General features: G+C 66.7%; 105 protein-coding genes (2 of these 105 cut by a window edge). 46 read left to right on the forward strand and 59 right to left on the reverse strand.

All coding sequences use genetic code 11. From position 1 onward, the window contains the following. The 4 genes from THSYN_RS22260 to THSYN_RS22275 all read right to left on the reverse strand — a co-directional run. A protein-coding gene (locus THSYN_RS22260) for a tetratricopeptide repeat protein (protein WP_157817855.1) crosses the window boundary here: on the reverse strand, positions 1-1995 show its 5' portion. Its footprint begins 1113 nt before the window's first position; 1995 of the gene's 3108 nt are visible here — the first part of the coding sequence; the start codon lies at positions 1993-1995; its stop codon lies beyond the left edge, outside the window. 2 nt (positions 1996-1997) lie between these two features. Further along, positions 1998-3287, reverse strand: coding sequence for a hypothetical protein (locus tag THSYN_RS22265; protein WP_100921060.1), 1290 nt, complete (start codon positions 3285-3287; stop codon positions 1998-2000). Positions 3288-3673: 386 nt separating this feature from the next. After that, entirely contained in the window at positions 3674-4195 is a 522-nt protein-coding gene (locus THSYN_RS22270; protein WP_157817856.1) for a DUF1579 family protein, read from the reverse strand. 105 nt (positions 4196-4300) lie between these two features. Further along, positions 4301-4879: an LNS2 domain-containing protein gene (locus tag THSYN_RS22275; protein ID WP_157817857.1), complete on the reverse strand. Its 579-nt coding sequence runs from the start codon at positions 4877-4879 to the stop codon at positions 4301-4303. 318 nt (positions 4880-5197) lie between these two features. On the opposite strand from THSYN_RS22275, the gene djlA reads away from it, so the two are divergent. The 5 genes from djlA to THSYN_RS22300 all read left to right on the forward strand — a co-directional run bounded on the left by djlA (position 5198) and on the right by THSYN_RS22300 (position 10411). Then, positions 5198-6055: a co-chaperone DjlA gene (gene djlA / locus THSYN_RS22280; protein ID WP_100921063.1), complete on the forward strand. Its 858-nt coding sequence runs from the start codon at positions 5198-5200 to the stop codon at positions 6053-6055. Positions 6056-6152: 97 nt separating this feature from the next. Then, positions 6153-6845, forward strand: a complete 693-nt coding sequence (gene rpe, locus THSYN_RS22285) for a ribulose-phosphate 3-epimerase (RefSeq protein ID WP_100921064.1) — start codon at positions 6153-6155, stop codon at positions 6843-6845. A 175-nt stretch (positions 6846-7020) separates the two neighbouring features. After that, positions 7021-7698, forward strand: a complete 678-nt coding sequence (locus THSYN_RS22290; protein ID WP_100921065.1) for a phosphoglycolate phosphatase — start codon at positions 7021-7023, stop codon at positions 7696-7698. 296 nt (positions 7699-7994) lie between these two features. Further along, complete coding sequence (gene trpE, locus THSYN_RS22295; protein ID WP_100921066.1) at positions 7995-9485, forward strand: anthranilate synthase component I; 1491 nt, start codon at positions 7995-7997, stop codon at positions 9483-9485. Between the two features lie 206 nt (positions 9486-9691). Beyond that, complete coding sequence (locus THSYN_RS22300; RefSeq protein WP_100921067.1) at positions 9692-10411, forward strand: PEP-CTERM sorting domain-containing protein; 720 nt, start codon at positions 9692-9694, stop codon at positions 10409-10411. Positions 10412-10615: 204 nt separating this feature from the next. On the opposite strand, the gene THSYN_RS22305 is transcribed toward THSYN_RS22300, so the two are convergent. After that, positions 10616-11425, reverse strand: coding sequence for a transglutaminase-like domain-containing protein (locus THSYN_RS22305; RefSeq protein ID WP_236848651.1), 810 nt, complete (start codon positions 11423-11425; stop codon positions 10616-10618). A gap of 296 nt (positions 11426-11721) precedes the next feature. On the opposite strand from THSYN_RS22305, the gene THSYN_RS22310 reads away from it, so the two are divergent. The 3 genes from THSYN_RS22310 (at position 11722) to ruvA (ending at position 13767) form a co-directional block, all read left to right on the forward strand. Continuing rightward, positions 11722-12471 carry a YebC/PmpR family DNA-binding transcriptional regulator gene (locus tag THSYN_RS22310; protein WP_100921069.1) on the forward strand — a complete coding sequence of 250 codons (750 nt, stop codon included), beginning with the start codon at positions 11722-11724 and terminating at the stop codon, positions 12469-12471. Positions 12472-12616: 145 nt separating this feature from the next. Next, on the forward strand, positions 12617-13141 hold the full coding sequence (ruvC, locus tag THSYN_RS22315; protein WP_100921070.1) for a crossover junction endodeoxyribonuclease RuvC: 525 nt from the start codon (positions 12617-12619) through the stop codon (positions 13139-13141). Further along, positions 13138-13767: a Holliday junction branch migration protein RuvA gene (ruvA, locus tag THSYN_RS22320; protein WP_100921071.1), complete on the forward strand. Its 630-nt coding sequence runs from the start codon at positions 13138-13140 to the stop codon at positions 13765-13767. The genes ruvC and ruvA overlap by 4 nt, the downstream gene beginning before the upstream one ends. Positions 13768-13911: 144 nt before the next feature. Here the strand turns inward: ruvA and THSYN_RS22325 are convergent, their stop codons facing one another. From THSYN_RS22325 to THSYN_RS22340, 4 genes are all read right to left on the reverse strand, one after another. Continuing rightward, positions 13912-14496: a Uma2 family endonuclease gene (locus THSYN_RS22325; RefSeq protein ID WP_100921072.1), complete on the reverse strand. Its 585-nt coding sequence runs from the start codon at positions 14494-14496 to the stop codon at positions 13912-13914. A gap of 257 nt (positions 14497-14753) precedes the next feature. Then, a complete protein-coding gene (locus THSYN_RS34240) occupies positions 14754-16241 on the reverse strand; it encodes a coiled-coil domain-containing protein (protein ID WP_157817858.1) in 1488 nt (495 codons plus the stop codon). A 193-nt stretch (positions 16242-16434) separates the two neighbouring features. After that, positions 16435-17358, reverse strand: coding sequence for a DUF6384 family protein (locus THSYN_RS22335; protein ID WP_100921073.1), 924 nt, complete (start codon positions 17356-17358; stop codon positions 16435-16437). Beyond that, entirely contained in the window at positions 17355-18608 is a 1254-nt protein-coding gene (locus THSYN_RS22340; protein WP_216644611.1) for a cell surface protein, read from the reverse strand. Before THSYN_RS22340 ends, THSYN_RS22335 begins: the two co-directional genes overlap by 4 nt. Positions 18609-19117: 509 nt before the next feature. Here THSYN_RS22340 and THSYN_RS22345 point away from each other — a divergent pair. The 4 genes from THSYN_RS22345 (at position 19118) to THSYN_RS22360 (ending at position 23560) form a co-directional block, all read left to right on the forward strand. Beyond that, a complete protein-coding gene (locus THSYN_RS22345; RefSeq protein ID WP_100921074.1) occupies positions 19118-19339 on the forward strand; it encodes an addiction module protein in 222 nt (73 codons plus the stop codon). Beyond that, positions 19336-19641, forward strand: coding sequence for a type II toxin-antitoxin system RelE/ParE family toxin (locus tag THSYN_RS22350; protein ID WP_157817859.1), 306 nt, complete (start codon positions 19336-19338; stop codon positions 19639-19641). The genes THSYN_RS22345 and THSYN_RS22350 overlap by 4 nt, the downstream gene beginning before the upstream one ends. Positions 19642-19924: 283 nt before the next feature. Continuing rightward, positions 19925-22531: an XrtA/PEP-CTERM system TPR-repeat protein PrsT gene (gene prsT / locus THSYN_RS22355; protein WP_157817860.1), complete on the forward strand. Its 2607-nt coding sequence runs from the start codon at positions 19925-19927 to the stop codon at positions 22529-22531. 336 nt (positions 22532-22867) lie between these two features. Then, positions 22868-23560, forward strand: coding sequence for a PEP-CTERM sorting domain-containing protein (locus tag THSYN_RS22360; protein WP_100921077.1), 693 nt, complete (start codon positions 22868-22870; stop codon positions 23558-23560). Positions 23561-24344: 784 nt separating this feature from the next. Here THSYN_RS22360 and THSYN_RS22365 read toward each other — a convergent pair. The 7 genes from THSYN_RS22365 to THSYN_RS36735 form a co-directional block, all read right to left on the reverse strand. Further along, positions 24345-24695, reverse strand: coding sequence for a DUF5615 family PIN-like protein (locus THSYN_RS22365; protein WP_100921078.1), 351 nt, complete (start codon positions 24693-24695; stop codon positions 24345-24347). A gap of 13 nt (positions 24696-24708) precedes the next feature. Beyond that, positions 24709-25041 carry a DUF433 domain-containing protein gene (locus THSYN_RS22370; RefSeq protein ID WP_100921079.1) on the reverse strand — a complete coding sequence of 111 codons (333 nt, stop codon included), beginning with the start codon at positions 25039-25041 and terminating at the stop codon, positions 24709-24711. 255 nt (positions 25042-25296) lie between these two features. After that, positions 25297-25572: a type II toxin-antitoxin system Phd/YefM family antitoxin gene (locus THSYN_RS22375; RefSeq protein ID WP_216644612.1), complete on the reverse strand. Its 276-nt coding sequence runs from the start codon at positions 25570-25572 to the stop codon at positions 25297-25299. A gap of 658 nt (positions 25573-26230) precedes the next feature. Beyond that, positions 26231-26614, reverse strand: coding sequence for a hypothetical protein (locus THSYN_RS22380; protein WP_100921081.1), 384 nt, complete (start codon positions 26612-26614; stop codon positions 26231-26233). Then, a complete protein-coding gene (locus tag THSYN_RS22385) occupies positions 26611-27753 on the reverse strand; it encodes a toxic anion resistance protein (protein ID WP_236848652.1) in 1143 nt (380 codons plus the stop codon). Before THSYN_RS22385 ends, THSYN_RS22380 begins: the two co-directional genes overlap by 4 nt. A 122-nt stretch (positions 27754-27875) precedes the next feature. Beyond that, positions 27876-28832 (reverse strand): 5-bromo-4-chloroindolyl phosphate hydrolysis family protein, encoded by a 957-nt coding sequence (locus tag THSYN_RS22390; RefSeq protein ID WP_236848653.1) that lies wholly within the window; start codon positions 28830-28832, stop codon positions 27876-27878. A gap of 18 nt (positions 28833-28850) precedes the next feature. Further along, positions 28851-28976, reverse strand: a complete 126-nt coding sequence (locus tag THSYN_RS36735; RefSeq protein ID WP_257791196.1) for a hypothetical protein — start codon at positions 28974-28976, stop codon at positions 28851-28853. A gap of 373 nt (positions 28977-29349) precedes the next feature. Between THSYN_RS36735 and THSYN_RS22395 the strand changes: the two genes are divergently transcribed. Genes THSYN_RS22395 through THSYN_RS22410 form a run of 4 tightly spaced genes read left to right on the forward strand, consistent with a single transcriptional unit; the run spans position 29350 to position 33468 of the window. Beyond that, positions 29350-31950: a tetratricopeptide repeat protein gene (locus tag THSYN_RS22395; RefSeq protein WP_100921084.1), complete on the forward strand. Its 2601-nt coding sequence runs from the start codon at positions 29350-29352 to the stop codon at positions 31948-31950. Positions 31951-31961: 11 nt separating this feature from the next. Then, entirely contained in the window at positions 31962-32255 is a 294-nt protein-coding gene (locus tag THSYN_RS22400) for a molecular chaperone DnaJ (RefSeq protein ID WP_100921085.1), read from the forward strand. Then, complete coding sequence (locus tag THSYN_RS22405) at positions 32255-32914, forward strand: nucleotide exchange factor GrpE (RefSeq protein WP_100921086.1); 660 nt, start codon at positions 32255-32257, stop codon at positions 32912-32914. Before THSYN_RS22400 ends, THSYN_RS22405 begins: the two co-directional genes overlap by 1 nt. A 35-nt stretch (positions 32915-32949) precedes the next feature. After that, on the forward strand, positions 32950-33468 hold the full coding sequence (locus tag THSYN_RS22410; RefSeq protein ID WP_100921087.1) for a CIA30 family protein: 519 nt from the start codon (positions 32950-32952) through the stop codon (positions 33466-33468). Here THSYN_RS22410 and THSYN_RS22415 read toward each other — a convergent pair. The 5 genes from THSYN_RS22415 to carA form a co-directional block, all read right to left on the reverse strand. Beyond that, entirely contained in the window at positions 33462-33929 is a 468-nt protein-coding gene (locus THSYN_RS22415) for an AAA family ATPase (RefSeq protein ID WP_157817861.1), read from the reverse strand. The genes THSYN_RS22410 and THSYN_RS22415 overlap by 7 nt on opposite strands. Positions 33930-34175: 246 nt before the next feature. Then, positions 34176-34652, reverse strand: a complete 477-nt coding sequence (greA, locus tag THSYN_RS22420; RefSeq protein ID WP_100921089.1) for a transcription elongation factor GreA — start codon at positions 34650-34652, stop codon at positions 34176-34178. An 11-nt stretch (positions 34653-34663) separates the two neighbouring features. Beyond that, positions 34664-37870 (reverse strand): carbamoyl-phosphate synthase large subunit, encoded by a 3207-nt coding sequence (gene carB, locus THSYN_RS22425; RefSeq protein WP_100921090.1) that lies wholly within the window; start codon positions 37868-37870, stop codon positions 34664-34666. Positions 37871-37916: 46 nt separating this feature from the next. Further along, complete coding sequence (locus tag THSYN_RS22430) at positions 37917-38330, reverse strand: GxxExxY protein (RefSeq protein WP_100921091.1); 414 nt, start codon at positions 38328-38330, stop codon at positions 37917-37919. 27 nt (positions 38331-38357) lie between these two features. Beyond that, positions 38358-39491, reverse strand: coding sequence for a glutamine-hydrolyzing carbamoyl-phosphate synthase small subunit (carA, locus tag THSYN_RS22435; protein ID WP_100921092.1), 1134 nt, complete (start codon positions 39489-39491; stop codon positions 38358-38360). A 351-nt stretch (positions 39492-39842) separates the two neighbouring features. On the opposite strand from carA, the gene lysM reads away from it, so the two are divergent. The 3 genes from lysM to THSYN_RS22450 all read left to right on the forward strand — a co-directional run bounded on the left by lysM (position 39843) and on the right by THSYN_RS22450 (position 43244). Then, the gene (lysM, locus tag THSYN_RS22440) at positions 39843-40280 is read left to right on the forward strand and encodes a peptidoglycan-binding protein LysM (protein ID WP_100921093.1); all 438 of its coding nucleotides are present in this window, start codon (positions 39843-39845) and stop codon (positions 40278-40280) included. 9 nt (positions 40281-40289) lie between these two features. Beyond that, positions 40290-42512 (forward strand): tRNA(Met) cytidine acetyltransferase TmcA, encoded by a 2223-nt coding sequence (locus tag THSYN_RS22445; RefSeq protein WP_100921094.1) that lies wholly within the window; start codon positions 40290-40292, stop codon positions 42510-42512. Between the two features lie 96 nt (positions 42513-42608). Next, positions 42609-43244: a Uma2 family endonuclease gene (locus tag THSYN_RS22450; RefSeq protein ID WP_100921095.1), complete on the forward strand. Its 636-nt coding sequence runs from the start codon at positions 42609-42611 to the stop codon at positions 43242-43244. On the opposite strand, the gene THSYN_RS22455 is transcribed toward THSYN_RS22450, so the two are convergent. Both THSYN_RS22455 and THSYN_RS22460 read right to left on the reverse strand, forming a co-directional pair. Next, a complete protein-coding gene (locus tag THSYN_RS22455; RefSeq protein WP_100921096.1) occupies positions 43207-44394 on the reverse strand; it encodes a DesA family fatty acid desaturase in 1188 nt (395 codons plus the stop codon). The two genes, THSYN_RS22450 and THSYN_RS22455, sit on opposite strands and share 38 nt — an antisense overlap. A gap of 185 nt (positions 44395-44579) precedes the next feature. Then, entirely contained in the window at positions 44580-45137 is a 558-nt protein-coding gene (locus tag THSYN_RS22460; protein WP_100921097.1) for a Uma2 family endonuclease, read from the reverse strand. A gap of 420 nt (positions 45138-45557) precedes the next feature. On the opposite strand from THSYN_RS22460, the gene mepA reads away from it, so the two are divergent. Next, the gene (mepA, locus tag THSYN_RS22465) at positions 45558-46427 is read left to right on the forward strand and encodes a penicillin-insensitive murein endopeptidase (RefSeq protein WP_100921098.1); all 870 of its coding nucleotides are present in this window, start codon (positions 45558-45560) and stop codon (positions 46425-46427) included. A gap of 200 nt (positions 46428-46627) precedes the next feature. On the opposite strand, the gene yvcK is transcribed toward mepA, so the two are convergent. Continuing rightward, entirely contained in the window at positions 46628-47674 is a 1047-nt protein-coding gene (gene yvcK, locus THSYN_RS22470; RefSeq protein ID WP_236848654.1) for a uridine diphosphate-N-acetylglucosamine-binding protein YvcK, read from the reverse strand. A 566-nt stretch (positions 47675-48240) separates the two neighbouring features. On the opposite strand from yvcK, the gene THSYN_RS22480 reads away from it, so the two are divergent. After that, positions 48241-49032 carry a hypothetical protein gene (locus THSYN_RS22480; protein WP_100921100.1) on the forward strand — a complete coding sequence of 264 codons (792 nt, stop codon included), beginning with the start codon at positions 48241-48243 and terminating at the stop codon, positions 49030-49032. Positions 49033-49078: 46 nt separating this feature from the next. Here THSYN_RS22480 and pbpC read toward each other — a convergent pair whose 3' ends face one another. The 7 genes from pbpC to THSYN_RS22515 all read right to left on the reverse strand — a co-directional run bounded on the left by pbpC (position 49079) and on the right by THSYN_RS22515 (position 58111). Beyond that, positions 49079-51199: a penicillin-binding protein 1C gene (gene pbpC, locus THSYN_RS22485; RefSeq protein ID WP_335582470.1), complete on the reverse strand. Its 2121-nt coding sequence runs from the start codon at positions 51197-51199 to the stop codon at positions 49079-49081. After that, on the reverse strand, positions 51196-51489 hold the full coding sequence (locus tag THSYN_RS22490; protein WP_100921102.1) for a type II toxin-antitoxin system RelE/ParE family toxin: 294 nt from the start codon (positions 51487-51489) through the stop codon (positions 51196-51198). The genes pbpC and THSYN_RS22490 overlap by 4 nt, the downstream gene beginning before the upstream one ends. After that, on the reverse strand, positions 51486-51710 hold the full coding sequence (locus THSYN_RS22495; RefSeq protein WP_100921103.1) for an addiction module protein: 225 nt from the start codon (positions 51708-51710) through the stop codon (positions 51486-51488). Before THSYN_RS22495 ends, THSYN_RS22490 begins: the two co-directional genes overlap by 4 nt. Positions 51711-52114: 404 nt before the next feature. Continuing rightward, complete coding sequence (locus THSYN_RS22500) at positions 52115-55015, reverse strand: class I SAM-dependent DNA methyltransferase (RefSeq protein ID WP_100921104.1); 2901 nt, start codon at positions 55013-55015, stop codon at positions 52115-52117. 63 nt (positions 55016-55078) lie between these two features. Further along, positions 55079-56083 carry a S49 family peptidase gene (locus tag THSYN_RS22505; RefSeq protein ID WP_100921105.1) on the reverse strand — a complete coding sequence of 335 codons (1005 nt, stop codon included), beginning with the start codon at positions 56081-56083 and terminating at the stop codon, positions 55079-55081. Positions 56084-56462: 379 nt separating this feature from the next. Then, positions 56463-57131 carry an HAD-IA family hydrolase gene (locus tag THSYN_RS22510; protein ID WP_100921106.1) on the reverse strand — a complete coding sequence of 223 codons (669 nt, stop codon included), beginning with the start codon at positions 57129-57131 and terminating at the stop codon, positions 56463-56465. Then, entirely contained in the window at positions 57128-58111 is a 984-nt protein-coding gene (locus THSYN_RS22515; protein WP_236848974.1) for an RluA family pseudouridine synthase, read from the reverse strand. The genes THSYN_RS22510 and THSYN_RS22515 overlap by 4 nt, the downstream gene beginning before the upstream one ends. A 764-nt stretch (positions 58112-58875) precedes the next feature. On the opposite strand from THSYN_RS22515, the gene THSYN_RS37040 reads away from it, so the two are divergent. Further along, positions 58876-62778: an Rne/Rng family ribonuclease gene (locus THSYN_RS37040; RefSeq protein ID WP_335582471.1), complete on the forward strand. Its 3903-nt coding sequence runs from the start codon at positions 58876-58878 to the stop codon at positions 62776-62778. Between the two features lie 288 nt (positions 62779-63066). Here THSYN_RS37040 and THSYN_RS22530 read toward each other — a convergent pair whose 3' ends face one another. Continuing rightward, a complete protein-coding gene (locus THSYN_RS22530) occupies positions 63067-63762 on the reverse strand; it encodes a hypothetical protein (protein WP_100921108.1) in 696 nt (231 codons plus the stop codon). A 776-nt stretch (positions 63763-64538) separates the two neighbouring features. Between THSYN_RS22530 and THSYN_RS22535 the strand changes: the two genes are divergently transcribed. The 10 genes from THSYN_RS22535 to ccmI all read left to right on the forward strand — a co-directional run bounded on the left by THSYN_RS22535 (position 64539) and on the right by ccmI (position 72263). Beyond that, positions 64539-64856, forward strand: coding sequence for an HVO_A0114 family putative DNA-binding protein (locus THSYN_RS22535; RefSeq protein WP_100921109.1), 318 nt, complete (start codon positions 64539-64541; stop codon positions 64854-64856). Between the two features lie 138 nt (positions 64857-64994). Then, positions 64995-65612, forward strand: a complete 618-nt coding sequence (gene ccmA / locus THSYN_RS22540; protein ID WP_100921110.1) for a cytochrome c biogenesis heme-transporting ATPase CcmA — start codon at positions 64995-64997, stop codon at positions 65610-65612. A 21-nt stretch (positions 65613-65633) separates the two neighbouring features. Next, entirely contained in the window at positions 65634-66305 is a 672-nt protein-coding gene (gene ccmB, locus THSYN_RS22545) for a heme exporter protein CcmB (protein WP_100921111.1), read from the forward strand. 13 nt (positions 66306-66318) lie between these two features. After that, positions 66319-67080: a cytochrome c biogenesis protein CcsA gene (gene ccsA, locus THSYN_RS22550; protein ID WP_100921112.1), complete on the forward strand. Its 762-nt coding sequence runs from the start codon at positions 66319-66321 to the stop codon at positions 67078-67080. A gap of 5 nt (positions 67081-67085) precedes the next feature. Then, a complete protein-coding gene (gene ccmD / locus THSYN_RS22555; RefSeq protein ID WP_100922547.1) occupies positions 67086-67265 on the forward strand; it encodes a heme exporter protein CcmD in 180 nt (59 codons plus the stop codon). After that, the gene (gene ccmE, locus THSYN_RS22560) at positions 67262-67744 is read left to right on the forward strand and encodes a cytochrome c maturation protein CcmE (RefSeq protein ID WP_100921113.1); all 483 of its coding nucleotides are present in this window, start codon (positions 67262-67264) and stop codon (positions 67742-67744) included. The genes ccmD and ccmE overlap by 4 nt, the downstream gene beginning before the upstream one ends. Continuing rightward, on the forward strand, positions 67741-69723 hold the full coding sequence (locus THSYN_RS22565; RefSeq protein WP_100921114.1) for a heme lyase CcmF/NrfE family subunit: 1983 nt from the start codon (positions 67741-67743) through the stop codon (positions 69721-69723). Before ccmE ends, THSYN_RS22565 begins: the two co-directional genes overlap by 4 nt. A gap of 177 nt (positions 69724-69900) precedes the next feature. Then, entirely contained in the window at positions 69901-70443 is a 543-nt protein-coding gene (locus tag THSYN_RS22570) for a DsbE family thiol:disulfide interchange protein (RefSeq protein ID WP_100921115.1), read from the forward strand. Positions 70444-70446: 3 nt separating this feature from the next. Further along, the gene (locus tag THSYN_RS22575; RefSeq protein WP_100921116.1) at positions 70447-70938 is read left to right on the forward strand and encodes a cytochrome c-type biogenesis protein; all 492 of its coding nucleotides are present in this window, start codon (positions 70447-70449) and stop codon (positions 70936-70938) included. Continuing rightward, positions 70935-72263 (forward strand): c-type cytochrome biogenesis protein CcmI, encoded by a 1329-nt coding sequence (gene ccmI, locus THSYN_RS22580; RefSeq protein ID WP_100921117.1) that lies wholly within the window; start codon positions 70935-70937, stop codon positions 72261-72263. Before THSYN_RS22575 ends, ccmI begins: the two co-directional genes overlap by 4 nt. Here ccmI and THSYN_RS22585 read toward each other — a convergent pair. After that, positions 72260-72760 (reverse strand): YbhB/YbcL family Raf kinase inhibitor-like protein, encoded by a 501-nt coding sequence (locus tag THSYN_RS22585; RefSeq protein WP_100921118.1) that lies wholly within the window; start codon positions 72758-72760, stop codon positions 72260-72262. The two genes, ccmI and THSYN_RS22585, sit on opposite strands and share 4 nt — an antisense overlap. A 607-nt stretch (positions 72761-73367) precedes the next feature. Between THSYN_RS22585 and fusA the strand changes: the two genes are divergently transcribed. Together fusA and THSYN_RS34245 are read left to right on the forward strand one after the other, a co-directional pair. Then, on the forward strand, positions 73368-75413 hold the full coding sequence (gene fusA / locus THSYN_RS22590) for an elongation factor G (protein ID WP_100921119.1): 2046 nt from the start codon (positions 73368-73370) through the stop codon (positions 75411-75413). Positions 75414-76174: 761 nt separating this feature from the next. After that, complete coding sequence (locus tag THSYN_RS34245) at positions 76175-76339, forward strand: hypothetical protein (protein WP_157817862.1); 165 nt, start codon at positions 76175-76177, stop codon at positions 76337-76339. A gap of 104 nt (positions 76340-76443) precedes the next feature. Here THSYN_RS34245 and THSYN_RS22595 read toward each other — a convergent pair whose 3' ends face one another. After that, on the reverse strand, positions 76444-76827 hold the full coding sequence (locus THSYN_RS22595; protein WP_100921120.1) for a helix-turn-helix domain-containing protein: 384 nt from the start codon (positions 76825-76827) through the stop codon (positions 76444-76446). Between the two features lie 335 nt (positions 76828-77162). Here THSYN_RS22595 and folE point away from each other — a divergent pair, with 335 nt between their 5' ends. Both folE and THSYN_RS22605 read left to right on the forward strand, forming a co-directional pair. Further along, the gene (folE, locus tag THSYN_RS22600; protein WP_100921121.1) at positions 77163-77801 is read left to right on the forward strand and encodes a GTP cyclohydrolase I FolE; all 639 of its coding nucleotides are present in this window, start codon (positions 77163-77165) and stop codon (positions 77799-77801) included. A 394-nt stretch (positions 77802-78195) separates the two neighbouring features. Then, on the forward strand, positions 78196-79674 hold the full coding sequence (locus tag THSYN_RS22605) for an oligosaccharide flippase family protein (protein ID WP_100921122.1): 1479 nt from the start codon (positions 78196-78198) through the stop codon (positions 79672-79674). Between the two features lie 199 nt (positions 79675-79873). Here the strand turns inward: THSYN_RS22605 and THSYN_RS22610 are convergent, their stop codons facing one another. From THSYN_RS22610 to dsrA, 19 genes are all read right to left on the reverse strand, one after another. Further along, positions 79874-80584, reverse strand: coding sequence for a hypothetical protein (locus THSYN_RS22610; RefSeq protein WP_100921123.1), 711 nt, complete (start codon positions 80582-80584; stop codon positions 79874-79876). A 31-nt stretch (positions 80585-80615) separates the two neighbouring features. Next, positions 80616-82859 carry an RCC1 domain-containing protein gene (locus THSYN_RS22615; RefSeq protein ID WP_216644613.1) on the reverse strand — a complete coding sequence of 748 codons (2244 nt, stop codon included), beginning with the start codon at positions 82857-82859 and terminating at the stop codon, positions 80616-80618. A 26-nt stretch (positions 82860-82885) separates the two neighbouring features. Beyond that, a complete protein-coding gene (locus tag THSYN_RS22620) occupies positions 82886-84151 on the reverse strand; it encodes a hypothetical protein (protein WP_100921124.1) in 1266 nt (421 codons plus the stop codon). Then, the gene (locus tag THSYN_RS22625) at positions 84148-84696 is read right to left on the reverse strand and encodes a hypothetical protein (RefSeq protein ID WP_100921125.1); all 549 of its coding nucleotides are present in this window, start codon (positions 84694-84696) and stop codon (positions 84148-84150) included. Before THSYN_RS22625 ends, THSYN_RS22620 begins: the two co-directional genes overlap by 4 nt. An 11-nt stretch (positions 84697-84707) precedes the next feature. Further along, positions 84708-85658 (reverse strand): hypothetical protein, encoded by a 951-nt coding sequence (locus tag THSYN_RS22630; protein ID WP_100921126.1) that lies wholly within the window; start codon positions 85656-85658, stop codon positions 84708-84710. A gap of 360 nt (positions 85659-86018) precedes the next feature. Then, positions 86019-86333 (reverse strand): iron-sulfur cluster biosynthesis family protein, encoded by a 315-nt coding sequence (locus THSYN_RS22635; protein WP_100921127.1) that lies wholly within the window; start codon positions 86331-86333, stop codon positions 86019-86021. Between the two features lie 204 nt (positions 86334-86537). Continuing rightward, positions 86538-87929: a cobyrinate a,c-diamide synthase gene (locus THSYN_RS22640; RefSeq protein WP_100921128.1), complete on the reverse strand. Its 1392-nt coding sequence runs from the start codon at positions 87927-87929 to the stop codon at positions 86538-86540. 9 nt (positions 87930-87938) lie between these two features. Continuing rightward, positions 87939-89201, reverse strand: coding sequence for an NrfD/PsrC family molybdoenzyme membrane anchor subunit (gene nrfD / locus THSYN_RS22645; RefSeq protein WP_100921129.1), 1263 nt, complete (start codon positions 89199-89201; stop codon positions 87939-87941). Between the two features lie 19 nt (positions 89202-89220). After that, positions 89221-90015 (reverse strand): sulfate reduction electron transfer complex DsrMKJOP subunit DsrO, encoded by a 795-nt coding sequence (dsrO, locus tag THSYN_RS22650; protein ID WP_100921130.1) that lies wholly within the window; start codon positions 90013-90015, stop codon positions 89221-89223. A gap of 2 nt (positions 90016-90017) precedes the next feature. After that, positions 90018-90515: a sulfur reduction protein DsrJ gene (locus tag THSYN_RS22655; RefSeq protein ID WP_100921131.1), complete on the reverse strand. Its 498-nt coding sequence runs from the start codon at positions 90513-90515 to the stop codon at positions 90018-90020. Positions 90516-90546: 31 nt separating this feature from the next. Beyond that, positions 90547-92511, reverse strand: a complete 1965-nt coding sequence (locus THSYN_RS22660) for an NAD(P)-binding protein (RefSeq protein ID WP_100921132.1) — start codon at positions 92509-92511, stop codon at positions 90547-90549. Positions 92512-92612: 101 nt separating this feature from the next. Further along, positions 92613-94193, reverse strand: coding sequence for a sulfate reduction electron transfer complex DsrMKJOP subunit DsrK (dsrK, locus tag THSYN_RS22665; protein WP_100921133.1), 1581 nt, complete (start codon positions 94191-94193; stop codon positions 92613-92615). Between the two features lie 42 nt (positions 94194-94235). Continuing rightward, positions 94236-94967 carry a respiratory nitrate reductase subunit gamma gene (locus tag THSYN_RS22670; protein ID WP_100921134.1) on the reverse strand — a complete coding sequence of 244 codons (732 nt, stop codon included), beginning with the start codon at positions 94965-94967 and terminating at the stop codon, positions 94236-94238. An 81-nt stretch (positions 94968-95048) separates the two neighbouring features. Next, the gene (locus tag THSYN_RS22675; RefSeq protein WP_100921135.1) at positions 95049-95387 is read right to left on the reverse strand and encodes a TusE/DsrC/DsvC family sulfur relay protein; all 339 of its coding nucleotides are present in this window, start codon (positions 95385-95387) and stop codon (positions 95049-95051) included. 36 nt (positions 95388-95423) lie between these two features. After that, positions 95424-95732, reverse strand: coding sequence for a sulfurtransferase complex subunit TusB (gene tusB / locus THSYN_RS22680; RefSeq protein WP_100921136.1), 309 nt, complete (start codon positions 95730-95732; stop codon positions 95424-95426). Between the two features lie 9 nt (positions 95733-95741). After that, the gene (gene tusC / locus THSYN_RS22685) at positions 95742-96152 is read right to left on the reverse strand and encodes a sulfurtransferase complex subunit TusC (protein ID WP_100921137.1); all 411 of its coding nucleotides are present in this window, start codon (positions 96150-96152) and stop codon (positions 95742-95744) included. 14 nt (positions 96153-96166) lie between these two features. After that, a complete protein-coding gene (gene tusD, locus THSYN_RS22690; RefSeq protein WP_100922549.1) occupies positions 96167-96559 on the reverse strand; it encodes a sulfurtransferase complex subunit TusD in 393 nt (130 codons plus the stop codon). A gap of 14 nt (positions 96560-96573) precedes the next feature. Further along, positions 96574-97644 carry a dissimilatory-type sulfite reductase subunit beta gene (dsrB, locus tag THSYN_RS22695; RefSeq protein WP_100921138.1) on the reverse strand — a complete coding sequence of 357 codons (1071 nt, stop codon included), beginning with the start codon at positions 97642-97644 and terminating at the stop codon, positions 96574-96576. Between the two features lie 82 nt (positions 97645-97726). Continuing rightward, on the reverse strand, positions 97727-98980 hold the full coding sequence (dsrA, locus tag THSYN_RS22700; protein WP_100921139.1) for a dissimilatory-type sulfite reductase subunit alpha: 1254 nt from the start codon (positions 98978-98980) through the stop codon (positions 97727-97729). Positions 98981-99723: 743 nt separating this feature from the next. Here dsrA and THSYN_RS22705 point away from each other — a divergent pair. From THSYN_RS22705 to THSYN_RS22745, 9 genes are all read left to right on the forward strand, one after another. Beyond that, a complete protein-coding gene (locus THSYN_RS22705; RefSeq protein ID WP_100921140.1) occupies positions 99724-99915 on the forward strand; it encodes a sulfur relay protein DsrC in 192 nt (63 codons plus the stop codon). Between the two features lie 21 nt (positions 99916-99936). Then, entirely contained in the window at positions 99937-100683 is a 747-nt protein-coding gene (locus THSYN_RS22710) for a hypothetical protein (protein ID WP_100922550.1), read from the forward strand. A 25-nt stretch (positions 100684-100708) separates the two neighbouring features. Then, positions 100709-101407: a type I-MYXAN CRISPR-associated protein Cas6/Cmx6 gene (gene cas6, locus THSYN_RS22715; RefSeq protein ID WP_100921141.1), complete on the forward strand. Its 699-nt coding sequence runs from the start codon at positions 100709-100711 to the stop codon at positions 101405-101407. A gap of 34 nt (positions 101408-101441) precedes the next feature. Next, positions 101442-101780 (forward strand): TusE/DsrC/DsvC family sulfur relay protein, encoded by a 339-nt coding sequence (locus tag THSYN_RS22720; RefSeq protein WP_100921142.1) that lies wholly within the window; start codon positions 101442-101444, stop codon positions 101778-101780. Between the two features lie 372 nt (positions 101781-102152). Continuing rightward, a complete protein-coding gene (locus THSYN_RS22725) occupies positions 102153-103178 on the forward strand; it encodes a polysaccharide deacetylase family protein (protein ID WP_236848655.1) in 1026 nt (341 codons plus the stop codon). Positions 103179-103180: 2 nt separating this feature from the next. Continuing rightward, positions 103181-104926 carry an arsenate reductase/protein-tyrosine-phosphatase family protein gene (locus THSYN_RS22730; RefSeq protein ID WP_100921143.1) on the forward strand — a complete coding sequence of 582 codons (1746 nt, stop codon included), beginning with the start codon at positions 103181-103183 and terminating at the stop codon, positions 104924-104926. A gap of 27 nt (positions 104927-104953) precedes the next feature. Beyond that, positions 104954-105952, forward strand: coding sequence for a glycosyltransferase (locus tag THSYN_RS22735; RefSeq protein ID WP_100921144.1), 999 nt, complete (start codon positions 104954-104956; stop codon positions 105950-105952). A gap of 37 nt (positions 105953-105989) precedes the next feature. Continuing rightward, positions 105990-106760: a hypothetical protein gene (locus tag THSYN_RS22740; protein ID WP_100921145.1), complete on the forward strand. Its 771-nt coding sequence runs from the start codon at positions 105990-105992 to the stop codon at positions 106758-106760. Between the two features lie 47 nt (positions 106761-106807). Next, on the forward strand, positions 106808-107743 hold the full coding sequence (locus tag THSYN_RS22745) for a glycosyltransferase family 2 protein (RefSeq protein WP_157817864.1): 936 nt from the start codon (positions 106808-106810) through the stop codon (positions 107741-107743). Positions 107744-107764: 21 nt separating this feature from the next. On the opposite strand, the gene THSYN_RS22750 is transcribed toward THSYN_RS22745, so the two are convergent. Beyond that, the gene (locus THSYN_RS22750; protein WP_100921147.1) at positions 107765-108754 is read right to left on the reverse strand and encodes a glycosyltransferase family 2 protein; all 990 of its coding nucleotides are present in this window, start codon (positions 108752-108754) and stop codon (positions 107765-107767) included. A 22-nt stretch (positions 108755-108776) separates the two neighbouring features. Between THSYN_RS22750 and THSYN_RS22755 the strand changes: the two genes are divergently transcribed. Then, a complete protein-coding gene (locus tag THSYN_RS22755; protein WP_157817865.1) occupies positions 108777-110105 on the forward strand; it encodes a glycosyltransferase in 1329 nt (442 codons plus the stop codon). Positions 110106-110379: 274 nt separating this feature from the next. Here the strand turns inward: THSYN_RS22755 and THSYN_RS22760 are convergent, their stop codons facing one another. The 5 genes from THSYN_RS22760 to THSYN_RS22780 all read right to left on the reverse strand — a co-directional run. Further along, the gene (locus THSYN_RS22760; RefSeq protein WP_157817866.1) at positions 110380-111159 is read right to left on the reverse strand and encodes a glycosyltransferase; all 780 of its coding nucleotides are present in this window, start codon (positions 111157-111159) and stop codon (positions 110380-110382) included. A gap of 45 nt (positions 111160-111204) precedes the next feature. Next, the gene (locus tag THSYN_RS22765) at positions 111205-112248 is read right to left on the reverse strand and encodes a glycosyltransferase family 2 protein (RefSeq protein WP_100921150.1); all 1044 of its coding nucleotides are present in this window, start codon (positions 112246-112248) and stop codon (positions 111205-111207) included. Further along, on the reverse strand, positions 112206-113114 hold the full coding sequence (locus tag THSYN_RS22770; RefSeq protein ID WP_100921151.1) for a glycosyltransferase: 909 nt from the start codon (positions 113112-113114) through the stop codon (positions 112206-112208). The genes THSYN_RS22765 and THSYN_RS22770 overlap by 43 nt, the downstream gene beginning before the upstream one ends. Positions 113115-113139: 25 nt before the next feature. Beyond that, a complete protein-coding gene (locus THSYN_RS22775; RefSeq protein ID WP_157817868.1) occupies positions 113140-114051 on the reverse strand; it encodes a glycosyltransferase family 2 protein in 912 nt (303 codons plus the stop codon). A gap of 184 nt (positions 114052-114235) precedes the next feature. Further along, a protein-coding gene (locus tag THSYN_RS22780) for a glycosyltransferase family 4 protein (protein ID WP_100921153.1) crosses the window boundary here: on the reverse strand, positions 114236-115343 show its 3' portion. It continues 41 nt past the right edge of the window; the window shows 1108 of its 1149 coding nt (coding positions 42-1149); its start codon lies off the right edge, out of view; the stop codon is at positions 114236-114238.

Raw genomic sequence — 115343 nt, forward strand, 5'->3', positions numbered from 1 at the left:
CTTATAGTTCAGAATCCCGGCTTGTGCTGGTAAGTCATCATCCTGTTGGGCGAGCTTGTACGCTTGATCAAGGACGTCCAGGGCCTCGTCTTGGCGGTCCAACCGGCCGAGATATAACCCTTTATATCTCAATGCGGTCGCTTGTTCTGTCACACGGCCGATGGCCCCCGCCTCGCATGATGCCTCGTCGGCGAAGGCGATTGCGTCCGCGTGATGCCCGCTATTCCCAGCGGCCCAGGCACGGCACAAGAGCCCCCGTATCTTCACAAGCCGATACCTAGCGGTACTGGCCAGTCCGCCGGCCTGCTCCGCGAGCGCAACCGCCAGACGCCGGTCGTGCCGACGCCATTCAGCAAAGAAATATCGTTGGTGTAACAACAGAATTCCGGCATCTGGGTCAACGTCAACTGCGGTTCTGGATTGCGCCTCCTGCAATAGTCTGTCGGCTTCGGCATCGTGATCGCAGCGCGAGGCAGCGAGTGCATGGAGACCGGCCGCCGCGGCACGCGCGAGGGGCTCCTGGGCCTTAACCCTGGACCAATAGACATAGGCGTCCTCCGGACGATCGCGAAGCTGTTCGCGCAGCACCTCCATCTCAGCGGCAGCGACATTGGCACACATGAACAGAAGGCAGGGTTCGTGTCTCCGGTCCTGGTCCCGGTAGCCGCAGTGGCCCGGGGACTCGCCCGTTTGCTTGTGCCACAGGTCGATATAGAGTCGTGCCTCCCTGGGTTCGCCAGCGCGCAGGTGTCGCAGAGCCAGATCCGCCTTTTCATCGGCGGTGAAAAAGGTCTCCAGCAGTTCGGCAATCCGCGCCAGCGCATTGGCCTGTGAGCCGTCGCCATAGCGGCGCCGGTAGAAGTGGACGAAGAGCCGGTCACGGACCCGGTAGAGTTGGCTCGCGCCGCCCTTCTCGCGCTCCGCGAGCAGCAATCGCCCTTCGTTGAGATAGCCGAAGGCGTCGGCGATCTGGTTCTGGCGCTGGTTGACCCGCGCGGCCAGTTCGCTCTGGGAGCATGGCTCACCCTGGCGGATCAGTGCGTCCAGCAGCCCGGTCGCGGCTGGCGGCAGGTCGTCCAGACGGCGGCGATAATAGTCGGCCAATTGGTCGCTCAGCGCATCCAGGGTCTCAGCGATGGTGCGTGCGTCCGGGGAGACCAGGACCTCCCCGAGCAATTGGGTGAGTCTCGGATTGCCGCCGATGAAGGCGGCGATGGCGCGGGCACGGGCGGTTTCGGCGGCGGTCAGGGGTGGGGCCTGCTCCAACTCGCGGCGGCGGTTGAAATAGTCGATGCAGGTATCGCTGGTCCAGGGGGTGAGTTCAATGGTCTTAAAGGCCTGGAACAGGGGGCGCTCGTAGTCCATGTCGACGGTCCCGGTGGCCGTCACCAGCAACATGAGGCGGGACTGGGGCCTGCTCATTAATTGGCGCAGGCGCTCCTCGGCACAGCGCTGCTCGGCGGCGATCCGGGTCTTGCCGTCCTTGCCGGCGCCGAACAGGGTCTTGGACAGGCCGTCGAAGTTCTCGATAGCGGCGACCAGCAGGCCGCGACCTGGGCCGAAGCGGCGGTCCAGCGCCGCGTTCAGTGTCTCAAGTGCCTCCTCCCAGGCGACTTGGGGGGCACGCGGGTCGTAGGCGTAGGAGAAGGTGCTTCCCAGACCCTCGAGGCTCGCGGCCAGCGCCTCGATGAGCCTGGCCTCGGAGCGGATGTTGTATTGCTCCTCCGGCAACAGGGCGACTACGACCGGGGCGCCTGCGGCCGCGGCAAGTGACTCCGCCTCCAACTGCACGAGCCGCATGAGGAATGACTTGCCGGACCCGCGCTCGCCGTAGACCACCAGGTGCTGCGGGCTGACACCGGGGTTGCCCAGGGCCTGGCGGATGGCGGCCGTGATGTCGGCCAGTTCCCGCTCGCGCCCGGTGGCGAGCGCCCGTACCACCTCGGGACGCATCCGGTGGGTGTTGAAGGTCTCGACGATGGGCCGCCCGGCCATGGTCAGCGGCCCCCACGGCGGCGGATGCGCCAAGCCCTGACCAGGGGCGAGGCGGCTCGCCAGAGCTGACTGCCGTCACGCGCCACCCGCACATCGATGAAGCCGTCCTCGCGGAGCATTTCCAGCGCATCGCCGAGGTCTGCCTCGTCGAGTGGGGGATTTTCCGCGGTCGGTTCGTCCAAGGACGGCGGCAGGTCCGCACCGATGTGCCGACGGATCTCGTCGCGGGAGATCGGTGCGGCAGCGGCCAGCACGACCTCGCAGATCAGCGGAATCGTCTTGGCCAAGGGCTCGCCGATGGCCCGGTAGAGCTTGATGCGCCGGTCGAACTGCTCAAAGAAGGTCTTGTCCAGTTCGGGACGGACCTTGTCGGCGAAGAGGTCCGCGATGCGCTCGAGGGCCGCCGCCGCGCCGCCGATGGTCAGGACTTGGAACGCCTTCTGGAGCATGGCCGGATAATAGGCGGCACTCTCGTCCAACACCGCCTGGGTATGGACCGGACTCCAGCCACGGGTCTGACCGCCGGCGGCCAGGGCGTTGACGAAGGCGGCGGCCTCGTCCGCAGTGCCAAGCGGCGGGACCGACAGTGTAGTCAGGTCATTGAGATGGTTCATGTCGAGCCGGTATTCGCGCCCCAGGCCGACCAAGCCGATGGAGCCGATGAGCAACATGCCCATGCCGGAATCGCGCCAGCGCCGTAACGCGGCGAACAGTTGGTCGATCCGCTGGCGCCCCTTGGCCTCGTCCCCTTCCAGGATGCGGCGACACAACCAGGGCAACTCATCGACGAACAAGAGGATGCGGCCCTGCGCTGCGTTGTCGGCGGCGGCCGGGCCCGCGGCGAGCGCCCGCTCGATGGCAACAGCGATGGTGTTGAAATAGGCATTGACATCGCCGAGACCCTCGCGGTTTTGCTGCCGAAGGGCCTCCCGGGCGACCGCCGCGATGTTGCCGTCCCCTCCGATCGCCTGCAGGACCCGGTCGCCCCAACCCTTGGCGGGTAAACTGGCGAACAGGCGCATCAACAGATCCGCCTCGGAAACCAGGCCCTGGGTGTCGATCTCGACGACGGTGAGCCCCTGCGTCCGCAAGCGCTCGGCACAGGCCACCGCCTCCGTCGACTTGCCCATACGGCGCAGGCCGAACAGCTTGGCCCCGTTGCCGCCCAGCAGCACAGAGTCGAACTCGGCCCCGATCTCCGGGCGGGAGAAGCGCTGACGGCCGCGTACGGTGGAACCGTAGTGGGGCTCAACGGCGGCGGGATGGTCGTCTTTGGGGATCGGATGGGTCACGGCGGCCTCGCTATATCGGAACTACCAGATATCGTAATTTCACTATAACCTTCGTCCCGCTATCACGCAAGGTAGATATCATGATTTTCCTATATGTACGAAGAGCAGGCGGGGTGTGTCGCGGCCATTTTCCGAGAGGGCAATGGGGTGGATCGCCTGACCGGTCTCGAGAATCAGGTCGTAGGCGGCGTCCGCCAGTTTGCTTGTGTCCGCGCAGGTCGCTTGCAGTTCTGTTCGGCAGCGCGTGCCGACGCGCTGGTCAGGCTTGCGAGGTCCACGGCAACTCGCGAGGTCGCGTCGCGGCTGAAGCCGCTCCCACCGGGTGCCGGCCGCGCCGCGGGGATTGGCCGACACCGCACATGCCCGGTCGAGAGGCCGGCCGGCGATCACTCCTTGCGCCTGATGAGGGTTCCGTCGATGCGCTGCCGGGTTCGTCCCGCGACGTCCGTGCGCTGCAGTGTCCACTCCAATCGATCGGGGGAGACCCAACGATCCTCGATGACAAACGCGCTGTCCGCCGTCTTGCCCTGCCAGCGCAGGATCGCGCCCCGCGGGTCCCAGTGCCCCTGCGCCTCGTGACGGTAGCCCTCGGAGTCGAACAGCCATTGCCGGTAGACACCGGCCTCGACATCATAGGTCATGACCTGAAGATCGGACCGACCCGCGGGAATGGAGTGAGTACGGAATTCGACATAGCGGCCGTCCAGCGTTGGCTGACCAATCCCCTCACCCCGAGTGAGAACCTCTTGAGCAGGCGCACCCTCCTTACGGATGCGGGTCTGTGTTTCCCAACTGCCCGCAAAGCGCTGCAGGACCGCTGATGCCGCGGACGCTGTATCCTGCGCCACGGCAATTACCGGAAGCATGGCAAGCCACATCAGCATCGCGCGTAGCAGATAGGGTGACATGCGTCGCGGCCTGGGGGCCGCTCCTACGGCGTAGGAGCGGCCCCCAGGCCGCGACGGGTTGCCGCAAGGGCGTGTGGCCGGAGTGAGGATCAAGGCCGCCGACTGCTATTTCGCTGCCGCCGGCGGCACCGTTTTCTCAATATCACCCAGGTGCCCAGTCCATCCGTCCAGGCAGGCCTCCCAGGCGCCCCGCCGGCATGATGACTGGTGTTCCCGCCGCAGCGCAAAGACGTGTTGCTTCGGGATCCCGGCCGCGGCATAGGCGGTAAAGTCGGTGGACGAGTCCCCATAGGCATACTCTGGCTGCCAGCCCTGTGCACGCAACTGCTGCAGCATGCGCGTCTTGAACCGATCGTGATGCCGGGCATCCGCCCTGGTCTCTTCGACCAGGACCAAACCTTGGGGGAACTGATGATCCTTCAGCCAGTGACGGGTCGCGGAGTCAAAGTGACGATTACGGGCACTGAGATAAATGATCTTATAGCCCTTGTCAGCGAACAACCGGACGGCGCGGGCGGCGTCCGGGCGCGCCTCCAGGAACTCCAGCGGGCGGGGCGTGAGGGTCCCGTCGATATCGAATACGACGGCAGGTGTCGGCGCCGTGCCGACATCCGGGGTCACCGCCGGTGCCGGCGCACAAACGCCGCACAGCATGAGCACCAATACAACTCGGGAAATTCGCATTCTGTATCTCCTGTTCTGGTCGCTGCAGGGCGCGCGTGGAGCGGCCTGCGCCGCGGCGGGGCCAGGGCCGCTTGCGCGGCCCGTCGCGGCTGAAGCCGCTCCCACAGCCTCGCTGCGCGACTTTCGCGAGCCGGACGGGCGCGCCGCGGGCGCGCGGGGAATTCTGCACAGTTTCGTCCTACCGCCACGCGGATCGCGGCCCCTCACCGCAAGCGCAAGAGGGGAGCAACGGGTTACGATGGGCACCATCGTACAGTCGCGAACGGCAGTGCCGCGAAAAGGTGACCGGGGCTGCCGCTTAACACGGGGATCGAGGTCATGGGCTGGTGGGGCAAGGCGGTCGGCGGGACCCTGGGTCTCTTGGTGGGCGGGCCCCTGGGGGCCGTGGTCGGGGCCGCGATGGGTCACGGGGTGGACCGGGGGGCGGCGCATGTGGCGGACCTCTTCGAGCCGGCGCGGGCGGCCGAGCGCGCGCGGCTGCAGGGGATCTTTCTGGAAACCACCTTCAGCGTGCTGGGGCATCTGGCCAAAGCCGACGGGCGGGTGAGCGAAACCGAGATCGCCTTTGCCGAGTCGGTCATGACCCGCATGGGGCTCGACCGCTCGCTGCGGCGCACCGCCATGCAGTTCTTCTACCAGGGCAAGGCGCCGGGCTTCAACCTGGCCGCCGCCCTGGCGGCGTTCCGGCAGGCGAGCCCGGGTCAGGCGCAGTTGCACCAACTGTTTCTGGAGATCCAACTGGCGGCGGCCTACCGGGGCGGTCAGCCCGGGCCCGCGCAGCGGCTGGTCCTGGAGCAGTGCCGCCACGGCCTCCAGATTCCCCTGGCGAGCTTTCGGCGCCTGGAGCGGCTGATCGAAATCCAGTACCAGTTCCTGGGCGGCAACGCCGGGTGGCGCACCGGGGGCCCAGGGGCCGGGCGCCCGGGGCCGGGAGCGCCGTCGACCCGGACCGCCCTGGCCGGGGCCTATGCGACTCTCGGCATCACGGCCCAGGCGAGTGACGAGGAGGTCAAACGCGCCTATCGCAAGCTGATGAACCGCCACCACCCGGACAAGCTCACCTCCCGCGGGGCGCCCGCGGAGGCGATCAAGCTGGCCTCCCAGCAGACCCACGAGATCCGCCGCGCCTACGAGACCATCACGGCGGCGCGTCCGCCGGCCGCAGGCCCCAAGTGAAATCCGGCGGCGCTTCGGTTAGAGTTTGCGGCTTTCCATCAACAGACCCTGGCCGCTGCCCCTTGGGCAAGGTCGGGGACACTTCCGGGGGACCCCCATGGCGCTTGACCTGATCGCACCGTCCATCCTCTCTGCCAACTTCGCCAAACTCGGGGAGGAGGTCGACAACGTGCTCGCCGCGGGGGCGGACATCGTCCACTTCGACGTGATGGACAACCACTATGTCCCCAACCTGACCATCGGTCCGCTGATCTGCGAGGCCCTGCGCAAGCATGGGGTCACCGCACCCATCGATGTGCACCTGATGGTCAAGCCGGTCGACCGTATCATTCCGGACTTCGCCGCCGCCGGGGCGACCTATATCACCTTCCACCCGGAGGCGAGCGAGCACATCGACCGCACCCTGCAGCTCATCCATGGCGAGGGGTGCAAGGCCGGCCTGGTGTTCAACCCGGCGACTCCCTTGTCCTATCTCGACTATGTGCTGGACAAGATCGACATGATCCTGCTGATGTCGGTCAATCCGGGCTTCGGCGGCCAGAGCTTCATCCCCTCGGCGCTCGACAAGCTGCGCGAGGTACGCGAGATCATCGACGACTCGGGGCTCGACATCCGGCTCGAGGTCGACGGCGGGGTCAAGACGGACAATATCGCCGCGATCAAAGCCGCGGGGGCGGACACCTTCGTCTCCGGCTCCGGGATCTTCGGCCAGCCCCGCGACGGCGACCCCCACCGCTACGACAGCGTCATCCGCCGGATGCGTGAGGCGATGGCGGCGGTGGGCCGCTGAGCACAATGGCGGGTGGCTGGCGGGAGATAACCGCTACTTCCGTGCAGGCCTCGATCATAACTCCGGCCATCCTGCTGGACGCGAGATCGCTGGTCCGCACAGCGGACCCTACGGGCTCCCGCGCTACCCGCCACTAGTCACTATCCCCTATCCCCTAATTTACTGGTCACTCGCCATGCTGTGCCCCAAGATGATCCTGATCGACCTCGACGGGACCCTGATCGATAGCGTCCCGGACCTGACCTACAGCGTGGACGCCATGCTGGCGCGCCTCGGGCGCCCGCCCCGCGGTGAGGCGGCGGTGCGCAACTGGGTCGGCAACGGGGTGGAGCGCCTGGTGCAGCGCGCGCTGCTGGGAACCCTCGACGGCGAGGCCCCGGCGGCGGATTTTGCACTGGCCCTGCCGATCTTCATGGAGATCTATGCCGAGAACACCTCGGGCCGCTCGCTGGCCTATCCCGGGGTGCGCGAGGGTCTCGATTACCTGAGCGGCGCCGGCTACCCCTTGGGCTGCGTCACCAACAAGGCGGCCCAGTTCACCCTGCCGCTCCTGCGTGACCTTGGATTGCTGGACTATTTCGGCCTCGTGGTGAGTGGTGACACCCTGCCGGAGAAGAAGCCCCACCCCGCGCCGCTGCTGCACGCCGCGGCCCATTTCGGGGTGGCGCCGGCAGACGCCCTGATGATCGGCGACTCGGTGAGCGACGTCGCGGCGGCGCGGGCGGCGGGCTTTCGCATCATCTGCACCAGCTACGGCTACAACCACGGCCGGGACATCCGCACGGCCAACCCGGACGCCGTGATCGACAGCTTCACGCAGTTGCGCACCCTCATCGCCCCGGCGGCCGAGTAACCCGGAGGAGAAGAATTGAGCCGCAAATGAACGCAAATGAACGCAAATAATGCCAGCAACACGATCGCGGTCTGCGTGGTCACCCGGCGGGCGAGACTGAAGCTTGCTGACTATTGGAATTATTCGCGTTTATTTGCGTTCATTTGCGGCTAAATTAATCTTCTTGCGATGACAGGATAAGATAGAGGTTCGAGGTGATCGGCATGGGACTGAGAACGGCGCTGCCCGGCAGGCGATGGCGAGGCTCGCATTGAATCGCGCACTGCCCCTTTGATGCCTATTACCCGGAGCCTCCCATGACACCCGAAACATTCGCCGCCCTGACCGCCCAGGGCCATAACCGTATCCCGCTGGTCTGCGAGGTCCTCGCGGACCTGGACACCCCCTTGAGCGTCTATCTCAAGCTCGCCGAGGGTCCCTATTCCTATCTCTTCGAGTCGGTCCAGGGCGGCGAAAAGTGGGGCCGCTACTCCATCATCGGGCTGCCCTGCCGCAGCGTGCTGAAGGTCACCGGGAACGCGATCCAGGTAGAACGCGACGGCCAGGTCATCGAGACGGCGCAGAGCGCCGATCCGCTCGCCTGGATCAGCGCCTTCCAGGCCCGCTTCCAGGTGGCCGTGCACCCCGGGCTGCCGCGCTTCACCGGCGGGCTGGTGGGCTATTTCGGCTATGACAGCATCCGTTACATCGAGCCACGACTCGCCCACTGTCCCAACCCGGACCAACAGGGTACCCCGGATATCCTCCTCATGGTCTCCGACGAGGTGGTCGTCTTCGACAATCTGAGCGGGCGGATGTACATCATCCTGCACTTAGACCCCACCGCCGGCGACACCCTGGAGTCCGGCCGGGCGCGGATGGCCGACCTGATCGGGCGGATGCAGCGCGGCGCCCCGCGGCGCCCCGCGGGGGCCGAGCGCCGGGTCCATGAGGGCGACTTCGTCTCCGGCTTCACCCAGGAGGGCTTCGAGTCGGCGGTGGACCGGATCAAGGGCTACATCCTGGAGGGGGACTGTATGCAGGTGGTCCTGTCGCAGCGCCTCTCCATCCCCTTCCAGGCGCGGCCGCTGGACCTCTATCGGGCGCTGCGCGGGCTCAATCCATCCCCTTACATGTATTTCCTGGATCTCGGCCAATTCCAGATCGTCGGCTCCTCCCCCGAGATCCTGACCCGCCTGGAGGACGGCGTGGTCACGGTGCGCCCCATCGCCGGCACGCGGCGCCGTGGCGCCACCGAAGCCGAGGACCAGGCGCTGGAGTTGGAGTTGCTGGCCGACCCCAAGGAACTGGCCGAGCACCTGATGCTGATCGATCTGGGCCGCAACGACGCCGGGCGCGTGGCCCGCACCGGCTCGGTGCGGGTCACCGACCGCATGATTGTGGAGCGCTATTCGCACGTCATGCACATTGTCTCCAACGTGGTCGGGGAGTTGCAGGAAGGGCTCACCGCCATCGACGTCCTGCGCGCCACCTTCCCCGCCGGCACCGTCTCCGGCGCCCCCAAGATCCGCGCCATGGAGATCATCGACGAACTGGAGCCAGTGAAGCGCGGGGTCTATTCGGGCGCGGTGGGTTATCTCGGCTGGAACGGCAACATGGACACGGCGATCGCGATTCGCACCGCCGTCATCAAGGACGGCAGCCTGCACATCCAGGCCGGGGCCGGGATCGTCGCCGACTCGGTGCCGCGCATGGAATGGGAGGAGACCATGAACAAGGGCCGCGCCATCTTCCGTGCCGTGGCCCTGGCCGAAGCGGGGCTCGACCGCGGCGGGGTGGATTGCTGAGGGCCGAATGATGGGCATCGCTGAGCTCTGCCCATCCTACCCGCTGGGACGCGGCGCTGACCGTCCTTCGGCTCAGCCCGGGGAGCGGCCTGGGCGGCGGTGGCCGCCAGAATTTTTCCGTTGCAATGCCTTGCCGCCTGATTTTATATTATCCAAGAGACTGGTTGAATCAGGTCCAATGCGTGTAAAGACGAGATGGGGGAGCCATGATGAATGTAACGAGTCGGCTGGCCGGGGTCCTCTCATTGGCGGCAATGGGTATAGGTTTCCCGCACCAGGCGGCGGCATCGATCATCTACAACCTCTCTGCCGATTGGAGCACCACCCAAAACCCCAACGGGGCCTGGTCCTACCGGCAAGGCGCCGCGGCGCTGACGTACCCCGTCAGTAATTGGAGCTCAGTCGCTGATGGCTGGGCGGCGTCGTCGGCGGTTTACCCGCCGTTTTGGCTTAAATTCAATACGACGTTTGTGAACGCCGCTGCCGGGGATGTCGCGGTCCACTCATCGAATTTCGCCGACCCGCTGGGCAACCTCACCTGGACCAGCCCCGTGAGCGGCCTGATCGACATCGCGGGGCAGGCCTGGGACGTGCAGCATTATCCCAACCGCGATGACTCCTGGTCGTTATTCCTGAACAGCACCCTGATCGCCTCTCGCAGCAGCATCTATGGCATCCTCAAGAACAGCGACAACGCCAATTTTGCCAACAACCTGAGCGCCGGCCAGTCGCTCACCGGACTGGCCGTGAGCGTCAACGACGTTGTTACCTTCCAGGTACAGAGAGACCCGAAGTATGAGTCGGGGCATTTCACCGGTGTGGCCCTGACCCTCACGACCTATGCGGCCCCGGAACCCGGCAGCCTTGCCCTGATGGGCCTGGGGCTCGCGGGCGCGATGTTCAGCAGGCGTCGCATCTCAGGCTGATCAATGGCCTTGATACAACTCCGGCCGCGTCGATAACGCGGTCGCGTAGGCAAGCGCAGCGCAGTCCACCCGGTGCCGAGTAATGGGCATCGCTGCCCTCTTTCCATCCTACCCACTTGGTCGCGGCGATGGTCCGTACCCCAGGCCCGCGGGTGTCGGGCGGATGCCCGCGGGGCGCTCCGCCATGGCACCGACGCCGCGACCTCAGTCCACCTGATCCGTCCAAACTCTGAACCCGCTCAGCGTATTGGGTCCGAAGGTGCTGCTCAGTGCCACATCGGCGGCATCCCGGCCGCGCGCGATCAGCACCCGGCCGATGCGCGGGACATTGTTGCGGGCGTCGAAGGTATGCCATTGACCGCCGAGAAAGACATCGAACCAGGCGGAGAAATCCATCGGGCTCGCGGCCGGCGGCACGCCGATATCGCCCAGATAGCCGGTGCAGTAGCGCGCCGGGATATTCATACAGCGGCAGAAGGCGACGGCCAGGTGGGCATAATCGCGGCAGACGCCCTTCCTTTCGGCGAAGACCTCACAGGCGGTGCGGGTGGCACGGGCGTGCTCGTAGCCGAAGGTGATGTGGTGATGCACGAAGTCGCAGATCGCCTGGACCCGCCCCCAACCGGTCGGCCCCTTGCCGAACAGGTCCCAGGCGATCTGGGACAGCCGGTCGGTCTCGCAATAACGGCTGCCCAAGAGGAACACCAGAGTCTCCTCCGGCAGGTCCTGCACCGCGTGCTGAATGGCCGTAGGGACTATGACATCGGGCGCCCCCGTGTCGTTCACGACCGCGTCGGTCGAGAGGCGGAACTGGCCCCGGGGCGCCACGATCCGGCTGCACCAGTTGCCGAAGCCGTCACGATAGGCCGTGAAGGGGACCGAGGGGTTGGTGACCAGGTGGTCGGGGACGACGAGATCGGAGACGCGCGAATAATGCACGTGCAGCGTCAGTATCATCGGCGTCGGTTGGGGACAGTCGTAGACCAGTTCGTAGCCGACTCGGATATGCATCATTGGGCCTCGGTGGCGGATGGGGCCGGGGGCCCCGGGTTATTCCGGCGCTGTCGGCAGAGCCTGGACGACTGCCCAGGGCCCGGCCCCCGGGCGGTCGGGGTGGGACAGACCGCCCGGGTTCTGATGATACTCGCAGGGGCCGGCGGGTGCAGACCTGCCCGCGAGTGCTAGAATGTGCGGCTTTTCCAGCCGCGGCAAGACTCGCGGCATCCCCGCCCCCGCGGTGCGATGCGCAGCCGTCACGGCATGACCGCCCGGTCCCGTCCGGGCACACCAGCGTTAAGGGGATTTCACCGATGGCCGGGCACAGCAAATGGGCCAACATCAAGCACCGCAAGACCGCCCAGGACAAGACCCGCGGCAAGGTCTGGACCAAGCTGATCCGCGAGGTCACGGTGGCCTCGCGCACCGGCGGGGGAGACCCCGGCTGCAACCCGCGCCTGCGTCTCGCCATCGACAAGGCCTTCGGGGCCAACATGCCGCGCGACACCGTGGAGCGCGCGGTGAAGCGCGGCAGCGGCAGCACCGAGGGCGAGGACTACGAGGAAATCCGCTACGAAGGCTATGGCCCGGGCGGGGTGGCGGTGATGGTCGACTGCATGACCGACAACCGCAACCGCACCGCCGGTGAGGTGCGCCACGCCTTCACCAAGCACGGCGGCAACCTGGGCACGGACGGCTCGGTCGGCTATCTGTTCACCAAGCAGGGGGTCATCAGCTTCCAGCCCGGCACCGACGAGGATCGGGTGATGGAGGCCGCCCTGGACGCCGGCGCCCTGGACGTCATCGTTAACGAGGACGGCTCCATCGATGTCATCACCGACCCCGACGAATTCACCGTCGTGAAGGACTCACTCACGGTGGCCGGGCTCGACACTGACGTCGGCGAGGTGACCTTCAACTGCTCCACCAGCGCGGAACTGGACCGGGACACCGCCGAACGCCTGCTCAAGATGGTGGAGGTCCTGGAGGACTGCGACGACGTCCAGGCCGTTTATCACAACGCCGATATCTCCGACGAGATCATGGCGGCGATCGATGGCTGAAAGAAGTACGGTAGTACGTGAGTACGTTAGTACGGGGGCTCCGTGCTGGCTGAAAGAAGTACGGGAGTACGTTAGTACGGAAGTACGGTGGCTCCGCGCTGGGCGCGGCGCCGAACGTACTAACGTACTAACGTACTAACGTACTATGGTTTTAAGGCATCGCATCCTCGGCATCGACCCCGGCTCCCGCACCACCGGCTTCGCCGTCATCGATACCGATGGGCACCGCAGCCTGCGGGTGGTGAGCGGCGCTATCCGCGTCGGCGATCAGCCCTGGCCGGCGCGCCTGGGGCTGATCTTCGACCGGGTGGCGGAACTGGTGGCCGAGTATCGACCCCACGAGATGGCCGTGGAGCAACTGATCTTCGCCCGCGACCCCACGGCGGCGCTCAAGCTCGGCCAGGCGCGCGGCGCCGTCCTGTGCGCCGGGCTCAAGGGCGGCGTGACGGTGCATGAATACAGCCCCAAGACCGTCAAGCTCGCCGTGGTCGGGACCGGCGGGGCGGAAAAGGCGCAGGTCCAGCACATGGTCCGCGTCCTGCTGGCGCTGCCCGATGAACCGGGCGAGGACGAAGCCGATGCCCTGGCCATTGCGCTGTGTCACGCCCATTCCATGGGCATCCCGGCACGCAAAAGGGCCGCCGCCTCCTGGCGGGACTGGCGGCCGTGATCGGACGACTCCGGGGGCAGATCCTCCGCAAGCAGCCGCCCCACCTGCTGCTGGACGTGAACGGCGTCGGTTACGAGTTGGAGGCGCCCATGTCCACCTTCTACGAACTGCCCCCGGTGGGCGACACCGTCACCCTGATCACCCACCTGACGGTCCGCGAGGACGCCCACAACCTCTACGGCTTCGCCCGCGAGCGCGACCGCGACCTCTTCCGCGCCCTGCTGAAGGTCAGCGGGATCGGGGCGCGGATCGGACTCGCCATCCTCTCCGGCATGGACACCGCGCGCTTCATCGCCTGCGTGGAGCAGGAGGACATCAGCGCCCTGACGCGGGTCCCCGGCATCGGCACCAAGACCGCCCAGCGTCTGGTGGTGGAACTGCGTGACCGCCTGGACGGCATCGGCGCGGGCTTCGCCACCGCGACCACACTGGGCACCGCCGGCCCCGGCGCGGTCGCGGGCGTACCCGGCAGCCCCCCCGGCGCCCTGCCCGACGCCGTCAGCGCCCTGATCGCCCTGGGCTATAAACCGGCCGACGCGAACCGCATGGCCCGCGCCGCCGACGACGGCGCCAAGACCTCGGAGGAGATCATCCGCGGGGCACTGCGGGCCGTGAATATGCCCTAGGCCGCCGGTCCGCACAGCGGACCCTACGGCTAAGCGCGGCGCCCGTAGGGTCCGCTGTGCGGACCGATCGCCGCCGGGCGCAATCATGCAAGGCGGGAGGGCCGGACACCAACCCGGCGCGATTGCGGGTCCAAATACCAGGCATCAGCCTTGTGCCCCCGCCGCCGGTGCGAAGCGCACGTCCTCATAGATCGCGTCCAGAGTGCAATCGAACTCCAGGGGCGCGAGGTTAAGCCGCCCGTCGTCGGGTACCGGGTGCAGCATCCAACCCTCCGGATGGCGCCGGAAGACCTCGACGCAGCGGCTTCGCGAATCTATCAGCACATATTCCTCCAGCGTCGGGAGTTCCCGGTAACTGGCGAACTTGGCGCCCCGGTCATAAGCCTCGGTGGACTCGGAGAGGACCTCGACGACGACCCGGGCGCGCGCTTTGACAGTCGGCTCGGCCGCGTCCGCCGCCTCGCAGGTGACGAACACGTCCGGATAGAAAAAGGCCCGCGCCCGCTCGACGCGCAGTTTCATGTCGGCGATGTAGACCCGACAGGGACCGCCGCGGACATGGGCGCGCAGCAGCGCGAAGACATTGCCCGCGATGGTGACGTGCTCCTCGCTCGCCCCGGCCATGGCGAAGACCTCGCCCGCGACATATTCGTGTTTGATCGGCGAGCGCGCCTCGCCGGCGAGATAGTCGTCGGCCGTGATGAAGGGGACTTCGGCGAGATTGGACATCGTGGTGTTCCGAGTGGGTGGACCCCGCTCAGATTAGCGCATTGCGCGGGGGCGCTGCCACCGGCCCCAGGGCGCTGCGTACCCGGGACCTGCGTGACACCGCTGGAGAGACTTGGCAGGTGTCCCCGGATGGGTAGAGCGCAGCGAAACCCATCGTTTGCGTGACCGAGGGCGCTGATTGCTGGGTTTCGCTTCGCTCTACCCAGCCTACAGATCGCGCGTGGAGCGGGTTGCGGGCGGATACTTGCCCGTGGCGGTCAGAACCCGCCGCCGGTGCGGAAACCACCCCCACCGCCGCCTCCGCTGCTGCTGCCGCCTCCCCCACCGCCACCGCCCCAACCCCCCCGCCCTCCCCCGCCCATCCGCCCGACGATGTCGCCCAGGTCGCGCAGGTCGGCACCGCCGCCGCCCCAGACGGTGCCGCGGCCGAAGCCGCCGGAGCCGAAGCCGGGGTCGGCCTGTTCCGGGCGGTAGCGCTGCTGCTCCTGGAGCACACGCCACAGTTGCCGACGATCGAGCATGCCGTTGACGAACTGGCCCAGCAACATGGCGATCATGGCCTCGTCGCCGAAGCTGGAGCCGGCGCGGTCATAGCGGTTGGTCTTGAAGTCCGCGCGCAGGGCCTCGGCCTCGCCCAGGCGCTGCTGCTGCGCCGCGAGCGTCTCGCGCAGGCCCTGGATGGAGGCCGCAAGGCGGCGGCCTTCGTCGTCGCGCTGCATCAGGCGGGCGACGATCAGGTCGTCGTCCGGGGTGGGCGAGGCCAGGGCCGCCCGGCGCAGTTCCATCAGGTCGTCGCGCTGGAGTTCGCCGGTCAGGAGTGCGACCGCGGCCTTGGAATGCTCGTCCTCGCCGACCGCGTAGAGCGCCTTGCGGACCTGGAGCGCCTGGCGCTCGGACGCCGCCTGGGCGATCCGCTGATCGATGGCGTCGAGCTTGGCCTGCTCCGCGGCCAGCCGCTCCGCGGGCGTCGCGATGCCGTCCGCCGCCCGGGCAGCCTCGTCCAGGGATTGCAGCACCGCGAATTCGCTCTCGGCCTGGGCCTTGAGTCCGTCCGCATGTTCGCGCAGACGCTCGGGGATCTCGCTTAAGCGGTCATAGTTGGCGCGGGCATCGAGAAAGCCGATGAGCCGCGCGACCTTGCCGTCCAACCACCGGGTGAGCCCCCAGGCGCGATACCCGGGCTGGCCGAACTTGCGCTCCCACAGGTACATGAAGAGCGGGTCGGCACGGTAGGAGGCCCCCTTCTGCTCCAGCTCCGCGGCGCTACGGGTCGCCTTCTCGGCGGACTGCCCGGCCCGGCGCTCGGTTTCGCGGGCGCGCTCGCGCTGGGCCTGGTAGGCGGGGTCGGCCTCCAGGCGCGCCTGCGTCCGGGCCTCGGCCGTGTCGAGCGCACCCGCGGCATCGTCCACCGCGGCGGCCTGGGCGGCGCGCTCCGCGGCCAGGGTGCGCTCCGTGGCCTCGGCCGTCTGGAGTTGGCCCTGGAGTTGGGTCAGGGCCGTCTCGCGCTGGGCCAGGAGGGCCTTCACCTGCTGCTGCGTCTCATCCAGGCGCTGGACCATGGCGGCGTCCGCGAGCAGGCCCAGGCGGACCTGCGCCAAGGCCTGGTAGTCCGCGGTCTGGGCCTGGTGCTGCTCGGCCAGTTGCCGATTGACCGCCTCGATCTGCGCCTCGACCGTGGCCGCCTGGGCCTGCGCCTGTGTCACCGCCTGGTCGATGGTGGCCAGGGTTTGTCTGCCGGAAACCATATCTATCTCCCTGGGATTAGGAACGGTTCACTAATAAGTAAGACAAGTCCGTCAGAGAGTGCCTCGTTGTCGTCGTTGTCGTTGTCGTAATCGAGGTTATCGGAGTGCCCCGGATTCTTTCGCACCCGAATTGCATCGCTTCTCCGAATACGATTACGATTACGACAACGACAACGCCGGAGCTACTGACCACTTACCACTTCGTTATCGCCCCGCCGGTAGTCTTCATCTCATACCGTGGCACCAGTTCGCCGCGGGGTTTGTAGCCGAAGCGGTCCTGCTCGATGATGCCGTCGTCCTGCTTGTCGCGCTTGACCGCCTCAAAGGTGCGTTGGTCCGCCCGCAGGGCCCAGCGGTCGACGGCCTCGGTCGTGCGCGTCTCCTCGTTGGCGATCGGCACCTTGAGCACCCGCCCGGACGGGTCCACCGCCTCGACCACGACATAGTAGTTGCGCGCCCCGGTGTTGATATCGGGGATACGAAAGACCCCGGACTGCACCCCCTGACGGTTGACGATCCGCACCAGGTATTCCTGCCCCAGGGTGACGCGCGCGGACTCAAGCTCCGCGAGCGCCGCCTTGGCCCGCGCCTTATCCCCGTTGCGCAGCGCCGCCTGACCGGCGTTGAAATAACGCTCGATCGTCGCGCGCGCCTGGTCCGTTTTGGCGAGCCCGAGCGCCTCGGTGTGGACCCGCGCCAGGTCCTGCGGGATGGCCGCGGCGGGCGCCGCGATGAAGACATGATGCAGCCCGAACAACAGCACGCCGACCAGGGCGAGCCCGCCCAGCCACTTGCCCGCGGCACCGCGCCGGACATAGAGCCGCGCCAGCCGGGTGCCGAGGGTATGCGGCGGCGGCTGGTAGGTGAAGCGCCCCTCCTTGAGCGCCGCCACCGCCTGCTCGATCACGCGGTCCGGGACCTCCAGGCCCTGGTCAGCATAAATCTTGCGCAGCCGCTCCTTCAGGTCCTCCTCGCGACCCTGGTCGTCGAGCTCGTTGTTGGCGATACGCTCGCGCCGCCGCAGCGTATCCACCACGTCCATGGCGAGCATCATGTCGTCGAGCGGCGGCTTGGTCCCGGCCGCCCCCCCGGTCTGAATGGCCGCCGTGTCGCTCATGACTTGATCGCCACCTCGAGGCCCTTGCCCTCCTGGGCCAGGCGCGCGAGCTTGCGCTTGCCGTCCTCCACCGCGTCGCGGATCTCGTTGGCGTTGCGGGTGCTTTCCTTGCGCATCTCCTCGATGATCTCAAAGGACTTGCTCTGCCAGGAGACCACGGACTCCACGAGCTTCTTGACCGAATCGGCGCGGATGGTCGGACCATAGCCGGCGCGCACCGCCGCCTCCTGGACCTTGCCGCCCATGTCCGCCAGGACCTCCAGCGACTTGCTGACCCCGTCCTTCATGGCCTCGACCGTCTGGGTCGCCTCGTGCAGCCCGAACAGACCGGTGAAGGAGGCCGTGAGCGCGGTCAGCACCACCTCGTTGGTGCTGAAGAAGCTGACCGCCTGCGAATAGACCCGCTCCTTGGCGTTGGTGGTCTGCACCAGGCGCGCCATCACGACCTCGGAGGTGTTGTAGGAGACCGTCAGGTTGTCCGACAGGTCCTTGGCGATCTGGTAGCGCTTCTCCTCCAGTTGCAGGGCGCGCACCTGTTCGTCCCGGGCCAGTTCCAGGCGGGCGCGCTCCGCCGGCTCCTGCGGGACCCCTTGGGCACCGGCCGCCTCCAGCACCTTCATCGCCTCCTGGACCGCGACCTTGCAGGCGTCAAGCCGCACCTGCGCGGTCTTGAGCACCTCCAGCCCCAGGACCTCGGACTGCTTGAGCGCACCGCGGAAGTCCTGATAGGCCTCAAGGATCCGCTGCTCCCGCCCGATCTGGTCGGCGGTCGCGGCCGTGACCTCCTGATAGGTGCCCTTGATCTTGTCGAAACGGCTGGCGATGTCACCGCGGGTGACCTTCATCCAGACATTGCCCATGCGCTCGAACGTGTCCAGCTTACCATCCGCGATCTGGTCCACCATGGTCTTGGCATCGTCACGGATGCTGTTGAAGGCATTGGTGATGTCCTCGTAGCGGCTGCCGATGCTCATGGCCGCCACCTGCTTGCGGACCACCTCGTTGAAGAGCGAGGCCTGGTCCAGGGTGCGGGCGATGGCGGTCACCCGCGCCTCGTCGAGGTCGGAGATCTGGTTCAGTAGGGCGATGATCGGGTCCACCCGCTTGTCGGCGTCCGTAGGCACCAGGCCCAGGTCGTGCAGGCCGTTCATGGCCTTTTCCAGGTACCTCATGGGGGTCGCCCGGGCAATGGCGGTCGCGTTGGCCGTCGCGGCGGCAGCGGCGGTGGTGGCGGTCTCGTTCGTGCTCATGGTTACTCCGGATCGGGTCGTGTTTGGACTGGCCTGCGGTTGGCCGGGGCGGTGCCGTTCAGGGTCCGCCGCCCCGGCGCCGGAGTGTATCGCCTAACGGCCGTTGCGTGGTATGTCTGGATCACGTCGGGTGCGATCAGAGCTGCTGTGGCGACCGAGATCCCGGGTACGCTGCCCTGGTCGTTGTCGTTGTCGTTGTCGTTGTCGTGATCGGATTGTTCGATGACGACAACGACAACGACGCCCGGTCCGTGAGAAGGTCCGGTCGCTGTAGGGTACGCATCGCGTACGCGGCCCCGGAACTGCCCTGCGGCCTCCGCGCCGGACGGGGCATGCGCCCCGTCCGGAAGGTTCCGGAGCCCCCGCCAACCCTGACGAAGGCCCGCCCGCAAGGTCCGAAACCCGCGGGACCCGCGCGATTCTGCCCTGCGGCCTTGACCCGCATGTCTGAGAGAACTATCTTGCGAAGACCGCAACGAATAAACCTTGACTGAACCGAGGATCTACGCATGGTCAATGCAGCGCTGATTTCTCAAGTCCGGAAACTGGACGTGGCGGATCGGATCGAACTGATCCGCACCGTTTGGGAGACCTTCGATGAACCGGACCTGGCCATTACGGAAGCAGAAAAAGTCCTCTTAGACGCGCGCTTGGCCGACGCAGAAAACAACCCCATGGACCAGAGCCCGTGGTCGGAGGTTCAGTCCCGGCTGTTGCGGCAGCTTCCGTGAGCTATCGCGTTGTCGTGCGGCGCAATGCAGAGCTTGACATTGCCGGCGCTATCCATTGGTATCAAGAGCGGCGCAGGGGCTTGGGGTCCGAATTCCACGCGCAGTTCAGCCGCACCATTGAACGGCTGGCGGACAATCCGCTGATCTACCCGGTGGTGTATCGCGGGGTGCGCAGAGCGGTCTTACACCGATTCCCATACTTGGTCTGGTACCGGGTTCAAGACTCGGTGGTCACGGTCCTTGCCTGCACCCATGCCAAACGCCACCCGGACATGGCGCGCACACGTCTCGCCGATCAGTAAGCCAAAAGGCCAAAGCCGCAACTGCTACTGGGAGCGCCGCACCCCAGTGCGGCGCGGCCTCTGCTCAACCCGCACCGCCGGGGTTATCCGCGAGCGCGCGCCGCACTGGGGTGCGGCGCCCCCAGGCCGCGCCGGCGTCCCGCCCGGGAGCGCGGCGTCACCCGCGCCCAAACCGCGCTTGGACTGCCCCGCCTATTCCGTATACTGATGCACCTGTCTCCCCCGGGGCCGATCCTGCCGATTCGCCCCCGCGCTCGCCCCTTCCGGATCAAGAGGAATCGCCGTGTCCAAGAACCGTCCCGCGCTCCTGACCCTCGTGCTGCTTGGGGCGATCGGCCCCGGCGCCGCCTGGTCGACCCCGGACACCGCCGCCGGGGAACCGGCGGCGGCCAAGGCCCAGACGCCCGCTGACCTGCGCGCCCGGCTCATCGAGCTGCGCAACCGCCAGCAGGCCGCGCCGAAGGACCCCGAATTGAGCTACCAACTCGGCGCCCTCTATCTGGACGCGGGTGACCCCAAGGCCGCGGAGGAGCAGCTCGAACGCGCCATCGAAGAGGGAACGACGGCCGCGGATGCCTGGGTCCTGCTCGGCCAGGCCTGGCTGCTCCAGGACAAGTTCGTGGAGATCCAAGCCCAGATCCCGACCGACGAGATCCCGGACCCGGCGGTCAAGGCGGGGGTCGTGGTCCTCCAGGGCCTGGCCTGGCTGGCCAAGGACCGCCCGAACGACGCCCGCGCCAGTTTCCAGGAGGCCCTGACCCTGGAGCCCGACCTCTCCTCCGCCTACCTGGGGTTCGCGCGCGTGAGCATGGCCGAGGGCAATGGGGCCGCGGCGGCCGAGGCCCTGACCAGCGCGGCGGGCGGGGTGCGGCCGGACCAGGCCGAGATCGAGACCCTGCGCGGTGAGTTGGCCCAGGCCAACAAGGACCTGCCGGCCGCGGAGCGGGCCTTTCAGGCGGCCCTGGACGCCAAGCCCTATCAATACTGGCGCCGCCGCCAATTGGCCCACACCCAGGTCGCCCAGAACAAGCTGGACGCCGCCGACGCCAATCTCACCGCCATCCTGGCCGCGCGCCCGGGTGACCTGGCCGCCACCTATCTGAGTGCCTTCAGTGCCTATCTGCGCGGTGACTACCAGCGCGCCTACGACAGCATCTCGCCGCTGCTGAAGGGTCAGGTCGAGGAGCCCGGGGCCCTCTTCGTCGCCGGCGCCGCGGCCTACCAGCTCGGCAACTACAACCAGGCGCGCGAGCTGCTGACGCTCTATCTGCCGCGTCAACCCGCGGACGCGAACGCGCGGGCGATACTCGCGGCCGCGCTGCTGCGGCTGGGGGAACCGCAGGAGGCGCTCGCGACCCTGAAACCGCTCCTGGGCGCAAACCCGGACGCCGGGGTACTCGCGCTGGCCGGTCAGGCCGCCACCCTGGGCGGGGAGCCCAAGGAGGCCGTAACCTACCTGGAGCGCGCGCTGGCCTTGAGCCCGCAGGATGCGGGCTTCGCCGGCCTGCTGGGTGCCGCCCGGATCGCCGCGGGCGACCGCAAGGCCGGCATCGCGGAACTCGAAAAGCTGGTCGCGGCCGGCGGGAACGGACTGCAAAGCACGGAACTGGCCCTGTTGCGGGAACGCCTCAAGGCCGGGGACCTGCCGGGACTGGTGACGGCCGCCGAACGCTTCACCAAACGCTATCCCAAGAGCCCCGATGGCCCGCTCCTGCGGGGCATCGCGCAGGCCCGCACCGGGGCTCTCCCCGCGGCCAAGGCGTCCTTCGAGCAGGTGCTCAAGCTCAGCCCGAACAACCTGGACGCGCTGATCGGACTGGCGGATGTCAGCCTGCGTCAGGGCGACCTCGCGGGTGCCGAGACCGCCATGGGGCGCGCCCTGGAACAGAAAAAGGGCGATCCCCTGCTGCTGCGCAATTTCGCGAACATCGCGCTCGCCGCCGGCAAGCCCGACCAGGCGGTGGCCCGCCTGGAGCAGGCGCGGCAGTCGAACCCCGACAACCAGGCCCTGGTCACGCTCCTGGCGGCGGTCTATACCAGTGCCGGACGGCCACTGGACGCCCTGCAGATCCTCGCCGACAAGGGTGACCCCAAGGACCCGGCCGTCCTCACCGAACGCAGCCGGGCCGAGTTGCGGGCCGGGCGCGTCGCGGCGGCGGTCGCCGACGCCCGTGCCGTCATAGAGCTCCAGCCGGAGTCCGCGGACGCCTACCTGAACCTGGGCCGCGCGCTCGAACAGGAGCCGGACCTCGTGAAGGCGCAGGCCGCCTACGAGAAGGCCCGCACATTGCGGCCGGATGACACGGCGGCGGCGGCCATCGGCATCGCGCGCACCAAGATGCTTGGTCTCGGGTCCGCGACCTCGGAGCAGACCGCAACACAGGTCGCGGACCTGGTCGCGCGGACGCTCGAGGCAAACCCGGCCGGGGCGGAGGCGACCCGCCTGCGGGCCTTGGTGTCAGTGGCGGCGGCCAAGCCCGGGCAGGCGATCCAATTACTGAAACCGCTCCACGCTGTCGACCCGGACGCGGGCACCGTCTACCAACTGGCCATGAGCTATGTCCAAGCCAAGGACCCGCGGGGTGGTATCGCCATTCTTAAACAGCATGTTGAACGTTATCCCAAGGACCTCGCCGTGCGCCTCGCGTTGGCCCGCCACTTGATGGCGGACAAGCAATACGCTTCCGCGGTCGCCGAACTCAACAAGCTCCTGGAGCAGGATTGGGGTCACACCGATGCACAGATAGACCTCGCCGCCGCCCTGATCCAGGCGGGCCGTCCCCAAGAGGCCAAGACCCACCTGGCGGAGGCGACCAAGGCGCGGCCAAAGGACATGCGGATCAAGCTGCTGCAACAGGCGGCCGAGCAGAAGTCCGGTCCGGGCAAGTAGCACCGGCTGGACGCGGCGGCGGCGCGGACCTCACCAGAGCGCGACCGTCGCTGCGGTCAGGCCGTATGGTCGGCCAAGGAGTGGCCCGACCTCGGCGGCGCCGGGTGTCAGTTTTTTTTACAGTCTCCGGTATCCAGCGTCAGACCATTTATGTTAACACACTGATAATAAAAATATTTTCATTTCTGGCATGATTTCTGCTAAATAATCCGCAAGGGGCACCAAAGGGTTTCCCTCCAGGCGAGGCGGTTAAGGGTGGACCAAGGTCTATCGTTCCGCCCAAACAGTGTCAGTGCCGCGGCATCTCGTTCTACATCAAGCTGGAGTTTCCTAATCATGCATCACTATTTCAAGACTGCTGCAGCGGGCGCCCTGCTCGCCGCCGCCCTCGTCAGCAACTCCGCCCTCGGCCAATATGCGGACACCCTCGTGAATTTTTCCGCGTCGGGCGGTGTGACGCAGGGTATCTATACCTATACCTATGTCGGCAGCGACCTCCCCACGAATGCGTTCATCTTCATCACCAACACCACCAGCTTTGGATTTGAGAAGTCCAACTTCCAGGTGGCAAATCTCGCTCAACTGACCAACACCGCCGTTGCGACCTATAACCTGTCCTATTACGTCGAACTCTACGCCGCCGCGCCGGACTCCAACGACACCATCCGCTTCCAGCAGATCGGTCTGGGCGCGGACGTGAACTCCGGCCAGAACAACATCGGGACCCAGAAGGATATCGTCGGTCAGGCGACCGTGGTCGTTCCCGTCCCGGACTTCGACGCGACGCTCAATACCACGCCGACCTCGCTCGCCGCGACCGTCAACTGCGGCGTCTGCCGTAAGTTCCTGGTGACCGACACCATCACCATGCAGTACGGCGCGGGGATCCGCGGTATCGTCAACAGCGTCAGCAACTCCTACGACACCAAGCCGCTGGACGTGCCGGAACCGGCCACCCTGGCCCTCTTCGGTCTGGGCTTGGCTGGCTTGGGCGCCCGCAACCTGCGCCGCAAGAACAAGGCCGGCTGACACGGCAGCCTTCAAGTCAGCAAGCGCCGCAGGATCGCGGCGCACGCGCAAGGCGGCCCCAAGCGGGGCCGTTTTTTTGCCCGCAGGAAAGACCCGGTCGTTGCCCCGTGCAGGATGGGCGTGAGATTGCGTAGGTATTCGGTACGTGTTGGAGCCGTAGCCTGGATGGAGCGCAGCGCAATCCAGGTCTTCGCTGCAAGTGCCCCGCGCCAGACGCGGCATCCGCCCCGTCCGGAACCTTCCGCAGCCGCCGCCAACCCTCACGACGGCCGATCCGCAAGCCTTAATAGGTACCGACGAGATTAGGTACCGACGAGGCCGCCCCGGATTCCGCTGCGCTCCATCCGGGCTACGGGACTGGGAGCGCCGCACCCCAGTGCGGCGCGATCTCGCAGATAGCCCCGCCGGTTTGGGTTGAGCAGAGTCTGCGCCGCACTGGGGTGCGGCGCTCCCAGTAGCCGTCTCTCGTTCCCACGCTCCAGCGTGGGAATGCCGCGCGGGCGCTCCGCGTCCAGTCTTGGCGCTGGACACTGATCGCCTGCCAGACCAGCATCCGGTCGAACGGGTCTTGGTGCAGGGGCGGGAGGCGGCCCAACCCGGGCCGGACGGGGCATTCGCCCCGTCCGCAACGTTTTGTCCGGCCTCGCGAACCAGCATTACGCTTCGGCGTAAGGAACAAACCTTCGGGACGGGGCGAATGCCCCGTCCCGCCCGAGGGTTGCAAGACCCGTCCGGCTCGGGTGTCGCGCCATGCTTCAAACCCTCTCCCGAACACAGAACGGCATCAAATCGGCAAGTAGGCGATGCGATTGACCCATTCGCTGGGCGTCGTCACCGTGGCGATCAGGATCAGGTCCGCGGCAGCAGCCGCGACGGACATGGATTGAGGCACGATCAGCAGCCCCGGACTCGGACGGAAGACGATGAATTGCGCGAAGTGGCGGGGCATGGTCCGCTGGTCATGTGATACCAGGATGCGACCTTGCTCGGCGGCAAGTCGCAGGACATCGGGGTCGGCCAGTCCGCGCACCCCAGCGGCAGTGGCGGGCTGGAAATCGATTGACGGGAACCGACGCAAGGTCGCTAGGACGATATTCTGGTTGAGGTCGGCGTCGGCCTGGAAAAGGACCTGCATGAGGTCACGCCGTTTACGCCGCCGAACGCCGGGCGTCGCGAAGCGCGCGATACCACAGCGGATCTTGCTCGTGGGCGGCCTGGCGCAGTGCGCCCAAGGCGGCTTCGCCTTGGGCCAGATAGGCATCAACCTGCGCGCGATGGGCCAGATAATAGGTCAGCGCCGCATCGACCTGCTGCAGCGTCAAGACCGGGAAGGATTGGGCGATGGCCTCGGCACTCTGCCCGTTGAGAAAAGCCCAGACGATCGAATCCAGTGAGACGCGGCTACTGCGGACCCGATAGGCGCCGGCGGTTACCTCGACTGACTGATCGCTTGCCGACTGATCGCTTATGGGTTGAGTCATGTCCTCGCTCCTGATCTGCGCGCCCCCGGCGGCGGCATCAGATAAGTATAGGGTCGCCGCGCACCGGCTGCCGGCAGGGCATCCAAGGCTGAAGCCCTGGACTCCGGCCCGGGGCGGCCAGCGCCAGGCGTAAAGTGCGCCGCGCGCAGACCAACACCTGGTTCTGCGGATCGGCAAGCAGGTCGGCAGCCACCGGCGACAGCCGGTGCCTGGCGGAGGCAATCCATATAAACACGCAGGTATCGACGATCAGCCTCACTGTGCCTGCCCCGTCGTCGGCGTCTGCGCCAAACCGTTGAAGGCGGCAGCCAGGCCGTCCGGCAGCGGCTCCCAAAAGGCGTCCGGCAATTCGTAACCCTCCTCCCGGGGCCCCTGACCCAGGGGCCGCGGCACCGTACGGGGCGGCGCTATGGGGATCAACTCGGCGACCGGGACATTACGCCGGGCGATCACGACCCGCTCACCGCGCGCCACGGCGGCAAGATAGCCCGAGAGCTTGGCCTTGATTTCATGAACATTTACTTGGATCACGATGTGGTCTGAGTGTTGGTTAGTAACTTAGTCATAAATCTAGCAGGTCAGCGCACACCTTGCTCCCCTACTTCCGCGTGGGAGCCGACGGCGCTTAGCTTAACTAACGGCAGGGGCGAATGCCGCGTCTGCCCGGAAGCGTCCCCCGTGGGAGCGGCTTCAGCCGCGATGAGGCCAGGGCCGTTTGCGCGGTCGCGTCGCGGCTGAAGCCGCTCCCACCGGGTGCCGCCTTGCGCCGAACAGGGCATGGGGCCCGTCCTCTCGTTCCCACGCTCCGGAGATTGTGAAAGTATTCGAGCGTGTACTCGTAGTGCGCTCCCAGAGGGCCTCCAGCAGCGTCGCAGCGGCCCTCTGGCCCGCCGGGGTTTCGCGCACGGTTGGGGGCTTGCGCCGGACGGGGCATTCGCCCCGTCCGCAACGTTTTATCCGGGCTCGCGAACCAGCGCAACGCTTCGGCGAAGGAGTAAACGATCGGGACGGGGCGAATGCCCCGTCCCGCCCGAGGGGCCTGCGCCCCGTCCGGAACCTGCCGCAGCCGCCGCCAACCCTCACGACGGCCGGTCCGCAGGCATTTAAGGTACCGACGAGGCCGCCCCGGATTCCGCTGCGCTCCATCCGGGCTACGGGGGCCGGACTGGAAGCGAGCTTTAGCTCCGGGCTAGGCCTTGTCCTTCCAGCCGAACCAGCCGCGCTTCTGCTGCATGCCGGTATCGGGGTCGATGCGTTCCTTGGTATCGCGCCAGCCGAACCAGCGCCGCTGCTGCACGACCCCCGTCTGCGGGTGGATGCGGGTACCCATGTCACTGTTCCACAAGAACCCGGTCTTCTGGAGTACCCCGGAATCCGGATCGATCCGCATCCCCGTGCCCCGCCACCCGAAGAGCCCGCGCTCCTGAATGGCACCGCTCGCCTGATCGACCCGTCGATTGGTATTCTTCCAGCCGAACAGCCGTTCCTTTTGTACCCGCCCGGTATCGGGGTGGATGCGATAGGCGCCGTCGTCATCAATGCCGAGCTGCTGTTTCAATTCATCTGAAATCATGGTTGCTGCCTCAAGGCACGCGTGGTGTAACCTTCCCCTGGACTGCCCCCCTCGGACTTGGCCGAGGCGGCACTCAGGGCCCGGCGCAGGTCCCCCTCCAGCCGCTCCAACTCCTGACTGGCCAGGGCGCGGGCGCGCTTGCCCTCGTCGGCGATCTTGAGCCCCTCCTCGATGGTCGCAATCAGGGACTCATTGGCGTGGCGGACCACCTCGATGTCGAAGACCCCGCGCTCGATCTCGCGGCGCGCCTGGGTGTTGGCGCTCTTGAGGTTGTCGGCGTTGGCGCGGAGCAGGTCGTTGGTGAGATCGGTGGCCGCGCGCAGGGTGTCGGCGGCCTGACCGGAGCGGTAGATGGTGACGGCCTGGGCCAACTGCTGGCGCCATAGGGGAACAGTGTTGACCAGGGTGGAGTTGATCTTGTTGATCAGCCCCTTGTCATTCTCCTGCACGAGCCGGATGCTGGGCAGGCCCTGCATGGTGACCTGACGGGTGAGTTTGAGATCGTGGACGCGCCGCTCCAGGTCGTCGCGCACCCCGCGCAGGTCGCGCAGTTGCTGGGCCTGCACCATATCGCCGGCCGATTCGACCCGCGCGGTCTGGGCCGGAATGACCGACTCGTCGAGTTCGCGCAGCTTGGCCTCGCCGGCCTCGATGTACTGCTCCAGGGCGCGGAAGTAGTCCAGGTTGGCCTGATAGAGCCGATCCAGTGAGGTTACATCGGTGAGCAGTTGGGTCTTGTGACGCTCCAGGGTCCGGCCGATGGCCTCGATCTGATCGCGCACCGCCTCGTATTCCTCCAGAAAGCGGGCGATCGGCCGCCCCTGGCCCATGATCCTGGCAAAGAAGCCGGGCTTGCGGTTAGGGTCCAGGGCCGCGACGTCAAAGCCCTTGAGCGTGGTAACCATCTCGCTCAAGGCCGCCCCGGCGGGGCCGATATCCTTGGCGCGCACGCCCTCCAACATCCGGTCGGAGATCTGGGTCAACTGCTCCTGGGCCTTGGCCCCGAAGAACATGACCGAATGGCTATCGGTCAGGTCGAGTTCCCGGAGCAGGGCGGTGACCGCCGGGTCCGCCGCGGTGCCGACGCTCGGGGTCAGGCTGGTGGGGCTGGTCTGCACCAAATCGGTGTGTGCGGTCACTGAGGGGCCTCCGGGATGGGTTCTGACGTATTTTTCCAAGGCGATTTCCCGACGATGTGTTATCAGAGGAGCGGGGCGCCCTGCCCCAACTCCTTACCTATCAGGTGTCTCTGGGAAATCGCCTAAGCGATACCCTCGCGCTCAAGCTGCTTCTTCAGCACCTCGATCTGGATGTCGAGATCCAGAACATCGGTCTCCAGCAGGCTTTGCCGCTGCTGCGCGAAGACCTCCTCGACCGTGACCAGGACGTTGCGGAAGTTCTGCTCCAGTTCCCGGGAGTCGGCGCGCTGGTGGGTGCGCGCATAGCCCTCGGCGACCTGCTGCACGCCCTCCAGGTAGACGTTCAGAAACTTGCGCGCCCGGTACAGGTCGGTCGGCCGGTCCGCGATCTGATCGAGGATACCGCGCCCCTGGGCACCCAGGCGCGTCAGGCGCGCCTTGAGCTCCGGGTTGCTCAGGGTCGCGGCCGTGTGTTCCAGGTCCAGGAGCCGACCCTCGGCCTCGGCCAGGGCCGCGGCCACCCGGCGCGTCTGGGCATCGCCGCTGCCGAAGGGGCGCCACCGGACCAGCGGCTCGAAGCCGTAGGACCAGTGGAACCCAAGGGCCGCCACCGCCGCGAAGGCCAGGCTGATCGCCACCCCGTGCCCCACCGCGAAGTGGGCCGTGACCCCGGCGCCGAGCGCGGTGAGGATCCCGCCCAGCGTCTTGCGCGGCCAGCGCCACAGGCGGGCGAACCGCGCCTGTGGCTCGCGATGATCACCCCGCAGGCCGCGCTGGGTCAGCCAGGCCCCGGCGATCAAGAGCAGAAACCCTGCCGCATCCGCCAGGAATTTACCGAAATGACCGCTCGCCAGGGCAATCACGGCGCCCCACAGCAGCGGCGTCGGCAAGACCCACAGCAGCGCGCCCCGCCAGGGCGGGACCCACTGGGAAGCGGGCAGGAACAGGTTGCCCAGGCCCGCCGGCAGCAGCGTCGGGCGCTCCCGGGGGGTGCCCTGGTTGACCTTGACCAGCCGCGGCGGCTGGTTCGTAACCAGGTTCCGCGTTGGTTCCCGGGGTCGTTCGGGGGGAATGCTCACCACAGGGTCCTCGGTCGGTCAAAAGACGAACAGGGCCTGGCAGGAGACCAGGCCGACGCTCCAGACCAGCAGGGTCATGCCGACGAGGCGTAGCATCAGCGACCGCCGCGGGATCTGGACAGGGGGGTGTTGCAGGTCGGACATGGTCTCGTCTGGTTCTGGGGTTGGGGCAGGGCGGACGCCGATGGGTGCGATCAGAACTGATGTGTTGACGCCGATCCCGTACCCTACAGCGACCGGACCTTCTCCCGGGCTGGGCGTCGTTGTCGTTGTCGTTGTCGTAATCGAACAATCCGATCACGACAACGACAACGACAACGACCAGGACAGCATACCCGGGATCTCGGTCACCACATCAGTTCTGATCGCAGCCGACGCCGATGTCCCTCAAGTGTGGGGGTGCATAGGTCCCATCCCAACGCGCCGACGGGACCCGGAGTGAACGGCACGGTATCATTAGCACCTTCGCCCCCGCGCCCCAGGGCCGGCGGGGCCACCCTCGGGCCCGGATAAACGCATGAAAAAACCGCGCAAGGTCGGCGCCGCGGCGCCCAAGTCCCCGCAACAGTCGGCAGCGGCGCTGCTGGCCCTGGCCCAAGGCCAGGCCGCGGCGGGGCGCTGGCGGGAGGCGACCGCCGCCTTCAAGGATCTGCTCAAGATCGAGGACCGCCCCGAGTGGCGGCTGGAGCTCGCCGCGGCCTACGCCGGACGAGCGCGGGAACTGGCGGCCAAGGGCATGCCCAAGGAGGCCCTCACCCTCTGGGAGAACCGCGCCCTGGTCGCCCCGCAACTGCCCCCGGAGTTGGACTACTGCGCCCTGCTCCTGCGCCAGGGTAAGGTCCAGGCGGTCCTGGACCTGCTGGCCCGGGCGGGCGGGCGCCTGGAGGGCGCGGCCCTGACCGCCCTGCGTTCCCACCTGGCCGCGCTGCATCTCGCGGGCGAGGCGGCGGTGGCGGCCGGGCTGGCGGCCGATGATCCGATTCGCGTTCTGGGGCCGACCGCCGCCGCGGCCCTGGACGCCTACTGCCGGGGCGACGACGCGGCCCTGCACGAGGCCCTGGCCGCCATCCCCTTCCGCTCCCCCTATCGCGACCTGGCGCAGGTCCTCAAGGCCCTGCAGCGGGCCCCGGCGGCACCCGCCGAGGCCGCCGCGCTGCTTGAACGGGTCGGCGACGACTCCGGCTTTGCCCCCCTGCGCCGGGCCTGTACCCTGGCCCTGGGTCCCCCGGAGACACTCCCGGCCCGGCTGGCGGACGCCGGGGATCAGACCCGCCGCTTCGCCCTGACCCTGGCCGGCTGGGGAGATGAACGCCAGGCCCTGTGGGAGGAGACGCACCGCGTCGGCGGGACCGGTCCCCAGGCCCTGCTGCGCCTGCTGCAGCGCCGTCGCGCCCTCCTGGGCGAGGACTGGGCGCGGCGCCAGGCCCTGCGCCTGCTGGTCCCCGGCTTTCCCAAGAGTGCGGCCCTGATCACCGAGGGAGGCGGGCGACGCCTGTCCCCGGACGAGCGCCTGCTGGTCACCGCCTGGCACGCTGAGGAGAGCCGCAACCCCTGGGACGCGATCGAGGCCTGGGGTGCCTATGCCGACCATTTGATTGAGACCGGACCGGGACCGGCCGGCAGCGACGCCGCCTTGCGCGTCGCTCTGGTCCTGCGCCGGGTGGACAGCCACCACGACTTCCTGTCCGGGGTGGCCCCCTCCCAGGACCCGGAGAACCCGGATTCGGCCCTGGCCGACGCGCTCGCCCTGAGCCTCACCTATGACCCCGACGACCGCGACACCTATGAACGCCTGGTCCGCTACTACCTGCGCGGCGACCGCCTCAAGGACGCCCGCCCCCTGCTGGAACAGGGTCTCAAGCGCTTCCCCAAGGACCTGGGCCTGCTGACCGCGGCCATGGACGCGGCGCTCGCCGGGGACGCCTTCAAGAAGGCGGCGCGCTATGCCCACGAGATCCTGGCCCTGGACCCGATCAATAGCGGCGCCCGCGAGCGCCTGGTCAAGGCCCATCTGGCCCATGCCCGCAAACAGGTCCGCGCCGCCCGCTACGACCTGGCGCGCAAGGAACTCGACGAGGCCGGGCAGTGGGACCAGGACGGGCGGCGGCGCGAGCAGCGCGCCCTGTTCGCCGGCCTGCTCGACCTGATCGAGGACGAGTCCCGCGGCCGGGATACCCTGCGCGCACAGATTGCCGCCCTGGGCGGCGGCCTGTCCGCCGCCCTGGCCCTGAGCCTGGAGGCGTTCGCCATCGGCCGCACCGCGGCCTGGGCACTTAAGGCGGTCGGCAGCGCCAAGCCCCAGGCCCCCACGCAGGCGGACCTGAGCGCCTTCCTGGCGCGGCTGCGCGCCTATCTGGAAGGGGGTGAAGGGCTCGCGACCGAGTTGCAGCGCCTGTTCGACAAGCCGCTGAGCATCGCCGCCAAGTGGCCCCTCACCCTGGCCGAGTCGGAAGCCGCCTGCGACACCCTGCGCCGGGCCGGCCTGACCCTGGCGCGGCAGGCCTTCGCCGCGGCCGCACTCAAGCGTTGGCCGGACACACCCGTGTTCGTGCTGCATCAGTTCGAGTCGCGCCGGACGGGCCGCCGCAGTCACCCGGACCGCGCCGAGCTGGGCCGACTGGAAGACGCCTGGGCCCGGGCGCGCGAGGCAGGAGACGAACGTACCGCCCATCGTATCGAACAGGTCATCGACCAGTATGCCCCGCCGCCGTTCTTCCCAGGCCTGCCCGGCGGGTTCTTCACCGACGCATTCGACGACGATGACGACGATGGGCCGGACCCGGGCCAGTTCCCGATGCCGCCGGACGCGGCCATGCGCGCCATCATCGAGATCATGGGGATCGATCAGGTGCTCAAGATCGCCGGGCTCAGCGCCCAGGAGCGCGCCGAGTTCAAGCGGCGGGAGCGCGAGGTGGGCCGGGCGCGGATGATCGATGAGGTGCTCGAACTGATGCGCGAGGAACTGCCCGACTTCGGCGCCGGGATGCCGCCCGCCCCGGGTCCCGGCACCCGCGGCGCTCCGCCTGGCGGGGGCCCCAAGGGCAAGCGCAAGACGCCGCGGGCGACTGATCCAGAGCCCCCGGACGACGACGCCCCCGAGCAATTTGAACTCTTCTAGACGAGCGAGCGATGAGCGACCCCTACCTCACCCTTGGACTGCCCCCGGACGCGGACGACGCCGCGGTCTACGCCGCCTATCTGGCGGCCGTCAAGACCTGCCCGCCGGAGCGCGACCCCCAGCGCTTCCAGGCCCTGCGTACCGCCTACGAGTCGCTGCGCACCCACCGCGCCCGCCTCGCGACGGCCCTGTTCAACCAGGAACCGCCGACCCTGCTCGAGGTCCTGGACCGCGCCGACCCGGTGGGCGCACCCCGCCGACCGGCCCGGGCGCTCTTCGACGCCCTGCTGCGCGGGGGTGACTGATGGCCCCCGACGAGCGTGCGCAATTGATCGAGCGCTTCACCGCCTACCTGGACGCCGCGGATGATCCCGCGAGCGCCGCGGCGGCTGACGCGGCGCCCGGTCCGCAGGCCCCGGACCTCTTCACCCTGCTGGCGGAAGTCGCCGCCCTGAAGAACGAGGTCAAGATCGAGTCACGCCAGGTGAAGGGCGCCCTGGATCAGTTCCGCGACGCCTTCGACCTGGTACGCCAGGCCCAGAACGCGCAGCAGGAGGCCCAGACCCAACGCACCGAGGCCGAGCGGCGCGCCCGCGAGGACACGCAGCGCGACCTGTTGCTGGAACTCCTGGAACTGCGTGACCGGCTCCAGGCTGCGGCGGATCAGGCGCAGCGCTACCGCCCCGGGTGGCTGGCCCGCCGCGGCGGCGCCGCGGCCTTCGTCACCGCCATGGCCGCGGGGCTCGGCATGAACCTGCGCCGCCTGGACGACACCCTCGCCCGCCGCGGCGTCCAGCCGCTGCCGGCCTTGGGCCAGCGCTTCGACCCCCAGACCATGCACGCCGCCGAGGTCGGACGCGACCTCAAGCAGGCGGCGGGCCTGGTCCTCACCGAGGTGCGCCGCGGCTTCGTGCAGGGGGAGCGGCTGCTGCGGCCGGCGGAGGTTGTCGTCAATCGTTTGTGATATATTTTTTTCGCGTTCCGTATCAGGTCTGACCCATGCCCACCGCACCCTCCCCGCTCATCGACGACCGCGCCAGCGGTGACCTGAATGCCAGCCTGGGCACCCGCTGGCAGTTCATCGCCGACACCGTCATGGGCGGCGTCTCGCGGGGCGGGCTGGCCGCTGAGGTCGTCGATGCCCGGCCCTGCCTGCACCTGACCGGTCAGGTCAGCCTGGCGCACAACGGCGGTTTCATCCAGGCGGGTCTGGACCTCGGAACGGCCGGCCTGGTGGATGCCCGGGGCTGGAGCGGGATCGAATTGGTGGTCCGGGGCAATGACGAGACCTATAACCTGCACCTGCGCACGGTCGACACCCGGATCGTCTGGCAGTCGTATCGCGCCTCGTTCCGGGCGCAGCCGCGCTGGGAGACGGTGCGGCTGCCCTTCGGGACCTTTGAGCCCTACCGGATCGACTGCCCGCTGGACCTGGCCGTCCTGCGGCGCCTGGGGCTGGTCGCGATCGGCCGGGAGATGACGGCCGACCTGTGTCTCGCGCGTGTTGCCTTTTACTGATGGTCGGGCCTTGATCTGAGGTCCGTGTGATCGCGCCGGTATCCACCGCAGCGAGTCATTGCCGCACCTTCCCCAAGGCCGCGCACCCAGGCGTCGGCGACTGATCGAACCGTGGCAGCAGACGCATCGCCCCTCTCCTGGCCGAGTACCCAGTCCTCGCCGACTGCGCTCAGGAACTCGCCGGTGCGCAGCGTGCCGCGAAACCGGGCTCCATCCGGGTGATCGGCGAGGCAGGCGGCGACCGCGGTGCCGTCGTCACGGGTGTTCAGCACCCAGACCTCGTCATCGCGCAGTTCATCGATCAGGTAGGGCGAGTGGCTGGTGGCGACGATCTGCAACTCAGGGTGCCGGTCCAGCGCCTGCCGCAGCCGTTGGATCAGGTCTGCCTGCGCCCGCGGGTGCAAGGACTGGTCGATGTCGTCGATCAGCAGCAGCCGCGGGCAGTCGGCGGCGTTGAGCACCGCCAATGCCGTTAAGTTAAGCCCTTCTGGCTCCCACGCTCCCGCGTGGGAGCAAGTGCGGGCGCTCCGCGTCCAGTACCAAGACCGGACGCGGAGCGCCCGCTCGGCATTCCCACGCTGGAGCGTGGGAACGAGAAGCCGTTCTCACGGGCCGGGCGTCGTTGTCGTTGTCGTAATCGTGGTCGGATTATTCGATTACGACAACGACAACGACAACGACAACGACAAGGTACCATCTGCTCCTGCTCAGATGTACTTGACATCCAGGATCTCCAACTCCCGCTTGCCCCCGGGGGCGTCGACCACGCCGACATCGCCCTCGCTCTTGCCGATCAGGGCACGGGCGATGGGGGAACTGATGGAGATCATGCCCTGCTTGAGATCCGCCTCGTCGTCGCCGACGATCTGGAAGCTGCGCTCCTCGTCCTTTTCGACCTCCAGGACCAGGACGGTCGCGCCGAAGACGACGCGCCCGGTAGGCGGGAGCTTGGTGACGTCGATGATCTGGGCATTGGAGAGCTTGCCGTCCAGGTCCTTGATGCGGCCCTCGATGAAACTCTGCTGCTCGCGGGCGGCGTGGTATTCGGCGTTCTCCTTGAGGTCGCCGTGGGCGCGCGCCTCGGCGATCGCCTCGATGACCCGCGGGCGCTCGATGCGCTTGAGGCGCTCCAGTTCCTCACGCAGTTTCTCGGCGCCGCGGGCGGTGAGAGGTACCTTGCTCATTCGTGGAGTCCTCAGTGAAGGTCTTGGAGCCGATTGACACTCAGGATGTCGAGTTGCTTCAGCGCCAGGCAGGTGGCCTCGGCCCCGGCGATGGTGGTGGTGTAACTGACCTTGTGCTGGAGTGCGGCGCGGCGGATGGCGGAGGAGTCGGCAATCGCCTGGGCGCCCTCGGTGGTATTGACGATGAAGCTGACCTCGCGGTTCTTGATCATGTCGACCACATGGGGCCGACCCTCCATGACCTTGTTGACGATCACGCAGGGCAGCCCGGCCTCGTGCACCGAGATGGCCGTGCCGCGGGTGGCATAGAGGCTGAAGCCCAGGGCCAGCAGGTCGCGTGCGACCCGGATCAGGCGCGGCCGGTCCGCGGTGCGCACGCTGAGCATCGCCTTGCCCTTGGCCGGCAACAGGGTGCCGGCCCCTTCCTGGGCCTTGGCGTAGGCTTCGCCGAAGGACTCGCCGACCCCCATCACCTCGCCGGTGGACTTCATCTCCGGCCCCAGCACCGTATCCACCCCGGGGAATTTGATGAAGGGGAAAACGGCCTCCTTGACGAAATAGTGTTTGGGCCGGACCTCCCGCGTACAGCCTTGCGCCGCGAGTGATTTGCCGACCATACAGCGGGCCGCCACCTTGGCCAGGGCCAAGCCGATGGCCTTGGAGACGAAGGGCACGGTACGCGAGGCGCGCGGATTCACCTCCAGGATATAGATGTCGTCACCCTTGATGGCGAACTGGGCGTTCATCAGCCCCACCACGTTGAGCCCGTGGGCCATCTGGGCCATCTGCACGCGCATCCGGTCCTGGGTGGACTGCGACAGGGTATAGGGCGGCAGCGAGCAGGCGGAATCACCCGAATGCACCCCGGCCTGCTCGATATGCTCCATGATGCCGCCGATCAGCACATCCTTGCCGTCGCAGATGGCATCGACATCGACCTCGATGGCGTCTTCCAGGAAGCGGTCCAGGAGCACCGGTGATTCATTGGAGACGCGCACCGCGTACTTCATATAGCGGGCCAATTCGGTCTCGTCGAAGACGATCTCCATGGCCCGCCCGCCCAGGACATAAGACGGGCGCACCACCAACGGATAACCGATGGCGGCGGCCTTGGCCACCGCCTCCGCCTCGCTGCGGGCGGTGGCGTTGGGCGGCTGCATCAGCCCCAGTTGGTGGATCAACTGCTGGAAGCGTTCGCGGTCCTCGGCCCGATCGATGGCGTCCGGGGTGGTACCGATGATAGGCACCCCGTTGGCCTCCAGGGCCCGGGCGAGCTTGAGCGGGGTCTGGCCGCCATACTGGACGATGACACCGAGCGGCTTCTCCTTGTCCACGATCTCCAGCACGTCCTCCAGGGTCAGCGGCTCGAAATAGAGCCGGTCGGAGGTATCGTAATCGGTGGAGACGGTCTCCGGGTTGCAGTTGACCATGATGGTCTCATAGCCGTCCTCCCGCAGTGCCAGGGCGGCATGGACGCAGCAATAGTCGAACTCGATCCCCTGACCGATGCGATTCGGACCGCCGCCCAGGACCATGATCTTCTGCCGATCGGTGGGCTGCGCCTCGCACTCCTCCTCATAGGTGGAATAGAGATAGGCGGTGCTGGAGGCGAACTCGGCGGCGCAGGTGTCGACTCGCTTATAGACCGGGCGCACCCCGAGTGAATGGCGCAGCTCCCGAATCTCCTGCTCGGTGGCGGCGGTCAGGCGCGCCAGGCGGCGGTCGGAGAAGCCCTGGCGCTTCAGTGCATAGAGTCGCTGCGCGTCCAGTGCTGCCAGACCGGCCTGGCGGACCTGGGCTTCGGTCTCGACCAGATCATGGATCTGGGCCAGGAACCAGGGGTCGATCTGACACAGTGAATAGATCTCGCGGCTGTCCATCCCGGCGCGGAAGGCGTCCGCCAGATAGAAGATGCGCTCGGACCCGGCCTGACGCAACTCGTGCTTGATCGTATTGCGGGCCTCCGGGTGCTTGAGGTCGACCACCTCGTCGAGCCCGTAGCGGTCCGTCTCCAGCCCACGCAGGGCCTTTTGCAGCGATTCCTGGAAGGTGCGGCCGATGGCCATCACCTCTCCCACCGACTTCATCTGGGTGGTGAGGCGCGGATTGGCCTGGGGGAACTTCTCGAACGCGAAGCGCGGGATCTTGGTGACCACATAGTCGATCGAGGGCTCGAACGAGGCCGGCGTCGCCCCACCGGTGATGTCATTGCGCAGTTCATCGAGCGTATAGCCCACCGCCAGCTTGGCCGCGACCTTGGCGATCGGAAACCCGGTCGCCTTGGAGGCCAGGGCCGAGGAGCGCGACACGCGCGGATTCATCTCGATGATGATCATGCGCCCGTCGTCCGGATTGATGGCGAACTGGACGTTGGAGCCGCCCGTATCCACCCCGATCTCGCGCAGCACCTTGAGCGATGCGTCGCGCATGATCTGGTACTCCTTGTCGGTCAGGGTCTGGGCCGGGGCGACCGTGATGGAGTCCCCGGTATGCACCCCCATCGGGTCGAAGTTCTCGATGGAGCAGACGATGATGCAATTGTCCGCATGGTCACGGACCACCTCCATCTCGTATTCCTTCCAACCCAGAGCCGACTCCTCGATCAGCAACTCGTGGGTCGGCGACAGGTCCAGTCCGCGACGGCAGATCTCCTCAAACTCCTCCTCGTTGTAGGCGATACCGCCGCCACTCCCGCCCATGGTGAAGGAGGGCCGGATGATGGACGGGTAGCCGATGGAGGCCTGGACCTGGATCGCCTCCTCCAGGCTGTGGGCGATGGCCGAGCGGGGCATGTCGAGCCCGATCTTGCGCATCGCCTTGCGGAACAGGTCGCGGTCCTCGGCCTTGTCGATGGCCTCGCGCGAGGCGCCGATCAGTTCCACCCCGAAGCGCTCCAGCACGCCCCGGCGCACCAGGTCGAGCGCGCAGTTGAGCGCCGTCTGTCCGCCCATGGTGGGCAGCAGCGCGTCGGGGCGCTCCTTCTCGATGATGGCGGCCACCGCGCGCCAGGTGACCGGCTCGATATAGGTGGCGTCAGCCATCTCCGGGTCGGTCATGATGGTGGCCGGATTGCTGTTCACCAGGATGACCCGAAAGCCCTCCTCGCGCAGCGCCTTGCAGGCCTGGGCGCCGGAGTAATCGAACTCGCAGGCCTGGCCGATGACGATCGGCCCGGCGCCGATGATCAGGATGCTGTGGATGTCGGTACGTTTTGGCATGGTTTAAGAATATTGCCGCAAATGAACGCAAAAAGACGCAAATGAATTAGATCAGTCGGCGGTCATCGTGCTCGAAAACCAGACGGCGGACTTGCAGCCGTGGTGACCCGAAATTCAGAAGCAGCGCGACGTGCAGTCCGGTAGCACGCAGGTAATTTATCACCTGAGCCTCATGCTCGGGGACGAAACAGCGCACGGCCTTCAGCTCAACCAAAAGGCTACGCGCAACGACGAGATCAGCAGCGAAAGAGCCAACGACCAGCCCCTTGTAACGGACATCGAGGACGACCTGGCGTTGAAAGTCTATTCCCTGGGCAGCAAGCTCCATGCACAGCGCGTTCTCATAGACCGACTCCAGAAACCCCGCTCCCAGGTTATTGCTGACCTCGAACGCACAACCGATCACCCGCCTGGAGATAGGCTCAGCGCCGACGGGCAACTCATCATTATTTGCGTCCATTTGCGTTCATTTGCGGCTTCTTCATCTTCATCTTCCTCTTTCGTTCATAAGAGCGATGAAGTGGTCGAACACCGGTGCCACGTCGTGCGGCCCCGGGCTGGCCTCCGGGTGGCCCTGGAAGCTGAAGGCCGGGCAGTCGCGGCGTGCAATGCCTTGCAGGGAGCCGTCGAAGAGCGAGCGGTGGGTCGCCTCCAGACAGTCGGGCAGGCTCGCCTCGTCCACCGCAAAGCCGTGGTTCTGGCTGGAGATCATGACCCGCCCGGTCTTGAGATCCTGCACCGGATGGTTGGCCCCGTGATGACCGAACTTCATCTTGACGGTCCGCGCCCCGCTCGCGAGCCCCAACAACTGGTGCCCGAGGCAGATGCCGAACAGCGGGATGCCGCTCTCAAGCAACTCACGGATGGCGGTGATGGCATAGTCGCAGGGCTGCGGGTCACCGGGTCCGTTGGACAGGAAAACCCCGTCCGGGGCTTGGGACAGCACTGCCGCCGCCGGGGTCCGGGGCGGCACCACGGTCACCCGGCAACCGCGGCTCACCAGCATCCGCAGGATGTTGCGTTTGATGCCGTAGTCATAGGCGATGACGTGGTAGGGAGGCTCGGCCTCCAGGTCCCGATGGCCGTGCGCCAGACTCCATACCCCCTGGGTCCAGCCATAGGGCTCGCTGGTGCCGGCGTGCTGGGCCAGGTCCATGCCCTTGAGCCCCGGGAAGGCGCGCGCCGCGGTCAGGGCGGCGGTCTCATCCACCCCCTCCCCCGCCATCAGGCAGCCGTTCTGGGCGCCCTTCTCGCGCAGCAGGCGGGTCAGCCGCCGGGTGTCGATCCCGGCGATGCCCGGCACCCCCTGGCGCAGCAGATAGTCGTCCAGCCGCTCGCGCATCCGGAAGTTGCTGGGCAGCAGCGGCAGGTCACGAATGATCAGACCGGCGGCCTGGACCCCCGACGACTCCTCGTCCTCCGGGTTCACGCCCGTGTTGCCGATGTGCGGATAGGTGAGGGTGACCAGTTGGCGCAGGTACGACGGGTCCGTCAGGATCTCCTGATACCCACTCATGGCGGTGTTGAAGACCACCTCGCCGACGCTCGAACCGTCGGCGCCGATCGAGGTTCCCCGAAAGACGCAACCGTCTTCCAGGACCAGAACTGCTGGCTTTTTCAAGGATTTCTCCGAATCGGGAGGCGGCGTGGCCGGCACTGCGGGGGCCGCGATAGACCACCGGGACAACAGCGGGCGCGGGCACTGATGATTCGGACAAAGCGGCACCGAATCCGCGGGGATTCTAAAGGTCCGGCGCCCGACTGTCCACGCGGGGAACGGGCAAGGCGCGATCGCTCCCGATGCAGGGGGGCCACCGCGGCTCGGGGGCGGCGGCGAATCGCTGCGATCGAGATCGGCAGGGCGGCTCAAATTCGGGGAAAAACGGTTCTGGACATGGGGTGCACTTTAGTTGCACCATCCGCAAACTGGACTGAGCATCGCTTCCGAAAACCACCAGCAGCGGAGATCACCATGGGTCTGTTCGATTTTCTGAAGGGCACCGGCAAGAAAGTCTTCGGCAGCGAGGCCGAGGCGAGTGAGAAGATCAAGGCCGAGATCGAGAAAGACAATCCGGGCATCAAGGATCTCAATGTCACCTACGACAAGGGCGTGGTGTCGCTCTCCGGCACCGCCGCCAGCCCCGAGGCGATGGAGAAGGCGGTCCTGATGGCCGGCAACGTCCATGGCGTGTCTGAGGTCAAGGCCGACCAGCTCACCGCCCCGCCCCAGACCGTCGAGGTCGACTTCTACATCATCCAGGCGGGCGACAACCTCTCGGCCATCGCCAAGCGTGTCTACGGCAACGCCAGCGCCTACCCGCGCATCTTCGAGGCCAACCGGGAGGTCATCAAGGACCCGGACCTCATCTTCCCGGGGCAGAAGATCCGCATCCCCAAGGACGTCGCCTAGCCATACCGGTTGGACTGCGACCACCGGGTCCCGGCCCTGGCCCGCCATCTGCGGGCGAGGGCCGGGGCCCTGGGTCACCGCCTCACCCTGGTCCTGAGCGGCGATCCACATTGGAGCGCCGCTGCCGCCCGGTCCGCCGCCGCCGCTTGCGCGGACGGCCCCGCGCTCTGGCTCAGCGACCGCCCGCTGCACCCCGCCGCCCGCCCCCTCGACGCCGCCACCCGCCTGCTGGGCGGGGAGTGCGACCTGCTCATCTACGACGCCTGGTCCGGCTTCGACCCGGACGGGTTCGGCGCCGCCACCGGGACCCTGCGCGGCGGCGGACTCCTGATCCTGCTCTGCCCGCCGCTGGACGACTGGGCGGGCCTCCCCGATCCCCAGGCCGCGCGCATCGCCCCCTGGCCCCTGGGCCTGGAGGCCGTGACCGGCCGCTATATCGCACGGCTGGTGCGGGTCCTGCGCGACCAGCCCGGGGTGAGGATCCTTGCGCAAGGGGCGAGCGACCATGGGCCTGACCCCCTAGTGCCGACCCCGCCCGACGCCCCCGCCGTCGGCTTCGGCCACGCCGACACCCGCGACGCCAGCCAACCCGCCACCCCGGACCAGGCAGACGCCGTCGCGGCCATCCTGCGTCACGCCCGCGGTCGCCCCCACCGGCCCCTGGTGCTGACCGCGCATCGCGGGCGCGGCAAGAGCGCGGCCCTGGGGATCGCCGCCGCCCGCTTGCTCCGCGGCGCAGACACCGCGGTCCCCGGCCCCCGCCTGGTCCTGGTCACGGCGCCGCGCCGCGCCGCCGCCGCGGCACTCTTCGCGCACGCCGCCCTGGCCTGGCCGGGGGCGCGGCCCGACGGCAGCGGGCTGCGCGCGGGTGAGCGGGCAATCCAGTTCCTGGCGCCCGACGCGCTCTGCGAGAACCCGATCGGCGCCGACCTGCTGCTGGTGGACGAGGCCGCTGGCATCCCCGCCCCCCTGCTGGCCCGGCTCCTGGAACACTACCCGCGGGTGGTCTTCGCCACCACGGTCCACGGCTACGAGGGCACCGGCCGCGGCTTCGACCTGCGCTTCCGGGCGACCCTGGACCGGCGCACCCCCCACTGGCGCGGCCTGACCCTGGAGGCCCCCATCCGCTGGTCCCCGCACGACCCCCTGGAGGCCCTGATGTTCCGCGCCCTGTTGCTGGACGCCGCCCCGGCGACGGCCGCGGACTTGCTGGGGGACGCGCAGGCCCCGGTCGAACGCCTGGACCGCGCCGCCCTGGCGGCCGACGACCACACCCTGGGGCAGGTCTTCGGTCTCCTGGTCCTGGCGCACTACCAGACCCGGCCGCTCGATCTGCGCCTGCTGCTCGACGCACCCGGGGTGCGGGTCCTGGTCCTGCGCCTGGGCGGGCAGGTCGCCGCGACGCTGATCGCCGTGACCGAGGGGGGTCTCACGGACCCCGAGCTGCTGCGCGCCGTCTACGACGGGCGCCGCCGCCCGCGCGGCCACCTGCTCCCCTTCACCCTGTCCGCCCACGGCGGCCTCCCGGACGCCCCCCGCCTGGGCTGGCTGCGGGTGATCCGCATCGCCGTACACCCGGCGCTGCGCCGCCGCGGGCTGGGGCGGCGACTGCTGCACGGCCTGTTGCGGGAGGCCAGGGGCGAGGGGATCGACCTGCTGGGGTCGAGCTTCGGTGCCACACCCGAGCTGATCGGGTTCTGGACGCGCTGCGGCTACCGGCCGGTGCAGATCGGCACCAGCCGCAACGCCGCCAGCGGCGAACACGCCCTGGTCGTGCTGCGCACCGCCAGCCGCGCGGGCTCACTCTGGCGCACCGCCGCCCGGTCCCGGCTGGCCGGGCGACTCCCGGTCCTGCTGCCCGGACCGCTGCGGCGCCTCGACCCGACGGTTACCGCGGCCCTGATCGCGGCCCTGGGCAGGGTCGACAAAAGCGCCGCCGCGGACCCTGACGGGAACTCTGCCGATGACCTGGAACTGCGCTCCTTCGCCGCCGGCCACCGCACCCTGGAGGCGGCGCTGCCCGCCCTCGCCGCCCTGACCCGCCGCCGCCTCGCAGCGGCCCTGAACAGCGGCCAACTCGACGGCCCCGCCGCCGCCCTGCTGGCCGCCGCCGCCGCCCAATTGCGGCCGGTCGCCGAACTGGTGGCGGTCTTTGAAGCCCCCGGCCGCGAGGCCCTGATCGCGACCCTGCGCACGATCGTCGCCCGCCTGCTGCCCGCCCGGCCCCTGTAGGGTCCGCTGTGCGGACCGGCGATTCCGATCGGAACGGAACTTAAAACCCCGCTAGACTGAGCAACGGTTCCCAGACGGTTCCCGGAGGACCAAGCCATGTACACCAACGCCCAGTACCAGACGCGCGACGACCGGCCGGTCGACGACCAGATCGTCAACCTCCACGACCTCAGTTGGGAGGACTATGAGCGCCTGCTGACCATGCGCGGCGACTGCTGCGCCCCGCGTATCAGTTATCTGGATGGAGAGGTCGAGATCATGAGCCCATCCCAGACCCACGAGGCCATCAAGTCGCTGCTCGGATGCCTGGTGGAGACCTATTGTCTGGAACGCGACATCACCTTCAACACCTATGGCTCCTGGACCCTCAAGGCCCAGGATTGCTCGCGGGCCGCCGAGCCGGACGAGTGCTGGACCTTTGGCGACGGACCAGCCGAGCGGCCGCACCTGGCCATCGAGGTCGTCTGGACCTCGGGGCGGATCGACAAGCTCGACATCTATCGCAAGCTCGGCGTCGCCGAGGTCTGGTACTGGCGCAAGGGCCGGGTCCAGCCCTATTGCCTGCGCGGCGAACGCTACGTGCCGGTCACCGCCAGCGAGGTCCTGCCGGGCCTCAACCTGGACCTGCTCTGCGGATTTCTCGACCGGCCCTCGACCTCGGAGGCCATCCGCGGCTATCGGCAGGCGCTCGCCCTCACACCGTCCCCATCGGCGTCAGGGAAAACCCCTTGAGGTTCCGTGCAAACCGCTCCAAGGCCTGGATGCCGGTGGCCTCCGCCTGACGGCACCAGTCCTGCAGGTTGCCGAGCAGGACCTCCTGGCTGGCCGCGCCGCGCCCCCAGATCGCCTGGAGGCGTTCGCGGAACTGGTAGACGGTAGCGAGCGTCTGGTTCTGCGCCAGCAGTCGCTCCAGGTTCACGCGGGCGGCGGCATCGAGCCGGTTGCCCTCACGCTCAAGCAGGCGGCGGCTCTGCCGGATCAGGCGGCGACAGTGCCCGGCGTCGCGGCACAGTTCGGCCCGCGACACCGGGGCCAGGACCTCTTTGGTATAGCGCGCGAAGACGTGCAGATGGCTCGTCACCACGGCGCTGAGGGTGTCCATGTCGACCAGGGTCTTGCCCCGGATGATGGTCAACCGGGGCGCGACGCGCTTGATGCGGGCGAGCCCGAGCGCACTCAAGGCTCGGATATAGAGCCAACTCAGGTCGAACTCCCACCACTGGGAGGACAGCCGCGCGGAACTCGGGAAGGCGTGGTGGTTGTTGTGCAACTCCTCACCGCCGATGATCAGGCCCCAGGGGACTATGTTGGTGGAGGCATCCGCGGTCTCGAAGTTGCGGTAGCCCCAATAGTGACCGACGCCATTGATGATGCCGGCCGCCGTGACCGGCACCCAGAGCATCTGCACGGCCCAGATCACCGGACCGTAGAGCCCGAACAGCAAGAGATCCAAGCCGAGCATCAGGGCCAGCCCCTGCCAGCGCCAGGGGGTGTAGAGGCGGCGCTCCAGCCAGTCGTCTGGGGTCGCGTGGCCATAGCGCTCCAGCGTCCGCGAGTCGGCCGCCGCCGCCGCGTAGACCTCCGCGCCCTGGGTCAGCACCCGGCGCAGCCCCAGGACCTGCGGGCTGTGCGGGTCCAGCGCCGTCTCGCACTTGGCATGGTGTAGCCGGTGGACCGCCACCCACTCCTTGGTAACCATGCCGGTGGTCAGCCACAGCCAGAAGCGGAACACATGGGCGACCGCCGGGTGCAGGTCCAGGGCGCGGTGGGCTTGGGCACGGTGCAGAAAGATGGTCACCGCGGCGATGGTCAGATGGGTCATGGCGAGCGTAATCACTACCGCCTGCCAGAACGAGACGTCGAGGATGCCGTGCAGGGTCATGGAAGTTCCAGTAAGAAAAGGAGGGATGGGTGGGGGCACGGAACGGTCGGGCCAGGGCGGCCCGCGGGGTCCGGACTCTTGAGACAACGGCGCGGCGGTGACTGCTCAGGCGATCCGACCAACGGTTGTGCCAGGGATATCGGCCAGCCGACGGGGGCCGTGCGGTGCACCGGGCCAATTGGCCCTCAGGCAAACACCTCATCGAGATGGATCAGGGTGCCATACCAGGTTTCCAGCGTATCCCCCCGCCCCCGCGTCTCCCGGTGCCGATAGCCCTGGGGTCCAGGCCCCGAATAGACCTCGACCGCCCCTTCTTCAGCGAGCACCAGCCAATAGACCGACACGCCGGCCATGGCATAGATCCCGGCCTTGGCCCGATCGACCCCGACGCTGGTCACGGCGACCTCCACCACCAACTCCGCGGTCGTGGGGTGATGGGTACGAAAGCGCTCGATGTCCCCGAACACGATGGCGATATCGGGCTCCGGTTCCGAGGCCGCCAGCGTCAACGGGTCCTCCTTGCGCAACTGATAGCCCGCCGGTAGCCCCGCAGCAAGCCGGTCGTAGAGGCGATGGGCAAGGAAGGTGTGCAGCGGCGATTTCGTCATCTTCTCGACAATCACCCCATTCAACAATTCAGTCTTGACCGCCACCAGCCCCAGGTCCAGTAGCGCGTGATACCCACTGACCGACAGCGGGGCGACCTGCCGTCGCACGGCCGGACGTTCGAGTAGCTCAATCATGGAAAGCTCGGACCTCTGGACACCGGGAGAGTCTGGTTATTTGGTACCCCGTCGCGCACTTCGCAAGCCTCCGCGATGCTGCTGGTCGCGCATAGCGACGCGGCGCGTCCTGCCGGACGGGCATTTGCCCCGTCCGCAAGGTTTCGGCTGCCTCGCCCACGTCAAATCCTCCACTGCGCAGTTCCGGACAGTATTTGAACTTGAGCAGCAGACAGACCGAGAATTCACCGCCGCGGCAGGCGACCCAGTCCACAAGTACCCGGCTTCGCCCGTCTATGGTCTTAATCCACGAGCGCAAGCTCGGGCTGGCCTGCTCCGCGGAGTTACCTCCGGCGCGCCGTGCAGCGGAGTCGCGACGCGACCTGAGCCGATTTCGAGCATAATCCGCCGCCACGCCCTTTCGCCACCGGATGCCTGACCATGCCCCCAAGCCGCGCCCTGCCCTGCCCCGTCCGCACCCGCCTGGCGGTCCTGCCCGCGCTGTGCGCCCTCTGGTGCTGGTCCGGGTCGGCCCCGGCCGCAAGCGCCTGGGCGGCAATCGCGACCCCCAGCCGGGGCCCGTCCGAGGTCATCGGGACCCCTGCCAACGGCTGCGTGGGCGGGGCGGGCGCGCTGCCGGAGAGCGGCCCGGGCTTTGTGAGCGTACGCCGCGCCCGGCACCGCTTTTTCGGCCACCCGGACCTGCTGCGCCTGGTCCAGGACCTGGGGCGGACGGCGGCGCGGCGCAATTTCGGCCTGGTGATGATCGGGGATCTGAGCCAGCCGCGCGGTGGTCAGATGCCCTCATCCCACCACAGCCATCAGAACGGGTTGGACGTGGATGTCTGGTTCACCCTGGCGCCGACGGCGCAGGCGGCGCGGCAGTTGATGGACGACCGGCCGGACCCGCCGAGCATGGTCCAGCCCGGGACTCTGGCCAGCAGCGGCGCCTGGGGCGAGCCCCAGCGCTTCCTGCTGGAGACGGCAGCCCGCAACCCGGCGGTCGACCGAATCTTCGTCAACCCCGGGATCAAGCGGGCGGTGTGTAACGAGGCGCAGGGCGACCGCGCCTGGCTGCGTAAGCTGCGCCCCTGGTGGGGCCACGACGCGCACTTCCATGTGCGCATCCGCTGCCCGGCCGGCAGCCCCCAATGCGAGCCCCAGGCGGCGATTCCGGCGGGTGAAGGCTGCGGGGCCGACCTGGCCTGGTGGTTCAAGCCGCAGGCGAAGGGCACCACCAGAAAGAAGGGTGAGCCCCGGGCCGAGCCCATCGCCCCCGCCGCCTGCATGGCCCTGCTGCGCGACAACTAGTGCCGCACGATGGAAATGCTCGGACCATTGGGCGCGCCACGACCCGAGGGTGCGCCGTGCGCACCCTCGCTCCGGCCTTGATTTTGCCTTCCTGAATTACCGGTTATCGTTGGCCACGGGGTGGGGTCGCGGGACTGGTGGGGTAACATCAGCCCCTTTGCCCTCAGCATCACGTCCACTTGGGGATCAAATGCTCGTCTTTATTTGCGTTCATTTGCGTTCATTTGCGGACCAATCCTCTCAGGCTCATCCGCAAGGCACCGCTCCAGCGCCTGGGTGAGCAGTGCCGGTTCGTGAAACAGGCAGTCCCCCGCCGCCACCTGCGCAACCACCACCTTCACCCCCTCCAGTTCCGGACAGGGCCGGGAGGCGGGCCACAGCACCCGATCGAAGACCGCCACGCCCAGCACCTCCCGGGTCCAGCGCAACAGGGCCGCCGCCTCCAGCAGGCCCACCGGACCGCGCTCCGGATGCAGGTTGGCGATCAGCACCCGCGGGGCCCGGGAGGCGGCCACCGCGGCCCGGAAATCGGGCAACAACAGGGCCGGCAGGATACTGGTCATGAAACTGCCCGGACCAAACAGGATCAGGTCCGCGTCCACCACCGCCTGGACGGCCTCCGGGGTCGCCGCCACCTGAGGGTCCAGCCAGATGGCCGGCGGGACCTCGGTCATGGCATCCAGGTGCATCTCCCCGCGCACCGGCCGACCGTCCGCGTAGCGCGCGGCCAGGTGCGACGCGGACTCGCACATGGGTATCAGGCGCAGCTCGACCCCCAGGAGTTCGCGCACCAGGTCGATGGCGTGGAGCGGACGCGGGGAGAGCTGGTCCAGGGCCAGCATCATCAGATTGCCCAGGCTGTGCCCGGAGAGCGCCCCCGCATCGACGAAGCGATACTCCAGGAGCAGGCTGCCCAGGGTCGGCTGGGCCACCACCTGATTGAGACAGTTGCGGATATCCCCCCAGGCGATCCCCCCGGCCTGCTCCCGGATCCAACCGGTCGAGCCCCCGTTGTCCGTGGTGGCGACGACCCCCACGAGCCGCTCACCGAGGAAGCTCAAGGCGCGCAGGGTCCGCCCCAGCCCGGTCCCCCCACCGATGGCCACCACCCGACCCAGGGCCGCGAGACGCGGCGGGATCATGGTCCCGTCGCGCCCGGCCCCGGCAGCGGGCGGGCGCACCCGGCGGGTCGCCGGGGCCTCATGGAGGGTCCCGCCGCCGCAGCCGGGAGAAGCAAAGAGGGGCATAGATCGCACCGCCTGAAGAAATCATAAAGAACGGTTCACTAATAAATTAAGCGAGTCCGTTAAAGACTGCTCTTAGCGTCGTTGTCGTTGTCGTTGTCGTAATCGAGGTTAATCGTAGTGCCCCGGATTCTCTCGCACCCCAAATTGCATCGCCGATCCGATTACGACAACGACAACGACAACGATTGGGTTTGTGTTTAGCTTGTTACTAATGGTCCGAACGTAAACACCACAGGTAGGCGTGGGGTCGGCCGCCGGATGATCTTCCCCGTCAGCCAATGGCCCGGCACCCCGGGTGCCGCCCGGCGCACGCGAGACCGTACGCGGCGCAAGGCCATCATCGACGATCGAGCCGACGACTTCAACGTGGCGGAGTTGGACGGAACCCAGTGCCGGCCGCGACCGGCTGACAGGGGCCTGGGCGCGCCGCGGCAGCCGGACCCGCGTTTCTCGCATGGACCGGACAAGACCTGCTCCGACCACCGTCCGGTCGGCTGCTCCTTGCCCCACCGACGGGAGTCGAAATATGCTTGCCTGACTTGAACCTGGCCCCTGGGAGCACGCCCATGACCCCGACCGCGTTCCGCCGCACCGCCCTGGCCCTGGCCCTGACCGTCGTCGGCCTCCCGTCGGCCAGGGCGGTAGTCAGCTATGACGGCTTCAACGACTATGCGATCGGCTCCTCGATCTGGGGTCAGGACGGCGGCTCCGGCTGGGGCCGTAGCTGGCAGGACGGCGGGCTGGAGGTCCAGGTGACCGCTCCCGGCCTGACCTATGCCGGGCTGCCGACGGCACCCGGGGCCGCGACCTCCCTGCCCCCGAGCAGCTCGGTCGCCTGGTATACCCGATTGTTGGCCGCCCCGGTGGGCATCGACAACAGCACCCTTTATCTGAGCTTTCTGCTGCGCCCGGAGGCGGGGCAGCCGCTCAGCGACTATGGCGGGTTGAATATCGGCGACCTGTTCGTCGGCAAGTCCGGGATCAACGCGGGCAGCGACCCCCGCTACGGCCTGGAGGGACCGATCGATATCATCTCCCCGTCAGGGGTGGCGGCGAGCCCCGGGGAGACGGTCTTCCTGGTGCTCAAGGCCAGTTTCCGTCCGGGCAACGACCACTTCGACCTCTTCGTCAATCCGCTCCCCGGCCTGCCTGAACCCGCGACGGCGAACGCCACCAAGCGGGACCTCGACATCGGCACAACGGATTTCATCGCGATCAACAACGCCGGCAATTGGACCATCGACGAGATCCGCATCGGCGACAGCTTCGCCGCCGTTTCCGGGGCCCCGGTGCCGGGCGTGCCGGCCCTGTTGCTGGGGGGGCTTGGGGTGCTGGCCGCGCGGCGTGTGCGGTCTTGAGTACCGGGGGGCGGGTCCGCGTGCGGCTCGGTCCGCGCAGCGGACCCTACCGTACATAGACCCGCACGCGGCTCGCACGGCCGCGCCCATCGACGACCGAAATGGCGGCGTAACCGGGGCCAGCCGGCCGCCACTGGGTGGTGCGGGCAAAGGGCTCCTGCCCGATCGGCCGCCCGTCGGCGAACCAGGTAAAGGGCGGATAGCCGTTGCGGACCTTGAGCGCCAGGGTGGCGGGGGTGCCGTCGGCCTGATCCGGGCCCAGGTCCAGCCGGGCCCCGTCGGGCGGGAAGGCGATCTCGGGTCCGGCGGGGGCGGCGCCCACCCCGGCATCGCGCACCCGCGCCTGGCGCAGCGTCGCCGGCAGGGCATTGGTGGCGGCCGTCAACACCCCCGGGGGGGCGCCCGGCAGCGGCACCCGGGGACCCAGGCGCGCAAAGCAGTCGAGCAGGATGGGGACCGCCGCCTCGACCCCCTTGAGGCCAGGGACCGGGGCACCGTCCGGGCGGCCCACCCAGACCCCGACGACATGGCGACCGTCGTAGCCAATGGCCCAGGCGTCGCGGTAGCCGTAGGAGGTCCCGGTCTTGTAGCTGATGCCCTGGGGCGCGGCGTCACCGGGGGCCGGGACCGCGGACAGGATCGAGCTGAGATACCAGGCGGCGCGGGCGTCCAGCACCCGAGGCCCGGGGGCGGCGGCGGGTCCGTCCCGGGTCTCGTGCAGGTCCAGCGCCTCCCCGCCGCGGGCGATGGCCCCGTAGATCCGCACCAGATCGAACAGGCTCAGGCCCAGCCCCCCCAGCCCGATCGCGAGCCCCGGCGGCGCGCCCGGCGCCAGCACCGCCGTCGCACCGGCGCGGCGCATCCGCGCGAGCAGGCGCGCCGGCCCCACCGCGTCCAGGAGTTGCACCGCCGGGACATTGAGCGACAGGGCGAGCGCCCGGCGCACCGTCACGGTCCCCTGGAAAGAGCGATCGAAGTTGCCCGGCACATAGCCCGCGAAGGCGGTCGGCCGGTCCTCGATGAGACTCTCCGGGTGGGCGATACCCGACTCGAAGGCGAGCCCGTAGATCAGCGGCTTGAGCGTGGAGCCCGGGGAGCGCAGGGCACGGGTCATATCCACATGGCCGGCCCGGTCCCCATCGAAGAGCCCGGCGGACCCGACCGCCGCCAGCACCTCGCCGCTGCCGTGGTCGGCCGCCAGCACGGCGACCGAGACCCGCGGGTCGATGGCCGCCGCCCGCTCCGTCGCCAGGGTCTCCAGGCGGCCTTGCAGGCCGGCGTCCAGGGTCACCCGGTGGACGGCACGCCCGGGAAACTCATGCGCCAGCCGCACGCCCAGGTGGGGGGCGAGCATGGGAAAGGGGCGCCGGCGGGCAGGGACCGGCTCCCGGAGGGCGGCGGCGGCGGCCGGCGCATCGATCAGACCCAGTGCCAGGGCGCGCCCCAGCACCCGGTCGCGCGCGCGCCGCGCCGCGGCCGGATGACGGTCGGGCCGCCGCGCCTCCGGGGCCTGCGGCAGCGCGACCAGGAGGGCCGCCTCGGCGTCGCTCAGGCGCCCGGGCTCCTTGCCGAGCCAGGCGAGGGACCCGGCGCGCAGCCCCTCCAGGTTGCCGCCGTAGGGGGCGACCGTCAGATAGGCATTCAGGATCTGCCCCTTGTCCGCCACCCGCTCCAGCGCCAGGGCGCCCAGGGCCTGCCGGACCTTCCCGCCCGGTGAACGCGTCGCGCCCCCGTCCAAGAGCCGGGCGAGCTGCATGGTCAGGGTGGACCCGCCCGAGACGATGTGCCCGCGCCGCACCAGTTGGGCCGCCGCCCGCACCAGGGCCAGCGGATCGACCCCGGGGTGGGCATAGAAACGCCGGTCCTCCATCGCCAGCAGGAGCGCGACGAAGCGCGGGTCCACCGCCGCCGGATCGAGCGGCAGGCGCCAGCGCCCGCCGTCCACGGTGAAGGGGCGCAGCAGGCGGTCCTCGCGGTCCAGGACCACCGTGGAGGTCGGCACCGCCAGGTTCGGCGCGGGCGTGCCGGCCACCAGGACGGTGAGAACGAGCCAGGCGCCCAGGGCCAGCAGGGCGGCGCCGGAGAGGGTCCACCAGAGGCGGCAGGCGAAGCGACCGCCCGCGGCCTGCGCGGCGGGGCCGCCAACCAACGCATTGCAAGGCTTCAAAGCCTTCCCAACCAATACTGGGGACGCCGCCGATGATGCGACACGGCCAACACCTGAACCGCTCCCGCGGTCTCGCGGTACAACACGTTATAGGGAAATCGCTTCATACCGATACGTCGGACGTCCGGGCCTTTTTCAACGGAATATCTGCGCGGCGATTCGCACACGACCGCCATGACGCGCTCGAACTCGGCCAGGTACGTGAAACCGAGCCCCGGCCGCTTTGACTCATACCAGGCGATGCACTCAAGATATTCTGCTTCCGCGGCCGGGTGGAAGCAGTAGGTCATCGCAGTAGCGCCATCGCCTTGCGTCTGACTTCGGCGGCCGACACCGGCTGCACAATCCCTTCATCGAGTTCCACCGCCCTGCGTCTGGCTTCCGCCAGCCAATCGTCCTCGACCTCGGCTTCTGAGGGAAGATCCAGACTCAGCAGTAGCCTTTGGGCGAGCGTCGCCCGCTCCTGCTCCGGGAGATAGAGCGCCGCGCGTTCAATTTCTTGCAGGTTCATCTGGGTTCCTCCGTCGGCCCAGCGCCAACGTCTTTAAGTGATTTGACTATATCATCCCGGCGCCACTGCACAAGCTCCGAGCGGCGCCGGTAGTCGCCGCGGCCAGGCCCGCAAGCGGGCGCGGGACCGGCTAACGGCCATGGCAGCAAGACCAGCCGCCCCGGACCATGAAAGGCGTGTGTGGAAGCGGCTTGCGGCGCCAGCAGGCCACCGCAGCTTGGGCTGAGGCCTTGATCATCGTTCCGGCCACGTCAGTCACGACGAGGCCGCTGGTCCGCACAGCGGACCCTACGGCGGCGCCAACCCGTAGGGTCCGCTGTGCGGACCTTACGCGCCGGCCGCAACGATGATCGAGGCCGCGGCTGAAGCCCCTCCCACCGGGTCCCGACCTGAGGTTTGCGGGGTCAGTCCGCCTTGGGCCGGATGGCCTTCCTGGCCTCCGCCGGCATGGGCCGTTGGAGGTTCAGCGCCAGCAACCGGCGAAGAATCTCCTCGTCGGGCAGTTGCGCGGTGTAGTCCGTCCATCCGTAGGCCGCTGCCACTGCTGCATCAAGGGTCTGGTGTGCGTAGTTGAGCCAGGCCGGCGGTTTGTTGTAGAGGTTGGTGAGGGTCCGCGTCTTCAGCTCGGCCTCATGCCCTGGCGCGGGGACGATCCGATCCGGATAGCCGGGGACCACCTCGGGGACCCGCTCGATCCACTCCTTTGGATTCAACCAGCTTTCGCGACGCTCGTTCAGGCTGTAAGCGGCTTCGGCAATCCTGGCGGCGACCGCGCGCCGGTCGGCCGCCACGGTCGGCAGGACGGCGCCCGACTCCAGGGCCTCGGTCGGCCCCTTGGTATCTGCCGGGGTCAGGCCATCGGGGAAGGGGAAGGTTCGGAATGTGCTTGATGAGGTGTAGCGCGGACGGTTTTCTAGGCTTGTACCCATCTTGAGAGCCCAGACTCTATGCGGCCGGGAGTGCAGCACGCCAAACGTTGCGTCGTCCTCACGCACGATGACCACGAGATTCTTGTCAGGCATCGTCGCAGCGTTGAGCCAGACGAAAACGCGGTGCTTCGAGACTTCTGGCGTGGCGATATACCGACTGACGAGGGATAAGGCGGCGCGTAAACCGGGGGCTGGTTCGTTGAATTGCCACCAGTAACGTTTCCGACGCTCGCGGGCGACTCCTTGTCGTGCCGGAAATACGCAAACGCGGACGTGCTCAAAGGGTGCCTCGTAAAGGCTGGCATCCGCCTCGTCCATGTCGGCGAAATCGATGATCCAGTTATCCAGGTGTCGGCGCGTTACATCGAGCCCGTTGACCCACGGCTTGAGCACGTCGGAAGTCGGCTTTCCGTGAATGTTTGGTAGCAAGAGCCAGCCGCGTGCCGTTACCCCAGGGATATCGAAGGCCCCACCTTTTGTCGGACCCTGGATGGCCGCTCGCAGGTTTGCGGACAGCACTCTCGCACCAGTTAGGTCGTTCTCGTGCTCCGCGGTTGAACCTGATAGGTCGGCGTAGATGGCTGGGATGGGGTTGCCGTCAAGTACAATGGGTCGCTCGGCGGCAGTCGCAGCAAAGGCCACCAGCGACACCCGCACCGCCGCCCCCTCATTGATCCAAGGCTCATCCGACCAGGCGTTGAAGATGGCGCCGGTCTCGACGATGCGGTCCAGGACCTTGCGATTCGCCCCGCCGCGAATGCTGTTGGTGGCGACCAGCCCGGCGTAGCGCGTCTTGCCCGCGGCAATCTGCGCCCGCGCCTTCTCGAACCAATAGGTCACCAGGTCGGCGCCGCCCGGTACTCGGCCATCGTAGCGCTTGCGCAGCCGTGTCACATACTGCGCGCCCAAGCCGCCGAGCATCTTCTTGTCACCCAGAAACGGCGGATTCCCCACGATCACATCGGCCACCGGCCATTCGGCCTCGGTGCCGTCCGGGTTGATCAAGGCATCCCGATGCTGGATCGCGTCCAATGGCTTCAGGATGGGGTCCTTGCTGTACTGGTAGCCGTTGCGTCGGCACCATTGAATATCGCCGATCCACACCGTCACGCGGGCCAGTTCGGCGGCGAACTCGTTGATCTCCAGCCCCAGGATATTGTGCGGTCCGGTCTGCAGAAACTCATCCGTGGTCGGGATGCCAAGGTCCCTGGCCTCCACCTGGACGCGCTTCTCCAGGTCGCGGAGCGCCTTGAGGGCCAGGTAGAGGAAGTTCCCGGACCCACAGGCCGGGTCCAACACCCGAAATTCATAGAGCCGCAGCAGAAATCCTTGATAGGCATCGCGGGCCTTACGCGTTGGCCCCTTTTTGCCTTGCCCCGCCTGGATGATGGCCTGAGCCGCTTCCCACTCCAGCAGCAGGGGCTGGGTCACCACCGGATCGATCAGCTTGCCGATCGTGTCGACGTCGGTGTAGTGGGCGCCCAGGGGTGCGCGGGCAGCCGGGTCGAGCCCGCGCTCGAACAGGGTCCCGAAGATGGTGGGGTCGATCGCGCACCAGTCCATGTCGCGCGCGGCGGAGTGCAATTCAACCAAGTCGGCCGGCGACAGCGGGGGGATGTCGATGGTATTGAAGAGCCCGCCGTTGAACCAGGCGATGTCATGGTCGCCATATTCACCATGCGGGCTTTGCATCGCCGCGAACAGCGTACCCAGGCGCTTGGCGGCCTTTCCCGGATCGCCTTGTGCATTCTTCAGCAGATCGGCGAAGAGGTCGCCCGGCAGCAGCCGTTCATCCTCGGCGAAGAGACAGAACAGGCACTGTACCAGGAAATGGGCCACGCGCTGCCAATCCTCGCCCCGCTTGCGCATGGTCTCGGCGAGGTTGGCGAACTTGGTCGCGGCCTCCTTGGTGATGGCTTGGCACGACTTGGTGGGCTTGAGTTTCTCGGGGTCGGTGAAGACCCAGCGCAGAATCTCGCGCTGCGCGGGGTCGCTCAGGTCATGGATGCGGATTTCGCGGGGTTCGTCGGGGTAGCCGGTAAAGGCGGTATGGATGATGATCCGCTCGCGGTCGGCGACGACCAGCAGCGGCGGGCTCTCCAGATTCAGGGCATAGTCCGTGAGCTGCTTGAGCGCGCCGTTCAGGTCACGGCCGGGCTTCTTGTTTTCCCAGCCGAAACACCCCCGCCGCCAGACATCCGCCCAGCCCTCGCCCCCGCCGGATTTCCTGGCGCCGCGCTCGAAGCAGTAGTTGTCGGCATCCCGGGGCTTGGGGACACCGAGCAGGTCGCACAGGTCGCTGAACCACTGTTGGGCGCCGGCCCGTTCGGTCAGCGGGTTGTCCTTCCAGGCGGCGATGAACTCGTCGGGTGTCACTGGGTCCTGTCTCCTGCATTGCGCCGCCAAGGCTGAAGCCTTGGACTCCAGGCCGCTACGGGCTCAGCGCGGGGTGCCGCCGCCGAGCATCGTAAAGACCTGGAGGAAGCCGTTGGCGACGCTGGCGCCCAAGCGGTCGGCGAAGCTCTCGAACAGGTCCTTCTTCTTCGTATAGTTGACCAGGGTCTCGGCGCCGATCACTTCGCGGGCGACTGAGCTTGCACTGCCCAAGCCGTCCACCAGGCCCAGGGTGAGCGCCTGGTCACCGTTCCAGAAGAGGCCACTGAAGAGTTCGTCGCCGCCCTTGAGGCGGTCGCCGCGGCCGGTCTTGACCGCGGTGATGAATTGCTGGTGCAGTTGGTCGAGTACCGTTTGGATGAATTGGCGCTGGGCCTCGGGGAGCGGTGAGAAGGGGTCGAGGATGCCCTTGTTGGCGCCGGACGCCAGCAGGCGCCGTTCGACGCCTAAGTCCTTCATGGCATCAACGAAACCGAAGGCGTCGATACGCACGCCGATGGAGCCGACCAGGCTCGCCTTGTCGGCGTAGATCTTGTCGGCGGCGACCGCGACGTAATAGGCGCCGGAGGCGCAGATATCCACGGCCACGGCATAGACGGGCAGGTCATGGCCCTTGTCCTTTTTGTATTTCTCCTTGAGCCGGCGGACCTCGTCATTGATATAGCCGGATTGGACCGGGCTGCCGCCGGGGCTGTTGATACGCAGGATGACGCCCTTGACGCGCGGTGCCTCGAAGGCGTCGCGCAGGGCCGAGATCACCCGGTCGGCGCTCGCCTCGCTGTCGGCTGAGATGACCCCCTTCACCTGGACCAGCGCGGTATGGTCCTGGCCGGCCTTGAGCCCCTCCCAGGCGCTGCGCGACAGGGCCACCGCCAGGATGCCGACGAGATAGAGCAGGATCAGGAGCTTGAAGATGTTCCCCCAGCGCCGGCCGCGACGCTGGTCCCCCAGGTATTCCAGGGCCACGCGGTTGATCAGGGCGCGTTCCCAGTCCGGGTCGCCGGGGGCGGGCATGGGCTCGGTGCGACGCTGCCAGAATTTCCAGTTCATCATTCTTTCTCGGGTGAAGGGTGCTACGGCGTTATGTCACGCCCTTTCAGGGCTAAGCCGATTAAACGACACGATCCCAGGGCGTTGCCCTGGGCTGGTATGTTCGACCCCGTTGGGGCCGGTACGTGATACATGTAAGATGCGACAGGATGCCGGGCCTCCCGCCTGACGCAGTCGATCCAGGGCCTTTGGTCCGCACAGCGGACCCTACGGGCCGCGACCAACCGGAGGGTCCGCTATGCGAACTGAGCGCCGCCCTAACCTTGGGAACTGCCCAAGCAACCGCATCCCGGCCATCTGCCGCAGCCAGTCCGGCAATCGCGGCGAGCCCGTAGGGTCCGCTGTGCGGACCGAGCGCCGCTGTAGCCTTGGGAACTGCTCAAGCAACCGCAGCCCCGTCCGTCTGCCGCAGCCAGTCCGGGATGGCGGCGAGCGAGTTCAAACAGGCCAGGGGGCGCAGGGCGCGCAGCCGCTCGGGTGCGTGGACCCCGTAACAGACGGCCAGGGCGCCGGCGCCGGCATTCGCGGCCATCTGCAGGTCGTATTCGGTGTCGCCGATCATCAGGGTGCAGGCGGGCGCGACGCCCAACTCGTCCATGATCTCCAGCAACATTTGGGGGTGCGGCTTGGAAAAGCTCTCGTCGGCACAGCGGGTGGCCTGAAAATGCCCGGCAAGCCCGGTCTCGGCCAGGGACAGGTCGAGCCCCCGGCGGCTCTTGCCGGTGGCCACCGCGAGCAGATAGCCCGCGGCGCCCAGCCGCTCCAGGGTCTCCAGTGCGCCCGGAAAGAGCGCCGCGGGGGTGGTATTGTCCACCAGGAAGTGCCGCCGGTAGTGGTGGGCGACCCGCTGTCGCTGCGCCGCATCGGCGGCGGGCCACAGGCGCGCCATGGCCTCGTCCAGCCCGAGACCAATGATGTCGGCGGCGGCCTCCCGGCTGGGCCTGGGTTGGCCGACCTCGAGGAAGGCGGCCTGGAGGCAGTCGACGATGCGTGCCTGCGAGTCCATCAGGGTGCCGTCCCAGTCGAAGACGATGAGTGAAAAGCTCATCCCGGCCCGCCCCCGCCCGACTCCGCACCGGGGTCGCCCGCCGCCAGGCGCGCCAAGACCTGTTCCAACTCGGCCGGCAGCGGCGACTCCACCCGCAGCGGCGCGTCCATGTACTCGGCGCGCACGCCAAGCGCGCTGGCGTGCAGGAACAGCCGGCCGAGCCCCAGGGCCTTGAGGCGCCGATTGGCCTCGAAGTCGCCGTATTTGGGGTCCCCCGCGAGCGGGGTCCCCAGGTGGGCGGCATGGACGCGGATCTGGTGGGTGCGCCCGGTGATCAGGCGCGCCTCGACCAGGGTCGCCCACCCCGCAGCACCGTCGACCCCGGCCAGCGGCAATCGGCGCAGGCGGCGAAATTGCGTCCGCGCCTCCTTGCCGGCGACGCGGTCCACCTTGACCACCCGCTCGCCGCCCTGGTCGAGGTTCTTGGTCAGGGGGGCGTCCACCGTGACCTCCGCGTCCGACAGGTCGCCCAGGATCAGGGCCAGATAGCGCTTGTCCATGGCGCCGGCGCGGATCAGCCGGTGCAGTTCGCGCAACGTGCTGCGGCGCTTGCTGATCGCCAGACACCCGGAGGTGTCGCGGTCCAGCCGGTGCACCAGTTCCAGTTCGGCCCCGGGGCGCAGTTGCCGCAGTGACTCGATCAGCCCATAGGACAGGCCGCTGCCGCCGTGCACGGCGAGCCCGGAGGGCTTGTCGATCACCAGCAGGCGCTCGTCCTCGAACAGGATGGCCGCGGCGAGGCGGTCCAATTGGCTGTCCGGGGCCCGCACCGGGGCCTCGGGCGTGGGGGTGCGCAGGGGCGGAATCCGCACCAGGTCGCCGGTCTTGAGCCGGTAGTCGGCTTGTATCCGGCCCTTGTTGACACGGACCTCGCCGCGGCGCAGAACCCGGTAGAGGTGGCTGCGCGGGACGCCCTTCAAGTGTCGCAGCAGGAAGTTGTCGATGCGCTGACCCGCCGACTCCGGGTCGACGCAGACCACGACTACGGCGGGGACGCGCTCGAGGAGGGTCGGCGGGGGCGCGGCGGCCGGGGCCTTGACCGGCGCTGGACGACGCGCGGCAGCCCCCTTGGCCGGGCCGGGATCGGGCTCTTTGCGCGAGCCGGGACCCGAGCGGGGATAGAAACGGGACTGACGTGGGTTCAACGGGTTCGCACCCGATCCCGCGGCTTCATTGCTGGCATAAGGATTCACTGTTAGTATTCGGCGCTTGCGCTGGCGAGCGAAAGACTCAAGAACGTTTTCGTCGGCGGTGCGCGCAGCCCTGAGGCCCCGTGCGCGCCGCGTCGGCGCCGGTCGCCGGACGAGCCCGGCGGGCCAAGGTTTAAAGAAAGGTTCGAGATGGCGGTTCGATAGGCCGGCTCCCAATGGGCCGGTGTCGGTGCAGTCCGCGGGTCGACGTGGATTCTACACCCTGGCCGCCCGGCGCGCCCCGCGGCGCAAGGCACGCGCATGGTCGACCCCCAGACACCGCTTTAACGGCGGGACGCCGCCCAGACCGGGGGCGCCCCAAATAAACGCGGTCACGCCTCGAGGCGCGACCCTAACACTTAGAAATCGGACGCGCATGTCCTGCCCCGGTGCGGCCCGCGATCATCGCGGCCCGCCGGCGAGACACCGGACCCCGGCCGCGCGCCGCCGCCCTTGCGGCGGCGCCGCCCGGCCCCGCGGCGGCTGACGGCCGCCGCGTGCCGCCGGGGCTGGCCATCGGCGGGACCTGCGCCCGGAATAAGAAAAGGAACAAGATGAAAAGAATGCTGATCAACGCGACTCAGCCGGAAGAGTTGCGCGTGGCGACCGTCGATGGTCAAATCCTCTATAACCTCGATATCGAATCCCCCGGCCGCGAACAGAAAAAGGCCAACATTTACAAAGGCACCATTACCCGTGTCGAGCCGAGCCTGGAGGCCGCCTTCGTCGACTACGGCGCCGACCGCCACGGCTTCCTGCCGCTGAAAGAAATCTCCCGCATCTATTTCGAGCCCGACACCGCCAAGCCCGGAACCCGCATCAATATCAAGGAGGTGGTGCGCGAGGGCCGCGAGGTGGTGGTGCAGATCGACAAGGAGGAGCGCGGCAGCAAGGGCGCGGCGCTCACCACCTTCGTCTCGCTCGCCGGCCGCTATCTGGTACTGATGCCCAACAACCCGCGCGCCGGCGGGGTGTCGCGCCGCATTGAGGGCCAGGACCGCAGCGAACTGCGCGATGTCATGAGCCAGCTCGCCATCCCCGACGACATGGGGCTCATCGTGCGCACCGCCGGTGTGGGCAAGAACACCGAAGAACTCCAGTGGGATCTGGACTACCTGCTCCAGCTCTGGCGCGCGATCGAGTCGTCCGCTGCCGGGCGCCGCGCGCCCTTCCTGATCTATCAGGAGAGCGACGTCATCATCCGCTCCATCCGTGACTACCTGCGGGTGGACATCGGCGAGATCGTGATCGACGACCGGGCCGTCTATGACCGGGCCGAGGCCTTCATGCGCCAGGTGATGCCGGGCAACCTGAAGAAGCTGCGGATCTACCAGGACGAGGTGCCGCTCTTCACCCGCTACCAGATCGAGAGCCAGATCGAGACCGCCTTCCAGCGCGAGGTGCGCCTGCCCTCCGGCGGCTCCATCGTCATCGATCACGGCGAGGCCCTGACCGCCATCGACATCAACTCCTCGCGCGCCACCAAGGGCGCGGATATCGAAGAGACGGCGCTCAACACCAACCTGGAGGCCGCCGACGAGATCGCCCGCCAGTTGCGCCTGCGCGACTTGGGCGGGCTCTTCGTCATCGACTTCATCGATATGACCCCGCCCAAGAACCAGCGCGCGGTGGAAGACCGGCTGCGCGATGCCTTGAAGCACGACCGCGCCCGCGTCCAGGTGGCACGCATCTCCCGCTTCGGGCTGCTGGAAATGTCGCGCCAGCGCCTGCGGCCGTCGCTGGGTGACTCCACCACCAGCGAGTGCCCGCGCTGCCATGGGCAGGGCAAGATCCGCGGCGTCGAGTCGCTCGCGCTGTCCATCCTGCGCATCATCGAAGAGGAGGCGATGAAGGACAGCTCGGAGCGCATCATCGCCCACCTGCCGGTCAGCGTGGCCACCTTCCTGCTCAACGAAAAGCGCCGCGCCATCCTGGAGCTCGAGGCGCGTCAGGAGGTCCAGGTCCTGTTGCTGCCCAACAAGCACATCGAGACCCCGGACTATCAGATCGAGCGCCAGCGCAGCCAGGACCTGACCAAGCAACCCGACGAGCGGCCCAGCTACGAGCTGGCCGTCCTGCCCCAGTCGGTCGGCGGCACCCACGCGCGGGCGAGCGAGTCGACCCGCAGCGAAGAGCCGACGGTCAAGGCCATCACCCCGACCTCCCCCATGCCCACGCGGGAACCGGCGCCCGAGCCGGAGCGGCCCGATAACGCCTGGACCGCCCGCGCCCCCGAGCGCGAGCCCGCGCGCTATGCCGATCCCCAGGACCCCCAGACCCAGGATCGACCGGCCGCGGAAAACCTGCTCAAGCGCATCTGGACCGGGCTCTTCGCCCCCCGCGTAGAACCCATCGCGCAGCCGCCCATTCGTCCGATCGACACCGAGGAGCGGGCCAACCGGACCGAGCGCCCGCCGCAGGGCGGCCAGCGCCGGCCCGACCAGGGTCAGCGCCCGCGCGGCGAAGAGGGCCGACGCGAGGGGCGGCGTGACGAAGGTCGTGACCAGCGCCCGGGGGCGGCGGCACCCGCCCAGGGTCGCGGCGAGCCGGAGCGCCCGCGTACCGGCGGTCGCGGGGCCGAGCGCCAAGGCGTGCGGCCGGGCGAGCGGCAGACTGAGCGGCCCACCGAGCGCGGAGCCGAGCGCCCGGGTGACAAGCCCGCCGATCGGACCACGGGTCGGACCCCGGATCGGATCGCGGAACGGCCCGAAGACCAAGCGGCCGACCGGGGCGCCGAGCGCAACAGCGGCCGCGAGGCCCAGCGCGCCCAGCCGCGGCCGGACGGCGCGCGGCCCGAGACCGGGGAGCAACCGCGTGAGCGCCGTGAGGGCGAGCCGCGCAGCCGCCGCGGCGGTCGCGGTCGCGGGCGGCGTGACGAGCCGGGGGTCGGCGATGAGGCCCGCGCCGCCGGTGGTCAGCGGGAAGCTGCCCCTGAGCCTGGTCGGGAGCCCAACCGGGAGCCGACCGGCGCAACCCCACGGGAGGCCCGGTCCCCCGGCCAGGCGCCGCGGGGGCACCAGACCCGCGAGCGCACCCCGGCGGGTCCGCCCGCAGCCGACCAGGACGCGGCGCGGGAGCGGCCCTGGACCGACCAGGCACGCCACACCGCCGCGGGCGAATCCGCCCCGGACGCGGTGAACCCTGGCGCACAGCCCCCGGTCGAGACCCTGGTCGCGGTCAGTGCGCTCGCCTTGACCGAGGTCGCCGACCAGTCCGCGCCCGGCGACCAGGCACTGCGGACGCCGGCCCTGGACGCGGCACCCGTCGCCCCGACCCCGGCCACCGCCCCGGTCGGCGACGACACAGTCGGCGCCTTCGAGGCCCCCGCCGCGCCCCCGCACTGGGACCGGGACGCGGCCACGGCCGAGCGCTCCGCACACCAGCACGCCGCCACCACGGCCCCCGACCCCTGGGCCCGGACCGCCATCCCCACCGCCCCGGAGGAGGACCACTGGGACGACGACGACTACGACACCTACCCGGTCTATCCCACGGCGGCGGCCACTGACGCGGTCCCGGCCGGTGCGGCCGGGCCGCACCTCACCGCCGACCAGGGCGCGGAGTTGGAGGGCGACGAGGACGAGTCCGACACCGACCCGGGCGATGGGGACGACCCCGCCGAGGGCACCGACGCGGCCGTCCAGGACCCGGCCGGCCGCCCCCGGCCCCGGCGTCGCCGCGGCGGCCGCAATCGGCGGCGTCCCGGCGCCGAGGCCGCCCGCGCCGCGGCGACCGACGATGCCACTGACGAGACGACGCCGGCCAGCGCCGAGAGCGCCGACGAACCGCGGAACGACCTCGGCCCACGACCAGGTGCCCCGGACGCGGCACCCCAAGGCCCGGTCGTGCCGCCGCAGAGCGCTTTGACCCCGCCCGCACCAGGCGGCGAGTCCCAGCGCGCGCCGGATGGCGACCAGCCCGGCGAATTCGTCGCTGTAACCCAGCCGGCCTTGGGCGCGGTCGCGGCCACGGACGCAGGGGCCCCGTCATCGGCCAGCGACATGGATGCCGGACAAGCCCCGGCGCCGGTCGCCGAAACGACGCCCGAGGCAGTGCCGCCCCCAGTCGCCGCAGCGCCGGCCGAGCCTACACCGGTCGCCGAAATGCCGGCCGATCAGGCGCCGCCCCTGACCCCGACCCCGGCCGCGGCCCCGGCCGACCATGCGCCAGCCCTGACCCCGGTCGCCGAAGCGCCTGCGGAATTGACACCGCCCCCGGTCGCCGAAGCACCGGCCGAGCCCGCACCGCCACCGACCCCGGTCGCCGAAGCACCGGCCGAGCCCGCGCCACCCCCGCCCCCGGTCACCGCCGCGCCGGCCCCGCTCGCCGACGTACCCGCCGAGCCGGCGCCCGTCGCCGCCACGACCGCGGAGCAACTGTCGCCCCCGGCACCCGCCGCTGACGCACCTGCCGAGCAAGCACCGACTCCGGCCCGCGACGAGCACGCCGCCCTCTGACCAAAGCGGGGCTGCACCCCCGAGGGCTGAACGGGGTTAGCTGCGGGATCGCGCCGCACTGGGGTGCGGCGCTCCCAGGCCGGGCCGGACTGGAAGCGAGGCTTGACTTAATGGCAGTGCGCTGCGCGTGGGAGCCGGCAGCGCTTGACGTAACGACATTGCGCGCCAGCCTTGCTCATAACCTCCGGCCACCTCAAGGGCGACATCCGTCGCGGCCTGGGGGCCGCTCCTACGCCGTAGGAGCGGCCCCCAGGCCGCGACGGGTTGCCGCAAGGGCACTGGCCGGCGTTATGACCAAGGCCGACTCACCCGGCGCCTGGTATTCACCCTGGTCAGCAGCAAGCAAGCGCCGATCCCCAGCAGCCCCAGCGTACCGGGTAGCGGCACCACATTACAGGGATCACCGACGCCATATTGATTCACGTAGTTCGTATCCTTGGTGAGCGCGGCTTGCCAGGTAAAGGTAAAGCTGGGATTGGTGCTGATATCGACGCCGGAAAAAAAATACTGTGAGGCCCCGCCGGTATAGCAGGAACCGGTATCGGCGGCTGGTTGAGGGCCCGCGAGCCCGACGTACAATTCGGTCTGGGCTTTGACCAGCACCTGCTCCCGGTAATAGGCAAAGTTCTGAAACTGCACATTGGGCGGGAAGGGATAAAGCGCCAACTTTACGATCGCCTCTGAATTTATTTCATAAAGGTTGGTGGTCAAAAAACGACCGATATTGATGCTGGGAGCCTCAGGGTAGCTGTAGTAGCGATAAAAAACAGTATCGCTGGTAAGCTTCTGCAACGTGCACTCAGCGTCGGCGAACGACGCGATGACGTCCGTGGCGGTAAAAGGTTTGTCGAACGTAGGGGTTTGGGGCACGTCACAATCAGCGTTCGCAGGGGCCGCGAAGGCAATCGTCAGGACCGAAAGCGCCGCGAGCACTCGCACCGCGGCAAGCCATCGACCGCGCCTGAAGGGATTGAAGATCTGCATGTCTGAACCTCGCTATGGACGTTGGGGAATTAAAAGATCAAGACCGGCGCCTCCGCCGGGGCTGAGAGCGCTTAACATTCCATCATTTCAAACATCACCGAATGCCGACCCGGCCGCAAATTTGTACCGATTTCCAACGGCGGCACCGGAACGTAACTGGTCAGCGCATCACCGGTGTCAGTATCGAACAGTTTGACGACTGTTCGAGCGAATGCCACAGACGCAAACATCATCAACGATATCAAACATATCGCTTTAATGCCGCGCCGGGTTCCAGTTAAACACCGCATATGCCGAACCTGCTTACGAAAGAGACTACCCGTTGGCGGCCCTGACCCCGGCCGAGTCCGTACGGATACGTCCTCGTGACGAGACAGATTCTGTCGCGCGCCCACCCCTGCCCAGCGTCCCTTCCACACCGGCGTGGCTGAGGCTAATCCATGCCCAATGCCCCGTCAACCCATCAGGAGAAATTCCGTTCCTATTGCGAACACTACCCTGAAAATGCGCGATTCCAAACACGGTTCACAGTCGAGACTCGCAGCGACGGCCAACGCACCAACTGACCACCTGCCGCCCGCCCCTCGGCGGGTATGTTCCCCTGCCCCAGCCGCTCGGCCGAAGCCCCGAAGGGCACGGTTGTCAACACCGGGCCTTGTTCCCATTGACAACGCCCGCCGCAGCGTTGATCCTTCCTCCATGAAGGCGCAAGAACTGCTGAACGAGCGATCTGCTCGCCGATTTCTGGCGTCAAGTCGACGCCCGGAGGAACTGACATGAACGCGGTCACCATTGGCATCGCCAGCCGCGACGAGACCAACGCCCGCTTTCTGCGGGCGATGGCCGGCGAGCCGCAAGGCGCCTGGAGCACCTTCGCCAGCGTCGCCGATTTGTGGCGGACCCTGACACCGAAACGCTGGGGGCTCCTGCTGGCACTGGCCGGCGCTGGACCGGTCAGTGTGCGCGAGGCCGCGCGCCGGGTCGGACGTGATGTGAAAGCGGTCCATACCGATGTGCAGATATTGCTAAACGCCGGGCTGCTGGAAAAGACCCCCGCTGGTGCGATTGACTTTCCCTTCGTGAACTTCCGTTAAGTTGTAGAAACCGTCCCCAGCGTTTAAGGTTGCCGCCTTTCGCCGTCCCGATCGGCCCTTGCGACCTCGCCCCGGCAGTCGGGGTCCGGACGGGGCGACGTCTTGACCCCCTACCCCGCTTACGGATTGCCCGACCCCATGCTCCAGGTGGCGAAGCTCGAATGTCGGCGCGGCGACCGTTTGCTGTTCTGCGCACTGGACTTTCAGATCGAGGCCGGAACCCTGCTGCATGTGCGCGGGCGCAACGGCAGCGGCAAGACGACCCTGCTGCGGACCCTCTGCGGGCTCTTTACCCAGGACGCCGGCGAGGTGTACTGGAAGGGCGAATCGATCCGGACCCTGGCGGAGGATTTCCGGAGGGATCTCTTGTATCTGGGCCATCTGAACGGCATCAAAGGGGACCTGACCGGAGTGGAGAATCTGCGCCTGGCGGCAACGCTCGACGGCGACCGGGTGGGCCGCGACGCGCTCTGGGCGGCACTGGGGCGGCTGGGGCTTGCCGGCTTCGAGGACCTGCCGACACGGATGCTGTCGCAGGGACAGAAAAAGCGGGTGGCCCTGGCGCGGCTGATCCTGAGCCGGGCGCCGCTGTGGATCCTGGACGAGCCCTTTACCGCGCTGGACCTGGACGCGGTGGACCTGCTCCAGGGCCTGATCGCCGGTCATGTGGCGGCGGGCGGACTCGCGGTGCTTACCACCCACCAGGCGGTGCCCCTGACCTCGGGTCAGGGGCGTCACCTGGATCTGGGCGCCTGAGCGCGCAAGGACTTAAGACAGATGTTCAGGGTTTTCTGGAGCGTCCTGCACCGCGATCTGCTGTTGGCCCTGCGGCGGCGTACCGACGTGCTGACCACACTCTTTTTCTTCGTGATCGTGGTGAGTCTGTTCCCGCTGGGCGTGGGGACCGAGCGGGCGGTGTTGCGGGTCCTGGGCCCGGGCGTGGTCTGGGTGGCGGCCCTGCTGGCGTCCATGCTGGCCCTGGAGCGGCTATTCGCCGCAGACTATGAGGACGGGACCCTGGAGCAACTGTTGTTGACCGATCAGCCGCTGGTGCTGCTGACCCTTGCCAAGGTCACGGCCCATTGGCTCTTGACCGGATTGCCCTTGGTGTTGATCGCGCCCCTGGTCGGGATGCAGTATCACCTGACGGACTCGAGCGTCGCCGTCATGATGCTGTCGCTGCTCCTGGGCACCCCGGTGCTGAGCCTGATCGGGGCCATCGGCGCGGCCCTGACGCTCGGGCTGCGCGGCGGCGGGATCCTCCTGGCACTTTTGATCCTGCCGCTCTACATCCCGGTGCTGGTTTACGGGGCCGGAGCCGTGACGGTCGGCGCCGTTGCGCTCGGCGAGGCCCAGCCCTATCTGACTCTGCTCGCGGCCTTCCTGGTGGCCGCACTCGCCCTGGCGCCCGTAGCTTGCGCCGCCGCCCTGCGGATCTCGATTGAATAGCACGGATATCCCGATGACAAAACCCTGGTCCAGATTCGCCGCTCCGGCTAGCTTTTATCCACTGGCGGGCCGGCTGATCCCCGTGTTCTGGTTACTGGCGGCGGCCTTCATCCTGGTCGCGCTCTATTGGGGCTTTTTTCAGACCCCGGACCAGCTCGGCGGCAGCAACGCCCAGAAGGACTATTACCGGATCATCTTTATCCATGTCGGCACGGCCTGGATGTCGATGTGGCTCTATGCGGTGCTGGTCGCCTGGGCGGCGGTGGGGCTGGTATTCAAGACGCGGCTGTCCTTCATGATGGCCAATGCCATTGCGCCGACCGGGGCCATCTTCACCTTCCTGGCCCTGTGGACCGGGGCCATCTGGGGGCGCCCGAGTTGGGGCACCTATTGGGATTGGGACCCGCGCCTGACCTCGGAGCTGATCCTGTTCTTTCTCTATATCGGTTACATCGCCCTGCACTCGGCCATCGACGACAGCCGGCGCGCCGACCGGGCGGCCGCGCTCCTGGCGATCGTCGGCCTGGTGATGGTGCCGGTGATCTTCTGGTCCATCAACTGCCCGGACCCCAACCAGTGCGCGGCGCTGCATCAGCGCTCGGGACTGAGCAAGGTCGACGGCAATATCCTGTTCGCAATGCTCACCATGACCCTGGGACTCTGGATGTACTCATTCGCAACGACCCTGATGCGCGTGCGCGGCATCATCCTCACCCGCGAGGCCGAGGCCGCCTGGGTCCAGGACCTGGTGCGGGCTCAGGCGCGGGGATCATGAATATCATGAATAAGATACTGGAATTCCTTTCACAAGGCGGTTACGGCGGTTACATCTGGAGCGCCTACGGCATGACCCTGGCGCTGCTGGTCATCGAGACACTGGGGCTGCGCCGCGGCCAGCGGGCGATTCTGGCACGGCTGCAGCGCCTGCTGCGGCTGCGCAACGCGGGAGACAAGCAATGAAGGCAAGACACAAGCGACTGGTGCTGGTGGGCGTGGCGATCCTGGGCGTCGGCGCCGCGGCGACGCTCGCCATCAGCGCCCTGCAAAGCAATATCTCCTATTTCTTCAGCCCGTCGCAGGTGCTGGCGAAAGAGGCCCCGGCCGATCGGGTCTTTCGTCTCGGCGGGCTGGTCAACAAGGGGTCGCTGAACCGCGGGGCGGACGGGCTGACCGTGACCTTCGACGTGACCGACCTGGCGCAGAGCGTCAAGGTCTCCTATACCGGCATACTCCCGGACCTTTTCAAGGAAGGCCAGGGGGCCGTGACCAGGGGACGCCTGGGACCCGACGGGGTCTTCTATGCGGAAGAGGTGCTGGCCAAACACGATGAGGCCTACATGCCGCCCGAGGTCGCGGACAGTCTCAAGACGGCCCAGTCCCAAGGCGCGCCGGCCGCCGCCGCGACGACCTCGGCGGCGCGCCCCGGGGGGGCACAATGATCCCTGAACTCGGACACTTCGCCCTGATCCTGGCCTTGGGCCTCGCCGTCACCCAGGCGATCTTCCCGCTCTGGGGCTCATTCAACGGCCGCCGCGCCTGGATGGAACTGGCCCGCCCCCTGGCCCTGGGTCAGTTGACCTTTCTCTTCCTGGCCTTCGCCTGTCTGATGCAGGCCTTCCTGACCAGCGATTTTTCGGTGGTCTATGTCGCCACCAACTCCAACAGCCTGCTGCCTGATCTCTATAAGATGTCCGCCGTGTGGGGCGCCCATGAGGGCTCGCTCCTGCTGTGGGCACTGTTGCTGGCCGGCTGGGGGGCGGCGGTCGCGCTCTTCAGCCGCAACCTGCCGTTACCGATGATCGCGCGCGTGATCGCGGTCCAGGCGATGATCGCCATCGGCTTTCTGCTCTTCATGCTGCTGACCTCCAACCCCTTCGAGCGCATCTTCCCGGTGCCGCTGGAGGGCCGGGATTTGAATCCGCTGCTGCAGGACTTCGGGCTCGCCATCCACCCGCCGATGCTCTATATGGGCTACGTGGGCTTCTCGGTCGCCTTCGCCTTCGCCATCGCGGCACTGATCGGCGGGAAGCTGGACGCGGCCTGGGCGCGCTGGTCGCGGCCCTGGACCACGGTCGCCTGGGTCTTCCTCACCATCGGCATCGCGCTCGGCTCCTGGTGGGCCTACTACGAACTGGGCTGGGGCGGCTGGTGGTTCTGGGACCCGGTGGAGAACGCCTCTTTCATGCCCTGGCTGGTGGGCACCGCCCTGATCCATTCGCTGGCGGTCACCGAGAAGCGCGGGGCCTTCAAGAGTTGGACCGTGCTGCTCGCCATCGCCGCCTTCTCGCTGTCGCTGCTCGGGACCTTCCTGGTGCGCTCCGGGGTCCTGACCTCGGTCCACGCCTTTGCCACCGACCCGGCGCGCGGGACCTTCATCCTCGCCTTTCTGGTCATCGTCATCGGCGGCTCGCTGGCGCTCTATGCCTGGCGCGCCCCGGCGATCTCCGCGGGCGGACGCTTCGATCTCGTCTCGCGCGAGAGCTTTCTACTGATCAACAACCTGCTGCTCGCCGCCTTGGCGGCCCTGGTGCTCTTCGGCACCCTGGCCCCGCTGATCTACGAGGCGGCCGGCTGGGGCAAGATCTCGGTCGGTTTCCCCTGGTTCAACATGATGTTCGTGGCGCTCTCCCCGCTCCTGGTGCTGGCCATGGGCATCGGCCCCCTCACCCGCTGGAAGCACGATGACGCGGACCGCCTGCTGCGCCTGCTCTGGCTGGCGCTGGCGGTGAGCCTGATCATTGGGGTGGTCACCGCGACCGGCCTGGTCCTGCCGGGAAATTTCCATGTGGGACTGGGGCTCGGGCTCACCGCCTGGCTCGTCCTCACCCACCTGATCGCCCTGGGCGAGCGGGTGACCCAGCGCGGATTGCGCGGGTTCACGACCGACTTGGGCGGTCAGGGCCGCAGTTGGTACGGCATGTGGCTGGCCCACGTCGGCATCGCCGTCTCCATCGTCGGCGTGACCATGGTCACCAGCTTCGGGATCGAGACCGACGTGCGGATGTCGCCCGGCGCGGTCCACGAGACGGCCGGCTATCGCTTCCAATTCAACGGTGTCACGACCATCGTCGGCCCCAACTACCAGGCCAGACGGGGCGAGTTCCGCATCTTCCGGGGCGACCGGCAGATCGCCGTCCTGCAACCGGAGAAGCGCGCCTATGTGGCCGGCGGCATGCCCATGACCGAGGCGGGGATCGACCCCGGGCTGCTGCGCGACCTCTATGTGTCACTGGGTGAGCCGGTCGGCGATCAGGGCGACTGGGCGGTGCGGCTCTACTACAAGCCCTATGTACGCTGGATCTGGCTCGGCGGCATCCTGATGGCCTTGGGCGGCCTCTTGGCGGTCAGCGACCGGCGCTATCGCACGGCCCGCCGCACCAGCGCCGCGACCTTGCCGGCCGGCGCGGCGGCGGCCTGATGGCGGGAAGCGGACGTCCGGGTGCGATCAGAACTGATGCGGTGACCGAGATCCCGGTTACGCTGTCGTTGTCGTTGTCGTTGTCGTTGTCGAATAATCCGACCACGATTACGACAACGACAACGACGCCCCCGGAAGTCCCGTACCATTAGTATTAATTCGGATTGAGGATCGATAATGGCAGGCTCCACCACCCGCTACCTGGTACCGCTCGGTGCCTTTCTGGCGCTCGCCGCCCTGCTCTTCTACGGGCTCGGGTTGGACCCCGGCAAGGTCCCCTCGCCGCTGGTGGACAAACCCTTGCCGGCCTTTGAGCTTGAGTCGCTGAAGGAACCGGGCAAGCTGATCAGCTCCGAGGCCCTCAAGGGCCAGGTCTCATTGGTGAACGTCTGGGCGTCCTGGTGCCCGTCCTGCCGCCAGGAACACGCGCAACTGGTGCGCGTGGCACGCGAGTCCGGGGTGCAGGTGGTCGGCTTCAACTGGAAGGACGAGCGGGCGGCGGCGCTCGAGATGCTGCAACGCTTCGGTGACCCCTATGCCATGATCTTCTTCGACCCGACCAACAAGGTGGGGATCGACCTGGGGGTCTATGGCGCACCCGAGACCTTCATCGTCGACCCCGCGGGCATCATCCGCCATAAGCGCATCGGACCGATCGACGACCAGGTCTGGCGCGACGAGATGCTGCCGGTGATCACGAAGTACACACCCAAAGGATAGCCCATGAGTCCGAGACGCCTCCTCGCCCCAGCCCTGCTGGCCGCCCTGCTCGCCGGGGGGGGCGCCACCGCCTTTACCCTCCAGGAGTTCAGCTTCGACACCCCGGCCCAGGAACAGTCCTTCCGTGACCTGACCAGCAAGCTGCGCTGTCTGGTGTGCCAGAATGAGTCCCTGGCCGCGTCCCAGTCGGACCTGGCGCAGGATCTCCGCAAAGAGGTCTATGCGATGATGCGCGCGGGCAAGTCCCAGGACGAGATCACGACCTTCCTGGTCGATCGCTACGGCGACTTCGTCCTGTATGAACCGCCGGTCAAACCGTCCACCTACCTGCTGTGGTTCGGTCCCTTTGCCCTGGTCGCCATCAGCGGCTTCTTCCTGCTGCGGGCCCTGCGCCGCCAGGGCACCGCGCCGGCGGAAACCCTGAGCGCGGCCGACCAGGCCCGTATCGAGCAACTCCTCGCCGCGACCGGCGACCCCAAAGAACCAGCCAAATGATCATCTTCTGGATACTTGCCGCCGGGCTCACGGGCCTGGCCGTGCTCTTTATCGTCTGGCCGCTGCTGCGCGTCCCGACCGCGGATACGGCGCCGAGCCAAGGGCAGTTGAACCTGGAGGTCTTTCGGCGCCGCCGCGACGAATTGGACGGCGACCTCGCGGCAGGCGTCCTGGTCCGGGAACAATACGACGCGGCCCGCAAGGACCTGGAGCGGGAACTGCTCTATGACTTGGGTGGGGACGCGGACGCGGCCCCCGGGGGCGTCGCCGTGTCACGCCGCAGCGACGACGGCCGGGCGCCCGTCCTGGCCCTGATCCTGGGCGTCGCGCTCCCGGTGGCCACCGTGCTTGCCTACCTGCAACTGGGTGATCAGGGCGTCATCCCGCGGATCGAGGCGGCCGGGGCTGAGACGGGCGAGGCCGCCCCGGCCGACCTTCAGGCGGCACAGTCCCTGGAGGTCCTGGCGCAGGGGCTGGCCGAACGGATGCAGAAGGCCCCCGACAACCTGGACGGCTGGCTGATGCTCGGGCGCACCTATTTCGCGATCGGGCAGCCGGCGAAGGGCCTGGAGGCCCTGGAGCGCGCCTACCAACTCGCCCCCGAACAGGCCGGCGTGCTCGCCGCCTACGCCGAGGCCTTGGGCGCCAACGCGGGTAACCGCCTGAGCGGTCGCCCGGCGGAACTGATCCGCACCGCCCTGCGCCTGGAGCCCGCCAACCCCAATGCCCGCTGGCTCGCCGGGATGCTGGACTATCAGGAGGGGCGCTTCAGCGCGGCGGTGCAGGCCTGGCAGGGGCTCTTGAGCGAATTGGACCCGGCCGGGCAGGAGGCGCAGCAACTCGGTGAGATGATCGCCGAGGCCCAGGGCCAGGCGGGCACGCCGTCGGCGGCCGCCGCGGCACCAGCGTCGGGCGCGAACGCCGCCGCACCCGCCCCGGCGGTCGCCGGTCAGGCGGGGACCGCGGCCGGGGGCACCGGGGCGCGCATCCAGGTGAGCGTCACGCTCGCCCCCGCGCTGGCCGCCCAGGCCACCCCCGACGACACGGTGTTCGTCTTCGCCCGCGCCCCGGCCGGACCGCCCATGCCGCTGGCGGTGCAGCGCCTCAAGGTCGCCGATCTGCCCGCGACCCTCAGCCTGGACGACAGCATGGCCGTCATCCCGACCCTGCGCCTCTCCGGCTACCCGGAGGTCTTGGTCGGTGCCCGCATCTCCAAGAGCGGGCAGGCCACACCGGCCGCCGGTGACCTGGAGGGTCAGACCGGCCCGGTCAAGGCGTCCGGGGGCGCCGCGGTCGTCGTGGCGATCGACCGCGTGAGGCCCTAGGACCGGTCGCCGAACTTCCGGTAAGTGCCGACCAGCGCGGTATAGGCCAGGATGTGGTCCTCCATGGCCAGCAGCAGGTCGTTCTTGGTGGGATTACCCAGTTCGGCCGGAAGTCGCGTGTCCAGGGCATACAACCGGTGGAAATAGCGGTGACGGCCGCTGGGCGGACAGGGACCGCCATAGTCGGTGCGACCCCAACTGTTGAGCCCCGCGACGCACCCCGCGGGCAGGGCCGCGGGCAGGGCCGCGGCGCCGGCACCCTCGGCCAGTCCGGCCGCGGTGGGCGGGAGGTTGTAGAGAATCCAATGATCCCATACCATACGGGGAGCGGCGGGGTCCGGGGCGTCCGGGTCATCGACGATCAGGACCAGACTCTCGGTACCCTCCGGGAGGCCCTGCCAGTAAAGTCCGGGGGAAACATTCGCCCCTTCGCAGGTATACTTAGGGGGAACCTCGCCACCCTCATCGAATGCGTCAGATTTGAGAACCAGTGTCATCTTCTGCCTCCGCGGGCCTGCTAAATTATCAACCAGTGTGGGAACATTATCGGCGATTCGGTCGCGCAATGTACCCCGGGCCGCCCCGCTTGGCGCTGATGATGAAACTTTGGTAATTTTGTACCCGATAATCGGCAGTCCGGGCCCCGCACCAGCCCCAGCAAGGCAACCGCGGACCGGCGCGGACCGGAAAAAAAATACAACCTGTGAGGCTGATTGAGTGGAACTCTCTGCTGCCCACCTGGTCATCGGGTCATGAGGACAAAATCGCCCTAGAGACGGTTTTACCCCTCCCTAGCTGTGCGTCCTTCGGCGGCCGAATGGCCGCCTTTTTTTTGCTCTTATTTTTATAATGTTACCGGAAGGAACCGGAGCCGTACGAGGTTCACTGGGACCCCAACATCCGGGCCGGAAAATCCTCGACCGTGCCATCCGCGACCCGACGACGGTCAATTCCCACCAAGACAATCTGCACGGCCCCACCGGTCCGAGCGGGGAGTTACGGTATAATTTCGCGTTCATGACGAGACCGATCGGGAGGCGGTACGCCGCCCCCCCGACCTGCGCCGCCCCGTCACGCCAGCCACCACGCAATACAGGATCTCCGATGTCTGATTACAACGCCGAGGACGTCCGCAACATCGCCCTGCTCGGGCACGCCGGCAGCGGCAAGACCACCCTGGTCGAGGCCCTGCTTGCCGCCGCTGGCGCCATCGCCGCGCCGGGCAGCGTCGCCAAGGGGACGACGGTGTGCGACTTCGACCCGCTGGAGAAGGAGCTGCAGCACTCGCTGGACTCCGCCATCACCAGCCTCGACAACCGCGGCAAGCATATCAACATCATCGACACCCCCGGCTATCCGGACTTCCTGGGGCGCAGCATCTCGGTGCTGCCGGCGGTCGAGACCGCCGCCGTGGTCATCAATGCCCAGGCCGGGATCGAGTCGGTCACCCAGCGGGTCATGAAGCTGTTGGACAACCGGCACCTGTGTCGACTGATCATCGTCAACCAGATCGATGTCCCCGGCGTGGATCTGGGCGTGCTCACGACCCAGATCCGCGAGACCTTCGGCGCCGAGTGTCTGCCCATCAACCTGCCGGCGGACGGCGGCTCCCGGGTCATTGATTGCTTCTTCCAGCCCCAGGGCGAGGGCGCGGACTTTTCCTCGGTCGCCCAGGCCCATGGGCACATCATCGACCAGGTGGTGGAGGTCGACGAGGCCCTGATGGAGATTTACCTGGAACAGGGACAGGACCTGGCGCCGGAGCAACTCCATGACCCCTTCGAGACGGCGTTGCGCGAAGGCCATCTGATCCCGATCTGTTACTGCTCCGCCACCTCCGGGGCCGGCATCCCGGAGCTGCTGGAGATCCTGGTCCGCCTGATGCCCAACCCGTCCGAGGGCAACCCCCCCGTCTACCTTAAGGGTGAGGGTGCCACGCTGGAGCCGGTCGCGGTCGCCCCGGACCCGACCAAACACGCGCTGGCCCATGTGTTCAAGATCATCAACGACCCCTTCCGCGGCAAGCTCGGCATCTTCCGCATCCACCAGGGACGCATCAGCCAGAACAGCCAACTCCTGATCGGCGACGCCCGTAAGCCGTTCAAGGTCAATCACCTGTTTCGGCTCAACGGCAACGAGCAGATCGAGGTGGCGGACGGCGTCCCCGGGGACATCCTGGCCGTGGCCCGGGTGGACGAGATCCACTTCGATGCGGTGCTGCACGACTCACACGATGAAGACCATCATCACCTGAGCACCATGGAGTGCCCCGTCCCCCTGTTCGGGCTCGCCATTACCACGGCTAAGCGCGGTGACGAACAGAAACTCAACGACGCCCTGCATAAGCTACAGGCCGAGGACCCTTGCTTCCACGTCGAGCACCACGCCGCGACCAACGAGACCATCATGCGCGGTCTGGGTGAGCTGCATCTGAAGGTCCTGCTGCGGCGGCTCTCCGAGCAGTTCCATGTGGACGTGGAGACCCGCCCGCCGAGTATCCCCTACCGCGAGACCATCTCCGCCAAGGCCGAGGGGCACCATCGGCACAAGAAGCAGACCGGCGGCGCCGGTCAGTTCGGCGAGGTCTTCCTGCGGGTGGAGCCCTTGGCGCGCGGGGCGGGGTTTGAGTTCGAGGACGCCACGGTGGGTGGGGTCATCCCCGGCAACTTCATTCCCTCGATCGAAAAGGGTGTGCGCCAGGTGCTCGCTGACGGCGCCATTGCCGGTTACCCGCTCCAAGACGTACGCGTGACCGTCTATGACGGCAAGTTCCACCCGGTGGACTCCAAGGACATCGCCTTCTCCACCGCCGGGCGCAAGGCCTTCATCGACGCCATCGACAAGGCGCGACCGGTGATCCTGGAGCCGATCGTCAAGATCCGCGTAGTCGCCCCGGACTCCTGCATGGGCGACCTGGCGGGTGACCTCTCCGGACGGCGGGGACGCATCAGCGGCAGCGAGTCGCAGAGCGGCGGGCGCATCGTCATCGACGGCGAGGTACCGCTGGCGGAATTGAGCGGCTATGACGCCCGCCTGAAGGCCCTGACCGGGGGCGAGGGTACCTATGGTATCGAGCTCAGCCGCTATGAGCCGGTACCGGCCGCGATCCAGAAACAGTTGGCGGACGCCTATCAGCGTAGCGAGGACTAGCCGGCGTTGAAAAGCAGATAGCTCGCCCCGCATGTGCGGGGAGCGCGCGAGCGGCGCTGGACACTGCGATGCCGACGGCTGGCGGCCCGCCGATCCGGGCGACGACGGACACCCCGCGCAGCGGCGGCGTCAGTGCGCCTGACGCGGCGGGTGCGGCCCGCCGTCGGCCGCGCCACCGGGCACTGCAAGTGTCCAACAGCGGCCCTAAGGCCCGTTCCAATCAACCAAGTACGGCACTGACCAGGAGCAAACAGCATGACCAAAGAACGCAGCCCCAAGAAAGAGACCAAGAAAAAATCCGGCCTGAACCTGAAGGAGAAGCGCGCCGCGAAAAAAACCAAGCAGGACAACAAGCCCCAGTAGAGTTGCAACCGGATGTCGCCTGCCGCCCAGGGCGCGCCGTGCACCAGCCCGGCGCGTTTGCCGCTGTGGATACCGGCCTGCGCAAGGCGATGCCAGGTCGCTGGGCAGCGTATGCGAGCCCTGGATGAGGCAAGCCCAGCGCGACGTTTTCCCGCCGGCCGCGGTCCCGGCACGACCCATGACTGACCAAGTGGGGCGCACCCGCGCAGCAGCTCGCGGTTTACGGGAGGCCCAAGACCATCGGCGGATATTCCGCCGCCCCGTCCGTAACAAAATCTTTACATATTTCTGCAATCCCTGACGCCCATCACAGAGCGAATTCATGCCTTGGGCCATGCTTTGGCTACACGCAAGAGCACCACAAGAGTGCCACCCAACGCAGCGCCGGGAGCAAGAAAATGTCACCTAAACTGATCCTCTGGCTGGTCGTGTCACTCCTAGCCACCACCTGGTACGCGCTCGACCCGGAGGCCGGCGGCCCCTTCTTCGCGGCCCCAACCCATGACATCGCGCTCGCCGATGTGGTCCCCACACTGCGCCCGCAGATTGCCCGCAATCCTTAGGCCGCCATCACTTAAGTCGGCGTCACTGTCCGCGCGTCTTGCGCGGATACAGGGGGATTGCCGCCACCGACTCAAGGCCGCCCGCGGGCCGTCAGCGAACCGCCCTACGGCTTCTTGGCGCGCTTGGACTTGACCGCGGGCAGCGTCTGCGCCAGTTCGCGCAGGCGCACCCGGCTGTCGTCGTCGGTGGCGCGATAGCGGGCGATCAGTGCGGCCTCGTCCTGGTCGAGCGCGGGGTTGTCGTCCAGGCACAGGAGCCAGGTGGGGCTGACGGTGCCCAGGGCCGCGGCCAGGACCATGGACTCCTCCAGACCCATCCGCCGCAGGCCCTGCTCATAGTTGCTGATGCGGGACTTGGAGTAGCAGCCGGTGCGCTCGGCCAGTTCGCTCAGCGACAGTTGCTGGTCGTGACGGGCCTCACGCAGGCGGTTGCCGATACGCTGGGTCAGGTCGGCGATGGGATCGATCGTGACGGCGGTGTCGCTCATGGGGGCCTCTTGGATGTTTGCTCTGCACGATGGTAAGGGTAGCCCAGGTCTGACACGGTTTGCATCCCATTCCGAGATAACCCGGCGCCGCCGATGGCGCCACACCGGGCCGCGGTGGTGACGTCACGCGGCGCGGCGCGCCCGCCCCGCCACGGGTTGCTTCAGCAGCACCCGAACCAAACACGAAGTGGAGCGGTCGGTCGCGGCGACCGGGCCGCGGGAGTTTCGGTCCCAGGTCGTTCCATTTTGCGGACTTACCCCCATTCTTGCTAACGGATCATGTTCGACCGCCGCGGGTTCAGCACCCGGAAGACCGTAACCACAGGGCCCTATCCATGTCCGAAAAACCTAAGCTGTCTAAGGTCCTTGCCGAGGCACGCTACGCGGCCACCTTCGAGGCCGAGTCCGAAGAAGAGGTCTACGACCGTAAGAAGGAGGCCCTGGTACGCTCCATGCTTCAGGAGATCGGCGAGGACCCCGACCGGGAAGGTCTGCGCCGCACCCCGTTGCGCGTGGCCAAGGCGATGGACTTCCTGACCAGCGGCTATCAGCTCTCGGCCGCAGAGATCATCAAGAAGGCACTGTTCGTTGAGGACGTGAAAGAGATGGTGGTGATCCGCGACATCGAGTTCTACTCCATGTGCGAGCACCACATGCTGCCCTTCTTTGGTCATGCCCACGTCGGCTATCTGCCCAACGGCAAGGTGGTCGGCCTGTCCAAGGTCGCCCGGGTGGTCGACTGCTTCGCCCGCCGCCTCCAGGTCCAGGAGCGCCTCACCAACCAGGTAGCCGACGCCCTGATCGAGCACCTGGGCGCCCATGGTGTGGCCGTGGTCATGGAGGCAAGTCACACCTGCATGATGATGCGCGGGGTCCAGAAGCAGCGCAGCACCACCGTCTCCAGCGCCATGCGCGGGTCCTTCGAGACCAACCAACTCACCCGCGCCGAGTTCATGTCCTTCATCCGCGCCTGAGCGGCGTCGTGCCGCCGACAGCGGCAGCACCCGGTGGGGACCTCGGTTACCGCTCGACGAAGCGATCCAGGACCGCCACCCGCCCGGGCTGAGACTCGCGCAGCGCGCCGATCTGCCGGTACAGCACGGCGGATGCCGCCTTAATCGTCGTTCCGGTCAGCCGTGGCCTATGGTGAACCGGAGGTCGAGGCTTCAGCCGGTGGCGGCCTCTGACGCATCCTCGTGGAACTGCGTCGGCGTCGGCACCGCCGACCGGCTAAAGCCTCGGCCTCCAGTTCGGGGGATCGCCCGGGAGGTTGTCGACCCAGGGGGCGTCGGGGTCGCACCCGACCGGCACCGCGCGCCGCTGCCGCGCTAGAATGCCCACCCGCCCCCAGTCCCGGAATCCGCCCATTTGAACCCGCTCAAGCGCCTCGCCTCCCAGACCGCCATCTACGGGGTCAGCAGTGTCCTGGGACGCTTCCTCAACTACCTGCTGGTACCGCTGCTGACCTACACCTTCGCCCCGGCGCAGTATGGTGTGGTAGCGGAGTTCTATGCCTACATGGGCTTTCTGGCGGTGCTTCTCACCTTCGGGCTGGAGACCGGGTATTTTCGCTTCCGCGCCGGCGGCGAGCAGGCGCCGGCCGTGGTCTACGCCACCGCCCTGCGGGTCATGCTGGTCGCGAACCTCGCCTTTCTGCTCGGCGCCTGGCTGCTGCGCCAGCCGGCCGCGGATCTGCTGCGCCACCCGCTGCACCCCGAGTACATCTGGTGGTGCGCCGCCATCCTGGCCTTCGACTCCATCGGTGCCATCGCCTTCGCACGCCTGCGGGCGGAGAACCGGGCGGTCCGCTTTGCCCTGATCAAGGTGCTCGAGATCGCGCTGAACGTGGGGCTCAACCTCTTCTTCATCCTGGGGCTCAAGGCGGCCTTCGAGACCGACCCCGGCTCCGTGCCCGGCCGCCTGTGGGACCCCGCCATCGGGATCGGCTATGTGTTCATCGCCAACCTAGCGGCGAGCCTGCTCAAGCTCCTCATGCTGGCACCCCAGTTCCGGGGTGGGCTGGCCGGGTTCGATTCCGCCCTCTTGCGCCGCCTGATCCGCTATTCCCTGCCGATGGTGATCATCGGCCTGGCGGGCATCGTCAATGAGATGCTGGACCGGGCGGCGCTCAAGTACCTGCTGCCCTATGACGACACCACCAACATGGCGCAACTCGGCATCTACAGCGCCTGCTACAAACTCTCGATCCTGATGACGCTCTTCATCCAGGCCTTCCGCTATGCCGGCGAGCCCTTCTTCTTCGCCTATGCCAGGCACGAGGACGCCCGCCGCGTCTATGCCATCGTGCTCAACTGGTTCGTCATCTGCTGCGTCTTCCTCTTTCTCCTGGTCACCCTGTTCCTGGACGTCTTCCAGTATTTCGTCGGCGCGGCCTATCGGGAGGGGCTCACCGTGGTCCCGGTGCTGCTGTTCGCCAACCTGCTGCTCGGCATCTATGTGAACCTCTCCATCTGGTACAAGCTCACCGATCGGACCCTGCTGGGGGCCGCGGTCTCACTCATCGGCGCGGCCATCACCGTCGGCGTGCTGCTCACCCTGATCCCGCGCTACGGCTATGCCGGAGCGGCCTGGGCGCACCTCGCCTGCTACAGCGCCATGGTCGTGATCTCATACCTGCTGGGGCGGCGTTACTATCCGGTCCCCTACGACCTCAAGCGAGTCTTCGGGTATCTGGCCCTGGGGCTCGGGCTCTACGGGGCGAGCCGGGTCCTGGTGGACGCTCTGGGCTTCCCGCCGGCGCTCGTGGGGCTCGCACTGATGGTCCTGTTCTTCGCGCTGGTGTTCGCCGTTGACGGGCGGGCGCTGATCCGCCGCCGCGGGACTTGAGGCCCGGCGCGGATGCGCTATGCTGACCCGAATACGCTGACCGGCGCCCGGTCGGGACCCTGGCGACCCTCTACCCGGATGACTCGCTCGTCCGCCTGGCGACCCGCCGCGGCGTGCTGGTGATGGGCATGGGCGACGAGACCATGGATATACTCAATCCCCAGGCGCTGGGGGCCGATGGTTGAGCCTTGGCGGTATCCTAAACGCCTGTGCGGCCCTGCGTCGGGGCCAAACTCCGCGCGCAGCGGTCGGCGGCAGTCTGCATCACCTCCTTGAGCCGCTGCCCCCCGTTGACCTGAAAATCGTGGCGATCGATCTGGAGTGCCGGATCAGGCGTGAGGGAAGAAACTGCGCAGGCGTTCTGCCACAGAATCACCCCCGTGGGGCTAAGGATGCGCGCATGGGCCTGGAGTATGTACTGGTAGGTCGCCCACGCCAGTGGCCGATAGGCCAGCAGGTTGATATCGGTTGCGACTTCCAAGGTATAACGGCCCGGGGCCTGGACCTTTCCTGCCGCGGCCGTTCCGGAACGCAACTGCGTAACCAAATCCAGGTTCAATGACAGCTCTTTGCCAAGAATATCCCGCAACGATGAAGCGATCAGTTCGCTCGGACTCGGCGGCGTCGACGGCCGCCCTTCAGGGCGCGTCAGGGCATCCGTTGCAGCGGTTAAACCAACTGCAATGATCGCTTCGGCCGGGCTCGTTGCAGTGGCGATCGATGACCTTCCCACGCCACCCGCAGTCATCACGTTCAGCGGTGGCCCCGTCATTGCGATGACGGCAATTTTCTCGGCTTTAAGATTCACCGGCAACCCACTCCCGTCCGGCTTCACCGGGGATACCCCGGTGCAGCCGGACAGCAGGGCGAGGGTAAACGCCGTCAACCTCAGGCTTGCGTGCATCTTCATTGCCTTATTCATCGTCCAACGATTGGATTGTTTAGGGGGCCACCACGACCACCCGTACCGGGCTGCGGCGCTCGCTGCTGGTGCCGTCGCCGAGCTGGCGGCGCAGGTTGCGCCCCCAGGTCCAGAGGCTGCCGTCGGTCTTGCGGGCCAGGCTGTGGTTCATGCCGACCGCCGCCGCCGCGACGGCGCTCAGGACCCGGGTCGGAATCGACCGATCGGTGTTGGTGCCGTCGCCGAGCTGGCCGTGCTCATTGTCCCCCCAGGCCCAGAGGGTAGCGTCGGTCTTCAGGGCCAGGGTGTGGTACCAGGCGCTGGTCACGGCCTTGACCCCGGTCAGGACCTGGACCGGACTCGCGCGATCCGTGGTGGTGCCGTCGCCGAGCTGGCCATAGGCGTTGTGCCCCCAGGCCCAGAGGCTGCCGTCGGTCTTCAGCGCCAGGCTGTGCCCCCAGCCGACCGCGACGGCCGCGACCTCGGTGAGGATCAGGCCCGGGGTCGGCTGATCCGTGGTCGAGCCGTCGCCGAGCTGGCCATATTTGTTCCAGCCCCAGGTCCAGAGGCTGCCGTCGGTCTTGAGCGCCAGGCTATGGCCGGAACCCGCCGCTACGGCCGCGACACCGCTCAGAACCTCGACGGGGCTTGAGCGATCCGTGGTCGTGCCGTCGCCGAGCTGGCCATCCCAGTTATTCCCCCAGGCCAGCAGGCGACCGTCGGTGGTGACGGCCAGGGTGTGGTAGGTCCCGGCCGCCACGACCGCCACGCCGTCCAGGACTTGCACCGGACTCGGACGTTTGGTGGTGGTGCCGTCGCCGAGTTGGCCGTAGCGGTTCCAGCCCCAGGCCCAGAGGCTGTCGTCGGTCTGGATGGCGAGACCATGCCGCCAGCCGGCCGCCACGGCCAGGGCCCGGCCGCGGATCTGGACGCGCCGCACGCCGGCCTCGGGTGGATCATCGGCGTTCTGCCCCCAGACCCAGAGTACGCCGTCGGTGCCGATGGCCAGACTGCGGTACTCGCCCGCGGCAATCCGCTGCAGGTCGTGGGGATTGTCGGGCGGGAGCAGGATCCGGACGGGACTCAGGCAGGCGGTGGTTCGCCCATTACCAAGTTGGCCCTTCTCGTTGGCCCCCCAGGCCCAGAGGTCGCCCTGGGTGTCGATGGTCAGGGTGTGATGGGCCCCGGCGGCCACGGCCGCCACCCCGGTGCGGACCAGGATCGGACTGGCGCGATCCGTCGTGGTCCCGTCGCCGAGCTCGCCATGCTGGTTCCACCCCCAGGCCCACAGGCTGCCATCGGTCTTGATGGCCAGGCTGTGGTTCAGACCGGCCGCCAGCGCCGCGACCTCGGTCGTAACCTGGACCGGACCGAGGCGATCCGTGGTGGTGCCATCGCCGAGCTGACCAAAGCCATTCACCCCCCAGGCCCAGAGACTGCCGTCGGTCTTGAGCGCCAGGGTGTGCCAGGCGCCGGCGGCAACGCCCGCCACCCCCGCGGCCAAGACCTGCACCGGAGCATGCCGATCCGTGGTCGTACCGTCACCGAGTTGGCCGGATTCGTTGATCCCCCAGGCCCACAGGCTGCCGTCGGTCTTGCGCGCCAGGCTGTGCCAACCGCTGGCGGCCACGGCCGCCACCCCGGTCAGCACCTGGACCGGTGCCAGTCGATCCGTGGTCGTGCCGTCCCCGAGCTGGCCCTTCTCATTGGCCCCCCAGGCCCAGAGGCGGCCGTCGGCCTTCAGGGCCAGGGTATGATGGGCGCCCACCGCCACGGCCGTGACCCCGGTCAGGACCTGGACCGGTGTCAGGCGGTCGACCCCGGTCCCGTCACCGAGTTCGCCACTGCGGTTCACCCCCCAGGCCCATAGACTGCCGTCGGTCTTCAGCGCCAGGGTATGCAGCGCACCGGCGGCCACGGCCGTGCCCCCGGTCAGGACCTGGACCGGCGTCAGGCGGTCGGTGTGGGTGCCGTCGCCGAGTTGGCCCCGCTCGTTGGCCCCCCAGGCCCACAGACCCCCGTCGGACGCAATGGTGAAGCCGTGTCCGTACCCGCCGGCAACCCGCTGCATACGCAGGTCGCCGACCGCCGCGACTGCGGGCGGCGCGGACGGCACCGGCTCGGGTTCGACCCCGGCAACCGGGGTGGTCCCGGGCGGCACCGGTGACTCCGGCGCCTGGGTGTGACCGGGCGAGAGGTTCAGAAGCAGCACGAGAGCGTAGGCCAGTCGCGCGATCCTGGGGTTCCTCGGTCGGCAATGATGGCGCGCGGGGCGGATCTTCATGGTGCTGTTCCTGATACCCGGATGCTTCACTGGTGATCGCCGCACACCGCGAACTCCTCGGCCGCGACGTCCAGAAACTCTCTGAGAACAGGCTGGGTCGCGCCGTCCGGAGCCGGCAGCGGCGCGCGCGTGAGCACGGCAAAAAAGCGCCCCTGCGCCGGGCGGCCGAAGGGGGGGTTGATCCGCGCGGGGAGCGTCAGCGGCAGCCGCTGGTCCTTCTGCACCAGCCAGGGCCTGGGGTCCGACCGCAGATCCTCGAACACCTGGCCCGGTGCATCGAAATAATAGACATAGAGCCAACCGGCCGCGCCGGGCCTGACCTCCAGCGAAATCGCATCGGCTGCGGCGAGACAGGTGCCGCTCGGACAGTGGCGCGGGGAGCGATCACCGTTGCGGTGTGCCACGCTGCAGTCGGCCCTGAAGGTCACCGGCAGCGACCCCCAGCAGCGCTCGATGACGGCGGGGTCCGAGGACAGGCGCGAGCAAGGTCCGGACAGCATGGCATAGAGGATCAGCAGGCCGCCGATCAGGAGCGTCACCAGGGCTGCCGCCAACCGGGGCTTGCGCCAACCGGGGCGCAGGACGGGTTTGCGCCAGTTGAGGGCACCGACGATCGCTCGACGGCGACTGCCCAACCAGCCGCGCCAAGGCGATCCAAACGGGACTGGACCCGGCTCGCAACGCGCCTCCGGGGGCCAGTCCGACCCCATCTCCGCCAGGGCCGCCACCCCCACGCACTGGAGACCTGACGCGATCAAGCCGTGCAGCAGGCGCTGCTCCTCACTGGTCAGGGCCGCCAGATTCTCCCGCGCCAGGACCAGCAGCGGGGCCGCGTGGGGTCGCTGTGCCAGCGCGTGCGCCAGCGCCGCGAGCTTCTCGGCCATTCGCCCGACCGGGACGACCGCGCCGTCGCGCTTGACCTGGCCACTGGCGATCAAAGTCCGGCCCGCGAGCCGCGGGAGGCAGCCGCGGGCCAGCTTGTCCGCGAGCACGAGCGCCAGGGTGTAGCTCGCGCCGCAGACCTGGGACCCGTCGGCCACCACCAGTTCCACCATGAGCTGGCCGTCGGGGACCGCCGACCGACAGCCGCCGCACAGGCGTTCGGTCCGGATGGCGGCCTCGATCTCCTCGTCCTTGCGCAGTTCATGGGCCGTGGGGCCAGCCAGGGTCATCCGCGTGTAGTACCCCGGCTGACCCCAATCGATGACGCGCACCGCCGCCAGGCCGTGCTCGCGGTTGCCGGCCAGCGGGAAATGGACCAAGGCGTGGCGCGGCCCCGGCTCCCTGGTCACTGCGGGACCAATTCCAGACGGACGCGATGGACCCGTTGCCACAGGGGTTCGTCGCGTTGCCAAAAGCCCACCAGCTCACCGTAGGCATCCGGGTGTCCGGCCAGCCAGACCAGGCCCTCGCTATCGACGAGTTGGAAGCCTCCGGGGGTCGTGACGATGAGCGCCGGCGCGACCGCCACGGTAATGCGCCAGGCCTGGCCATCCAGGTCGGCCGGGATCAAGGCGACGCTGTAGTGCTCCCCCACCAGGTGCAGGGGGCCGACCGCGGGGGTCTCGTCCGCCGCCGCCAGCAACTGGAGCGGCTGAGGGCCCAACCCCTGCACCTGCCAGGCGGCCAGTGAGCGCGCCCGCTCGCGGTGGCGCAGCCACGCCAGGCGGTCACGCGTGACGGACGAGCGGGCCAACAGGCGGCGCTGCGGCGGCGTCAAGGGCGCTCGAGCGTGCAGCACCGCCCCCAGGCGCTCGTCGTCAAGCCGCTGGGTGTCGTCGGGGTCCGCCGCCGCAATGGCATCGAGGACGTCTTGGATCAGTCGGCCCTTGTTCATGCTCTACTACCTCAGGACTCCAGATCGCGGCGCACCCAGGGGGCAATCTTGCGGACCCCGGCGGCGACGCGGTTGCGATGGGTCTGGCGGGTATGGCCGTAGCGCTCTTGAAAGGCACGGTCGGACATGGGCGGCACCAGAACCCGGTACTCCAGGATCAGGGCGGCCCGCTCGGGTGGCGTCAGTCCCGCGGGGCTATCCGGATGATCGATGTAATAGTCGATGGTCTCACCGAGATCGTCCGGCAGTTGCGCGGCCAAGGCCGGATCATCCTGCATCTCTCCTATATCCAGGTGGGGCAGGAAGGCATAGAGATAAGCGAGTACGCCATCGACAGTGGCGATGTCGTCGAGCGCGGGGCCAGCCCCGGGGCGCTGCGATTGCGCGAGGACGGCAGCCGCGAGCCAGGCGGGGTCCTCCAGCCGCCGCAAGGTCCAGACGCGCTCGGGACCCGTCAGGTCGACCGCCGCCCGCTCCAGGTCGCGGCGCACCCGGGCGAGCAGGCGCTGGATGCGCACCCAGTTGCGCAACCGGTGCTGCCCGGTGGGACCGTCGATCTCGAATCGCGCCTCGTAGAAATAGTGCGACAGGGTCTGCCAGAGGATCGCCCGGGCCCGCGCATCCTCGCCCTGGCCCCAGGCGGCACAGAGCGCAGCGAGGCTGCGCGCGAGCTGCCCGGCCAGCCGCGGCGGGCTGTGGAAGAGGCGCAGGCACTGCGCCCAGCACGAATCCGCCCCGGGGCCATCCTCACCGAGCCGCGCGGCGCGGATGCGCCCCTCCAGGTCCAGGCCCACATGACGGGTGATCCAGGTCTCGACTGAGGCCGCCAGGTGCGCCGGATCGCAGCCGGCGCACCCATCGCAGATCGCATCCAGCAAGACCTGGGCGTGGGTGACGACACAGACGCGGTGCAGCCGGCGCTTGTAGTCGCGCCATTGACCCTGCAGGAAGTCGTAAACCATCTGCGCAGCTCCCGTCCCGGGCGAGTGTCCGCACGGTCGCGGCGCGTGAGGCCCCGAACGGGGTGACGCCGTGCCCTGTCGACAGCAAGGGGCTATTCTCCAAGTAGTTATTTTTTCGGAGAGCACCCGCGCCCGCCATCAGAAGCGCGCTACGGACGACCGTCCTGAGGATCAGGATACCTTGCGACGCGGGGCCGTCAAGGGGGTCTTGGTCATAATACCGGCCGCTGGCCCGAACGGCGCAGAGCGCGTGACACCGCTGGCGAGATTGGGCAAACGCAAACGATGGGTTTCGCTGCGCTCTACCCATCCTACGGGACTGGAGCAATGTCGCGAGAGCGGTACCGGCGAGCGCTCGCCTCAGTCCTCGGTCGGCGGCTGGTAGCTGGGATCTTGGGGGTTAAGGAAGATGAAGTGGAACTGCCCCGGCGCGAGTTCGACATAGTCCATGGTCGCCTGATTGAGCAGCGGCACCTGCTCCGGGGTCATCACGACCTCGATTGCGCCACACTTGATGCGGATGTCGTCCTCGGTCGCCTCATCGAACCCGATCCGGTAATCGAAGGCCCCGTCGGGCTGCCGCTGGGCCGCCAGGCGCAACGCCAAGCCCTCGGCCTCGCCCTGCTGCGCGGCCGCCTGGACCTGCGCCGCCGCGGCCTTGGTTAGTGTGAACATTTCGCACCCATTAAAAATGATGTCTTATGAGGATCAACCCAAAAAGAGGATTTGGCCGCAAATGAACGCAAATAAGCGCAAATAGAACTGTTGGTGAGCATCGTCACGGGTGTCACCCGGACGGTGAACGGGCATAACAGGCCACGCCTTTGATTATTTGCGTCTATTTGCGTTCATTTGCGGCAAAAACTACTTGTTCCGGGATCAAGCGCCCAGGCAGCGGCGCACATGGGCAAGAAAGCGCCCCGTCCAGTTCAGTCCACCCACATCGCGCAGGTGGGCATAGCTTGCGAGCAGATTGCCCTGCACGACCCCATCGCAGCGCCCGTCGATGCCCACACCACGCAGGACCTCGTAAGCGTAGGTCCAGTCCGGATCGGGCGCAACCACGGCGGAGTGGTGAAACTCGTGCGCCTGGACCTCGCGGGGTACGGCACCCGGCGCCGACGCAGGCCACGGAAAGGCGGCCGTCTCGCGCAGACTCACATAGCCCCGGCCCTGGGGCCGCACCTGCATCTGCACCTCGGCCGCCAATGCACCGACCATGGCACGACGCTCCTCGCCCCACCACAGGCCCCGGCACAGATACATGAGGCCCCCGCACTCGGCGTAGACCGGGGCGCCCCGCGCGATGAGGTCAGCGATCCCCTCGCGCATAGTGCGGTTGGCCTCCAGTTCCGCCATCCGATACTCCGGAAAGCCGCCGCCCAGGAAGAGTGCATCGACCGCGGGCGGTTCGGGGTCGTCCACCGGGCTGAAGGACACCAGTTCCGCCCCGCCCGCGGCCAAGGCGCGCAGGTCGTCCGGGTAATAGAAGCCGAAGGCCGCGTCCCGGGCGATGCCGATGCGCACCGGCGCCCCGCTTGGAGGAGGCGCCGCCGGGTAGAGCGATGCGGCTGATGCCTGCGGCGGCGGCGCCCCCTCGGCCAGCGCGAGGAGGCGGTCCAGATCCAGTGCGTCCGCCACCCGGCGGTGGATCCGCTCGATCCAGGCTTGCGCCTGCGCGGACTCGTTGCTCGGCATCAGGCCCAGGTGGCGCTCGGCGATGGTCAGGGACTCGTCGCGCGGCAGGACGCCCAGCACCGGCAGGTCCGTGTAATGCTCCAGGGCCCGGATCAGGTTACCGGCGTGACGGCTGCTCGCCACCTTGTTCAGTACCACCCCGCCCAGGTGCAGGTCCGGATCGAAGGCGCGATAGCCGAGCAGCAGGGGCGCGATCCCGCGGGCCATGCCATGGCAGTCGATGACCAGCACGACTGGGGCACCCAACTGCTTGGCCAGCGCAGCATTGCTGTTGGCACCGAGCAAATCGGTGCTGTCGTAGAGCCCGACGTTGCCCTCGATCAACCCCAGGTCGCAGCCCGCGAGTTCCCCGGCAAAGGCGGCGCTGATCTCATCCCGCCCCATGGTATGGAAGTCGAGATTGCAGCAGGGCCGCCCGGCCGCCAGACCCAACCACAGGGGGTCGATGAAGTCCGGCCCCTTCTTGAACGGCTGCACGCGCAGCCCACGCTCGCGAAAGGCGCGGCAGAGTCCGATGGAGACGGTGGTCTTGCCCGAGGACCGGTGCGCGGCGGAGATGTAGAGATGGGCCATCGGCCGGGGCTAGCCGGCCGCTGCTTCATCGATTGAGAATCGCTTCAATGCGCCGGGCCCGACGGGCGCTGACTCCTCGGGGTCCGCCAGCGATTCGGGCAGGAATTGGAGCACCCGCACGCCCACGGCCGTGATCACCAGGGCCACCGCCACCCCGCCCAGGCCGAGCAGGACCTCCGGGAAACTCGGGTGATACCGCGCGACCCCGGCCCTGAGACCATCGACGACCCCGGACGCGACGACGGTATGACCCGGGAATATCTGCAGCGGGTAGACCTGGCTGCCGATGAGGATCACATACAGCGCTGCGAATCCGCCCAGGATCACCAGCGCGCAGGCCGCGACGATCCAGCGGCGATCCCGACCCAGCACCGGGTGCCAGATGATCCCCAGCGGCACCAGGGTACCGAGCAGGACCCAGCCGACCCAGGCCGTAAAGGAGTAGATCCCACCGCGCAAGAGCACCCAGCCGACCAGGTCATAGTTCTTGGCGCCATAGAGCTTGGTCAGGTAATAGACCAGGGTGAAATACAACACCGCCGCGACGAAGACCCCGAGCAGGTTCTTCAGTCGCTGCAGCAGCAGGTCACCGATCGGCCGCGCGTCCTGCGCGCAGCTGAACATCAGCACCAGCAGGAAGATGGCGAGCCCGTAGGCGAACGACATGATGACGAACATCGGCGCCAGGAAGGCGGTATCGAAGGCCTGCCGGGCCACCAGGAAACCGAAGATGGAGCCGGTCGCGGTGGTGAGCAGCAGCCGCCAGACGAAGGCGAGCACACCGACCGGGTGTTTGAAGGGCGCGCCCATCCGATCGGCCATACTCCACAGATAGGCGATGACCAGCACGATGAAGCCCGTATAGAGATAGATATTCCACGCAAAGATCGAGCGGAAGTTGTAGTGGGTCATGGCCACCAGGAGTCGGTCCGGGCGTCCCAGGTCGAGCACCAGGATCAGGAGCCCACCGATCAGGAGCGCGACCGCCAGCAGTCCGGACAGGCGCCCCATGGGCAGATAGGCATCCTTGTTGAAGACGGTCCCGATCGAGGCGACGTTGATGGCCCCGGAGGCGGCGAGGATCAGAAACACGGCAAAGACATGGGGGACACCCCACACCACGCTGTTGCTCATCCCCGTGACCCAGTGCCCCCCATGCTCCAGGTAGAGCGCGGCCAGACCACCGAGCCCGACGACCGCCGCCAGGATGCCCAGGATGCCCCAGTAGCGGGCCGCCGGGATACGCCACTCGCGATAGACGATTCGCTTCATGCCTTCAATCCCCCGTGGGCTAAACGCCCGCATAACGCACACCGGTATTGAGCGCCAGGTCCTCGCGCAGTTGGCGATTCGGCAGCCCTTTGAGCGCCTGGCTGATGGCGCTCTGCGGGTCCTTCAGATCGCCGAAGACGATGGCGTGGTGACCGGCCTCGGCGCAGGCATCGGCACAGGCGGTGGATGGCGCCCCGTGGTCGCGGCGGCTGACACAGAGGTTGCAACTCTCCACACACCCCTTGCCGCGCGGGACCCGGCTCAGTTGGTCGTGCATCACCTCATGGATGAAGCTGCGCGCCTGGTAGGGGCAGGCCATCATGCAGTAGCGGCAGCCGATGCAGGTATGCCGATCCACCAGCACGATCCCGTCCGCACGCTTGAAGGAGGCCCCGGTCGGGCAGACGTCCACGCAGGGCGGGTGCTCGCAATGCTGGCACATCAGCGGCAGGTTGGTCACCCGCCCGGTCAGGTCGTCCGCCAGCTTGACCTTGCGGACCCACACCGCCTTCTGGTCGGCCCAGGCGCGCGCCGATTGGCCCGCGGGCCGGGTCTGGAGATCGAGCCCGTTCTCCCGGTCGCAGGCATCCACGCAGGCGCGACAACCCTCGACGCACTTGCTGGTGTCGATCAGCAAGCCCCACCGCACGCTGTCGGTGACCGGCCCGGTGCCCTGCGCGCCGGCCGACGCGCCACTGGGGAGCGCGGCGGCGTGCAGGACGAGCCCGGGTGCCACCACCGCGGTCGTCACCCCGACGGCGACGCCAAGCAGGGCGCGACGCCCCTGATCGATCCCCTCTGGTGGGTGTTTCATCATCACTGACCCTGCCCTTCGCGGGCGCTACGAACCGACCCGTCGGCGGCACCCCGCCCGAGCCCTTGTTGCGTCGCCGCATCCATGGCCGACTGGGCCGATTCGCTCAGCGGGCCACCCCTGGGCACCCCGTCATGGCAATCGAAACAGTTGACCTTCACGGCGGCAAACTCGTGGCAGGAACGACAGAACTGATGTTCCGCGTTCACCGCCACCGGATGACCGTCGGACCCGGGGCCCACATGGCACTCGATACAACCGGCGAGGCTGTGCCGGGTCCCGCGGATACCCTGATGGACCGTGGCGTCACGCTGGTGCTGGATGAGATCCATATGGTGGCGACGCATGTATTGCGTGGGCTCCACGCAGGCGCCATGCGTGGCGGCCCGTGAGCCGGCCTTCACATAACCCTGCGCATCGCCGGCCAGGACCACCTGGGCGGCCAGGGCGCCGACCAGGGCCAGGGCCGAGAGAACCGCGCTGATCAAGGTTCTAGCCATCGACGCCTCCCGGACGCAGTGCGACGGACATTCACTCACCCAGGCCCATCTTGATATAGCCGGTAGGGCAGACATCCGCGCAGATGTGGCAGCCGATACACTTGGCATAGTCGGTCGCCACATAGCGGCCGGTGGTACGGCTGCCCTTGTCCACCCGGTAGACGGCACCCTGCGGGCAGAAGATCACGCAGTTGTCGCACTCGAAGCACATGCCGCAGGACATGCAGCGCTTGGCCTCGTCGATCGCCTCCGTCGCCGTGAGCCCGATCACCCGCTCCTTGAAGTGACCCAGTACCGCCTCGGCGCTCGGCACCTCCTCCTGGCGCAGGTGGCGCGGGTGATAGTTGAAGTGGGCAAGGAACAACTCGTCTTGCCCAATCACCTCGGCGCCGGAGCGGTCCTCATAGTTGTGGATCGCATAGCTGCCGTCGGAAGTACCGCGCAGATCGCCCTGGTCCTGCACCTTGAACGGCGTCGGGGCCAAGTCGGCCTCGATGAGTTTTTCCAGCAGATTGAAGTGATGGACATCGACCTTGGGCCGGCGACGCTGCTCGGCGTGGCGCAGATAGGCATCGATGGAGTCGGCCGCGACCCAGGCCGCACCGATGGCGGTGGTCAGCAGGTGCGGGCGGACGATATCGCCGGCGACGAAGTGACCGGGCCGGTTCGGCACCTGGTAGAGCTTGTCGGCGTTGATGAACCCGCGGCCGTTGTCCAGCGCCTCGAGCCCGGTCAGGTCCCCGCCCTGGCCGATGGCGGACACGATCAGGTCCGCCGGGAGGACCCGCTCGGTCCCCTCCACCTGGACCGGACGCCCGTCGGTCATCCGGCAGTCGGCAACCTTGAGCCCGGTGGCCCGGCCGTCGGCCCCCAGCAGCACCTCCAAGGGCATGACGCCATCGAGGATGGTGACGCCCTCATAGGTGGCGTCGTGCACCTCGTGCTCGGAGGCCGTCATCGCCTCACGCGTGAACAGCGAGGTCAGGGTGACGTGGGCGCCCTCGGCCGCCGCGGCCAGGGCCGAATCGTGGGCCACGTAGCCGTCGCGCACCACCGCCTCCGGCAGGGCACCCGGCCCGGTCTTGGTGCTATGGCCCAGGCGGCGCGCCACCGAGACCACATCGATGGACGTGTCGCCACCGCCGACGCAGACCACCCGCTCGGCGGTCACCTTCATCCGGCCCTCGTTGAAGGCTTTGAGGAAGGCCACGCCGGAGACACAGTTGGGGGTGCCGGCCCAACCGGGCACCGGCAGCCCGCGTCCGCTCTGGCAGCCGATCGTCCAGAGGACGGCATCGAATTCCTGATCCAGATCAGACACCGCAACGTCCAGGCCCACCTTGGTCTTGAAGCGGACCTCGATCTCGCCCAGGTCGAGAATCCGCTGGATCTCGGCGTCGAGCGTATCGCGCGGCACGCGGTAGCCGGGGATACCGTAGCGGAACATCCCGCCCAGGCCCTCGTTCGCCTCGAAAATCGTGCAGGCGTGACCCAGGCGTCGGAGCTGGTAGGCCCCCGCCAGGCCCGCCGGTCCGCCGCCGATGATGGCGACGCGCTTGCCGCTCAAGGCCGGGGCCGGGGCAAAGGCGTAGCCGTTGGCGATGGCGGTATCGCCCAAGAACTGCTCCACCGCGTTGATCCCGACGAAGTCCTCCAACTCGTTACGATTACAGCCCACCTGACAGGGGGCCGGGCAGACGCGGCCCATCAGGGCGGGGAAGGGATTCGCGTCGCTCGCGCGCTGGAAGGCATATTCCTCCCAGGACACACCGGCCGGCGGCTTCTCCTGCTGCCGCACGATGGCGAGCCAGCCGCGGATGTCCTCGCCCGAGGGGCAACTGCCCTGGCAGGGCGGCGTCTTGTTGACATAGGTCGGACATTTATGGGAAGTGTCCTGGGCAAAGATCTTGTCGGTCCAGGATTCCCATTCCTGCTGGCCGTCCACGTAGCGGCGCCAGGAGGGCTTGGTCTTCGTCTCGTTGCCGGGGGTCACCATCGAATGTCTCTCCTAACCAGTTAAACCCTAAGGGTTCTTATCACTGCGAAGCCCGGGTCGGCACGCCGCGGCCGCCCCGGTTGTCAAGCTGCGGGCCGGGCTCAGTCCGCCGCGTCGTCATCCTCATCACCCGGCGTCAGTGCTGAATCGGTCGCGCCGTCGTCGTCGTCATCCTCATCTCCATCATCTGCCCCGGGGGTCAGCACGATGGCGTTGGACACCAGTTGGTGAAGACTCACGATCTGGTCCATCTCCATGCCATAGAAGGGCAGCACCTTGGTGAACTGGCTCTTGCAGATGGCGCAGATGGCGGCCATGTGCGTGACGCCCTTCTCCTGCATGACGTTGTTCAGGGCCTCCATCCGGGGCTTGGCACCCTTCACCCGCAGTTCGATCAGGTCATCGGTGAGCAGCCCGCCGCCGCCGCCGCAGCAGAAGGTGCGGTCGCGGATCGTCTCCTCGTCCATGTCGTAGAAGTGATTGCAGGTGGCGCGGATGATGGCGCGCGGGATCTCGAACTGACCGCCGGGGGTATCACCCATGCGTGAGGCCCGCGCCACGTTGCAGGAGTCGTGGAAGGTGAGGACCTTATCGTCGTTCTGAGTCTTATCGAATTTCAATCGCCCCTGCAGGATCAGGTCATGGGTGAACTCGCAAATGTGCTGGGGCACCGGATAACGGGGGTCCAGAAAGTCCCAGGGACCGGCGAGTGTGTTCAGGAAGCTGTAGCCGACGCGCCAGGCATGTCCGCACTCACCGAACACGATGCGCTTGACCTTGAGCCGGATCGCCTCCTCACGGATCCGCTGACTAAGCCGGTGCATGTTCTCGTAGGAACCGATGAACATCCCGAAGTTGGCGGCCTCGGAGGCATAGGAACTGAAGGTCCAGGACACCCCCGCCTCATGGAAGACCTTGCCATACCCGATGAGCCCATCGACATGCGGCTCGGCGAAAAAGTCCGCCGAGGGCGTCACCATCAGGATCTCCGCGCCGACCTCGTCGATGGGATAGCGCACCCGCACCCCGGTCTCATCGAAGACGTCCTCCTCGAGCCCCTCCAGGGTATCGACCAGGGCCGGACCAGGCAACCCGAGATTATTACCGACCCGATAAACCTTGGCGATGATCTCATTGCAGTATTTCTGGCCGACACCGATGCAGTCCATGATCTCCCGCGCCGCCATGGAGATCTCGGCGGTATCGATACCATAGGGGCAGAAGACCGAGCAGCGGCGACACTGTGAGCACTGATGGAAATAGCTGTACCATTCGTCGAGGACCTCGCGGGTCAGGTCCTGCGCCCCCACCAGGTTGGGAAACAGGCGGCCGGCAAGGGTGAAATACCGCCGATAGACCTTACGCATCAAGTCCTGGCGCCCGACCGGCATGTTCTTCGGGTCCTTGGTGCCCAGGAAATAGTGGCACTTGTCGGTGCAGGCGCCGCACTTGACGCACGCATCCATATAGACCCGCAGCGACCGATACCGGGTGAGGAGTTCCCCCATCTTCTCGATCGCCCGCTCCTGCCAGTTCTCTACCAGTTCCCCGGGAAATCCCAGCGGGGCCTGGAACTCGGGCTTGGACAGGAAGGGGGCGCTGCCGGCCATAGTGCCCGGCGTGACGGCGGGGACGTCCGGATACTGGCTCAGCACGGGAACTTCAAAGGTGGCCTTAGCCATGGTTCAACCTCGTGTGCGGACGTCTCAAGTGCCCGGCGGCGGTCACGGCCGTTCGAAGCGCGACGCCCAAGGGGCCACCAGCCGGCGTTCCCGCGAGTCGTCCACCTGATTGCGGGTCGGGCTGAAGAAGAGCCCGGGGGCGTGCAACAGCTTGCTGTAAGGAAAAATGATCATCAGGACCGCAACCAGTGCAATGTGCAACAGCAGCACGGGATCGGCGGGCAGGGGCCGCAGATCAAAATGGTAGAGGCCAAGAAAGAAGGTCTTGACCGACACGATGTCGGTATGGAGCAAGAAACTCATCAGGAGTCCGCTCGCCGCGATCAGGAGCAACAGCGCGAGCATCAGGTGGTCCCCGGGGCTGGAAATGTAGCGCACCCGGTCTACCAGAAAGCGCCGCGCCCACAGGCCGACGAGCCCGACGACCATGGCGAAGCCCGCGTAGATCCCGAACGGCTGGATGAACTCGATGACCGCCGGCACCGGGTTGAGGAAATAACGCAAATGGCGCAAGGTGACGAGAAAGAGCCCGAAATGAAACAGCCAGCCGAAGATCCAGGTCCACTTGTTGGCGCGAAACAGGCTCTCGAACAACACCACCTCGCGCGTCATCCGCAACACCACGCCGCTGCTGGTCGTCGGCGCCGGGGTGGTCGGGATCCGCAATGGCGCCGGGGTGCGGCTGTATTGGACCACCTTGTAGGTCAGGCCGGAGACCAGGACCAGGGCGGCAAAGTAAAACAGGAAGGCGTATAAACCCGTCAGAAACGGCATGTTTCCGCTACCTCAGTGGCACCTGTCGGGGACCGGGGGAGGACCACGGGCGTCGCCGCCCCCTCCCGCGGTGGGCGGCGGTCAGACGCAGCCGGTCGGCTTCGGCAGTCCGGCGAAGCGGCACGCCTGTTTGGCGGGCCCGTAGGGGAACAGGCTGTAGAGATACTTGCTGTTGCCCTTGTCCTTGCCCAGTTTCTTACCCACTGCCTTGGTGAGCACACGAACGGCCGGGGCGATCTGATATTCCTCGTAATATTCGCGCAGGAAATTGATGATGTCCCAGTGCTCCTCGGTGAGTTCCAGGTTGTCCTGTTTGGACATCACCGTGGCGACGCCGGGTACCCACTCGTTCAGATTGGCCAGATAGCCTTCTTCATCGACGGCCAGTTGTTTGCCGTCGACATCGATCATGTCAGCCATTGCGATTCTCCAGAGGGTTTAATAAGTTGAACGAAACTACAGCCAGGCCTGAACCTTCTCGCTGGCAGCGGCAAGGTCCACGAACCCGGCATAATCCAGGACGCCGATCCCGGGGATCAGGCGCCCCGCGGCGAAGCCCCGGGCCTTGAGATCAGGACCCAGCACGTAGATCTTAACCGTTTTGAGGGCGTCCTTGACCAGGGCCGCGGCGCTGGTGTCGCACAGCGCCGCGTAGACGCCGTCCTCGATCAGCAGCACGGCGGCACCCGGTGCCGCGAATTTCAAGCAAGAATCCAGTGATGTCCGCTCGAAGGGTGATTTGTTGACGGTGTGCAGGATACTCATGAGACCCTCTTAGAAACTGAAGACCACGTCGGCCTGCGCCATCAGCTCGCGACCGCGGGCCGCGTCGATCACCGTGACGATATTCTCCACCTCTTCCTCGGTATCGATATCCTCCCAGGCGATTTGCACCAGGTCGTCGGCCGTGAGTCCGCGCGCCGCGAGCGAGTCGCCATCGACGTAGACGTTCTTGACCTCATAGTCACCCAGGGTCCGGTAGGTCGGGGAGAAGTTTTTCATCCCGATCCCGCTCGGGTCCTGCCCCTTGACGAGTTGGTAGACGCCGTCGTCCATGAACATCAGACTCACCACCTGGTCGAAGGCGGCGCCGATCAGGACCACCTCCAGGGACTCCCAGGCGTAGATGGTTCCGTACGGGGCCTTGCGGTTCAGATACAGGAATTTTTTGACGATTTCCGACATCGCTTGAGCCCCCATCAGTCGCCGAAGACGACGAGACGGTCGGCTTGAATCGCCGCCTCGACCAGTTGCCCCAGGCCGGAGATCCGAAACCGGGGATGGAGATTCGTCGCATCCTTACCGTTGCGACTCGCCTCCCCCTCGTCCACGATCCCACGCCGCTGCGCGGCGGCCACACAGACCACCAGGTCCAGGCTGTACTGCTCCGCCAGCGCCGCCCACCGGTTGACGATATGACGGTCGTCCTGGGGGGGCGTCGTCAGCCGGGTGGCGTTGTTTACGCCGTCATGATAGAAGAAGACCCGGAACACCTCATGCCCCTTCTCCAGCGCCGCCTTGGCGAACCAGTAGGCGGTGTCCGCGGCCTGGTGCTGATAGGGTCCTTCGTTGATCTGCAGTGCGAACTTCATGGCGGCCTCGACCATCAGAAGCGGATATAGGACGAGCTGTTGAAGCTCGCACGGGCGCCGCGCCAGGTATCGATGTGATACTTGGTGAAGGGCAGATCGACCTCTTCGAAGAAGCGCGGCCAGCCGATGCGCTCGATCCACTCGTTGATGCGCTCCCAATCGCGCGCCCCTTCCTTATAAGCCTTAAGGATGCGCTTGACGATGCCGGTCGCCTCCGGCCAGCGCGGCGGGTTGTTGGGGATACCGGCCGCCACCAGTTTCTGGAAGCTCGGCTTGCCGCGGGCGTTGGAGTGATTGCCGCCCACCCAGATCGCGAGCTTGGAGTGCTCGGGATCATTGATCTGCATCGGCGGGCAGGGCGGATAACAGGCCCCGCAGCAGATACACTTGCGCTCGTCGACCTCCAGGGAAGGCTTGCCGTTGACCATCGCCGGGCGGATGGCCGCGACCGGACAGCGGGCCACCACGGTGGGACGCTCACAGACGTTCGCCACCAGGTCGTGATTGATCCGCGGCGGCTTGGTGTGCTGCACGTTGATGGCGATATCGCCCTGCCCGCCGCAATTGATCTGGCAGCAGGAGGTCGTGATGTGCACCCGGTTGGGCATGTTGGTGTTGCGGAACTCGTCGATGAGTTCGTCCATCATCGACTTCACCACCCCGGAGGCATCGGTGCCGGGGATGTCGCAGTGCAGCCAGCCCTGGGTGTGGGAGATCATCGCCACCGAGTTCTGGGTACCGCCGACCACAAAGCCGGCGGCCTCCAGGGCGGCGATCAGCGGCGCCACCTTGGCCTCGCCGGCGACCAGGTATTCGATGTTCGAGCGCAAGGTGAAATGGACATGGCCATCGGCGAACTCGTCGCCGATGTCGCACAGCTTGCGCAGGGTGAACAGATCCAGGATGCGCTGGGTGCCGGCCTTGACGGTCCAGATCTCGTCGCCGCTAAAGGCGACATGGCGCAGCACGCCAGGGCGCGGGTGGTCGTGGTATTTCCACTGACCGAAATTCTTGCGCATCACGGGATGCATGTACTGCCAGGGGTCCGGGCAGCCGGATTCAATCGGCTCGCGCGTGTCTGCCATTGCCTGTCCTCCAGTCGATCAGCTAATCATTCAGAGACCCGCACCCACGGCGGTGGGCGACGGGGCCGGTAGTTATCGTGAATCAGCGTCCGGCCGCGGCCTGACCCTGGTACCAGGCCTGCGCTGCCGCGTCCCACTCATCCATACGGATGTAGGAGGACTGGCGGGGATGGCTCAGCATGTTCGGGTCAGGCTCGATCCCGATGCCCTCCAGAAAGTTGGCGAGCCCGATGCGCTCGATCATCTCGCCGCAACGCTCGTGCTCCAGCCCATTTTCGGCCCAGAATTCGATGATGGTCTCGGCCAGTTCGACCAGCGAGGCGTAATCGTCCTCGGTCTCCAGCTTCTTGAAGGGGACCACGACGGTACCCATCAGGTCGCCGATCTTGAGCGTGCGCTTGCCGCCGATCAGGATGGTCACACCCTTGTCGTCGCCGGGGTGCAGGGCCTTGGGCATCACATTCAGACAATGCATGCAGCGCACGCAGTTGCGGTTGTCGACCTTCAGGGTGTCGTCGTCATTCAGGGCCAAGGCCTGGGTCGGGCAGCGGCTGATGACATTGTCGAGCACAGACTGACGCCCCTTCTCCGCGACGTAGCTCTGCACCTCGGCCTGGTCGACCTTCATGTCGTCGCGCCAGGTGCCCAGGACGGCGAAGTCCGAGCGCTCGATGGCGTTCTGGCAGTCGTTGGCACAGCCCGAAACCTTGAACTTGAACTTGTAGGGCAGCGCCGGGCGATGCACGTCATCGACGAAGCGGTTGACCAGGGTCCGATGGGCCTTCAGTTCGTTGGTGCAGGACATCTCGCAGCGTGCTGCGCCGACGCAGGACATGGCGGTACGCACGCAGGGGCCGGCCCCGCCCAGGTCCCATCCATAAGCGTTGATCTCATCGAAAAACGGCTGGGTATTCTGGGTATCGGCACCGATAAACATGATGTTGCCGGTCTGACCATGGAAGGTGATCAGACCGGAACCGTATTTTTCCCAACTGTCGGCCAGTTGCCGCAGCATGGCGGTCGTATAATGGTTACCGGCCGGGGGTTGAACGCGCAGGGTGTGGAATTCCTTCGACTCCGGGAAGGCCCGGGCCACCTCCGAGAAGCGCGGAATGATGCCGCCGCCGTAGCCCAGCACCGAGACGGTACCGCCCTTCCAGTAACCCTTGCGGGTTTCATAGGAGTGCTCCAACTGGCCGAGCAGGCTGTTGGACATGTTGTTGATCCGCGGATCGGGATGCTGATCACGCAGACGCTTGATGCCGGAAATGAAACTCGGCCAGGGTCCGGTTTCCAACTGGTCCAGCATCGGTGTGCTGTGTTTATCGATCGCCATTGCGCTGTCTCTCCTGATCGGATCATTCAATTCGGGGACGCCCGCCGCGGCGCGGCAGGCGAGCGACGGCCCGCACCGGCCGGTAGCCAGGGTCTGCTACTTACAGAAAAGCCCAGATCATCGACGACGGGCCCGGCGGTCGTTGTGGTTACCGTGGTGCCGGGTACCGCGCGTCGGACGCCAAGTCGCCGCTGGTCACGGACCGGCCCTTATCCTTTACCAGGGTGAGGGTTAGCGGCACCGTTCTTTCCCTGGTCAGGGGGAAAGCGACCGAACTGGTGCCGCTGCGGGTGCCCTCCGGCGTGTTGCGGCAGCTGGGCGTCTTGCAATTGCAGATGGATGTTACCCACGGGTGACACGTCAGTCAACAGTTACTAATATACTCACATCCTAACGTACGCCCCCGCCGGTAAATTCCCGCTCGGGGGCACGGGCAGCGCGGCTTCCCACCGACGGCAGGAGCGCCACACCGCCGGCGCACGGGGCATCTGGTTGCTTGTTTTCGCGCGGCTCAAACCGCAAGTGGAAGTTGCGAGCGATGGCCCGACGACGGGGCGCGAGAGACTCGCGGGACCATGAGCCCGCCCAGCCCTGCGGGTCTGGGTGAGGTGCCCGGGAGGCCTGGGCGCTGCGCGCGGGGGCCGGTAGGCCGTCGCGTCCCCAGTCGCAACCCGAATCAGCTAGCCGCGCCCGGGGTCCCCCGGGCATCCGATCAACAGAACTCAGGGCGGTTGCATCGACCCATGCTCAAGCTCAGCGAACTCCTCGTCGGCGACCAAGACCTTCAATCCTTCGATGACCTGGTGCCCCTCGTGCAGGCCGTTGCCCGATCCGGCGAGCGCTTCTTCCGTATGGACGTGAAGCCGCCCTACCCCGACACCCCAGACAACTGGGAAGACCGCCTGGAGGCCGCGTTCAGCGGCCTGGTGCGCTAAGTCAAGATGCCGGGCGCACTCATGAAACAACTCAACCTGCTCGCCGGCCGTCTGGCCGATCACGGGGGCGGTCCCGGGGACGATGCACGCGGGCCGCGCGACCCGGGGCAGGCGGCCCTCGAATCGCATCTCGACGCCCTGCGCGAGCGGCTGGGCGATCTGGAGCGCAGCGGCGCAGCGGCCACGGCCGGCGCCGACACCCGTCTGCAACTGGCCCGCACCCTGGTCGGTCTCGACCGCGGCGCCGAGGCCTGGCCGCTCGGACGCGCGGCCTTCAACGACTTCCTGGCGGTGGACGACTTCGAATCCGCGGCAGATGCATGCGATGTACTCTTCCAGGCCGGGCAACCGGACTCCATCTGCGCCCTGGGTCAAGGTATCTGGCTGGCCGTCACCTGCCCCGTCGACCCCGAACTCAGTATCGATCTCTTGGGCCACGTCATCGACGAGACCCCGGACGACGCGGATGGGGCGGCCGTCGCGGCCAGCACCGCACTGTTCCTGGCGGACGTGCGCGCCCAGGGCAAGCACCGCGATGACCTGATGTTCTTCTCCACCCAAACCCTCGGCAACGTGGCGCGTCGCCACAGCGGGGTGCAGACCCCCGAACAGTTCGACCGGTGGATGGAGCGATTGGAATTGAAAGAACCGGACAAGTTCCTGATGAGACTGCGCAACGTGGTCGAGGTCCTGGTACAGGACGACTGGTGGTTCGATCGCGACGCCCTCCGGGACCGGCTGCCCTTCGCCCCGGGCCAGTCGTCGTGAAGGTCGGCGAATCAGAGTGATGCCCATGTACTGGAACCAAGCAGAGGACCCCGACACCATCACGGTGCCGGATGACATCGTCGATCTATCGTTTGCGCTCGACTGTCGCCAACTCCCGGTCGATCACGCCTATGGCCTCGCCGCCGCACTGCTCGCGGTCTGTCCCTGGATGGCCGCGGAGCCCGGGATCGCGATCCACGGCGTCCACGTCGCCGGCTCCCAGAACGGCTGGGAGCGCCCCGCCCACGGGACCGGAAACCGGCTCCAGGTGTCGCGCCGGACCAAGCTCACCCTGCGCGCGCCGCGGGCCCGCGTGGCCGAACTGCTCGCAGCGCTGCCCGGCATCCGGTGCCAGGTCGGCGACTGCCCGCTCACTGTCGGCGTCGGCAAGGTCAGACCCCTGAGTAAGGAAACCACCCTGTTCGCCCGCCATGTGGCTGCGGCCCCGGGCGAGACCCCGCAGGCAGACGAGTCCGCCTTTCTGCACGCGACTGCCGCCACGCTGGCAGCACTCGACATCCGCATGCGCAAGGCCCTCTGCGGGCGGGCCCTCGCACTGGCGACCCCCCAGGGTCCGATCCTGACCCGCAGCCTGCTGCTCGCCGACCTCAGCGGCACGGAATCGCTGCGCCTCCAGCAGCACGGGCTCGGGCCCCACCGCCTGCTGGGCTGCGGTATCTTCATCCCCCACAAAGGCATCGACGCCGTCACCTCCAACGGCTGAGACGCCGGAACTTCGCGACGAGAGACACACGAGCATGACCATCGAAATCAATGGTAAGACGATTGAGACCACCGACCACGGCTACCTGGTCAACCACTTGGACTGGGATGAGGACGTGGCGCGCGGGCTCGCCCAGATCGAGGGGATCGCACTCACCGACAAGCACTGGGACCTGATCCGCTACCTGCGCGAGCAGTATCTCACCAACAACCAGCACCAGCCGATGGAACGGGCCGTGCTGAAGGATATGGCCACGCTGTGGGGCACCAAGCCGACCAGCAAGGACCTCTACACCCTCTTCCCCTTGGCCCCGACCAAGCAGGGCACCAAGATTGCCGGACTGCCCGAAGTTCTGCGCAAGGGCGGCTATTGAGGCGCCAAGGCTGCGCAGCGGCGTCGGCCCGCGTCACGCCGCGCGAAGGCTCCACCGGCAACCCCTGCCGGTGGTCGCCGTCTGACGTACAATGCATCGTCATACAGCGGCGGCCGATCAGGCACGCCCCAGGGTGGCAAGGGTCCGGTTGGACCGACCGGCCATTCACCCCCCGGACTTAAGATCATTTCAGCCCACGCGCTTCCTCAAGCCAGTTTGACAGTAACCTAAATGTCGCGCGACCTCGCACATCGGGCCTCCCCGCAATCACCGCCCCGTCCGCGGGACGCGGGTCGCGGACACCAGGGCAGAGGCGCTTTACCTGCCTTACCGCGCGCGCGCGGCGGCGGCGCGGGTCGCCCCCGACTCGACATGCCGCTGACCCCGCCGCAAGCAACCGCAGGCACGGCCCTGGATGCGCTGGCATCCGGATTCCGACGCCTCGGCCAGCGTCTCTTCGTCGGCGGCGCGGCGCGGTTGATGCCCACCCACCGCCCCCACCGCCTCGCGATCATGGTCTTTCACCGCGTGCGTCCGGCGCCGGACCCCTTTCTGTCGGGCGACCCGGACGTGAAGCAGTTCGCCGCCATCATGGGCCTGGTGCGTGATCGCTTCTCCCCCCTGTCCCTGGCCGAGGGCCTGCGCGGGCTTGAGCAAGGCACGCTCCCACAGCGCGCCGTGTGCGTTACCTTCGATGACGGCTACGCCGACAACCTGACGGTCGCCCTGCCCGTCCTCAAGCAGCTCGGGATACCGGTGACCGTGTTCATCGCCAGCGGCTATCTGGACGGCCGGCTCATGTGGAATGACCGGCTCGCCGAGGCGATCCGTCGCCTGCCGGGCGATAAGGTCGACCTCAACGAATACCGCTTCGGAGTCCACGCCCTCGGTGACCCGCGCGAGCGGGCCAAACTGCTGCGTGACCTGCTGGGCCTGCTGAAATACTGCCCGCCCGAGTTCCGCGACGTGATCGCGGACGATCTGGCCGCGCGCTATGCACCGCACCTGCGCTCACCGATGCTCACCCGGGCGCAGGTGCGCGAGTTGCATGCCCAAGGGGCCGAAATTGGCGGGCATACCGTCACCCATCCCATCCTGGCACGCACCGCCGAGCGCGACGCCTACCGCGAGATCGCCGACAACAAAGAGGACCTGGAGGGCCTGCTGGGTGAGCGATTGCGCTTTTTTGCCTATCCCAACGGCAAGCCGATGCTGGATTTCGGCCCGGAGCACGTACGGATGGCTAAGGAGATCGGCTATCAGGCGGCCGTGTCCACCGGCCCCGGCGTCGCCACCGCCACCACGGACCGCTTCCGGCTCCCGCGCTTCACCCCCTGGGACCGCACGCCCACGCGCTTCGGACTCCGGCTGCTGTGGAACATGCGCAGCATGGTTTGACCGTGAACCCTTGCGCGAACCAGCCCCGTCGCGTCCTGGTCCTCGACGCCGACATGATCCCCGCGTTGACGATCGTGCGGTCACTGCACGACCGCGGCCTCCATATCGATGTCGCCAGTCATGAGGAGTACCCGCTCGCGGCGCGCTCGCGGTACGCCGGCGCCCTATTGCGCTATCCCGACCCGCTGGCCCAGGCGTCAGCCTTCGTCGACTGGATCGCGGACCAGATCGAACGCGGCAGCTATGCGCTGATCATCCCGGTCACGGAGCGCAGCCTGACGCCCCTGCATCATGAACGCGGTCGCATCGACGAGCGCCGGGTGGCAATGGCCCCCGCCGCCGGCCTCGCCATCGCGCTGGATAAGTCGCGCACCCTCGCCCTCGCCGCCGCCTTGGGTATCCGCGTACCGCGCGGTTGCGTCGCCGACACCCCGGCCGCGGCAGTCGCGTTTGCCGCGACCCAGGGCTACCCGCTGGTCATCAAGCCGACCTCGTCGATCGGCGCACAGGGCCAGGGACGCGTCCAGTTGCAGGTGGCTTACGCGCGCACCGACACCGAACTGGTCGCCCGGCTCGCTGCGGCCAGCCGCTGCGGCGCGGTCCTGATCCAAGAGTTTTTCCCCGGCACCGGGGTCGGCATCGAATTGATCGCGGAGCACGGCCGCATCACCTTCGCCTTCGCGCATCGGCGTCTGCATGAGGTCCCACTAACCGGTGGCGCCAGTAGTCTGCGCCTGAGCGTCCCCATCGAGCCGGCCCTGCTGGATGCGGCCCGACGCCTGATCGCCGCCATGGGCTGGCACGGGGTCGCCATGGTCGAATTCAAGCAGAACCCGCGGACCGGCGAATTCTGTCTGATGGAGGTCAACGGCCGCTTCTGGGGCTCACTGCCATTAGCGGCGGCCGCGGGTGCGGACTTCCCTGCCATGCTGGTCGAGTTATACCTGGACGGCGGCATCCGGCCCCGGCCGGCGGCGCGCACCGGCATCTATTGCCGCAACCTGCCCAACGACATTCACTGGTTGGAGGCGGTCCTGCGCCGCGACGCACCGCCGGGGCTCACCACCCTGCCCACCTGGTCGCGGGTCATTCGTGATCTCCTCCTGGTATTCTCGCCCCGGCACCACTTCGACACCCAGCAGTGGCGCGATCCCCGCCCGGGCCTCGCGGAGCTGCGCCGCATCGTCGTCGACCATTGGGGCCGCGCCAGCGGACTCATTGCCCACCGACGGTTGCTGCGCCGCCAGCGCGCCGCGTGGCGCAGCAACGCCGTCGCTGCCCGACTGCGCACCGGAGCACACCTGCTCTTCCTGTGCTACGGCAATATCAATCGCAGCGCCTTGGCAGAGTTGCTGGCAAGCGAACGCCTGGCGGGACGCTTCCGCCTATCCTCCGCCGGACTCCACCCCATCGGCGGGCGGCCCGCCGATCCGGTCATGGTCGCAGTCGCCGCCGCGCACGGCCACGACCTGTCCGCCAGCCGCTCCCGCGTCGTGGACGCGGCCCTCGTGGCCGACGCTGACCTCATCCTCGCCATGGAGGCGGCCCAGCTCGCGGCGCTCAGTGACTCCTTCCCGGCCAGTATCGGCAAGTCTTTTCTGCTCGGCCCGGCCGCGCCCCACGCGGTCCCCGGCGGGGAAATCGCCGATCCCTACGGCCACTGCGTCAGCACCTACGAGCACTGCTACGCCCAGATCGAAGCCGGCATTACGGCCCTGGCCCAGCGACCACTCGTGAACCGTTCCTAAGCGGGGCGCCCCCCCGAATCGCTCGCCATGCCAACCTTCTCCATCATCATCGCCACCCGCAACCGCCCGCAACTACTGCGCGCCGCACTCGCGTCCGTCCTTTCCCAAACCGAGCCGGATCGCGAGATCATCATCGTCAATGACGGCTCTGACTCCGCGCACCGCGAAGCCTACGCGCGCTTGCTGAGCGAAGCGGCAGCCGGCACCACCCTGCGGGTTTTCGACCTCCTCCCCCGGCCGCACGGCCATGGCCCCAGCTACGCGCTGAACTATGGTGTCGCCCAGGCCATCGGTGACTTCGTCGGCTTCCTGGACGATGACGACACCTGGACCGACGATGCCCACCTCGAACGCGCCGGCCGGGTCTTACTTGAGGCCGCGCACTCCCGCCGCCCCATCGATCTTTATATGACCAACCAACACGCCTTCCTCAAGGGCGAACCGCTCCCACGTACCATTTGGATTGAAGACCTGGCGGCCGAGTTGCGCGCCCGCGGTCAGGTCCCAGCGGCCAACGGCACCTTTGAGGTCACCGCTGATGACCTGTTGGCCGCCAACGGCTTCTGTCACCTCAACTGCCTCATCGTCGCTCGCAGTCTGTACGAGCGAATCGACGGTATGGATGAAGACATCCGCTGGGAGGGTGACCGTGACCTGTACTACCGGCTCATCGATCGGGCGCAACGCATGGTCCACCACCCCGCCACGATCGCCCGCCACAATGTGCCCGATGCGGCGGTCAGGCAGAGTGTCACCACCGCGGCCTCGTCACTCGAAAAGAGGCTCTGTCAGTTGCGCCTGCTCGACAAGACCGTCCTGTTCGCCAGCCACCCCGCCATCCGCGCACATGCGCGCCGACACAAGGCACTAACCCTGAAAAAAATCGCCGAGGAACTCGCCCGGCTACGCCAATGGCAAACGGCCGCCTTCTATGCCCGCGAGGCCCTCGCCACCGGACCTACGCTAAAATGGCTCGCCGTCACTGCCTACTGCCAGTTGCGGCACCTGTTGCCGCGGCGTCGCTGACTGGCGCGGCCGTTCCCCCACCTGCCCTGGTATCACCATGATCGTTATCGGACTCGGCTCCGGCCGTACCGGCACCGCCTCGTTGGCCCGCCTCATCGGCAGTCAGCACGCCGCCATCTGCTTTCATGAGCTCAATCCCACCGGGGCCGTCTTCACCGACAACCCCCAACCGCTCCTCAACGCCATCCATGAATTCCAGGCCATCCTGCAGGGCGGCGACCGGCGGCTCCTGTCCCTCGACTATTCCCGACCGCCCTCGGTCGCGACCTACCGGGAGCTCCAACTGCTGCCCGCCATTCGCATCATCGGCGACATCGCCTATTACTATCTCCGCTATGTCGATGACATCCTGGCCGTCACCGACGCGGTACGTTTCGTCTGCATCAAGCGCGACAAGGAAGCGACCGTCGCCAGTTGGATCAGGAAGGCCGCCATCCACCGCTGGCCATCCCTATGGATCGCCGACCGGTTCAAGGCGCTGATCACCCGCACCCCGTTCTACACCAGCCGGAATTTCTGGCAAGACCACGATGGTTCGATTTACCAGCCTGACCCCGTCTGGGACAAGACCTTCCCGAAATTCCCCGCGCGCTCCATGCCGGAGGCGATCGGCCGCTATTGGGACTACTACTATGCCGAGTGCGATCGGCTCAGCGCCCGGCACCCGCGCGAGTTCCGTATCTTTCCGATCACGGCGATGAGCAGCCGCCAAGGACAGACGGAGATACTGCGCTACCTCGGCATCCGTGATGAGGACATGGTGCTGCGCGAGACCTATCACCTCCACCAGAGCCCCGGTAGCGAGTGACCCGCGGGTCCTGCGTCCGCACCATGAGCAATGTATCGGGGGTGACCATGAACCTGTCCGTCGTGATTCCCGCATTCAATAGCGAGGCCTTTCTCGATGAGACCTTGACCGCGATCGTCGCGCAGACCTGCAAGCCGGATCATATTGTGGTGATCGACGACGGCTCGACCGACCGCACCGGCGACATCATCCGCCGCTTCGCGCCCGCCGTGACCGGTATGCGCATCCCCAATGGCGGCCAGGGCGCGGCTCGAAGACTCGCCATCACGCATTGCGACACAGATTGGATTGCCCTGTGCGACAGCGACGACGTGTGGAATCCCGATTTCCTCGCACGGCGACGGGCGCTGCTCGACGCCTACCCCGACGCCCAGTTTACCTTCTCCAATTTCTTCTCCTTCGGGCCCGCGAGCCGCCCGGGGCACAACCTGCTCGCAGATGCCCCTGCGGGCTGGCTGGGGCAGTGGTGCACCATCGACCAGCAGGGCTTTTACCGGGTACGCGACCCCTACCGCGCATTCCTCGATTTCAATCCCGCTTACCCGTCGGGCATCGTTTTTCGCCGTGATGCCTATTCCCGCATGGGAGGTTTTCTCACCAAGTACAGCCGCTGGATTGCAGAGGACGCTGAATTCGTTCGCCGCTTCTTGCTACTGCCGGGAGTCGTCGTCGTCGGTGACACGGCCCAGACCTGGGGATACCGGCGACACCACAGTAATTACTCCCGAACGAAATGGAAAAATATCCTGGGCTGCGCCCGGATCCTCCAGGAACATCTCGACCTCGGTTTAGTTCCCCCCCCCTTACAAAACGAAGCGCTTCATAAGATCGATCACTACCTGGCGCGCGCCTTCGACACCGCTTGGTGGGAGCAATGCCCCGAAGGAGTCACCGAGATATACAGGAAACTGACTCCCCGCCAGCGCACCCTGAAACGTCGCGTCCAGCGCGTCTGGATCACGTTACGGCCTTCGCGTCGGTAGCGCTAGGGCAACTAGCGGAATTTATCCGCCCCTCAGCCAACCCAGAAGCCCTTTCTTCATGAGGTCGAGATCGTGCTTGAATACCCGCGCCAAATGATAAAGAACACCTAGTCGCGTAAAGCGATCGGCCTCCCGTGCCATAACGAGAGCAGCACCGACCGGAACCCAGCACCCGCTCCTCCACAACCCGACATGGAACCAATTGGCGGCCTCGCCCCGAAGCCGCTGTCGGGTCGTCGGACCCGGCGACGCCCGGTCACTATTCCCCAGCTGTTGTTCTGCCAACCAGCTAAGGTAAGCACTTTGGGCGCGGAGCTTTTGCAACGCAATCTCCGGACGCGCGGAAGAAATATTCCTTCCACTCAACCGCCACGACGCCCGCGCCCCGGCGACCGTATAGATCCCCTTACGGTCGCCCAACGCCGCCCAGGTCGCATCATCCGAACACCAGGCCAGCGGAAAGGAGACAAAACCGCCGAGTTGCTCCCAGGCCGCACGCCGAAAGATGTACTCACAGGTATAACTCGCCCGCTCCCCGCGAAACCGCGCACTGACGAATTGCAGCGAACTCTCGAGCAGCGGGTGCTCACTGTTGACTGCCTGCACGACGCCCGCCCCGTCGATGCGCCGGGTATTAAATCGATAGAGATCGAAGCCGGCGCCGGTTTGCTCCAGCGCGCGATAAAAATACGCCACCAGGTCCGGGTCGAGTTCGTCATCGTCCCCCATCAGCAGCACCCAGGAGGTTTGCACGAGCCTGGTCGCTCTGTCCCACTGCGCGGTCAGTTCATGACCGCCGAGATTGTCATCAAACCTTACATAACGCAGCGCGAGACTGTCTCCTTCCGCCTGAATGACGCCGGCGATGTCATCCGGTGATGCGTCGTCCGCGACCAGCAAACAGAAGTCCCCGCAGGTCTGCCCGCACAACGATCTCAGCGCGTTGTGAAGGTACTCCGCACGAAACGCGGGAATAACGATCGTCAAGTCCCCGCCGTGTTCTCTTTTCATCTATAATTCTCGGATGCGTGAAATGCAACTAGATCAACGGGAAATCGGAGAACAGACACAGGCCACCGTGCAGGCCGCCGCGCGACCAAAGGCACTGCTGGTCGTAAGCCTATGGCCCGATAACAATGGCACGGGCACGCAGCGACGTGCGTTTCAGCATTTGTGGTGCCTCTCTCATGCCTTCGACATCGACCTGATCGTTGCGCCCCGTCGGCCGCGGGAGCCGCAAGCGCATGACCGGCTGGCGTCCCTCTGCCGCAACGTGATCGAACTGCCGGTGGCGCGCGACTATATTCTGGCCGTCGATCGCTACCAGACGCCCGGCTTTACCCTGCTAGGCGAGATGTTACGCGGCAGGCGACGTCAGTGGCGCCCTTACCGGAAGAAGCAACGATTACAAGCATTGGAGTCGCTTGCGCGTCGGTTGAACGGCCCCTACGAACTCCAGTTCTTTTTTCGCCTTGATACCGCATGGTTGCGCACGGCGCTCGCAGCCTTCGCCGATTCACAGACACGCTACGTCATCGATCTCGACGACCTTGACTCCAGCTACATGCGTCAGGCAGCCCACGTCAATGCGTCGCTCCTGGGCCGGGAGTTGGTACTGGCGATGCACTTGCGCGCGCAATGGCTGCAACGGATTGAAAAGCGGCTGCTTCGCCGCTTCGACATCGCCACCTTCGCCTCCATAGCTGACGTCGCACGGGTCGCCCGCTATCGCCCGACCGCCCAGGTCAGCGTGCTCACGAACAGCGTTGCCTTGCTTGCACAACCGCTCGAACCAAGAGTTGCAGACGGGACCTACCGGCTGCTCTTCGTCGGGCTCATGGCCTACATGCCCAATGCCGACGCGGCGGTCTTCTTGGCCCGTGAGATCGTTCCACTCATCAGGTCCGCGCTAGGCCCCCGGATCGAACTTTTTCTCGTCGGCAAGGAACCGCCACCGGCGGTGACAGCGCTGGACCATCCACCGCAGATCAACGTCACCGGATGGGTCGAGGACCTGTTGCCGTACTATCGTAACGCCGATCTTATCGTCATGCCGATCCGCATGGGAAGCGGAACGCGGATCAAGGCAATCGAGGCATTGAACCTCGGTCGGCCGATCGTTTCCACCACGCTTGGGGTAGAGGGTTTGGGGCTTATTCCCGGTCGCCATCTCCTAGTCGCGGACTCGGCGGAAGACCTCGCTGCGGCCTGCTGCAGGCTGCTGACAGATCCCGCGTTGCGAGCCGAGCTTGTCGCCAATGGTCGCGAAAAGGTCAGGGCCGACCTCGGTTATGAGCAGGCGTTAGTGACCTTGATGAAACTGTTGGGCCGCAATTCAGAAACCCTTACCAACGGCTGCTGATTCCGCATCCCAGAGCTTCGGCGCCAGCCCCTACCTGTGCTACTGCACTAACCCGCCAGTTGAAGGCGCGAAAACCGGGCCATCCCTCCACCGGCGCGTCCGGCAGAACCCGTTTCAAGCGCGTCGGTGGAGTCAGTCTTATGACGCAACCCTAAAGCGCGCTAACCGGGGGGTACTGTCTCACCTACATTGCCACAGAGGGACCGAACCTTATCTCGACGAGACCTTGCGAACACTCGTGTGGGACGAGACTCTTCCGCTACTTCCCAACGCACTATTTCAACGACTTGAAGCGCCAGCTTAGATGCTTCTCATACCAAGCGCTGAGGTACTTTCTTGCATTACCCAAATCGAAATATCGCACACGCCCGGTCACCCGCTCGATCTCATATGGAATATGCTCACCGTAGAGATGCGTGAACTGCTTCCGTCCGCGGTTCCACTCATCGCTTAAAACACCTACGGACTTATGAGTTACATCCACGTCAAACACAACGCCGACTTTCACGCCCAAGAGGTGATTGCGGAACGTAAAAGAAAGATCGTAGAAGTGAAACCCGAAAAATCGCTCATCGAATTTTTCTCGAATCCTTCTTTTGTCAACTGCAATAAAAACTCCATCCAAACAAATCACTTCTACCGGACGACGATACTTATAAGACAGAAGTGCGTCGCGGTGTCTACCGTCAACAAGATGCCTCACCCAACCCACCCTCTTATTTTCCACTTTCCACCAGCGCTCAACTATACCGTCCCGGTCCCTTATCAGCTCAGTCGTACCCGCGACTCCGAGTATTCCAAACTCCGTTTCACGAAACTGCCTCAGCAACCGGCCTCCCCACCCCGTCTTATCAAAGACAATATCATCATGCAAAAACACAACGATATCATTCTCGGCGGCTTCCAGCCCGCGATTATAAAGGGATGCCAACGAAAACGCGTTGCTGTTGACATACGAAATTATCTGCGCTCCCGGCACACCAACGGTCGACTGAACGTGCTCGACGAACGCTCGATCAAGGACCCGCGTGCTGAAAACGATGGTCAGCGACACTGCGACATTCCTCTCCAGTTCCTCATCCCCGCCAGCGCACCGCAATCATCGCATCTCGTCCAACAAGTTCCGAACCAAACGTCGCGCCCTAAGTCGCCAAGCCATACGCAAACGCGGTTCCATCGCGACGACCTGCCTCCAAGCGGGATTGGCGCGCTCTTTACCCCAACTCTGCTCAAACACGCTCGAACGGATGAATTCCGCTGCCAGGTCCGTGCCCCGCGATATCGCAAGGTCTCGCAGAGGCTGATAAAAATGACTATACGCCAACTCGCATTTGATCAGCAGCGGATCGACAATATCGCCGCGGAACGATCGCTTCATGGCATTTTCAAAGGTCGCGCTACCTCCGTGAACCCGGAAATAGGCCAACGTCTCCGGGATATAAGTCAGCCCACGGCTGACTGCCACCCGAAGCCAATACTCAAGATCGCACCATTGCATCAACATCGCATTGAAGACACCGTAGTCACGAATCGCGTCCCGATGAATCAGGGTTGCAGTGGGTTCTCCGATAAAATTGTCGATTCCGCGACCCAAAACCACCGAGCAGAAATCTGCCGCGGAGATACTTGACTTTCCGGGACATACACTATCAAGCGATACCTCTTCACCGACTTTCGGATATCTCTTGCGGAACTCATCCGAAATCTCTTCAAATACGAACTCGCGCCTGCACACAGCAAATACGGCCCGCGTCTTTGTCGCCTCCTCAACCATGCGCGAAACGCACTCGGGCGCGATCCAATCATCCTGGAAAACGAACTTGATCCATTCTCCGCGGGCATGTTCAATACACTGATTCCAGTTTTCTACCAGGCCCGAGTTCCGGGCATTTTCAAAAATGCGTAAACGCCCATCTCTTTTGGAATAATCCCTAAGAATAGCCACTGTATCATCGCTTGAGCGATCATCTACGGCCACGATTTCAAAATCCGTAAAGGTCTGTTGCAGAATACTGTCTAGACAACGAGCAACATACCTAGCGCCGTTATACGTAGGTACGCAGATACTAACCGCCGGACGCGATGAGACTAACGCAGTCATTAGTTGCCCCTGTTCTCCATCGCAGCAGATAGTGACCACCATACCGACCTGACGATGCGAGTATCCGAACGAGTTGCGAAAACCAACTCCAACAACGCATTGAAGACCAGATGCTTCTCGACTTGCATAACCGCGATTCGAGTATGCAGATTCCTCAAATGCTCGCGCACCGTCAGTGCATCCTGACTATTGAGGATGCGCAGTGTCCTGGCCACCCTGATCGCACGGATTGTTCCACGAAGCATCGCGATCTCGTTACTCGACGCACTTGGCGCTCCTTGACGATACAATACCAGCGGCCCACCAAGATACGCAAAAACCTCGCCCCGGCCAGCAAGTCGCAACCAAAGCAAGTAATCCTCACAAGCGCGAAAACTCTCGTCAAAGCCCCCGGCATCGACGATGGCCTTCCTGCGCGTTAGAGCGGCCTGCACCACAATGAAATTACCGCTTAGCAACGCCGACCAAGACGACCCACAGGCCCACTTATGCCTAAGACTCGCTGGACTCTCGCGATACGCTCGGACAGGGCCATCGGAAAAAAAAGCGAAGTCTGAATAGACGACAGTGACCCCCGGATTCTCGGTCAAATACCGCGCATGTAGGCCAATTTTCTCGGGGAGAAGTAGATCATCGGCATCCAAGAACTGGATCAAAGCCCCCCTACTGGCGCCGATCCCGGCATTGCGGGCGGCCGACGGCCCCTTGTTTCTTTGCCTTATATAGCGAAAGCGAGCATCGCGGCTTACAAAAACCCGTACCACATCCTGAGTGTTGTCGCTTGAACCATCATCAACAACCAAGCACTCCCACTCCGTATAAGTTTGGGCGATTAAACTATCCAATGCCTCCGGTAGATACTTTCCTTGATTGTAACAAGGTACGATAACTGATACGAGCGGATTCATTCTCAAACATCCTATTTCCGAGGAATCATAACAGCTTACCAAGAACCTTCTTACCTATCCGAAAAAGGATATGACTCATCCGGTTCAGGACATCGGCAATCCAGAGGTGTCGTGCCAGGTGTAACTCCCTAAGCATGTCAACAAACCCCTCTAATTGCTCCCAATCAACCACCATCCGCAACTTTCTTCGCAGCCATCCCCGCAACTTCCTATCAATGAGTTCCCTTAGTCTTTGGTCACTGATCGACTGGCGTAAAGCGTAGATATTTGCAATCACTGTATCGGTTGCCAATCGATCGCCCGCAGTCGAAGAACAAGGATGCAAACGATAGGCGGCTAGCGGCACTGCGATCGCCCTGAACTTACATCCACCAATCAGCATTCTGAGCCACAAATCATACTCTGCCGCCAAGGCCATACTCTCGTTAAATTGAAAGGTCTTCAGTATATTCGTCTTACACAAAACGGTCAGCATCGGGATTCGATTAATCTCCAAAAACTCACTAAGCCCGTCGTAGCCAGAGTATTCGCGAGCAATAACCCCCATCCTTTTTGCATTGGCATGCTTCTCCCCGTTAGTCTGAAAGCGCTCCTCAAACATATAGCTCTCGGAAAACAGCAGATCCTGATCGCCCGCCCGAAACTCTCTAACCATAATCTCAAGCTTATCCTTCAACCAGAGATCGTCTGAGTCCAGAAAGGCAACCAATTCTCCTCGCGCATGGAGCAAACCGAGATTTCTTGCCTTAGCTGCCCGTCCATTCTCTTGGTGCAGGTATGTTACTCGCCGATCCTGAGCCGCCTTGCTGTGTACGATATCGGGAGTCGCATCCGTCGATCCGTCATCGATCACCAGCAACTCCCAATTAGGATAGGTCTGCGCTGATATGCTATCGATACTTTCCGCAATGAACAACGAAGCATTGAAGGCTGGCATGATAACCGACACGAGAATTGGATGACCACAATCTATCATTCAGAATTCCTCTGCTATGTCGCGCTGAAATCGCATAAATCCGAAGGCCGCCAGACCGGTCCGACACGATTGCCGACCATATCTGGGCTAATTCGAGGGCTCGGTGTCAACGCCAATCGCTTGCCGGCGCTTCGCACATCTCAAATCACCGAGGTGTTGCAAGTTCTAAGAGTTTATCTGCAAGGACTCCTCCCGGGTCTTCCGGAACCTGCTTGCGGATGGTCTCGCTCGCCCGCTGCCCCATCTCCCGCCAACGCTCGCGTACATTCCACGCTTCCTCCATGGCGCGCGCCAAGGGCCGCACCGCCGCAGCTTCAGCGATAAAACCGGTGATGCCGTGCTCCAAAACCTCCGCATTGCCGGCGACATCGGTCACAATAGCCGTCCGACCGCATAGCAGTGCCTCGACAAGTGCCAATGGCAAGCCCTCATGGCGCGAGGGCATGATCAGTGCATGATTGTCGCGCCAGATCTGCGCAATATCCTTTACGTGCCCACAGAACCTTATCCGCCGCTCCAATCCATTCGCTTCCACGAGACGGCGAAGGCATCTCTCTTGCGGCCCTGCGCCATAGAGGGAGACCAGCAGCGGACGATCTCGCCATTGCGGCTGACGCAGCACATCGATCAAAAGGTCCTGCCCCTTGGACGGAGGATGGAGTCGACCGACGCAGGCAAGCCGCCATACGCCGTCATCGTATGACGGCCAGTCTGCATCCGCGTTCCACAGCGCAGCGCTGTGGTTGGACACCACCTCTGCGTTTTCCAACGGATATCCCAATTGCTTCTGCAAAAGCTCAAGGTTACCATGAGAGACGAAGTAGCACCTTCGCGCCGCCCTGAGCAAAGCGATCCACATCTCTGCTTCGCGGTCGCTCGCCCACAGAATTTCAGTATTAGCTTGTGCAATCCAGACAAAGGGAACACCCTCCGTGATCGCGGTCTCCATCCATGGAGCCCCTTGGAACGTACCGCCATTGGAGATACATAGCAGGTCCGGACGCGCCTGCCGCAACCACTCTCGCTCTCGGTTGATGCGGGGTTTGATGCGGATCTGTTGGAGCAAGACCCTTGCGATACGCTGCAAGAGCGTATGACGCTGACCGATCTGAAAGACGTCGATCCCGAAATCCGTGGCAAGTGCTTGCACCTGTGCCGGCAGCATCGGCCATTGTTGATACGCAACAAACACCTGATGGCCGCGCGAGGCAACCTTCCGACAGGCCTCCGACCATAATACCTCAGAGCCGCCC

The sequence above is a fragment of the Candidatus Thiodictyon syntrophicum genome (genome assembly GCF_002813775.1).
Lineage (GTDB): Bacteria > Pseudomonadota > Gammaproteobacteria > Chromatiales > Chromatiaceae > Thiodictyon > Thiodictyon syntrophicum.

Coding starts and splice junctions, on each gene's coding strand:
- THSYN_RS22270 (WP_157817856.1), bottom strand. CDS start 4,195: ATGTCACCCTATCTGCTACGCGCGATGCTGATGTGGCTTGCCATGCTT.
- THSYN_RS22275 (WP_157817857.1), bottom strand. CDS start 4,879: ATGCGAATTTCCCGAGTTGTATTGGTGCTCATGCTGTGCGGCGTTTGT.
- djlA (WP_100921063.1), top strand. CDS start 5,198: ATGGGCTGGTGGGGCAAGGCGGTCGGCGGGACCCTGGGTCTCTTGGTG.
- rpe (WP_100921064.1), top strand. CDS start 6,153: ATGGCGCTTGACCTGATCGCACCGTCCATCCTCTCTGCCAACTTCGCC.
- THSYN_RS22290 (WP_100921065.1), top strand. CDS start 7,021: ATGCTGTGCCCCAAGATGATCCTGATCGACCTCGACGGGACCCTGATC.
- trpE (WP_100921066.1), top strand. CDS start 7,995: ATGACACCCGAAACATTCGCCGCCCTGACCGCCCAGGGCCATAACCGT.
- THSYN_RS22300 (WP_100921067.1), top strand. CDS start 9,692: ATGATGAATGTAACGAGTCGGCTGGCCGGGGTCCTCTCATTGGCGGCA.
- THSYN_RS22305 (WP_236848651.1), bottom strand. CDS start 11,425: ATGATGCATATCCGAGTCGGCTACGAACTGGTCTACGACTGTCCCCAA.
- THSYN_RS22310 (WP_100921069.1), top strand. CDS start 11,722: ATGGCCGGGCACAGCAAATGGGCCAACATCAAGCACCGCAAGACCGCC.
- ruvC (WP_100921070.1), top strand. CDS start 12,617: ATGGTTTTAAGGCATCGCATCCTCGGCATCGACCCCGGCTCCCGCACC.
- THSYN_RS22325 (WP_100921072.1), bottom strand. CDS start 14,496: ATGTCCAATCTCGCCGAAGTCCCCTTCATCACGGCCGACGACTATCTC.
- THSYN_RS34240 (WP_157817858.1), bottom strand. CDS start 16,241: ATGGTTTCCGGCAGACAAACCCTGGCCACCATCGACCAGGCGGTGACA.
- THSYN_RS22335 (WP_100921073.1), bottom strand. CDS start 17,358: ATGAGCGACACGGCGGCCATTCAGACCGGGGGGGCGGCCGGGACCAAG.
- THSYN_RS22340 (WP_216644611.1), bottom strand. CDS start 18,608: ATGAGCACGAACGAGACCGCCACCACCGCCGCTGCCGCCGCGACGGCC.
- THSYN_RS22345 (WP_100921074.1), top strand. CDS start 19,118: ATGGTCAATGCAGCGCTGATTTCTCAAGTCCGGAAACTGGACGTGGCG.
- THSYN_RS22360 (WP_100921077.1), top strand. CDS start 22,868: ATGCATCACTATTTCAAGACTGCTGCAGCGGGCGCCCTGCTCGCCGCC.
- THSYN_RS22365 (WP_100921078.1), bottom strand. CDS start 24,695: ATGCAGGTCCTTTTCCAGGCCGACGCCGACCTCAACCAGAATATCGTC.
- THSYN_RS22370 (WP_100921079.1), bottom strand. CDS start 25,041: ATGACTCAACCCATAAGCGATCAGTCGGCAAGCGATCAGTCAGTCGAG.
- THSYN_RS22380 (WP_100921081.1), bottom strand. CDS start 26,614: ATGATTTCAGATGAATTGAAACAGCAGCTCGGCATTGATGACGACGGC.
- THSYN_RS36735 (WP_257791196.1), bottom strand. CDS start 28,976: ATGTCCGACCTGCAACACCCCCCTGTCCAGATCCCGCGGCGGTCGCTG.
- THSYN_RS22395 (WP_100921084.1), top strand. CDS start 29,350: ATGAAAAAACCGCGCAAGGTCGGCGCCGCGGCGCCCAAGTCCCCGCAA.
- THSYN_RS22400 (WP_100921085.1), top strand. CDS start 31,962: ATGAGCGACCCCTACCTCACCCTTGGACTGCCCCCGGACGCGGACGAC.
- THSYN_RS22405 (WP_100921086.1), top strand. CDS start 32,255: ATGGCCCCCGACGAGCGTGCGCAATTGATCGAGCGCTTCACCGCCTAC.
- THSYN_RS22410 (WP_100921087.1), top strand. CDS start 32,950: ATGCCCACCGCACCCTCCCCGCTCATCGACGACCGCGCCAGCGGTGAC.
- greA (WP_100921089.1), bottom strand. CDS start 34,652: ATGAGCAAGGTACCTCTCACCGCCCGCGGCGCCGAGAAACTGCGTGAG.
- carB (WP_100921090.1), bottom strand. CDS start 37,870: ATGCCAAAACGTACCGACATCCACAGCATCCTGATCATCGGCGCCGGG.
- THSYN_RS22430 (WP_100921091.1), bottom strand. CDS start 38,330: ATGGACGCAAATAATGATGAGTTGCCCGTCGGCGCTGAGCCTATCTCC.
- lysM (WP_100921093.1), top strand. CDS start 39,843: ATGGGTCTGTTCGATTTTCTGAAGGGCACCGGCAAGAAAGTCTTCGGC.
- THSYN_RS22450 (WP_100921095.1), top strand. CDS start 42,609: ATGTACACCAACGCCCAGTACCAGACGCGCGACGACCGGCCGGTCGAC.
- THSYN_RS22455 (WP_100921096.1), bottom strand. CDS start 44,394: ATGACCCTGCACGGCATCCTCGACGTCTCGTTCTGGCAGGCGGTAGTG.
- THSYN_RS22460 (WP_100921097.1), bottom strand. CDS start 45,137: ATGATTGAGCTACTCGAACGTCCGGCCGTGCGACGGCAGGTCGCCCCG.
- mepA (WP_100921098.1), top strand. CDS start 45,558: ATGCCCCCAAGCCGCGCCCTGCCCTGCCCCGTCCGCACCCGCCTGGCG.
- yvcK (WP_236848654.1), bottom strand. CDS start 47,674: ATGCCCCTCTTTGCTTCTCCCGGCTGCGGCGGCGGGACCCTCCATGAG.
- THSYN_RS22480 (WP_100921100.1), top strand. CDS start 48,241: ATGACCCCGACCGCGTTCCGCCGCACCGCCCTGGCCCTGGCCCTGACC.
- THSYN_RS22490 (WP_100921102.1), bottom strand. CDS start 51,489: ATGACCTACTGCTTCCACCCGGCCGCGGAAGCAGAATATCTTGAGTGC.
- THSYN_RS22495 (WP_100921103.1), bottom strand. CDS start 51,710: ATGAACCTGCAAGAAATTGAACGCGCGGCGCTCTATCTCCCGGAGCAG.
- THSYN_RS22505 (WP_100921105.1), bottom strand. CDS start 56,083: ATGAACTGGAAATTCTGGCAGCGTCGCACCGAGCCCATGCCCGCCCCC.
- THSYN_RS22510 (WP_100921106.1), bottom strand. CDS start 57,131: ATGAGCTTTTCACTCATCGTCTTCGACTGGGACGGCACCCTGATGGAC.
- THSYN_RS37040 (WP_335582471.1), top strand. CDS start 58,876: ATGAAAAGAATGCTGATCAACGCGACTCAGCCGGAAGAGTTGCGCGTG.
- THSYN_RS22530 (WP_100921108.1), bottom strand. CDS start 63,762: ATGCAGATCTTCAATCCCTTCAGGCGCGGTCGATGGCTTGCCGCGGTG.
- THSYN_RS22535 (WP_100921109.1), top strand. CDS start 64,539: ATGAACGCGGTCACCATTGGCATCGCCAGCCGCGACGAGACCAACGCC.
- ccmA (WP_100921110.1), top strand. CDS start 64,995: ATGCTCCAGGTGGCGAAGCTCGAATGTCGGCGCGGCGACCGTTTGCTG.
- ccmB (WP_100921111.1), top strand. CDS start 65,634: ATGTTCAGGGTTTTCTGGAGCGTCCTGCACCGCGATCTGCTGTTGGCC.
- ccsA (WP_100921112.1), top strand. CDS start 66,319: ATGACAAAACCCTGGTCCAGATTCGCCGCTCCGGCTAGCTTTTATCCA.
- ccmD (WP_100922547.1), top strand. CDS start 67,086: ATGAATAAGATACTGGAATTCCTTTCACAAGGCGGTTACGGCGGTTAC.
- ccmE (WP_100921113.1), top strand. CDS start 67,262: ATGAAGGCAAGACACAAGCGACTGGTGCTGGTGGGCGTGGCGATCCTG.
- THSYN_RS22565 (WP_100921114.1), top strand. CDS start 67,741: ATGATCCCTGAACTCGGACACTTCGCCCTGATCCTGGCCTTGGGCCTC.
- THSYN_RS22570 (WP_100921115.1), top strand. CDS start 69,901: ATGGCAGGCTCCACCACCCGCTACCTGGTACCGCTCGGTGCCTTTCTG.
- THSYN_RS22575 (WP_100921116.1), top strand. CDS start 70,447: ATGAGTCCGAGACGCCTCCTCGCCCCAGCCCTGCTGGCCGCCCTGCTC.
- ccmI (WP_100921117.1), top strand. CDS start 70,935: ATGATCATCTTCTGGATACTTGCCGCCGGGCTCACGGGCCTGGCCGTG.
- THSYN_RS22585 (WP_100921118.1), bottom strand. CDS start 72,760: ATGACACTGGTTCTCAAATCTGACGCATTCGATGAGGGTGGCGAGGTT.
- fusA (WP_100921119.1), top strand. CDS start 73,368: ATGTCTGATTACAACGCCGAGGACGTCCGCAACATCGCCCTGCTCGGG.
- THSYN_RS34245 (WP_157817862.1), top strand. CDS start 76,175: ATGTCACCTAAACTGATCCTCTGGCTGGTCGTGTCACTCCTAGCCACC.
- THSYN_RS22595 (WP_100921120.1), bottom strand. CDS start 76,827: ATGAGCGACACCGCCGTCACGATCGATCCCATCGCCGACCTGACCCAG.
- folE (WP_100921121.1), top strand. CDS start 77,163: ATGTCCGAAAAACCTAAGCTGTCTAAGGTCCTTGCCGAGGCACGCTAC.
- THSYN_RS22610 (WP_100921123.1), bottom strand. CDS start 80,584: ATGAAGATGCACGCAAGCCTGAGGTTGACGGCGTTTACCCTCGCCCTG.
- THSYN_RS22615 (WP_216644613.1), bottom strand. CDS start 82,859: ATGAAGATCCGCCCCGCGCGCCATCATTGCCGACCGAGGAACCCCAGG.
- THSYN_RS22625 (WP_100921125.1), bottom strand. CDS start 84,696: ATGAACAAGGGCCGACTGATCCAAGACGTCCTCGATGCCATTGCGGCG.
- THSYN_RS22630 (WP_100921126.1), bottom strand. CDS start 85,658: ATGGTTTACGACTTCCTGCAGGGTCAATGGCGCGACTACAAGCGCCGG.
- THSYN_RS22635 (WP_100921127.1), bottom strand. CDS start 86,333: ATGTTCACACTAACCAAGGCCGCGGCGGCGCAGGTCCAGGCGGCCGCG.
- THSYN_RS22640 (WP_100921128.1), bottom strand. CDS start 87,929: ATGGCCCATCTCTACATCTCCGCCGCGCACCGGTCCTCGGGCAAGACC.
- nrfD (WP_100921129.1), bottom strand. CDS start 89,201: ATGAAGCGAATCGTCTATCGCGAGTGGCGTATCCCGGCGGCCCGCTAC.
- dsrO (WP_100921130.1), bottom strand. CDS start 90,015: ATGAAACACCCACCAGAGGGGATCGATCAGGGGCGTCGCGCCCTGCTT.
- THSYN_RS22655 (WP_100921131.1), bottom strand. CDS start 90,515: ATGGCTAGAACCTTGATCAGCGCGGTTCTCTCGGCCCTGGCCCTGGTC.
- THSYN_RS22660 (WP_100921132.1), bottom strand. CDS start 92,511: ATGGTGACCCCCGGCAACGAGACGAAGACCAAGCCCTCCTGGCGCCGC.
- dsrK (WP_100921133.1), bottom strand. CDS start 94,193: ATGGCTAAGGCCACCTTTGAAGTTCCCGTGCTGAGCCAGTATCCGGAC.
- THSYN_RS22670 (WP_100921134.1), bottom strand. CDS start 94,967: ATGCCGTTTCTGACGGGTTTATACGCCTTCCTGTTTTACTTTGCCGCC.
- THSYN_RS22675 (WP_100921135.1), bottom strand. CDS start 95,387: ATGGCTGACATGATCGATGTCGACGGCAAACAACTGGCCGTCGATGAA.
- tusB (WP_100921136.1), bottom strand. CDS start 95,732: ATGAGTATCCTGCACACCGTCAACAAATCACCCTTCGAGCGGACATCA.
- tusC (WP_100921137.1), bottom strand. CDS start 96,152: ATGTCGGAAATCGTCAAAAAATTCCTGTATCTGAACCGCAAGGCCCCG.
- tusD (WP_100922549.1), bottom strand. CDS start 96,559: ATGAAGTTCGCACTGCAGATCAACGAAGGACCCTATCAGCACCAGGCC.
- dsrB (WP_100921138.1), bottom strand. CDS start 97,644: ATGGCAGACACGCGCGAGCCGATTGAATCCGGCTGCCCGGACCCCTGG.
- dsrA (WP_100921139.1), bottom strand. CDS start 98,980: ATGGCGATCGATAAACACAGCACACCGATGCTGGACCAGTTGGAAACC.
- THSYN_RS22705 (WP_100921140.1), top strand. CDS start 99,724: ATGCTCAAGCTCAGCGAACTCCTCGTCGGCGACCAAGACCTTCAATCC.
- THSYN_RS22710 (WP_100922550.1), top strand. CDS start 99,937: ATGAAACAACTCAACCTGCTCGCCGGCCGTCTGGCCGATCACGGGGGC.
- cas6 (WP_100921141.1), top strand. CDS start 100,709: ATGTACTGGAACCAAGCAGAGGACCCCGACACCATCACGGTGCCGGAT.
- THSYN_RS22720 (WP_100921142.1), top strand. CDS start 101,442: ATGACCATCGAAATCAATGGTAAGACGATTGAGACCACCGACCACGGC.
- THSYN_RS22725 (WP_236848655.1), top strand. CDS start 102,153: ATGCCGCTGACCCCGCCGCAAGCAACCGCAGGCACGGCCCTGGATGCG.
- THSYN_RS22735 (WP_100921144.1), top strand. CDS start 104,954: ATGCCAACCTTCTCCATCATCATCGCCACCCGCAACCGCCCGCAACTA.
- THSYN_RS22740 (WP_100921145.1), top strand. CDS start 105,990: ATGATCGTTATCGGACTCGGCTCCGGCCGTACCGGCACCGCCTCGTTG.
- THSYN_RS22745 (WP_157817864.1), top strand. CDS start 106,808: ATGAACCTGTCCGTCGTGATTCCCGCATTCAATAGCGAGGCCTTTCTC.
- THSYN_RS22750 (WP_100921147.1), bottom strand. CDS start 108,754: ATGAAAAGAGAACACGGCGGGGACTTGACGATCGTTATTCCCGCGTTT.
- THSYN_RS22755 (WP_157817865.1), top strand. CDS start 108,777: ATGCAACTAGATCAACGGGAAATCGGAGAACAGACACAGGCCACCGTG.
- THSYN_RS22765 (WP_100921150.1), bottom strand. CDS start 112,248: ATGGTGGTCACTATCTGCTGCGATGGAGAACAGGGGCAACTAATGACT.
- THSYN_RS22770 (WP_100921151.1), bottom strand. CDS start 113,114: ATGAATCCGCTCGTATCAGTTATCGTACCTTGTTACAATCAAGGAAAG.
- THSYN_RS22775 (WP_157817868.1), bottom strand. CDS start 114,051: ATGCCAGCCTTCAATGCTTCGTTGTTCATTGCGGAAAGTATCGATAGC.